The sequence below is a fragment of the Chengkuizengella marina genome (assembly GCF_009910845.1).
Lineage (GTDB): Bacteria > Bacillota > Bacilli > Paenibacillales > KCTC-33759 > Chengkuizengella > Chengkuizengella marina.
On sequence record NZ_SIJB01000012.1, the window covers coordinates 1 to 115343 of the forward strand.

115 protein-coding genes and 5 pseudogenes (1 of these 120 running past the window's edge) are annotated in these 115343 nt (G+C 32.5%); 81 read left to right on the top strand and 39 right to left on the bottom strand.

Translation table 11 applies throughout. The annotated features are described in order from the left end of the window. The 5 genes and pseudogenes from ERL59_RS04315 to ERL59_RS04335 all read left to right on the top strand — a co-directional run. Positions 1-252: pseudogene (locus tag ERL59_RS04315) on the top strand (carbohydrate ABC transporter substrate-binding protein); the annotation flags it as partial. 259 nt (positions 253-511) lie between these two features. Continuing rightward, a complete protein-coding gene (locus ERL59_RS04320; RefSeq protein ID WP_235929792.1) occupies positions 512-1450 on the top strand; it encodes a carbohydrate ABC transporter permease in 939 nt (312 codons plus the stop codon). A gap of 17 nt (positions 1451-1467) precedes the next feature. Next, positions 1468-2289: a carbohydrate ABC transporter permease gene (locus tag ERL59_RS04325; protein ID WP_160644905.1), complete on the top strand. Its 822-nt coding sequence runs from the start codon at positions 1468-1470 to the stop codon at positions 2287-2289. Between the two features lie 204 nt (positions 2290-2493). Then, positions 2494-4233, top strand: coding sequence for a methyl-accepting chemotaxis protein (locus ERL59_RS04330; protein WP_160644907.1), 1740 nt, complete (start codon positions 2494-2496; stop codon positions 4231-4233). Between the two features lie 201 nt (positions 4234-4434). Next, positions 4435-6186, top strand: a complete 1752-nt coding sequence (locus ERL59_RS04335; protein WP_160644909.1) for a methyl-accepting chemotaxis protein — start codon at positions 4435-4437, stop codon at positions 6184-6186. 129 nt (positions 6187-6315) lie between these two features. On the opposite strand, the gene ERL59_RS04340 is transcribed toward ERL59_RS04335, so the two are convergent. After that, positions 6316-7386, bottom strand: coding sequence for a M15 family metallopeptidase (locus tag ERL59_RS04340; RefSeq protein WP_235929793.1), 1071 nt, complete (start codon positions 7384-7386; stop codon positions 6316-6318). Between the two features lie 155 nt (positions 7387-7541). Between ERL59_RS04340 and ERL59_RS04345 the strand changes: the two genes are divergently transcribed. From ERL59_RS04345 to ERL59_RS04420, 16 genes are all read left to right on the top strand, one after another. Continuing rightward, a complete protein-coding gene (locus tag ERL59_RS04345; protein WP_160644911.1) occupies positions 7542-7931 on the top strand; it encodes a rhodanese-like domain-containing protein in 390 nt (129 codons plus the stop codon). 77 nt (positions 7932-8008) lie between these two features. Then, positions 8009-8587, top strand: a complete 579-nt coding sequence (locus ERL59_RS04350; RefSeq protein WP_160644913.1) for a TetR/AcrR family transcriptional regulator — start codon at positions 8009-8011, stop codon at positions 8585-8587. Between the two features lie 129 nt (positions 8588-8716). Further along, positions 8717-9703 carry an aldo/keto reductase gene (locus ERL59_RS04355; protein ID WP_235929794.1) on the top strand — a complete coding sequence of 329 codons (987 nt, stop codon included), beginning with the start codon at positions 8717-8719 and terminating at the stop codon, positions 9701-9703. Positions 9704-9729: 26 nt separating this feature from the next. After that, positions 9730-10614, top strand: coding sequence for a UTP--glucose-1-phosphate uridylyltransferase GalU (gene galU / locus ERL59_RS04360; protein WP_160644915.1), 885 nt, complete (start codon positions 9730-9732; stop codon positions 10612-10614). A 30-nt stretch (positions 10615-10644) separates the two neighbouring features. After that, on the top strand, positions 10645-11646 hold the full coding sequence (locus ERL59_RS04365) for an acyltransferase family protein (RefSeq protein ID WP_160644917.1): 1002 nt from the start codon (positions 10645-10647) through the stop codon (positions 11644-11646). A gap of 351 nt (positions 11647-11997) precedes the next feature. Further along, positions 11998-12948, top strand: coding sequence for a decaprenyl-phosphate phosphoribosyltransferase (locus ERL59_RS04370; protein ID WP_201763477.1), 951 nt, complete (start codon positions 11998-12000; stop codon positions 12946-12948). A gap of 251 nt (positions 12949-13199) precedes the next feature. After that, entirely contained in the window at positions 13200-14534 is a 1335-nt protein-coding gene (locus ERL59_RS04375; RefSeq protein WP_160644919.1) for an oligosaccharide flippase family protein, read from the top strand. Positions 14535-14597: 63 nt separating this feature from the next. After that, the gene (locus tag ERL59_RS04380; RefSeq protein ID WP_160644921.1) at positions 14598-15455 is read left to right on the top strand and encodes a glycosyltransferase family 2 protein; all 858 of its coding nucleotides are present in this window, start codon (positions 14598-14600) and stop codon (positions 15453-15455) included. A gap of 32 nt (positions 15456-15487) precedes the next feature. Beyond that, positions 15488-16348 (top strand): glycosyltransferase, encoded by an 861-nt coding sequence (locus tag ERL59_RS04385; protein WP_160644923.1) that lies wholly within the window; start codon positions 15488-15490, stop codon positions 16346-16348. Positions 16349-16386: 38 nt separating this feature from the next. After that, complete coding sequence (locus ERL59_RS04390) at positions 16387-17250, top strand: glycosyltransferase family 2 protein (RefSeq protein ID WP_160644925.1); 864 nt, start codon at positions 16387-16389, stop codon at positions 17248-17250. Positions 17251-17327: 77 nt separating this feature from the next. Continuing rightward, on the top strand, positions 17328-18326 hold the full coding sequence (locus tag ERL59_RS04395; RefSeq protein WP_160644927.1) for a glycosyltransferase family 2 protein: 999 nt from the start codon (positions 17328-17330) through the stop codon (positions 18324-18326). 4 nt (positions 18327-18330) lie between these two features. Then, positions 18331-19377, top strand: coding sequence for an NAD-dependent epimerase/dehydratase family protein (locus tag ERL59_RS04400; RefSeq protein ID WP_160644930.1), 1047 nt, complete (start codon positions 18331-18333; stop codon positions 19375-19377). Between the two features lie 24 nt (positions 19378-19401). Continuing rightward, positions 19402-20817 (top strand): aspartate aminotransferase family protein, encoded by a 1416-nt coding sequence (locus ERL59_RS04405; RefSeq protein WP_160644932.1) that lies wholly within the window; start codon positions 19402-19404, stop codon positions 20815-20817. Positions 20818-20926: 109 nt separating this feature from the next. Then, positions 20927-21940, top strand: coding sequence for an endonuclease/exonuclease/phosphatase family protein (locus ERL59_RS04410; RefSeq protein WP_160644934.1), 1014 nt, complete (start codon positions 20927-20929; stop codon positions 21938-21940). A gap of 71 nt (positions 21941-22011) precedes the next feature. Next, complete coding sequence (locus ERL59_RS04415) at positions 22012-22464, top strand: VOC family protein (RefSeq protein WP_160644936.1); 453 nt, start codon at positions 22012-22014, stop codon at positions 22462-22464. Positions 22465-22702: 238 nt separating this feature from the next. Continuing rightward, the gene (locus ERL59_RS04420; protein ID WP_160644937.1) at positions 22703-23059 is read left to right on the top strand and encodes a hypothetical protein; all 357 of its coding nucleotides are present in this window, start codon (positions 22703-22705) and stop codon (positions 23057-23059) included. Positions 23060-23178: 119 nt separating this feature from the next. Here the strand turns inward: ERL59_RS04420 and ERL59_RS04425 are convergent, their stop codons facing one another. After that, complete coding sequence (locus ERL59_RS04425; RefSeq protein WP_160644939.1) at positions 23179-24207, bottom strand: YeiH family protein; 1029 nt, start codon at positions 24205-24207, stop codon at positions 23179-23181. A 140-nt stretch (positions 24208-24347) separates the two neighbouring features. Between ERL59_RS04425 and ERL59_RS04430 the strand changes: the two genes are divergently transcribed. Continuing rightward, the gene (locus tag ERL59_RS04430) at positions 24348-25223 is read left to right on the top strand and encodes a LysR family transcriptional regulator (protein ID WP_160644940.1); all 876 of its coding nucleotides are present in this window, start codon (positions 24348-24350) and stop codon (positions 25221-25223) included. Between the two features lie 183 nt (positions 25224-25406). Here the strand turns inward: ERL59_RS04430 and ERL59_RS04435 are convergent, their stop codons facing one another. The 3 genes from ERL59_RS04435 to ERL59_RS04445 all read right to left on the bottom strand — a co-directional run bounded on the left by ERL59_RS04435 (position 25407) and on the right by ERL59_RS04445 (position 28464). Next, positions 25407-26720, bottom strand: coding sequence for a cytochrome P450 (locus ERL59_RS04435; protein ID WP_160644942.1), 1314 nt, complete (start codon positions 26718-26720; stop codon positions 25407-25409). Positions 26721-26968: 248 nt separating this feature from the next. After that, on the bottom strand, positions 26969-27811 hold the full coding sequence (locus ERL59_RS04440; protein WP_160644944.1) for a 1,4-dihydroxy-6-naphthoate synthase: 843 nt from the start codon (positions 27809-27811) through the stop codon (positions 26969-26971). After that, the gene (locus ERL59_RS04445; protein WP_160644946.1) at positions 27808-28464 is read right to left on the bottom strand and encodes a futalosine hydrolase; all 657 of its coding nucleotides are present in this window, start codon (positions 28462-28464) and stop codon (positions 27808-27810) included. The genes ERL59_RS04440 and ERL59_RS04445 overlap by 4 nt, the downstream gene beginning before the upstream one ends. Before the next feature lie 357 nt (positions 28465-28821). Here ERL59_RS04445 and ERL59_RS04450 point away from each other — a divergent pair, with 357 nt between their 5' ends. The 9 genes and pseudogenes from ERL59_RS04450 to ERL59_RS04490 all read left to right on the top strand — a co-directional run bounded on the left by ERL59_RS04450 (position 28822) and on the right by ERL59_RS04490 (position 37510). Next, positions 28822-30720 carry a Xaa-Pro dipeptidyl-peptidase gene (locus ERL59_RS04450; RefSeq protein WP_160644948.1) on the top strand — a complete coding sequence of 633 codons (1899 nt, stop codon included), beginning with the start codon at positions 28822-28824 and terminating at the stop codon, positions 30718-30720. A gap of 533 nt (positions 30721-31253) precedes the next feature. Next, the gene (locus ERL59_RS04455; RefSeq protein WP_160644950.1) at positions 31254-31703 is read left to right on the top strand and encodes an SRPBCC family protein; all 450 of its coding nucleotides are present in this window, start codon (positions 31254-31256) and stop codon (positions 31701-31703) included. A gap of 92 nt (positions 31704-31795) precedes the next feature. Further along, the gene (locus ERL59_RS04460) at positions 31796-33076 is read left to right on the top strand and encodes a stalk domain-containing protein (protein ID WP_160644952.1); all 1281 of its coding nucleotides are present in this window, start codon (positions 31796-31798) and stop codon (positions 33074-33076) included. Between the two features lie 366 nt (positions 33077-33442). Further along, positions 33443-33910, top strand: a complete 468-nt coding sequence (locus ERL59_RS04465) for a hypothetical protein (protein WP_160644954.1) — start codon at positions 33443-33445, stop codon at positions 33908-33910. 84 nt (positions 33911-33994) lie between these two features. Next, positions 33995-34851 (top strand): annotated as a pseudogene (locus ERL59_RS04470) (PBSX family phage terminase large subunit); the annotation flags it as partial. 225 nt (positions 34852-35076) lie between these two features. Further along, complete coding sequence (locus ERL59_RS04475; RefSeq protein ID WP_160644956.1) at positions 35077-35937, top strand: hypothetical protein; 861 nt, start codon at positions 35077-35079, stop codon at positions 35935-35937. 54 nt (positions 35938-35991) lie between these two features. Further along, positions 35992-36504 carry an outer membrane protein assembly factor BamD gene (locus ERL59_RS04480; RefSeq protein WP_160644958.1) on the top strand — a complete coding sequence of 171 codons (513 nt, stop codon included), beginning with the start codon at positions 35992-35994 and terminating at the stop codon, positions 36502-36504. A gap of 173 nt (positions 36505-36677) precedes the next feature. Then, complete coding sequence (locus ERL59_RS04485) at positions 36678-37136, top strand: phage portal protein (RefSeq protein WP_160644960.1); 459 nt, start codon at positions 36678-36680, stop codon at positions 37134-37136. Positions 37137-37234: 98 nt separating this feature from the next. Beyond that, the gene (locus ERL59_RS04490) at positions 37235-37510 is read left to right on the top strand and encodes a hypothetical protein (protein ID WP_160644962.1); all 276 of its coding nucleotides are present in this window, start codon (positions 37235-37237) and stop codon (positions 37508-37510) included. 168 nt (positions 37511-37678) lie between these two features. Here the strand turns inward: ERL59_RS04490 and ERL59_RS04495 are convergent, their stop codons facing one another. From ERL59_RS04495 to ERL59_RS04505, 3 genes are all read right to left on the bottom strand, one after another. Beyond that, a complete protein-coding gene (locus tag ERL59_RS04495; RefSeq protein ID WP_407925682.1) occupies positions 37679-39040 on the bottom strand; it encodes a SpoVR family protein in 1362 nt (453 codons plus the stop codon). A gap of 20 nt (positions 39041-39060) precedes the next feature. After that, positions 39061-40203 carry a sporulation protein YhbH gene (gene yhbH, locus ERL59_RS04500; RefSeq protein ID WP_160644965.1) on the bottom strand — a complete coding sequence of 381 codons (1143 nt, stop codon included), beginning with the start codon at positions 40201-40203 and terminating at the stop codon, positions 39061-39063. A gap of 295 nt (positions 40204-40498) precedes the next feature. After that, a complete protein-coding gene (locus tag ERL59_RS04505; RefSeq protein WP_160644966.1) occupies positions 40499-40924 on the bottom strand; it encodes a hypothetical protein in 426 nt (141 codons plus the stop codon). A gap of 286 nt (positions 40925-41210) precedes the next feature. On the opposite strand from ERL59_RS04505, the gene ERL59_RS04510 reads away from it, so the two are divergent. The 3 genes from ERL59_RS04510 to hcp all read left to right on the top strand — a co-directional run bounded on the left by ERL59_RS04510 (position 41211) and on the right by hcp (position 44743). After that, a complete protein-coding gene (locus tag ERL59_RS04510) occupies positions 41211-42737 on the top strand; it encodes a putative bifunctional diguanylate cyclase/phosphodiesterase (protein WP_160644967.1) in 1527 nt (508 codons plus the stop codon). Positions 42738-42876: 139 nt separating this feature from the next. Beyond that, positions 42877-43179 (top strand): YunC family protein, encoded by a 303-nt coding sequence (locus tag ERL59_RS04515; protein WP_160644968.1) that lies wholly within the window; start codon positions 42877-42879, stop codon positions 43177-43179. 274 nt (positions 43180-43453) lie between these two features. Then, on the top strand, positions 43454-44743 hold the full coding sequence (hcp, locus tag ERL59_RS04520) for a hydroxylamine reductase (RefSeq protein WP_160644969.1): 1290 nt from the start codon (positions 43454-43456) through the stop codon (positions 44741-44743). A 273-nt stretch (positions 44744-45016) separates the two neighbouring features. Here the strand turns inward: hcp and ERL59_RS04525 are convergent, their stop codons facing one another. After that, complete coding sequence (locus ERL59_RS04525; RefSeq protein ID WP_160644970.1) at positions 45017-45592, bottom strand: TetR/AcrR family transcriptional regulator; 576 nt, start codon at positions 45590-45592, stop codon at positions 45017-45019. A gap of 267 nt (positions 45593-45859) precedes the next feature. Here ERL59_RS04525 and sufC point away from each other — a divergent pair, with 267 nt between their 5' ends. From sufC to sufB, 5 genes are all read left to right on the top strand, one after another. Continuing rightward, positions 45860-46693 carry a Fe-S cluster assembly ATPase SufC gene (gene sufC / locus ERL59_RS04530; RefSeq protein WP_160644971.1) on the top strand — a complete coding sequence of 278 codons (834 nt, stop codon included), beginning with the start codon at positions 45860-45862 and terminating at the stop codon, positions 46691-46693. 16 nt (positions 46694-46709) lie between these two features. After that, complete coding sequence (gene sufD / locus ERL59_RS04535; RefSeq protein WP_160644973.1) at positions 46710-48011, top strand: Fe-S cluster assembly protein SufD; 1302 nt, start codon at positions 46710-46712, stop codon at positions 48009-48011. Continuing rightward, positions 48008-49234 (top strand): cysteine desulfurase, encoded by a 1227-nt coding sequence (locus tag ERL59_RS04540; protein ID WP_160644975.1) that lies wholly within the window; start codon positions 48008-48010, stop codon positions 49232-49234. Before sufD ends, ERL59_RS04540 begins: the two co-directional genes overlap by 4 nt. Beyond that, positions 49221-49643: a Fe-S cluster assembly sulfur transfer protein SufU gene (gene sufU / locus ERL59_RS04545; protein ID WP_160644977.1), complete on the top strand. Its 423-nt coding sequence runs from the start codon at positions 49221-49223 to the stop codon at positions 49641-49643. Before ERL59_RS04540 ends, sufU begins: the two co-directional genes overlap by 14 nt. A gap of 146 nt (positions 49644-49789) precedes the next feature. Then, positions 49790-51187, top strand: coding sequence for a Fe-S cluster assembly protein SufB (gene sufB / locus ERL59_RS04550; protein WP_160644979.1), 1398 nt, complete (start codon positions 49790-49792; stop codon positions 51185-51187). Here the strand turns inward: sufB and ERL59_RS04555 are convergent. Further along, positions 51184-51645 (bottom strand): tyrosine-type recombinase/integrase, encoded by a 462-nt coding sequence (locus ERL59_RS04555; protein ID WP_160644982.1) that lies wholly within the window; start codon positions 51643-51645, stop codon positions 51184-51186. The genes sufB and ERL59_RS04555 overlap by 4 nt on opposite strands. Positions 51646-51939: 294 nt before the next feature. Here ERL59_RS04555 and ERL59_RS04560 point away from each other — a divergent pair, with 294 nt between their 5' ends. From ERL59_RS04560 to ERL59_RS04570, 3 genes are all read left to right on the top strand, one after another. Then, a complete protein-coding gene (locus tag ERL59_RS04560; protein ID WP_160644984.1) occupies positions 51940-52416 on the top strand; it encodes a hypothetical protein in 477 nt (158 codons plus the stop codon). Positions 52417-52840: 424 nt separating this feature from the next. Continuing rightward, entirely contained in the window at positions 52841-53290 is a 450-nt protein-coding gene (locus ERL59_RS04565; RefSeq protein ID WP_160644986.1) for a hypothetical protein, read from the top strand. Positions 53291-53543: 253 nt separating this feature from the next. Continuing rightward, positions 53544-54011, top strand: a complete 468-nt coding sequence (locus ERL59_RS04570) for a hypothetical protein (RefSeq protein ID WP_160644988.1) — start codon at positions 53544-53546, stop codon at positions 54009-54011. A 202-nt stretch (positions 54012-54213) separates the two neighbouring features. Here the strand turns inward: ERL59_RS04570 and ERL59_RS04575 are convergent, their stop codons facing one another. After that, positions 54214-54660: a hypothetical protein gene (locus ERL59_RS04575; RefSeq protein WP_160644990.1), complete on the bottom strand. Its 447-nt coding sequence runs from the start codon at positions 54658-54660 to the stop codon at positions 54214-54216. 140 nt (positions 54661-54800) lie between these two features. Here ERL59_RS04575 and ERL59_RS21385 point away from each other — a divergent pair. Continuing rightward, positions 54801-54899, top strand: a pseudogene (locus ERL59_RS21385) (YolD-like family protein); the annotation flags it as partial. A gap of 236 nt (positions 54900-55135) precedes the next feature. Here the strand turns inward: ERL59_RS21385 and ERL59_RS04580 are convergent. Continuing rightward, positions 55136-55285: a YjcZ family sporulation protein gene (locus ERL59_RS04580; RefSeq protein WP_160644992.1), complete on the bottom strand. Its 150-nt coding sequence runs from the start codon at positions 55283-55285 to the stop codon at positions 55136-55138. Between the two features lie 229 nt (positions 55286-55514). Further along, positions 55515-56081, bottom strand: coding sequence for a hypothetical protein (locus tag ERL59_RS04585; RefSeq protein ID WP_160644994.1), 567 nt, complete (start codon positions 56079-56081; stop codon positions 55515-55517). 358 nt (positions 56082-56439) lie between these two features. Between ERL59_RS04585 and ERL59_RS04590 the strand changes: the two genes are divergently transcribed. Further along, complete coding sequence (locus ERL59_RS04590; protein WP_160644996.1) at positions 56440-56910, top strand: hypothetical protein; 471 nt, start codon at positions 56440-56442, stop codon at positions 56908-56910. A 300-nt stretch (positions 56911-57210) separates the two neighbouring features. Here the strand turns inward: ERL59_RS04590 and ERL59_RS04595 are convergent, their stop codons facing one another. From ERL59_RS04595 to ERL59_RS04610, 4 genes and pseudogenes are all read right to left on the bottom strand, one after another. After that, a complete protein-coding gene (locus ERL59_RS04595; protein WP_160644998.1) occupies positions 57211-59619 on the bottom strand; it encodes a M4 family metallopeptidase in 2409 nt (802 codons plus the stop codon). An 89-nt stretch (positions 59620-59708) separates the two neighbouring features. Then, entirely contained in the window at positions 59709-61499 is a 1791-nt protein-coding gene (locus tag ERL59_RS04600; protein ID WP_160645000.1) for a Kelch repeat-containing protein, read from the bottom strand. A 362-nt stretch (positions 61500-61861) separates the two neighbouring features. Then, a complete protein-coding gene (locus ERL59_RS04605) occupies positions 61862-63247 on the bottom strand; it encodes a hypothetical protein (RefSeq protein ID WP_160645002.1) in 1386 nt (461 codons plus the stop codon). Positions 63248-63420: 173 nt separating this feature from the next. Further along, positions 63421-63855: pseudogene (locus ERL59_RS04610) on the bottom strand (molybdenum cofactor biosynthesis protein MoaE); the annotation flags it as partial. A gap of 303 nt (positions 63856-64158) precedes the next feature. On the opposite strand from ERL59_RS04610, the gene ERL59_RS04615 reads away from it, so the two are divergent. From ERL59_RS04615 to ERL59_RS04660, 10 genes are all read left to right on the top strand, one after another. After that, entirely contained in the window at positions 64159-64614 is a 456-nt protein-coding gene (locus ERL59_RS04615; protein ID WP_160645006.1) for a molybdopterin-binding protein, read from the top strand. Positions 64615-64684: 70 nt separating this feature from the next. Beyond that, on the top strand, positions 64685-66106 hold the full coding sequence (locus ERL59_RS04620; protein ID WP_160645008.1) for a bifunctional metallophosphatase/5'-nucleotidase: 1422 nt from the start codon (positions 64685-64687) through the stop codon (positions 66104-66106). 329 nt (positions 66107-66435) lie between these two features. Continuing rightward, complete coding sequence (bacA, locus tag ERL59_RS04625; protein ID WP_160645010.1) at positions 66436-67254, top strand: undecaprenyl-diphosphate phosphatase; 819 nt, start codon at positions 66436-66438, stop codon at positions 67252-67254. A gap of 99 nt (positions 67255-67353) precedes the next feature. Continuing rightward, complete coding sequence (gene yfkAB, locus ERL59_RS04630; protein ID WP_160645012.1) at positions 67354-68493, top strand: radical SAM/CxCxxxxC motif protein YfkAB; 1140 nt, start codon at positions 67354-67356, stop codon at positions 68491-68493. Between the two features lie 15 nt (positions 68494-68508). Then, positions 68509-69555, top strand: coding sequence for a sporulation integral membrane protein YtvI (gene ytvI, locus ERL59_RS04635; protein WP_160645014.1), 1047 nt, complete (start codon positions 68509-68511; stop codon positions 69553-69555). 189 nt (positions 69556-69744) lie between these two features. Continuing rightward, entirely contained in the window at positions 69745-70005 is a 261-nt protein-coding gene (locus tag ERL59_RS04640; protein ID WP_160645016.1) for a spore coat associated protein CotJA, read from the top strand. Positions 70006-70020: 15 nt separating this feature from the next. Further along, positions 70021-70296, top strand: a complete 276-nt coding sequence (locus ERL59_RS04645) for a spore coat protein CotJB (RefSeq protein WP_407925677.1) — start codon at positions 70021-70023, stop codon at positions 70294-70296. A 52-nt stretch (positions 70297-70348) separates the two neighbouring features. After that, a complete protein-coding gene (locus ERL59_RS04650; protein ID WP_160645018.1) occupies positions 70349-70918 on the top strand; it encodes a manganese catalase family protein in 570 nt (189 codons plus the stop codon). 311 nt (positions 70919-71229) lie between these two features. Further along, the gene (locus tag ERL59_RS20985; RefSeq protein ID WP_235929795.1) at positions 71230-71397 is read left to right on the top strand and encodes a hypothetical protein; all 168 of its coding nucleotides are present in this window, start codon (positions 71230-71232) and stop codon (positions 71395-71397) included. Between the two features lie 358 nt (positions 71398-71755). Then, the gene (locus ERL59_RS04660; RefSeq protein WP_160645020.1) at positions 71756-71995 is read left to right on the top strand and encodes a hypothetical protein; all 240 of its coding nucleotides are present in this window, start codon (positions 71756-71758) and stop codon (positions 71993-71995) included. 196 nt (positions 71996-72191) lie between these two features. Here ERL59_RS04660 and ERL59_RS04665 read toward each other — a convergent pair whose 3' ends face one another. Both ERL59_RS04665 and ERL59_RS04670 read right to left on the bottom strand, forming a co-directional pair. After that, a complete protein-coding gene (locus ERL59_RS04665) occupies positions 72192-72458 on the bottom strand; it encodes a hypothetical protein (RefSeq protein ID WP_160645022.1) in 267 nt (88 codons plus the stop codon). Between the two features lie 207 nt (positions 72459-72665). After that, on the bottom strand, positions 72666-72893 hold the full coding sequence (locus ERL59_RS04670; RefSeq protein WP_160645024.1) for a hypothetical protein: 228 nt from the start codon (positions 72891-72893) through the stop codon (positions 72666-72668). A gap of 508 nt (positions 72894-73401) precedes the next feature. Here ERL59_RS04670 and ERL59_RS04675 point away from each other — a divergent pair. From ERL59_RS04675 to ERL59_RS04685, 3 genes are all read left to right on the top strand, one after another. Beyond that, positions 73402-73743, top strand: a complete 342-nt coding sequence (locus ERL59_RS04675) for a YolD-like family protein (protein WP_160645025.1) — start codon at positions 73402-73404, stop codon at positions 73741-73743. Then, positions 73743-73976, top strand: a complete 234-nt coding sequence (locus ERL59_RS04680) for a BlaI/MecI/CopY family transcriptional regulator (protein ID WP_160645027.1) — start codon at positions 73743-73745, stop codon at positions 73974-73976. Before ERL59_RS04675 ends, ERL59_RS04680 begins: the two co-directional genes overlap by 1 nt. Positions 73977-74162: 186 nt before the next feature. Then, on the top strand, positions 74163-75506 hold the full coding sequence (locus ERL59_RS04685; RefSeq protein WP_160645028.1) for a hypothetical protein: 1344 nt from the start codon (positions 74163-74165) through the stop codon (positions 75504-75506). A 113-nt stretch (positions 75507-75619) separates the two neighbouring features. Here the strand turns inward: ERL59_RS04685 and ERL59_RS04690 are convergent, their stop codons facing one another. Further along, positions 75620-76078 carry a hypothetical protein gene (locus ERL59_RS04690; protein WP_160645029.1) on the bottom strand — a complete coding sequence of 153 codons (459 nt, stop codon included), beginning with the start codon at positions 76076-76078 and terminating at the stop codon, positions 75620-75622. A gap of 233 nt (positions 76079-76311) precedes the next feature. Between ERL59_RS04690 and ERL59_RS04695 the strand changes: the two are divergent. Continuing rightward, positions 76312-76476, top strand: a pseudogene (locus ERL59_RS04695) (manganese catalase family protein); the annotation flags it as partial. 302 nt (positions 76477-76778) lie between these two features. On the opposite strand, the gene ERL59_RS04700 reads toward ERL59_RS04695, so the two are convergent. Together ERL59_RS04700 and ERL59_RS04705 are read right to left on the bottom strand one after the other, a co-directional pair. Beyond that, complete coding sequence (locus tag ERL59_RS04700) at positions 76779-77036, bottom strand: hypothetical protein (protein WP_160645031.1); 258 nt, start codon at positions 77034-77036, stop codon at positions 76779-76781. 37 nt (positions 77037-77073) lie between these two features. Beyond that, entirely contained in the window at positions 77074-77316 is a 243-nt protein-coding gene (locus ERL59_RS04705; protein WP_160645032.1) for a hypothetical protein, read from the bottom strand. Between the two features lie 556 nt (positions 77317-77872). On the opposite strand from ERL59_RS04705, the gene ERL59_RS21255 reads away from it, so the two are divergent. After that, positions 77873-80281: a S8 family serine peptidase gene (locus tag ERL59_RS21255; RefSeq protein ID WP_160645033.1), complete on the top strand. Its 2409-nt coding sequence runs from the start codon at positions 77873-77875 to the stop codon at positions 80279-80281. Between the two features lie 159 nt (positions 80282-80440). Here the strand turns inward: ERL59_RS21255 and ERL59_RS04715 are convergent, their stop codons facing one another. The 3 genes from ERL59_RS04715 to ERL59_RS04725 all read right to left on the bottom strand — a co-directional run bounded on the left by ERL59_RS04715 (position 80441) and on the right by ERL59_RS04725 (position 81307). Then, positions 80441-80587: a hypothetical protein gene (locus ERL59_RS04715; RefSeq protein ID WP_160645034.1), complete on the bottom strand. Its 147-nt coding sequence runs from the start codon at positions 80585-80587 to the stop codon at positions 80441-80443. 250 nt (positions 80588-80837) lie between these two features. Continuing rightward, positions 80838-81020 carry a hypothetical protein gene (locus ERL59_RS04720; RefSeq protein WP_160645035.1) on the bottom strand — a complete coding sequence of 61 codons (183 nt, stop codon included), beginning with the start codon at positions 81018-81020 and terminating at the stop codon, positions 80838-80840. 65 nt (positions 81021-81085) lie between these two features. Beyond that, positions 81086-81307 carry a hypothetical protein gene (locus tag ERL59_RS04725; protein ID WP_160645036.1) on the bottom strand — a complete coding sequence of 74 codons (222 nt, stop codon included), beginning with the start codon at positions 81305-81307 and terminating at the stop codon, positions 81086-81088. A gap of 657 nt (positions 81308-81964) precedes the next feature. Between ERL59_RS04725 and ERL59_RS04730 the strand changes: the two genes are divergently transcribed. Then, positions 81965-82450: a hypothetical protein gene (locus tag ERL59_RS04730; RefSeq protein WP_160645037.1), complete on the top strand. Its 486-nt coding sequence runs from the start codon at positions 81965-81967 to the stop codon at positions 82448-82450. A gap of 355 nt (positions 82451-82805) precedes the next feature. On the opposite strand, the gene ERL59_RS04735 is transcribed toward ERL59_RS04730, so the two are convergent. The 3 genes from ERL59_RS04735 to ERL59_RS21260 all read right to left on the bottom strand — a co-directional run bounded on the left by ERL59_RS04735 (position 82806) and on the right by ERL59_RS21260 (position 84557). Further along, a complete protein-coding gene (locus ERL59_RS04735; protein ID WP_160645038.1) occupies positions 82806-83264 on the bottom strand; it encodes a hypothetical protein in 459 nt (152 codons plus the stop codon). Beyond that, on the bottom strand, positions 83206-84117 hold the full coding sequence (locus tag ERL59_RS04740; RefSeq protein ID WP_160645039.1) for a GNAT family N-acetyltransferase: 912 nt from the start codon (positions 84115-84117) through the stop codon (positions 83206-83208). The genes ERL59_RS04735 and ERL59_RS04740 overlap by 59 nt, the downstream gene beginning before the upstream one ends. A 311-nt stretch (positions 84118-84428) precedes the next feature. Next, positions 84429-84557, bottom strand: coding sequence for a hypothetical protein (locus ERL59_RS21260; RefSeq protein ID WP_268894492.1), 129 nt, complete (start codon positions 84555-84557; stop codon positions 84429-84431). A gap of 185 nt (positions 84558-84742) precedes the next feature. Here ERL59_RS21260 and ERL59_RS21565 point away from each other — a divergent pair, with 185 nt between their 5' ends. Beyond that, a complete protein-coding gene (locus tag ERL59_RS21565; RefSeq protein ID WP_160645115.1) occupies positions 84743-84883 on the top strand; it encodes a transposase in 141 nt (46 codons plus the stop codon). Between the two features lie 715 nt (positions 84884-85598). Here the strand turns inward: ERL59_RS21565 and ERL59_RS04750 are convergent. After that, on the bottom strand, positions 85599-86108 hold the full coding sequence (locus ERL59_RS04750; RefSeq protein WP_160645040.1) for a hypothetical protein: 510 nt from the start codon (positions 86106-86108) through the stop codon (positions 85599-85601). A gap of 148 nt (positions 86109-86256) precedes the next feature. On the opposite strand from ERL59_RS04750, the gene ERL59_RS04755 reads away from it, so the two are divergent. After that, positions 86257-86598, top strand: coding sequence for a YolD-like family protein (locus ERL59_RS04755; RefSeq protein WP_160645041.1), 342 nt, complete (start codon positions 86257-86259; stop codon positions 86596-86598). After that, a complete protein-coding gene (locus tag ERL59_RS04760) occupies positions 86599-86898 on the top strand; it encodes a helix-turn-helix domain-containing protein (RefSeq protein ID WP_160645042.1) in 300 nt (99 codons plus the stop codon). It abuts the gene before it with no gap. A gap of 538 nt (positions 86899-87436) precedes the next feature. Here ERL59_RS04760 and ERL59_RS20680 read toward each other — a convergent pair. Continuing rightward, on the bottom strand, positions 87437-87583 hold the full coding sequence (locus ERL59_RS20680) for a hypothetical protein (RefSeq protein ID WP_201763478.1): 147 nt from the start codon (positions 87581-87583) through the stop codon (positions 87437-87439). A gap of 555 nt (positions 87584-88138) precedes the next feature. On the opposite strand from ERL59_RS20680, the gene ERL59_RS04770 reads away from it, so the two are divergent. After that, positions 88139-88513 (top strand): protease complex subunit PrcB family protein, encoded by a 375-nt coding sequence (locus tag ERL59_RS04770; RefSeq protein ID WP_160645043.1) that lies wholly within the window; start codon positions 88139-88141, stop codon positions 88511-88513. A gap of 729 nt (positions 88514-89242) precedes the next feature. Beyond that, positions 89243-90115 (top strand): DUF1028 domain-containing protein, encoded by an 873-nt coding sequence (locus ERL59_RS04775; protein WP_160645116.1) that lies wholly within the window; start codon positions 89243-89245, stop codon positions 90113-90115. Between the two features lie 114 nt (positions 90116-90229). Here the strand turns inward: ERL59_RS04775 and ERL59_RS04780 are convergent, their stop codons facing one another. Further along, positions 90230-90559, bottom strand: coding sequence for an ArsR/SmtB family transcription factor (locus tag ERL59_RS04780; RefSeq protein ID WP_160645044.1), 330 nt, complete (start codon positions 90557-90559; stop codon positions 90230-90232). Positions 90560-90724: 165 nt separating this feature from the next. On the opposite strand from ERL59_RS04780, the gene ERL59_RS04785 reads away from it, so the two are divergent. Then, complete coding sequence (locus ERL59_RS04785) at positions 90725-91288, top strand: superoxide dismutase family protein (RefSeq protein WP_235929796.1); 564 nt, start codon at positions 90725-90727, stop codon at positions 91286-91288. 96 nt (positions 91289-91384) lie between these two features. On the opposite strand, the gene ERL59_RS04790 is transcribed toward ERL59_RS04785, so the two are convergent. The 5 genes from ERL59_RS04790 to ERL59_RS04810 are packed head-to-tail and all read right to left on the bottom strand — an operon-like array spanning position 91385 to position 97539. Then, positions 91385-92506 (bottom strand): YheC/YheD family endospore coat-associated protein, encoded by a 1122-nt coding sequence (locus ERL59_RS04790; RefSeq protein WP_160645045.1) that lies wholly within the window; start codon positions 92504-92506, stop codon positions 91385-91387. Then, positions 92503-93681, bottom strand: coding sequence for a YheC/YheD family endospore coat-associated protein (locus tag ERL59_RS04795; RefSeq protein WP_160645046.1), 1179 nt, complete (start codon positions 93679-93681; stop codon positions 92503-92505). The genes ERL59_RS04790 and ERL59_RS04795 overlap by 4 nt, the downstream gene beginning before the upstream one ends. Before the next feature lie 2 nt (positions 93682-93683). Further along, on the bottom strand, positions 93684-95057 hold the full coding sequence (locus tag ERL59_RS04800) for a YheC/YheD family endospore coat-associated protein (RefSeq protein ID WP_160645047.1): 1374 nt from the start codon (positions 95055-95057) through the stop codon (positions 93684-93686). 3 nt (positions 95058-95060) lie between these two features. Then, positions 95061-96161 carry a YheC/YheD family endospore coat-associated protein gene (locus ERL59_RS04805; protein WP_160645048.1) on the bottom strand — a complete coding sequence of 367 codons (1101 nt, stop codon included), beginning with the start codon at positions 96159-96161 and terminating at the stop codon, positions 95061-95063. Positions 96162-96171: 10 nt separating this feature from the next. Further along, positions 96172-97539: a YheC/YheD family endospore coat-associated protein gene (locus ERL59_RS04810; protein ID WP_160645049.1), complete on the bottom strand. Its 1368-nt coding sequence runs from the start codon at positions 97537-97539 to the stop codon at positions 96172-96174. A 129-nt stretch (positions 97540-97668) separates the two neighbouring features. Between ERL59_RS04810 and ERL59_RS04815 the strand changes: the two genes are divergently transcribed. The 4 genes from ERL59_RS04815 to ERL59_RS04830 all read left to right on the top strand — a co-directional run bounded on the left by ERL59_RS04815 (position 97669) and on the right by ERL59_RS04830 (position 101140). Next, positions 97669-98838, top strand: a complete 1170-nt coding sequence (locus ERL59_RS04815; RefSeq protein WP_160645050.1) for a DUF445 family protein — start codon at positions 97669-97671, stop codon at positions 98836-98838. Between the two features lie 29 nt (positions 98839-98867). Further along, the gene (locus ERL59_RS04820) at positions 98868-99203 is read left to right on the top strand and encodes a YlbF family regulator (protein WP_160645051.1); all 336 of its coding nucleotides are present in this window, start codon (positions 98868-98870) and stop codon (positions 99201-99203) included. Positions 99204-99311: 108 nt separating this feature from the next. Beyond that, on the top strand, positions 99312-99584 hold the full coding sequence (locus tag ERL59_RS04825; protein WP_160645052.1) for a hypothetical protein: 273 nt from the start codon (positions 99312-99314) through the stop codon (positions 99582-99584). 218 nt (positions 99585-99802) lie between these two features. Next, positions 99803-101140, top strand: coding sequence for a DRTGG domain-containing protein (locus ERL59_RS04830; RefSeq protein ID WP_160645053.1), 1338 nt, complete (start codon positions 99803-99805; stop codon positions 101138-101140). On the opposite strand, the gene ERL59_RS04835 is transcribed toward ERL59_RS04830, so the two are convergent. The 3 genes from ERL59_RS04835 to ERL59_RS04845 form a co-directional block, all read right to left on the bottom strand. Continuing rightward, positions 101127-101423: a YtpI family protein gene (locus ERL59_RS04835; RefSeq protein ID WP_160645054.1), complete on the bottom strand. Its 297-nt coding sequence runs from the start codon at positions 101421-101423 to the stop codon at positions 101127-101129. The genes ERL59_RS04830 and ERL59_RS04835 overlap by 14 nt on opposite strands. A 102-nt stretch (positions 101424-101525) precedes the next feature. Then, positions 101526-102026, bottom strand: a complete 501-nt coding sequence (locus tag ERL59_RS04840) for a hypothetical protein (protein WP_160645055.1) — start codon at positions 102024-102026, stop codon at positions 101526-101528. Beyond that, a complete protein-coding gene (locus ERL59_RS04845) occupies positions 102023-102355 on the bottom strand; it encodes a YtrH family sporulation protein (protein ID WP_160645056.1) in 333 nt (110 codons plus the stop codon). The genes ERL59_RS04840 and ERL59_RS04845 overlap by 4 nt, the downstream gene beginning before the upstream one ends. A 270-nt stretch (positions 102356-102625) precedes the next feature. On the opposite strand from ERL59_RS04845, the gene ERL59_RS04850 reads away from it, so the two are divergent. From ERL59_RS04850 to ERL59_RS04900, 11 genes are all read left to right on the top strand, one after another. Next, positions 102626-106138 carry a DNA polymerase III subunit alpha gene (locus ERL59_RS04850; protein ID WP_160645057.1) on the top strand — a complete coding sequence of 1171 codons (3513 nt, stop codon included), beginning with the start codon at positions 102626-102628 and terminating at the stop codon, positions 106136-106138. 150 nt (positions 106139-106288) lie between these two features. Next, positions 106289-106477: a glutamate decarboxylase gene (locus ERL59_RS04855; RefSeq protein ID WP_160645058.1), complete on the top strand. Its 189-nt coding sequence runs from the start codon at positions 106289-106291 to the stop codon at positions 106475-106477. An 80-nt stretch (positions 106478-106557) separates the two neighbouring features. Further along, a complete protein-coding gene (gene accD, locus ERL59_RS04860) occupies positions 106558-107430 on the top strand; it encodes an acetyl-CoA carboxylase, carboxyltransferase subunit beta (RefSeq protein WP_160645059.1) in 873 nt (290 codons plus the stop codon). After that, positions 107420-108388: an acetyl-CoA carboxylase carboxyl transferase subunit alpha gene (gene accA, locus ERL59_RS04865; protein ID WP_160645060.1), complete on the top strand. Its 969-nt coding sequence runs from the start codon at positions 107420-107422 to the stop codon at positions 108386-108388. The genes accD and accA overlap by 11 nt, the downstream gene beginning before the upstream one ends. A gap of 23 nt (positions 108389-108411) precedes the next feature. Beyond that, positions 108412-110166 (top strand): pyruvate kinase, encoded by a 1755-nt coding sequence (pyk, locus tag ERL59_RS04870; RefSeq protein WP_160645061.1) that lies wholly within the window; start codon positions 108412-108414, stop codon positions 110164-110166. Positions 110167-110286: 120 nt separating this feature from the next. Next, entirely contained in the window at positions 110287-110721 is a 435-nt protein-coding gene (locus ERL59_RS04875) for an acyl-CoA thioesterase (RefSeq protein WP_160645062.1), read from the top strand. Between the two features lie 13 nt (positions 110722-110734). Further along, positions 110735-111121, top strand: coding sequence for an FxsA family protein (locus ERL59_RS04880; protein WP_160645063.1), 387 nt, complete (start codon positions 110735-110737; stop codon positions 111119-111121). Between the two features lie 218 nt (positions 111122-111339). Beyond that, positions 111340-112455, top strand: a complete 1116-nt coding sequence (citZ, locus tag ERL59_RS04885) for a citrate synthase (protein ID WP_160645064.1) — start codon at positions 111340-111342, stop codon at positions 112453-112455. Positions 112456-112504: 49 nt separating this feature from the next. Next, entirely contained in the window at positions 112505-113803 is a 1299-nt protein-coding gene (icd, locus tag ERL59_RS04890; protein ID WP_160645065.1) for an NADP-dependent isocitrate dehydrogenase, read from the top strand. Positions 113804-113900: 97 nt separating this feature from the next. Next, positions 113901-114845 (top strand): malate dehydrogenase, encoded by a 945-nt coding sequence (mdh, locus tag ERL59_RS04895; RefSeq protein WP_160645066.1) that lies wholly within the window; start codon positions 113901-113903, stop codon positions 114843-114845. Between the two features lie 104 nt (positions 114846-114949). Beyond that, positions 114950-115343: the 5' portion of a hypothetical protein gene (locus ERL59_RS04900; RefSeq protein WP_160645067.1), read on the top strand. The gene runs 2 nt beyond the window's last position; 394 of the gene's 396 nt are visible here — the first part of the coding sequence; the start codon lies at positions 114950-114952; the stop codon is cut by the window's right edge — 1 of its three bases falls inside, at position 115343.

Genomic DNA, 115343 nt, shown 5'->3' on the forward strand with positions numbered 1-115343 from the left:
TTCCCTTCTACACCTGGAATTTACGATAAGCCAGAAATTCAAGACTGGACAGATGAGTACTTCCAAGGCGCTCCAGTAGGACAAATTTATGCAGAAGCTGCAGAGAAAGTGGTTCCAGTATACTTTGGTCCTGATCATCAAACAGTGAACACTGCAGTTAAAGATGCAATTAACAATGTTGAAAACAATGATGCAGATCCACAAGCAGAGTGGGATGCGGCTATTGAACGTGTAGATCGAGAACTAAGATAATAATAATATGAATTTTAAAAAATAACATAATTAATCAATTGAATGCGCTGATCAATTTTAATGGTCAGCGCTTATAATGGAATGGGACAATTTTTAATTTTAAAACGATTCATCTTCAAAAGTAACTGAATTTTCAAATTATAATTTAGAACTAGGTTTTTATTTTAGAAATAATTCTCTTCAGCTTACTAATTATACATATACAAAAATTTTATATTCAGTAGATAATTTTACCCAATGAATGGAAGGAGGATTTCCCATGGAAGTGCATACAAAAATACGTACAAAATCCAATAATAAACCTCGTTTCAAATCTGGCTTACAAGCACGCAAGGATGCATTATCAGGTTATTTATATGTAGCTCCGTTTTTTATTTTATTTTTAACGTTTGGTATATTTCCGATTTTTTATAACTTGTATATCTCTTTATTTAGTTGGAAATTATTTGGGGCTGAGCCTGAGTTTATTGGCTTACAAAACTATGTATGGTTATTAACGGATGATCCAACATTTATTAAAGCAGTAGTGAATACTTTTTCTATATGGATTATTTCTACTATACCTCAATTATTTATCGCATTAGTGCTTGCTTATGTATTAAACCAAGCTTTTGTGAAAATGAAAGATTTGTTTCGAATGGCCATTTTTATGCCATTTATCACGTCCATTTTAGCAGTAACGATTATTTTTAACTCTTTATTCTCTAGAGATTTTGGTTTAATTAACTTTATTTTAGGTACGGAAGGATTAGATTGGAAAAATAATCGAATTTTAACTCATTTTGCTATAGCTACAATGGTGAATTGGAGATGGATTGGTTATAATACGATCATTTACATGGCAGGATTACAAACGATTGGCAAGGATTTATATGAAGCTGCAACAATAGATGGAGCAAATAAAATCCAGCAGTTTTTCTATATCACAATTCCACAGCTTCGTCCCATTATTCTCTTTACGATTATCATGTCCTCTATCGGAGGTATGTCATTATTTATAGAACCATTGGTTTTTTTAGATTTAAGAGGTGGTTCTGCGAATCAAGGTTTAACCATGTTCCTATACTTATATGAAACCGCATTTGGAACCAAATACAATATAGGATACTCTGCAGCAATTTCTTGGGTCATGTTTGTCATTGTGGTCATGTTTGCATTGTTGAATTGGTTCATTACTACGAAAGTTATTAAGGATTAGAAGGGATGTGAGGAATCATGAAAAACAGAGCAGGTCGTTTTATATCTTATCTGTTTCTTCTTATTTCATCATTAATTTCAATATTCCCATTTTATTGGATGTTTGTCATAAGCACAAATACAACGGCGGCAGCCAATAAGTTCCCACCAAAAATCATTCCAGGTGATCAATTTATTGCAAACATTCAAAATGCTTGGGAAAATGCAGATTTTATTGCGGCTCTATTTAACACTTTAATCGTTGCAGGAACAATTACGATATCCCAGTTATTTTTTTGTTCACTTGCGGCATTTGCACTTGCCAGATTACAATTTAAAGGGAGAAATTTTGTCTTTATCATCATCGTAAGTACTTTATTGTTACCACCAGCTAGTCCGATCCCACTCTATATCATCGTAAGTAAATTTGATTGGATCAATAGTTTGTATGCGGTTATCATCCCATTTTTAGTAGGAGCTTTTGGTGTGTTTTTAATGAAGCAGTTTATTGAAACAGCTATACATCCGGAACTAATTGAATCAGCTAAAATGGACGGAGCTAGAAATTTTCAAACGTATTATCGAATTGTATTACCGATTATCAAACCTGGATTAGCTACATTAGCTATTATCACATTTATGGCGATTTGGAATGATTTTGTATGGCCATCGATTGTATTGAAAGACCAATCTGTACAAACATTACAGCTAGCTGTTCGAGGATTACAGAATGCATATAACCGCGATACAGCATTAGTTGTAACAGGCGCATTTATTACAACGCTGCCACTTCTTGCTATTTTTATTCCTTTTAGCAGGCAGTTTATTTCAGGATTAACAGAGGGTTCTGTTAAAGGTTAGAGCTAGTATGGGTATATGTGAACATATTTAACTTATTGAAGTTAATATTTCTATGATCTTAACTGCGATTAGCAGTTAAGATCATTTATTATAGAAAAGCAAATTAGTACTTTTATACTATTCAAAGCAACCTGTGTCTTCATGGACATAATTTCCTTATAGATGATATAATGATGGTAGTTTTTACAAGGAAGGGGGAACGTTATGTTTATTAAGATCGCGAGCAAAGTCAACGCTTTATCAAATATAATTAATCTAAGATTGAAACTAATTATATTATTCCTATTTATGTTTATTACTTTGTTAACTCTGGCTTTTATATTAAATACTTCCCTTAATAGTATCAAGGGAACGGTCGAAGATTCATATGAAAATAAAATTGGGTCCATGAATGAATTGCAAAGCTTAACGACGAAAATATTAGAATTTAATCAATTGATCATGACGGCATCAAATAGTCCAAGTTTAGCAAACAGTTATGAAAAGAGAATTACTGATAAAATGAATGAAATCGAAATCATTGTATTTCAGCAAGAGGAACTTGCTAGTGGGGATAAGCAATTAGCTATTGCTGATTTATTAGTTAAGGATTGGAATAGCTTTTTAAATTATAAGAATAATATTCTTAATGCAATAATAGAAGGGGATCCTGCGAAGTTCAATAAAGCATATCAATCTTCTTTAAGAAGCTTGAATGGTATCGTTAACAATTCTTCAACGTTGTATGATTTGAAGTACAATGAAGTTTTAAATTCACAAAATACGATAGAAAATTCACAAAATCTTGCACTTAAAAATAATATGATTGTTATAGTTACAGCTATTATTATTTCCTTGTTATTAGGTTGGTGGATTTATAGTAGTGTTGTAAAACGTCTTCATCGCTTAGTTTCTTACAATTATCAATTATCTAAAGGTGATTTAACAGCATCGAAATTGAATATCTCAAAAGACGAACTTGGGTTACTAGCTAAAAGTACGAATCAAATTTTAGATAATTTAAAAATGATGATTTCAGATGTAGGTCACTCTATTCATTTAATGAATAATAATGTGAAAAATGTAAATCTTGCAATTTCTGAAAATTATAGTTCAACAGAAATCATTGCTAAAAATGTAGACGAGATTTCAAAAGGAATTTCAGAACAAGCTAGTTATTCAGAAGGTTCTTTAGTAAATATATCTGAGCTTGATCAGTCTGTAACAGATATTATCGATATTATAGAGAAGTTTAAAATTTCATTAGAACATACATATGGAAAGATTGAGAATGGTACAGTGGATTTAAATGAAACGATGGGACAAATAAAATTAGTTGAAGACTCTAATTTTGACCTAATCTCTTCCTTTGAAGATTTAAATCAAGAGCTTGTACAAATACGTAAGTTTTCAGAACAGATTGTTAAAATATCTCGAAATACTAATATATTATCTTTGAATGCATCTATTGAAGCTTCTAGAGCAGGAGAATTTGGAAAAGGATTTGCTGTTATTGCGGACGAAATCCGAGAGCTATCTTCAGAAACAACAAAAGTTGCAAATGGGGTAATGGAGGTAGTGGCTAAAAATGAAGAAAAAACAAAACAGTTTCAAGAGTCTCTGCTTATATCAAATAAAAAAACTTCTGAAGGCAGAACTACATTTAAAGCAACCTATGATAATTTTATGGAAATAAACGAAATGTTTACACAAATGAGTTATCAAATGAATGAAGTGCTGGAAAGGGTAAATGTTATTAAGAAGCAAAGCGAAGAAGTAAATAATAATATGTCAGATATAACGGCTATTTCAGAAGAAACTTCGGCTGGTATTCAGGAAATAGCTTCTTCTACGAATCAACAGGTGGCTCAATATAAAGATATCGTCGATTCTATAGATGAACAAAGTGAATTAGCTAATAAAATGAATCAAAATATTAAACGTTTTAAATTAGAAAATGAATAATAAAATAATACATAAAAACACCACAAATAACGACATTCTCTTCTAAAAATCACCAAAAGGTGATTTTTTTCTTTTAAATAGATTATATCATTTTTGTGAACTTCATATTATAATTGTTATCAGAGTGTCATTTTACATATTCAATTTACATATGGAAATTAAATAATGGAAAAGTGTGAAGTAGAGTAGAGAGGAGATTTTATGAAAAATTTAGTCAAAAAATTAAAAATATTTCATCACTTAACAAATCAAATTAGTTTTAAAATTAAACTAATTTTCACCTTTGTTTGTATGTTATTTTTGATTGTACTCAGTACAACAATGTCTATGTTTTCATTAAATAATATAGAAAATACGATGCAGAAAATATATGATGAGAAACTAAAAAATATGGAATTAACACAGATATTGAAAGATGATTTAGTTGAGCTAAATCAATTTATATTACTTTCTAGTTCAAAAATATCCCAAAAAATAAATCCAGAGTCTGAATTAAAAGGTAGATATGAAAAAATCGAAGGAATTATTTTAGAAATTAGTTTAAATTCTAAAGAAGAAGATGAAACTGAATTAATTAAAGAAATGAATCAAAGCTGGACAACTATAGTGGAGAATCAACCCACTTTAAACAGCAGCTTTATAGATGGAGATTATAGTGCATACCAAGCTGTCTATCAGATTATTTCACCTAAAATAAATCAAATCATAAAAAAATCAAATGAATTATATACGGTTGATTTTCAACATGTACTAGCTTCACAAGAAATTGTTAAGCAAGAAAAAAATAATTCTGTGATTAACAATTTAACTATTTTCGTAATATCGGTTATTGTATCTATAATACTAGGTTATATCATATATCAAAATATAATGGGCAGGTTGAAACAGATCTTGAAGTTAAATCAAGGTATTTCAGAAGGAAATTTAACCTTAGAAAAGATGTCTATTTCCAAGGATGAATTAGGTATTTTAACAAAAAGTACAAATCAGATCTTAGACAACTTTAAAAATATGATTAAAGATGTCAAACAGTCAATTGTTTCAATGAATTTAAACGTAAAAGTTGTTGATGATGCAATGACTGAAAACTATGGATCTACAAAAGTCATCGCAAAAAATGTAGATGAAATATCAAAAGGGATTGCTGAGCAAGCAAGTTATTCGGAGAATTCATTAGTGAATATAGGTGAGTTAGATCAGTCAGTGAGAGAGATTATAGATGTTATTAATAAATTTAAATTAGCTTTAGATGAGACATATACAAAGGTAAGTAACGCAACTGGAGAGTTAAATGAAACGGAGGGGCAGCTTGAGTTAGTAGAGGATTCAAATATACAATTGATCAGTTCATTTGAAGCACTAAATCAAGAGCTTAAACAAGTTAGGAAATATTCAGAGGAAATTGTTAAAATATCTAGAAATACTAACATATTATCTTTAAATGCTTCTATTGAAGCAGCGAGAGCAGGAGAGTTTGGTAAAGGATTTGCTGTTATTGCAGATGAAATTCGTGAATTATCTACTGAAACAACAAAAGTAGCAAATGGTGTAATGGAAGTAGTTATCAAAAATGAAGAAAAAACATTGGAATTTCAACAATCACTTCAATCCTCAAATGAAAGTACAGCAAAGGGCAGAGATACATTTAAATCAGCTTATCAAATCTTTATTCAGATTAACAATATGTTTCTAGATATGAATAAACAGATGGCCATTGTATTAGACAGTGCGAATCACATTAAAAATCAAAGTGAAAATGTAAGTAATCATATGACAGATATCAGTGCAATTTCTGAACAAACCACGGCAAGCATACAAGAAATTGCCTCTTCAACACATCAGCAGGTAGCACAGTTTAAAGATATGGTAAATACTATAAATAAACAAAGTGAACTAGCTAATACAATGGATCAAAATATTAGCCGTTTTAAACTAGATAAAGAAGACAAATAATAATGTAATAGACAAAAAATCACTACATTGACACATGTTAGTGATTTTTTTTATTTAAAAGTTATATCATTCGCAAATTAAGACTTCAATATTATGAATATGCTTTTGAATTTAGTTTATTCTAGGCAGTTACTCTGTAATTACTGGTGTACTTTCATCAAAATACTCTTCTAGTGTAATGTTGTGACCCATTATTTCACTAGCTATTTCTTTTCCTACGTATCTTAAATGCCATGGTTCATAAGCATATCCTGTAATGTGTTCTTTATCTTGGGGATAACGAATAATAAAACCGAATTCAGCAGCATGCTCTGCTAACCACTGTCCTTCCTTCGTAGATCCTAAGCTTTCTTCTAAAACGTTATTTACACTGGGGCTAGAAACATCAATGGCAAGTCCAGTTTGATGCTCACTTGTTCCAGGGTATGCACTATATCTTCGTGCCTGTTCTTCTCCTTGTTCCTGTACATTCCAATTAAATATTGATTTTTGGGTTTGATAAGAACGGTATCCAGAAACCCCATTTAACTGAATATTCTCTTGTTTTGCTTGATCAAATAATTGTTCCAGTGCTCTAGCAGCCTCTTCTCGCAACCATTTTTTTTCACTTTCTCCTGTAAAGGAGAAAGGAATATTAGGCTGAACAAGGTCAGTCGGTATATAGTTATCTTCTAAGCTTCTTTGTTTATTTACTAAAACAGCGGTACTTTCTTGATTTGTAATTTTAGGAATTTCACTATTTGATGCGACTATGGTATTCTCTAAACTGTACTTTACAGTTATGGTGATTTGTGTTGTAAATCCTTCATAATTTGCATAAACATCAATTTGATTTCCCGTTTTTGCTTCATTTGATAGGGAAAGTAAGCCTCTATCATCGATGGAAGCAAGGTTTGTTGGTTGAATATCATAAGTAATATCCATTGGGTTAATTTCTATTTCTGTATGCTCTGTTGTTATGGAATAAAGCTCGAGTGAAAATGTGGATTTAGGAGATAAAACCATCTCTTCATCACTAAAAAATATGCTCTCAATTTCATTGGTTTCTAATTCGTGAGGAAGTTTATCTACTTCTTTTTTAGTTTGTACATCTGGTGCGTTTGTACTAGAAGGTATTAAAGTATTTTCGCAGCCTGTAAGTATTATGGAACAGCTCACTATTGCGCTTATGCTATATGTAAAGAAACGAGTATTTAACATGATTGCTCCTCCGATGTTTAAATATGAATGAAATGCACTTTATTATACCATGAAAAAAGATTGACAGAAACTAATATAAATAGCACAATACTAATAATTGATTTTATTGGTTGAAGATGAGCCTTGTATAGGCAACTTCTTAGAAAGGATGTCAAATGGATACCTCAATTATATTTTCAGGAATCGTATTTGGATTGTTATTTTGGTTTATATATCAGCAGATGCCAGTGAAAGGTTTAAAAACATTAAGTACAACGGACTTTTCCGAAGCTTTGAAAAACAAATCAGACAAGGTTCTCATTGATGTTCGTGAACCATATGAATTAAAAACAGGGTACATTAAGGATGCAGTGAATATTCCTCTTTCACAAATTCGAAATAGACTGGATGAAATTCCTCAGGATAAAACAGTCATGTTATATTGCAGAAGTGGCTTTCGGAGTAAAAAAGCAGCACGTATATTAAAAAGGAAAAAAATTCAAAACATGATCCATTTGCGAGGTGGCTTTGTGTCTTGGCATGGTGAGGTTAAAGCTCCTAAGTAAAAAAGGGGTTGCAAAAAAATACAATTTTTGATAATATACTACCTAACGTTTGGTTGGTATAGAGAGTGAGAGGTTATATGACTAAAAATAAAATTTTAAAAGAATCTTTAGGTTTATTTGCAAATAAAGGGTATTACGAGACTAGTATGGAAGATATTGCAAGTGCAGTAGGTATAAAAAAAGCTTCCTTATATTCTCATTATGCTGGAAAGGAGGATATATTTTCTGCTGTTTATAATAAGATATTAGTTGATAATTCAGCATTCATAAAGGAATTAACAACGTTCAACAAAGATATACAATCCCAAGATAAGCTGAAATTTATTTTTAATCGTTATGTGAAAAACTGTAAAGATAATGTACAGATGGAGTTCTGGGATCGTTATTATTATTATCCACCTGAATATTTGAAGGACTACATACATGAAAAAACGGAAGAAACAGAAAAGGGTATGATGAAAGAAATTGAAAAGATCGTTGAAGAAGGTATTAAAAAGCAAGAGTTTATTCAGAAAGATGCCTCAGATGTTGCACTTTCTTTTTATTATATGATGATTGGTTTTGCAATGAGTGTTAAGTTTTACACTAACAAAGAAATTGAGAAGGACCTGACTAGTTGTTTAAACGTCTTTTTAGGTGGGATTGGGAAAAAGTAAGTTATTATTATCCATATGGAACAATAATAACTATCTTCTAGAGAGATGATGACCTTGAACTTTAACTACCAAACGATAGGTTGTTTTGTCTATTTTATTATTAAAATTTTAAAAATGGAGGATTTTAATATGCAAACACAGATGAAAAGAGAATTAGGAAAAACAGGTATTGAAATTAGTTTGTTAGGTTTAGGGTGTTGGGCAATAGGAGGACCATTTTTACTTGAAGGAAAGCAGGATGGTTGGGGTGAGGTAAACGATGAAGAATCTATATTGGCTATTCATGAAGCCATAGAGCGTAATATTAATTATTTCGACACCTCTGATGTTTATGGTATAGGGCACAGTGAACGAGTTCTTGGTAGAGCTTTAAAAGAATATAGAGATAAAGTCGTTATCGCCACTAAATTTGGATTTACTTATGATGAGGAAAAACGTGAAATTACTGGACAAAACATAACACCAGAATATATTCGAAAAGCTTGTGAAAAATCATTAAAACGTTTGCAAACAGATTTTATTGATGTATATCAAATTCACCTCTGGTCATTACCTCAAGAGAAGGTTGATATCGTAATTGAAACTTTGAATCAACTCCAGAAGGAAGGTACTATTCGTACATATGGATGGAGTACCGGCGACTTGAAGTGTGCTCAGTACTTCGCAGAAAATTCAAATGGATCTTCTATATTACATCCAGTGAATGTGTTTGGATACAACAAAGAAGTTATTAAATTATGTGAAGAGCAGAATTTAACAAGTATTAATAGTACTCCATTAGCAATGGGAATGTTAAGCGGAAAATTCAATGAAAATACAAAGTTTACCCCAGATGATGTAAGGGGCAGTGGCTTTGATTGGATTCCTTATTTTAAGGAAGGAAAACCAGCACCGGAATTTTTGGAAAAATTAGAGGCAATTAAAGAAATTTTGAAAAGTGATGGGAGAACTTTAGTGCAGGGTGCATTAGCCTGGAACTGGGCAATAAGTGGGCAAAATATTCCTATTCCAGGTTTTAAGACTGCAGCACAAGTCATTGAAATTGCAAAAGCAATGGAATTTGGACCATTAACTCAACAACAAGTTGAATCTATAAATCTATTAATAAATATTTAGTTTTATAGAGGGAGGTTTAACAGTAAATGAAAAAAGTTAAAAAAGCAATTATACCTGCCGCTGGTTTAGGAACTCGTTTTTTACCTGCAACCAAAGCCATGCCAAAAGAAATGTTGCCAATAGTAGATAAACCAACAATTCAGTATATCGTTGAAGAAGCCGTAGCTTCGGGCATTGAAGATATTATGATTGTTACAGGGAAAGGGAAGCGAGCTATTGAGGATCATTTTGATCATGCATTTGAATTAGAACAAAGATTAGAACAGAAAGGGAAAGTGGATTTACTTGAAAAAGTTCAACAATCTTCAAGATTAGCGAATATTCATTATATTAGACAAAAAGAGCCAAAAGGACTAGGTCATGCAATTTGGTGTGCTCGTACATTTATTGGAGATGAACCATTTGCCGTTTTATTAGGGGATGATATTGTAAAATCTAGTGTGCCTTGTCTTCGTCAACTAATTAATGAATATGAAAAAACGTTAGCTCCAATGATCGGTGTCCAACAAGTACCTGATGAAGAAACTTATCGATACGGTATTGTTAATCCAATAGATCAATTAGGCAGGCGTTATCAGGTTAGAGATTTTATAGAAAAACCAGATAAAGGAACGGCTCCATCTAACTTGGCAATCATGGGTCGTTATATTCTCACACCAGAAGTATTCATGTTTTTGGAACAACAAAATATTGGAGCAGGTGGAGAAATTCAACTTACAGATGCTATTTCTAATTTAAATAAAATACAACGAGTTTTTGCATATGAATTTGATGGAAAAAGATATGATGTTGGAGAAAAATTAGGTTTTATTAAAACAACAATTGAGTTTGCTATGCATAATGAGGAATTAAAATTTGAGATTGTGAATATGTGTGAACAATTGATAGAGACATTTAAAGTGAAAAAATAAGTCATTCGTATCCTAGGGGAAGTGGACCTTTTGTATCTTAATTATGTAAATAATTTCAGGGCTGTTGCTATTATCTTTGTCATAGCAAGTCATGTGATTGAGCCTTTTAGTCAATCTGGAATGATCGTATATTCTATTTTTTCCAATTTATTTAGAGAAGGTACCGTTCTTTTTGTTTTTATTGCTGGCCTTTTATTTCATCATTTATCTTTTAAATATAAATATTCCAAATATTTAAAGTCAAAGGTTAAATATGTGCTAACACCATACATTATAATATCTATACCTGCCATCCTTTTAGTAACATCTTTAGGTGGTGTTCCAAGACATGAGTTTATTTTGGATTACTCCAAGTTTTTTCAAGTATTCTATTTATATATTACGGGTTCTCATTTAGGTCCTTTATGGTTTATCCCTATGATATTTATTTTTTATGTTATTTCTCCTATTTTAATAAAGTTGATAGATTGGGAATATTTCAATTATGTATTCATTGTTTCATTTATCATTTCAATTTTAACGTTAAAGAATTTTGATAACGTTATCCAGAGTTTTTTACATTATTTTTTTTCGTATATTGCTGGAATGTATTTGAGTAAAAATAAGGAAAAAATATTATCATTTATTGATAAATATAAATTCATTATATTGTGTTTATTTACTGTTTTATTCACAGTAGGGACCATAACTCATTACAATGATTTAGGACCATTAACAGATATATTCATTTATTCAAACAAAATAGTGTTAGCATTTTTAATCATGTTTTATTTATATAAATATGATAGTAGGATAGAAAAGAAATTTGATAAATTAGCACAATATAGTTTTGGTCTCTTTTTTATACATGCCTACATATCAGGGATATATTTTAAAATTATTGAGATTTATGTTAACTTAAATGGATTGAATGATATATATAACTTCTTTTTAATCATTATATCCACAGTATTCATTACAGTGATTAGTTTAATGTGTTTAATTCCAGCTAAAAAAATATTAGGGAATAAAAGTAGATATCTCATTGGATAATCATGTGAGAATCTAAAGAGTTTATTTTCTCCCAGTAATTAGATTTGGATAGAAATCTAATTACTGGGTTTTTTTTATGGAAAAGAAAGTATTAATGTTCATCATATTTTTCAAGTCATAACCAATTATGAATAATTATAATTTACAAAATTTAGAAGTACTTGAAAAATTTAAGATGAAAATATACTGATTTAATGGTATTTTGTGAAAATTATTGCTATAAAAAGTAATTTGCTGTAAAATAACAATATATTTTGGAAGCTTCTGAATTATTATAATATTTTTTAAATTTATAATTATTCAGAAAGTTGAAAAAATATAAGGGGGAATATAAAAAATGGAGGTGTAGTTTTGCTTAGAAGGGATCGTGATGGTATTTTACAAATTGATCAAGAGATAGAAAAAAACTATGATATCGTTACATTGAGTGTAATCAAGCATTTTATTCAACTTCTAAGAATTCATCAATGGCCTAAAAATTTGTTTGTATTTTCAGGTTTGTTACTTGCAATGAAAGATGTAAATTTGAATATGGTTTTAGTTTCGTTTCTGGCCTTTTTTTTGTTTTGTTGTATTTCTAGTTCAGTGTATATTGTAAATGATATTGCTGACATAAAAAAAGATAGTCTGCATCCGGTGAAAAGATTAAGACCTCTTCCATCGGGAAAAATTAAAATTAGACACGCCTTTTTAGTATTTTTAGTATTAAGTTCATTTACTCTGTTATTTTCATTTCAACTAAATCTATATTTTGGCATCATAATTAGTTCATACTTTCTTCTAAATTTATTTTATTCATTTAAATTAAAAGATATTGTTATTGTAGATGTATTGATTATTTCCATTGGATTTGTGCTCAGGTCTATTTCAGGGTTTTTAGCCTTAGGTGTAGATATTTCCATTTGGCTAATACTTAGCATAGCATTTTTAACTATGTTTTTAGGTTTAAATAAAAGGAAAAAAGAGATTATAAGATTAGCAGAAAATTCAAAAAAACATAGAAAAAATTTAAATGATTATTCTATCGCTTTAATAAATGAGATATTGCCCATGTTAACAGCGTGTACTATTATCTCGTATTCGTTTTACATTATATACGATGTTAATTCTAGGTACATGTTGGTAACGATTCCAATCGTACTATACGGTATATTAAGATATCAATATTTAACAAATCAAACAGAGCATGGTGAAAGTCCAGATTTAGTATTGCTTAGGGACAAGCCTATTATTTTTATCATGATATTATGGTTGTTAGTACATATTTCAATTAGTTTAGGAAGTGCTATTTTGGAGCTATAAACATAATGAGTATTGTACAATACTCATTTTATAATTCTGTGTACATGTTGGTAACGATTTCAGTCACTACTAAGATATCAATATTTATTGAATCAAACAGGAGATGGCGAACGTCCTGAATTAGTGCCTTAGGGAGATCATTCTATTATTTTTCTAATGATATTATGATTGTTAATTCAATTCTTTTAGAAAGTGCTATTTTGGAGCTGTAAATATGAATATTGTATTTATTAGCGGATCGGAAGATAGACATGAATAAAATTTTTTTGAGTATTGTTTTGCCAAGAATTAAAAGTATAACTAGCAACGATGAAGTTAAACGTTTTATCAGCAATTTAGGCACCATATTCATTTTTAGATTTATTGCAGCTATTTTGAATGCTTTAAGCTTGATTATTGTAACAAGGTATTATGGTGTAGTTGCTATTGGAGAAATAACAATCATACAAAATGTTGCGTATTTTTTAATCATCCCCATTCTTCTAGGTGTAAATTTATCCATTATAAAATACATCCCCACATTGGATAAAAATGATGTCCAAAAGCTCTTAGGCTCTGTTTTTGTATGGAACATCTTTCTTACTGGATTTTTTGTATTGATATATTTGATATTTACTGATTTTTTTTCAGGTCTTACAAATATATCAACTACAAATTGGATATTCAGTGTAGCATTAGCAGTGTTTATCAACTTGTCTATGGTTATGGATGCAGTATTAAGAGCAGAAAAAAAGTTTTTTACACTAGGAATTACTAAATTAATTGGAACATCCGTATTTTTTGTAATTATCGTAATATCCAGCCTAAAATCAGGAAATATATATCTTTTTATAGGTGCTTTAATTATTAATCACTGTATATTTGCGATACTATCCTTTAAAGATATTGAAGAAAAAAGGTTTGGATTTTCTTTAAAAATATCAAAGCTTCTATATGGATATGGGGCTATAAATATGGTTAGTTGGACATTATCAACATTGTTATTTTCAGTTGATTTATTTATCGTAAACCATTTTGTTTCTAGCTATGATGTTGGGATATATTCTGCTTATCATGTAAATGTCAGAATATTCTTTAATATGATGTTTCATGAGATTTTTGCTGTTGTCTTTCTACCTACAATTGCGCAAATGGATAAAATAAAAATTTACAAACGGATAGTACGTTTAATCCCTATATTGCTTCCCCTTGCTATTATTGCAAACGCAGTTTTGTGTATGATTCTGCTGTTTATGTATGGGAGAGACTATCCATTTAATTGGTTATATGTTCTAATTGTTTCCCTCAGTACAGGTTTCCATTTTATTTATTGGATTTTTAATTCGGTATTTACTGTAGAAGGGAAAAAAGGAGCATGGATATGCTTACTAGTGCAAGGGATTCCTTTACCTGTATTATTAGGAACATGTTACTTTTTAACTAAAATATATGGAGTAACAGGAGCGATGGTATCTTCCTTGATTACACAAATCGTATTGATAGGGATGTTTATTTTGCTTATAAAGGTTCAATATTTTAATAGAAATAGAAGTATGTTTTCTCTTAAAAGAAAGAGTATAGAAAGAGTTAACAGCAGGAACTTGTAAACTCTTATTTTTAGAAATGAAAGAGGTTTTGAGTTTATATATTTGATTACAGGGAGGGAGTAAATGAAAGCAAGTATTGTTATACCTACTAAAGATAAATTATACAGATTGAGATTGGTATTACAGGCTTTAGAAAAACAAATAAATGATGATGTGGAAGTGATTATTGTTTTTGATGGATGTAACGAGGATACGTTGGATCAATTCAATAAAACATGTTTTTCATTTTCACCTATTCCAATTGTTTGTGAACATAATGTGGGCAGGGCAGCTGCTAGAAATTTAGGGATTCAAAGAGCATCTGGAGATATTATTATTTTTGTGGATGATGATAGAGTACCTGATCAAGATTTTGTTAATAAACATATTTATGGTCATCAAAATGAGAAATGCGTTTTACTCGGGGAAAGAAAAGATGTTTTTATGTTAGAAAGTGAAATCAAAGACCTATTTGACCAAGGTCTTCTACGGGATGATATTCAAATTTTAAAATCAAAAGTGACAAAAAAACAATTGCAGAAAGGAGTTTCAATTCATCATATTAACATGTTGAATTGGTTAAGTTTCTACACGGGTAACGTTTCTATAAAAAAGAAATATTTAGAACAAATAGGATTTTTTGATGAAAAGTTTAAAGGATGGGGACATGAGGATCTGGATTTAGGCATACGTTTATCCAACATAGGTTTGAAATTTAAAAAAGATAACTCTCTCGTAAATTATCATCTTCTACATGATAGTAATTTTAATGTAAAGGAAAAAGTAGAGCAGTCTAATAAAAATTTGAAATATATGATTAGAAAGTATAAGAGAAGTTATATACAATGGATTCTTTTTCTTTTTTATTTAAAACATAGGCTAGTAGGTTTAAATATAAACAAAAATGTAATGAGAGAGAAGAAAACAACGATAAGTAAGTGATTCCAATATCTTATAGAATAGGGGAAAATACAATGAAAGCAAGTATCGTAATTTCCACAAAGGATAAGTTGTCAAGATTAAAATTGGTCTTACACGCCTTAGAATCACAAGTTAATGATGAAATAGAAGTGATCATCGTATTTGATGGATGCAATGAAAAGATGATAGATCAATATCATCAAATAAACTTTTCATTCTCACCTGTTAACATCATATGTGAAACAAACGTTGGGAGAGCAGCTGCTAGAAATCTTGGGATTAATAAGACAAAAGGAGAAATCATCATATTCTTGGATGATGATAGAGTGCCTTGTTCAGATTTTGTACAAATGCATATTGATGGACATTCACAAAAGTGTATTTTATACGGGGATAGACAAGATGTATTTTTCACTGAGAACGAAATAGAACAATTACCTTATGTTGACAATATTGACCAAATGATGAACTCAATCCAATCAAGAATAGTTGAGAATAATGCAGAGCCTACTACATCTCCAATTGATCCAGCAAATTTATTTAAGTGGTTAAATTTTTTAACAGGTAATATTTCCGTTGAAAAAAAGTATTTAGTAAAAGCTGGTTTATTTGATGAGCATTTTAAAGAGTGGGGACAAGAAGATATTGATTTAGGAATTAGATTATATAAAGAAAAGCTTCCATATAAGAGAGATGGTAGAATCGTGAACTATCATCTTCTACATGATAGTAATTTTAATATTAAAGAAATGAGAAAAAAATCTTTAAAAAACTTAAGGTATATGATTAAAAAATATAAAAATAATTTTGCTTTATTAGCACCCTTGGTTTGGTTATACATGCGATATAAGGTGTTAGGTTTAAGTATTACTCACGATGCTCAGACGTATGAAAAAAGGTTTGTTAAAAATTAGTTATTATCAATGAGTGTAGAGGAGGGGTTTTTAATACAATGAGAGCAAGCATTGTAATCTCCACAAAAGATAAGTTATCAAGATTGAAATTAGTTTTACAGGCACTAGAACCGCAAGTAAATCATCAAGTAGAAGTCATTATCGTCTTTGATGGATGTAATCAAAGTACAATGAATAGATTTAACCAAATTCACTTTTCATTTTCACCTATCAAAATTGTTTGTGAAACAAATGTGGGCAGAGCAGTTGCTAGAAACCTTGGGATTAAACAAGCAAAAGGAGAAATTATTATATTCTTGGATGATGATAGAGTACCTTGTCCAGGTTTTGTACAAATGCATATTGATGGTCATTCGGAAAAATGCATTTTGTATGGAGAAAGACCAGATGTTTTTTTCTCTGAAAATGAAATTAATGAGTTAGGAAATGAAAATGATTTAAGTCATGTGATGGAAACTTTAAAATCAAGAATTGTAAATAAAGAAGATTCTAACACAGCTTTTATTGATCCTGGGAAAATATTTAAGTGGTTAAACTTTTTAACTGGAAATATTTCAGTTGAAAAAAAAGATATCGAAAAAGTAGGTATGTTTGATGAATCATTTAAAGAATGGGGGCAAGAGGATATTGATTTAGGTATTAGATTATTCAGAGAGAAACTCCCTTTTAAGAAAGATGATCACATTGTGAACTTTCATCTTTTACATCCGAGTAACTTTGACATTAAGGAAATGAAAATGAAATCTTTAGTCAATTTAAAATATATGATTAAAAAGTATAAAAAGGACACTGTTTTATTTCTCTCACTAATTATTTTATTTATCAAATACAAACTGATCGGATTAAGTATTGATCATAATGCTTATGAATACGAACAACGTTTTTCAAAAGTTAAACTTTAAGAAAATTTATCTATATCAACTTTTCGTAAGATACTTTTAATAATTTTCAGGAAAACAAAGATGTGAAGGAGGAGAAAATGAGTAATCATGTATTGGTTTCAGTAGTGATTCCTAATTATAACTATGAAAAGACATTACATAACTGTTTAGAAGCCCTACAGAAACAAACTTATAAAAATATAGAAATTATTTTTGTCGATGATGGCAGTACGGATCACTCTGTAGAGATAGCAGAAAAGTATCCGTGTAAAATTATTGAAACGAAGAATAAAGGTGTTTCTTCAGCAAGAAATACAGGCGTTGAAAACTCAGCAGGAGAAATCGTATTTTTTTTAGATAGTGATGTTGCCTTGTTTGAGGATGCGATTGAAAATACGGTTAATCAATTTAGTAAAGATCCTTCACTAGGCAGTGTGTGTGGTATTTATGCTAAAGAAGCTATGTTTAATGATAGCTTAATTGAAGAATACCGTACGCTGCAAAACTATTTTTGGAGAAAAAGTTCAGAAGGATATGTGACAGCAGGATTCTTTTCCCTTGGAGCTGTAAAAAAATCTGTATTCAATGAACTTGGAGGATTTAATAAGGAATTAAATAATTCAGAAGATATCGAATTTGGGCATCGACTTAATCAGAATTATCGATTGCTACTTACAAGTAAAGTTATGGGATACCACGATGAAGAAGATCAGTTGGGTAATTTGATGAGAAAAATGCATGAACGTGCTTTACAAAGAGTCCCGTTTTATTTCTCAAGAAAGAAATTCACAAAAGGATTTGAAACTCCACTTAGGGGATTAGGGATGTTATTTGTTGGATTAAGTACTGTATTATTACCCCTATCGATTCTAGAACTATATTCACTCTTATTCTTCTGGGGTTGTTTATTTATTTTTATTTTAACTGATATTGGTCAATATTGTTTTGTTATGAAGGAAAAGGGAGTTATATTCACTTTGTTTTTTATTGGTGTACATTGGACGGTAACAGCTGTGGTTTTTTGGGGATTTGTTAGAGGACTTGTACAGTTCCTACTAAGCAAAAAATTTCGATTAAAATACAGGTACGGGAGTTGATGGAATGAAGAAAAAGGTATTAATAACTGGGAGTAATGGGGTATTAGGTAAAAACTTAATACAATATCTTGAAGATCACTATAGGAATGATTATGAATTACACCTATTGGATGTTGCACAACCTGAAGATCAAACATCTAAACATAAGACTAATAAAGGTGATATTAGAAGTAAAAAAGACGTTGAAAAAGTAATCAAAGATATTGACATCGTAGTGCATTGTGCGTCGGCATCCCCTTCTTATAAAGAGTCTGAAATATTTGACATTATTATCAACGGAACTTCAAATCTATTAAATTGTTCGTTTGAAATTGGAAATGTAGAGAGGTTTATTTATATTTCATCTACTTCGGTTTATGGTGTACCTGAAAAAGCACCCATTTTTGAAAATGATGAGGTCAAACCATATGATCCTTATAATAAAGGGAAGATTGAAGCAGAAAAACGATGTTTGCAGTGGCGTGCGAAAGGAAAGTGTATCACCATATTGCGACCTAGATCATTTTTAGGACCCCATCGATTAGGGACATTTGGAATTTTATATGAGTGGGCGAGTGAAAAACGTAACTTTCCAATGTTGGGTGCAGGTAAAAATAAATATCAACTATTAGATGTAGAAGATCTTTGTCAAGCGATATGTTTATCCATGTCAGTAGACAAACAAAATGCAAATGATCTATTTAATATCGGGGCTAAAGAATTTACAAATATTAAAGAGGACTATCAAGCTGTTCTTCATGAGGCAGGGTATAACAAAAAAATTATTTCAATTCCGGTGTTTCCTATGATTATTATTTTATCTATTTTAGAAAAATTAAAATTGTCTCCTTTTTATAAAAGACTATATAAAAAATTAAATAGAAATTATTATGTGTCCATCGAAAAAGCAGAAAAACAATTAGGTTATAATCCCAAATATTCAAATAAGGACGCATTAATTCGAAACTATCATTGGTATTTAAGAAATCAGAAAAAATATAATACAGCGGGACTTAGTAATAACGCAGTTTGGAATCAAGGTGTATTAAAATATGCAAAGTATTTTTTCTAATGATTAACTATCTGGAGGTTGTATATGCAAACGATCCAAGGTTTGAAATTAATGACAATGGAAGATGCTGATCAACTTAATGAAAAAGAGAATCTTAAACTTTTTAAAAAACATATAGGTCATAATTTGGGGAAAATGCTCTCCATGTTAGGATTTGCAGATGTGATACCAGTAAGGGCAAATGGAATGTATATTACGTTGAATGATGGAAGAGAAGTTTTAGATATGACAGGTCATGTGGGTGTATTAGTTGTGGGACATAATCATCCTAGAATCATTAATGCAAGAAGAAAGTGGGCTGAAAGAGAAGGTTTAGAGACGTGGAAATTTTTCCCTTCCCCATATCAAGCAGCACTTTGTCACAATCTATCCCTTGTTTTTCCAGAAGATTTAGAGGTGGTATTTTTCTGTAATAGCGGTGCAGAGGCAAATGAAGGAGCTATGAAACTAGCAGAAAAATATGCAGGACCAGGGAGAGAACTTATCGTATATACAGATATTTCATTTCATGGAAAAACTCATGCTACATTAACAGTATCAGGCTCTGAAAAACATCAAAATCATCATTTTAATCAACTTGAGAATTGTACGATGGTGAAATATGGTGATATTAACGATTTAAGAAGAGTAATAGAAGAGAATATGAATAGCAAGGGAGCTACTAGAGTTGGAACTTTTATTGTAGAAGCGATTAGAACAGAAGGAGTAGTTATACCTGATAAAAACTATTTTAAAGAGGTGCGTGAACTCTGTGATCAATATGATATTGTATTAATTTTTGATGAAATTTATACAGGGTTTGGAAGAACTGGGAAGATGTTTGCGTTTGAGCACTTTGAAGTATCTCCAGATATTTGTTCCTTCTCAAAAGCTTTTGGTGGAGGAAAAGCTACATTTGCTGCTTTTATTACTAAACCATGGATTTTTAACAAGGCTTACTCAAAAATGAATGAAGCAACTCTTCATTCTACTACGTATAATGGCTATGGTGAAGAAATTGTATCTGCCATGGAAACCATGCATATCATCAATGACGAAAATTTAGTCTCTAATTCTGAGGAGATGGGAGAATATTTATTGAAACGTCTTGAGGAAGTGAAAAATGAATTTCCAGACATTGTTGAATATGTAAGTGGTATTGGATTGTTAACATGTATTAAGTTTAAGTCTAAGACCAAAAAAATGGTAAAGTTATTCTCAAATCGTGGTGGGGAGACGATTGATAAATTTATAACTGGAGCTATCATTACTTTATTGTTCAAAAAACATAATATATTAACTTTTACACCTCCACACGATTCATCTCAGTTATTGATTACACCTAGCTTAATTATAAACAAAAAACAGATAGATTTTTTTATAGAGTCTCTTAAAGAAGTTTTAAGTGAAAATCTTTGGAAGGTTGGTTTTGATTATATAAAAAAATTGACTCCCCTTTGAGTTATTTACCTTTATATACTAACTGTATGAATGATATCTGGTATAGTGAACGATAAATTCGTTTAAGTGAAGTTTAAATAATATGATTAGTTTAGGAGAATGAATAAATATGAAATTAAATTGGAAGCATTATATTTCTATACTTTTAATAATTACAGCGTTAATATTTGAATGGTTTATTATTGGAAAAATATACTGGTGGAATGTTGCGGCAAGTGTTCCATCAATATTCTTATTTGTATTGCCAATCATCATATTGATTTTATCTATTAAAGAAAAGAAGAAATTATTTTTTATTTTTAGTTCAATTATTTTATTGTTTATCATTATACCTAAAACGGATATTAATCCTTATGCATTACAGGTACAGAAAGATGTTGATGATACGGCTATAAAAGTAATGGGATGGAATACAGATCTTTGGGATATGCGAGATGAATATGATGGGCTGTATGAATTTCTAGTAAGTATGGATCAAGATATATATATACTACAAGAATACGAATACTCAGATAATTGGGTGCCTTATTTTATAGATAGATTTGACGAGATAAAGTCCCATTTTCCTGATTATGAAATATTAACAAGTAATCAATATGTGATTATTAGTAAATATCCGATCATAGATCATGAATTATCTGAAACGACACAAGTATTAATGGCTAAACTTGATATAGAGGGACAAGAAACAACGGTTATTGATGTTCATATTAGACCGCATGTTGACCTCGGTAATAGTATTTTTACATCTATTTTTTGGGATTATGCTAAAGTAAGGCATATATTGAGAACTAAAGGCTTTAGAGAAATTGAAGATTATATGGCACAGGCTGAGGGTAATCCAATCATAGTTACAGGTGATTTTAATACGACTAAATTCATGGGAGGATTAGAAAATATAAGCGGCCAATTGGAAGATACTATTAAATACTATGATAAATTTTTAACTAATACTTGGGAAAGAGATGGTCGATTTTTATGGCGAATAGATTATTTCTTTGTGAATGATGAGATAGAGGTTTTATCTTATGATACTGTAACAAATACTAAGCTTTCAGATCACAGAGCAATGTTTGTAATTTTGAGGTTAAAGGATAATAAAAAAGTAGCTTCTGAACTGTAAAATATATTTTATAATAAAATATACAATCAGAGTAAGGATTGTTTAATTATATGATGAGAAGGAAGGTAAGTATGAGCAAAAACATGTTAAATACAAATGTGATTACACAAATTGGAATCATCGTTAAAGATGTTGAGAAGACGTCACAAATGTTTGCAGATTTTTTCGGTGTAGATAAACCTGAGGCATTTTGGACAGATGCAGCAGATAAAGCACAAACAGAATATAAAGGCAGCTCAACTAAAGCAAGGGCAAGATTAGCTTTTTTCGATATGGGATCTCTTCAATTGGAATTAATTCAACCTGATGAAAATCCTAGTACATGGCGGGAGTTTTTAGATGAAAAAGGTGAGGGTGTACATCATATCGCTTTTGAAGTTAAAGGATTATTTGAGAAAATAAAAGTCTTAGAAAATCAAAATATGCCCCTTGTTCAAAAAGGTGAATTTGATGGTGGTCGATATGCTTATATGGATACTAGCCATAATTTAAAGGTAATTCTTGAATTATTGGAAATTGATTAATACATAGTAGTGATTATGAACATACTCCTTTCACTCCATTCTCTAAATTGAGAATGGATTTTTTTATCAAAATAAAGCTAAATACTGACTTTCGATCAAAGTGTCAAGTTATCTTATAAATTTGTACGACTGTCTACGGATATACATACAATCAAATTCAATAAATTGTTCATACGATATGATGAACGATAAATAAAAGATAAAATTCGTTCAATGATATGTAGGAGGTGTATTAAAATTGGCTTTTTGCGTTCGTCTTAAGGAACCCGTAAATGCACAAGTTAATATACAAGAATTTATTCAAGTTTGTGCTTTTACAACTACCCCAACAGATAAGGACACTTATGTTTTAGTAACTTTGGGTGATCGTAACCAAGTTGATGATATAGATTTTGTATTTAGTGATGGAACTCCAATTTTATTTAATGAAGTAGGAGCCAGTAGATTTGATGATGTTATTCTGAACACATGTGCTAATATTATTGGCACTTTTAAGAGACCAGGGGAATATATATTTAATGTAGCTTTATTAGAGCAAGATACTAACGATCGACTGGATGTTGAAGTTGCAGTTGTTAAAGTTGCTAGGTCTTAATCATAACCTAATAGGACTAAGGTTGTAATTATTATCATTCAAAAATATGTTAAGAGGGACTGAAAAGAGATGAATTTCTCAATATCAGTCCCTTTGTTCATGGTTTACATTCGTTATATTTAAACGATGAAGAATGTAAAAACAGATAACAGAACGGATGTGATGACCATCGCTATAAATGGGCGCATAGCTTTTGAACGGAGTGCATTTAGGTTTACATGTAAGCCTAAACCTGCCATAGCCATCGTTAACAAAAAGGTTGTAAAGATTGATATATTACTTATGATTTCATTAGGAATTACAATGATGTTACCAATCACATAGCTTCCAACTAAACTCATTGCTATAAAGCCAACTAGGAACCATGGGAAATGAATTTTCGTATCTTCTGTCCCCCCTGATTGTTTTCTCTTTTTCCAGAAAATTAGAATAAAACATAAAGGAACAAGTAAGAATACACGTCCAAGTTTAGCCAGTAATGCAATGGCTAACACCTCCTCACCAGCAGGTGCAGCAGCAGTAGCAACATTTGCTAATTCATGTAAACTTACTCCTGCCCAAATCCCAAATTGATCAGGTGTAAGAGGTAAAACGGGAATTAACAATACATAAATGATGGAAAATATAGTACCAATTAAAGCAATGATGCCTATACTGATTGCAGTATCTTCTTCTCTAGATTTTAGAATAGGAGAGACGGCAGCAATGGCTGCTGCACCACAAACCCCGGTTCCAACACCAACTAACAACGATAAGTTTAAATCTGCCTTTAGCCATTTAGCAATGACAAGCGTCAATACGATTGATACAACAATAGAAAAGATTGCGAAACCAACTAAACCTAGTCCTTGTTTGAATATAATGTCTATATTTAACTTTAAGCCATATAGAATTATGGCAAGTCGTAATAAAATTTTTGCTGAAAAAATAATCCCTGATTTAATTTTTTCAGGATAACCAATAATTTGTCGATAAAAGATGGAAATGATAATGGCAGTTGCTAAAGGTCCTATGTATTGAAATCCGGGAAATTTAGCTACTTGAAAACTTAAAAGAGCAATGATGAAAGTAAACATGACTCCACCAGTCCAGTAAAAAAGCGGTTTAACATTAATGGAATGTGACTTTTTTAAAACGTTTTCATTCATGAGAGAACCTCTCTAATCATATTTCTTAAATTTAGCATAAATCATCCTATTGAATAAGAAAAATAAATCATAATAATATTTATAATAATGATTTACTTATGATACAATAGAAACAACAAAAAGAGAGGTCGTGGTTATCCATGGATCATCAATTACTTGTTTTTACTACAGTTGTAGAGAAGGAGAATTTTTCCCGTGCAGCGGAAGAACTACATATGACTCAGCCTGCTGTTAGCCAATACATTCAAGCCCTTGAACAGCAGATAGGGACAAGATTATTAGAACGGAGCAATAAATTTGTTCGATTAAATATGGCAGGAGAAATCGTATATCATCATGCAAAGGAAATATTGGGACATTATACTAGGATGCAATATTTAGTAGATGATTTAATGAATAAAGCAAGCGGAAATTTATTTATAGGTGCAAGTTATTCTTTTGGTGAATATGTATTACCCCAAATGATTTCAAATATGCTTGAGGATTATCCACTTATTAAACCTTCTATTACGATTAGAAATTCAAAAAGAATTGTAAACCTTATCATTAAAAATGAACTAGAAATTGGTATCGTAGAAGGTGAGTTCAATCACCAAAGTTTAAATATAGAACCATTTGCAGAAGACTTAATGTATGTTGCGGTTGCTGCAAATCATCCATTTTCACGTCAAAAAAACATAACGAAACAAGAACTGGAATCGGAAACATGGATCATAAGAGAGGAAGGATCTGGTACAAGAGAAGCGGCAGATAAAATGTTTAAAACATTAACATTAAATCCTACTAATAAAATGGAGTTTGGGAGTACACAAATTATAAAGGAATCAGTAGAATCAGGAATTGGCATTTCATTGCTTTCAAAATGGGCAATTCAAAGGGAATTATCTTCTGGTACATTACATGTGATAGAGTATGAAGGTTTACCCGTTCGAAGAAAGTTCTCTATTGTAACTAGGACCGTTCCTTTTCAAACAAAAGCAATGGAAATATTTTTGAAATTATTAAGAGAACAGTGAAAGTAAAATTGTTTTTTATGAGATAATCCAATATTGTTTGGGTAATTTATTTTTTAAAACATATGGTTAAGTATTCTTTATTAAGAAAGGGAACTTTTATTTAAAGGAAAGTTCCCATGTATGAATGAATAACGATGATATTTTTTAAGAGATTTATTGTATTTTAAAAGGTTGATTCTAATTCTATTCACGTCTTTTTAAAGTCATCTCTAATCCATTTTTTGGACTTAATGTGATTAATGGTTCTACTTCAACCTTGGTAGGGTTATGGAGTAGTAATTTATATTGTTGAGCAATGGTCACTAATATAAGTGCTGCTTCCTGCAAAGCAAAGTGATTTCCAATACATACTCTTGCCCCACCTCCAAAGGGGAAATATGAAAATTTTGGGTTGTTTTTAATGTTATCATCTAAAAATCTTTCTGGAATAAATTCATCTGCCCTATCATAATAAAGTGGGCTTCTGTGTAATGCATATTGGCTTAATAAGATTTCGTCTCCCTTTTTAAACAGGTGATTTCCAATTTTTACTTCTTCTACGACTTTTCTTCGTAATTGGTATACTACTGGATAAAATCTGAGTGATTCTTGTATGATGAGATCTGTATATTGTAGGTTTTTAAGATCATGAATCTTCGGGGGTTTGCCTGCAAGAACCGTATCAATCTCTTCATAAAGTTTTTGTTCAACTTCTGGATGTTGAGAAACTAAAAACCATATCCAAGATAACATATTTGCGGTTGTACCGTGTCCTGCAACAAAAATGGTCATCACTTGATCTTTAATTTCTTCATTTGTCAATTGATTATTACTTTCATCCCTAGTTTTTAATAAAAGAGATAATAAATCGTGGTAATTATCTATATTTTCACTCTTCCTTTTTTCTATTATAGATAATACAACCTGATTTAATAGTTGTATGTTTTGACGGAAGTCCATAATTTCTTTTTCATCAACTTGTGTATTCCCTGTATTTTTCATAATGAACCTTGCAAAATTTTTTAAAGAGGCGCGTAAATCACCTAAAAGATTTTTATCAGCTTTGGTTCCAAACATAGTGTCAGTAATGATGTTTAAGGTGACCTCGTTCATTTCTCTTGATACATCTCTCTGCTGTCCGTCCTCCCAATTTTCTAATAGAGAAACGGTATGTTTTATCATATGAGGGGCAAAATGTTCAATGGATTGAAACATGGGTTGCATTAATTTACGATCTTTTCGATGCTTATGACCTTTACTAGTCACAAGCCCTTCCCCTAATAAGCTTTTTAATAGATTTGCAGTTGTTCCTTTTTCAAAATATTTTTGTTTTGTCACAAGTACTTCTTGAATATCCTCTGCATTAAATAAAATATAGATTCCTTTGTTTGGTTCTGGAATATACACCACACGATCTTTCATATATTTTTTTTGAAGTGTTATTATGCCATTTAAATCACTTTGAAACATCTTTGTTTCTTCATAGCTACCAACCGGAATTTTTGATCTTACTTCCATTTATTTAGATTCCTCCTCAACATAAAGAAGATTGTGGTTTTACTTTTCACAAAGTAAAACCTAGAATAATGATCATCCTGATTTTACCATATTATTATATATAAGAGTGAAAATAACTTTTTTATATAAAAAAGTTATTTTTATTCTTTAAAGGGAGAGGTAATGTTGTTCCATATAAAAAAACGTTGGTAATCATTCCAACGTTTTTCAATTTTGTTTTTAAATGTTCCTTTTATTTTCAAAGGAGTTTATTTTAACTGGTTTAAATTTAACTTTGGAACTAATTCATGTTCTGCTGCTCTATTAAGTAAAGAATGGATGGCTTCATATCCTTTATCCCCAAGATTAGCACTGAATTCATTTACATATAAATTTATATGTGCTTTAGCAATTTCTGGGGACATTTCTTGTGCGTGTGTCATGACATAATCTTTTGAAGCATCTGGATGTTTCCATGCATATTGAACAGAGGCACGAATCCAAGAAGTTATAGCTTCAAGGTTCAAGGATTTATGTGCAATGATAGCTCCAAGTGGAATAGGTAGATCTGTGTCTGATTCCCACCAATCTCCTAAATCGACTATCATTGATAATCCATAGGATGGATAAGTAAAACGTGCTTCATGTATAACTAAACCAGCATCCACTTTTCCATCACGAACAGCTGGCATAATTTTATGAAAAGGCATGACAATAATTTCACCTACTCCACCTTGTACGTGTTCAGCAGCCCATAGTCTAAATAATAAATATGCTGTTGACTTTTCACTAGGAACAGCTACACATTTACCTGATAAAGAAGTTGGATCTTCCACACTTTCTTTTTTATTAGTAAGTAAAAGCGGTCCACAACCTCTTCCTAGCGCACCTCCACATGGCAAAAGTGCATATTCTGGGAGAGCCCATGGTAGAGCCGCATAAGATATTTTTAAAATATTAGGCTTATTATCATCATTGGAGAGAACAATTTTGTTGGTAATGTCGATATCGGCATAGGTAACATTAAGTTTGGGTGCATCAGGAATGAGACCGTGTACCCATGCATGGAATATAAATGTATCATTAGGACAAGGTGAAAAATATATGTTCAATTGAACACCTCCTGTAGAATTGTACTTGTTTTAGTAAGACCTTCAAATGCCTCTTTCATACGCCATGCTTCTCTATCTCTTGGTCCAACAGGGTTTGAAATTGAGCGTATCTCTAAAAAGGGAATGTTTAATTCATGTGCAGCAGTTGCAACTCCAAAACCTTCCATTGCTTCAACAGCTGCTCCCTTTATCCGATTAGTAAGTTTTAATGCCGTTTCAGAAGTACCTGTAACGGTTGATAGTGTTAATATAGGGCCTATATGGACAATAAGTTCTGTAGTTTTAAGTGCTTGATATACTTTGTTCATGAGGTTAATATCCACTTTCAAGAGAGTAGAGCCAAAACCAAGTTCATCTAACCTACAAAAACCTTCAGCAGTTTCAACACCTAAATCAGCAGCAATGATTTCATTTGCAATCACGATCGAACCAACCTCAACAACATCAGCAAATCCTCCACCAATTCCCATGCTGATGACTACATCATATTTTGATGAACATATGGCTCTAGTTGTGTTAGCAGCTGCTGATGAAGGACCAACACCAGCTGCAATTACATGAATATTGTTTGTATTATGAAGACCTTTTAATATTGCTTCTTTTTCTGCTTCAACAGCAGTCACAATAAGTATTTGTTTATCCTTTGCAATCATTGAATATCACCCTTATGTTTTATTACTAAACTGAAATGTTTAAAAAATGCATTTTCGAATACCTTCTAATAATAAGCATACTTATTATTGGATAGAAAATCTATCTGTAAGGATTTAGTAAGAAAAGGAGAAATGCTATAATATTATTTTCGTATAAAGTTACCTTGATATTATAAATAAGTGTTTTATTTTTTCAATTCATTTATGATATTTTGAATGGTTTGAATGAATTGAGTATGATATGATTAACATAATTTGGTTATTATGTTTAAATATTTCAAGATTTAATTATGAATCTTTTTCTTATGTTAGCTTCCAAAAAATTTTAATATATTTTTAGAAAGAGGAGTCATTTATATGAGAAAAAAAAGTCTTGTAATGATTTTTAGTGCCATAGTACTGATATTATTCGTAATGTTACTATCTTATCAAAGCTTATATACGAATGGAAATGATCAACCACAAAAAGATCAAGAACAGGCAGTAGCAGATTTAAATATTCAAAAAGACAAAGAGAGCAAAAAAACTATAAATAATAGGGATAATGATAATGTAGAAATTCAAGTTAAAGATCGCAAGACTCAGCCTGCTTACTCTTATAGTGACGCTATTGTTGAATCTGTATTTATTGAGACGACAATTGATAGTGACAATGATGGTCATGTTGATCGGATTCACGCGAGTATTATCAGACCTAAGGAGACAGATGATGGACTTAAGGTTCCTGTTATTTATGAAATTACACCGTATATGTATGGGTTAAACCCACTAACTTTTCATGATGTGAACGTTGAATTAAATGCTGTTGATGAGAATGGGAAAGCTAAAGGTAAACCTTTTAGTAGTTCGGATTTCCCAGGTCTTTATGATGATTACTTCGTACCACACGGATATGCTGTAGTTATTGCTGAAAGTATTGGAACAGTCCGATCAGATGGTTGTCCTTCAATAGGTGATAAAAATGAAGTTCTGGCTGCCAGTTCCGTAATCGATTGGTTGAATGGTCGTGCTAATGCTTTTTCTGAAAATGGAGAGCCTGTACTTGCTAATTGGACAACAGGTGATGTTGGAATGATCGGAATGTCTTATAATGGCACATTAGATAATGGTGTTGCTGTAACAGGCATAGAAGGTTTAAAAACAATTGTGCCTATTGCAGCAATAAGCAGCTGGTATGATTATTATCGTGCCAACGGTGCTGTTGTGGCACCAGGGGGTTATCAAGGAGAAGATACAGATATTTTAGCTAATGCGATACTTACAAGGGAAAATTCTGAATTATGTAATGAAGTTGTGGATGGATTGAAGAATTCTCAAGATAGAATAACAGGAGACTATAATGAATTTTGGGATCATCGAAATTATTTAAATGAAGTAAAAAATATAAAGGCTAGCGTTTTTGTTGTTCATGGTTTAAATGATTGGAATGTTAAAACAAAACAATTTTCTCAATGGTGGGATGCTTTAGGTAAAAATGATGTTCCACGTAAACTTTGGTTGCATCAAGAAGGGCATAAGAATCCAAAAAGTATACGGGAAAATGAATGGTATGAAACATTACATAAGTGGTTTGATTACTGGCTTTATGATATAGATAATGGAATAATGGATGAACCCATGGTGGATATCCAGCGCGAAGATTCCTCATGGGAGATTGAAGACAATTGGCCAGCTGAAGGGGCTAAATCTACAACGCTTTATTTAAATCACAATTCTAGCATTCAAGTAGGAACGGTAAGTCTTCAATCTACTTCAAACAATCAAAAGAATGCAATGACTTTAATTGATGATCCGATGATACAAGCTGAAGTATTGGTTTCTAATCCTGAGGAAAGTAATCCTAATCGAATTGTGTTCATGACAAATGAACTGATTGATCGTGTTAGAATTAGTGGTACACCAGAAGTGAGTATACTTGCAAGTTTAGATCAGCCTGTATCAAATCTTACCGCCCTACTAGTTGACTATAGTAAAACTACGTCAAAGATCGTTACACGTGGGTGGATGGATCCGCAAAATATAAATGATGTAAATAAGTCAAAACCTTTAGATCCAAATAAGAATTATACTTTTACTTGGGATATGCAGCCAGACGATTATGTATTTGAAGAAGGTCATCGTATTGGTATTGTTTTTATTGCAAGTGATTATGAATATACATTACGTCCACCAGCAGGTAATAAATTAACGTTATTTCCACAAAAGAGCAAAGTTATTTTACCTGTAGTAGGGGGCAGCGATGCATTTAAATGGTAAGTGAGCAGATTATTTTGACTTGCTCATTTGAAAGGTTGAGCCTTCCTGTATTCTATTAAACAAATTTATTTACAAATCATACTTTCGTCTTCGTTTTTTATCCTGGCCTTGACCAGTTATGATGTCTTGTTTTTTTACGCTTAATAATACCAAAAAGGTGGATAGGTTCTACAACCAGAAGTTCTATCATCTAAAGTTGTAATATGACTAGCAGAAAAATTGAAAACTGTAAGACATAATAAAAGAGACATTAAAACCTTTTTTAAGGTAATATGTGTTAGTGCCTACAAAAGCTAATGGGTCTACACCATATGTCATCAAAGGTATTAAACTCTTCATCAGTAAATCTAGGGAATGTAAGATTATCAAAAGAAACAACACCAGAGCCAATCGCTTTACCAATATAAAACTCACGGTTGATCAGCAACCAATCGTGAGTTTTCTAATGGGAATCTACTATTATATAATATAGTACATCTCCACTTTATTTTATAATTTTTTCAAAGCAATTCACTGGTTAGGAGTGGATGAATATGCCTATCATTAAGATTTCAATGTTTATTAATGCACCTCCGAAAGTTTGCTTTGATCTTGCTCGAAGTATTGAGGTGCATGTTAAAACTACAACCCAGACTAAAGAAAGGGTCGTTGCAGGTAGGTCAAGTGGTATGATTGAATTACATGAGTCAGTCACTTGGGAAGCCGTGCATTTCGGTATACGTCAAAGATTAACAGCAAAAATTACTGAGTTTGATTCTCCAAATTTATTTGTGGATGAGCAAGTAAGTGGTGCCTTTAAGCGATTTAAACATACTCATAAGTTTATATCTTATCAGGGTGGAACACATATGATTGATATTTTTGATTATACTGCTCCTTTTGGTTTAGTTGGAAAACTAGCTGATATTATCTTTTTAAAAAGGTATATGCGTAAATTCTTAACAACACGAAATGAGGCTTTAAAAATGATGGCGGAGGAATGACTTTTAAACTATCAAAAAATGTGCGATACTTTTTATTAAAGTATTAGTCTATGAATCAAATTCAAATGAAAAAGAATAAGGAGGAGTTAATTTTGAAAAAAAGAACTATATTTTCAATCTTGTTTATTCTATCTTTTATATTTTCTGCGACGGCATTAGCAGAAGAATCAAAGATAGAAGTATGGATTGACGGAGAGCAAATACAATTTGAGCAAGGACCATTTATAAAAGATGGGATTACATTTGTTCCTTTTAGGGCTTTGTTTAGTGAGTTGGGATTAAATGTAAAATGGAATCAAGATACAAAAATGGTCATTGGGAAAAATGACGGTTTAACCGTTGAATTGTCACTCAATAATAATCAATTTACTGTAAATGGAGAAATGATCGAATTGTTAAGCCCCCCGGAATTAGTAAATAATTTTACTTATGTACCCTTAAGAGTTGTAGGAGAATCTACAGGAACAAGTGTACAATGGAATGGTGAAAAGAAAGCAATATCTATTATGAGCTCTGAATCTCAGGTAAATGAACAATCAGAATCAGCAGACTCTGATTATATTGTTAAAGTGAATGGTGAAAAAGTTGATAAAGACAAGCTATTTGATTTGATGGTTCAACAACTAGGAAAAGAAAAAACTGATGCATTGGTTCAACAACTTATTGATCAAACTTTAGTAGCCCAACAATTAGCAATAGAAGGGTTGAATGTGACAGACGAAGAAATAGCAGATAGTGTATCCAAAGAAATTGAACGTTTTAAAGCTTCATTTGGTTCTGATGAAGAAGTGGAAGCTTATTTACTTCGTTACGGAATGTCTCTGGAAGACTATCAAAAAATAGTAGAAGATATGATTCCATTCCAACTTCAAATTGAGAAATTATTTGAGTCAAAAATTGAAATAACAGATGAAGAAATTGCAACTTATTATGAAGCAAATTTATCTACATATACAGAAGAGGAGCAAGTGAAAGCCTCACATATATTAGTAGAAACGAAAGAAGAAGCAGAGTCTATCTTGCAACAAATTAACGATGGTACAGATTTCTCAGAGTTAGCTATAGAGCATTCAATAGACCCAGGAAGTGGTTCGAATGGAGGAGATTTAGGTTTCTTCGGACGAGGTGTGATGGTACCTGAATTTGAGGAAGCCGCTTTTAATTTATCCACTGGTGAAATTAGTGAAATCGTACAAAGTAATTTTGGATTCCATATTATTAAAGTAACAGATAAAAAAGAGGAAAAAACACCTACTCTTGAGGAAAAACAAGAAGAAATCAAAGAAGAGTTATCAAAAGTAAAAACCAGAGAACAATACCAATTGTGGATAGAAGAAGTTAAAACAGAATCAGAAATTGAAATTTTATTTTAACTAAACAGAGATATAAAAAGATTATGGGCACCATCCACCTTTGAAGAAAAAGGCGGATGGTGTTATTATTGTTTACTCGCTATGAATGGATTTATAGTAATCTCTCATGTAATGTAAAAAGGATAGCGGAATCTATGAGATTCTCTCCCGATGTTCTAATAGGATCGCAGATTTTGTCATATTTCTCACTTCGAATGAACTGCTTCATTTTTCTACGATATATTCTATTGAGATATCTTCTGATATCTGCGTTCTTCTTATTGTATAGAAAACTTTTGATCCCTTTGCGAAAATCTCTTAATCTTCTCTAAATTAGCTGAAACAAACCTTTCCTTTCAAGCGTCTAATAGGTTGAGGTGAATAATGGTGAGAAAAGAAATAAAGTTTTTGGCTGTATTATTGTTTTTAATATTTTTATTACTTGGGTGTTCTCAAAAGGATATACAATTAAAGGGTGATAAACCACCTCAACCGACAGTTTATTTTGAAGAAACAGATATTCCTGTCTATCAAAGTTCATATTGTTGGGTGAATGGATGTACCGATTACGCTTCACCAGAAGATACACTAATGGACAAAGCTAAGACCATCGTCTCCCCAAATAAAGTTCTAAAAATAAAATTTGAATACTTTCCTCAACCAAGTAATTTGGTTTTACAGCTTATTGAGGGTCATAAAGCTACGGACATAGAGATGGTGAATCATTCGTTTTTGGTTCCAGAAAAAGAAGGGATTTACTTCTACAAGTTATCTGCAAATTGGATATCTTCAATAGATGAAAGAGTTGTACTAGGTGATTCTAATTATGTCTTTGCTATTGAGGTTGCTTATTAAAACCGATTTATTATTAAAAGGATTGGTGAATTATGAAATACATATTGAAACCTATATTTGTATATTTATTGATGATATTTTTAACTTATGTGGATTGAGGAGTTAGCAGAATTTAAAACCGAAGAAGAAGTTACTACCATTGAAAACTCTGTATTACGTGCAGAACTTCCAAATGGTCTTTTTTATGCGTTTTACTATTCCTATAATCCACCTAAAAGAAAACAGTCATGGGTGAACAAAAAATATGAAACTAAAGTGAATATTTCATCTAATACGTATGTTTACCACTCTACCTATTTGGATAACCCTCACATTTCAAAAGTGTTTATTGAAGAGGCTGAAGAGGTTAAACGAAAAAAGAATGGGAATACCTTGGAAAAGCTATAGGTTCTGGAATAGTACCTTTTGATAATCTTACATTCCGTAGAATTACGGATGAAGAGTTAAAAGTTTTTGATAATATTCGTCAAGGAAATGACTGGGGTTATGGTGTAGACCCATTTGCTTTTGTACGCTGGCACTATGATAAAACCAGAAGAAAAATATATGCAATGGATGAGATTTACGGTTTAAAGATTTCAAAAATCGTGAAGAAAGCTATAAAAATAAAAGATAGACAGTATCATACCTTCTTAACAATTGCTGATTCTGCAGAACCAAAATCCATTGATGATTTGAAGGAACACGGTGTAAGAATCAAAGGAGCAAAAAAAGGACCTGGTTCGGTTGAACATGGTGAAAAGTGGTTAGATGAGTTAGAGGAAATTGTGATTGATCCTAAACGGACTCCAAATATTGCTAGGGAGTTTGAGAATATTGATTATATGACTGAATCAGATGGAAACCCAAAAGCAAAACTTGAAGACACTGACAATCACACAATCGATGCAACAAGGTATGCCCTCGAAAAAGATATGAGAAAATCAGGTGTTTCGTTTTAATTTAGTGAAGGATGTAAACAAAACTAGATAAGAGAATTCAATTTATCTTAATTTATTGAATTATCCAAAAATTAAGAATATTACTATTTTTTTATTCGACAAAATATGACAAAATAAAACAAGATTAGTTATATATAATATTATTTGTTTATAGTATCCTTAAGTTGTGAATGGTTAGGCGCCCAAAACATTCCAGAAAACACAACTAAAGAAGGAGTCAAAACTATGTTTAAAAAGGTAGCAGCATTTACTCTAGCAACTGCATTAATTTTAGGAGTGTCTACACCTCAAATAAATTTTGCAGAAGAAGGAATAGTTAAGAAAGACAAATTCGATAAAGAAGCTTATAATTCAAAAGAGGAAGTAAAGTTAGCTAAAAAATTGCAAAAAATGTCTGAAAAAGAAATTAAAAAAGAGCAAAAGTCTCTTAGTAAGCAAATTAAGGGATTAACGGATTCAGAATTAGATAGATTCATGTTTAATTTTGTTAAGGATAATTATCAATCAGATGAACAAATGACTGAGAATTTAAAGTTATTAGATATTGAATTTGCCAAAAAGAAAAAGGGTAAGGATAAACAAGTTTCCATTACCGGCATGAATCCAGCAGATATAGACTTATCAATTTTCTCATATAAGCGTGGAACGGAAGGATGGTATTCTATACAATCTAATTGGGAAACATTTGGAGGCGAACTTAGTATAGGTACACTTGATCTTGTTTCTATAGAGTGGGATCCTAACGTAGGAAATTACTACACAGTAGCTGTACCAGATGATAGAATCACTACTAAAAAAGATGGAACAAATAGACTGAATGGTATCTATTTATTTAATGTTAGAGACGCTTTTTTCAATTTTGATTCGTATGCAGTTGTTAGGGTAACTCCAAAAAAATTTAATACGAAGTTTCATTACGCAACAAAATATACACATACTTTTTCAGTGACTGATACTTCAAGTACGGGTTCAAGTAGTTTTCAATTTACTAACAGTGGTTTTACTGCTGGGTATTCATATTCAGTCACTAAACAAACAGGCATTGATGATTGGGATATATTTGATGATAATGACGTAACGTTTTAGTATAAGTAAAAAAGAGGAGTTTTCACTCCTCTTTCAAAAACAAAGGTGGTTTATATGAAAAAGACCTTAATTTTAATTTTTATGATTTTTCTTATTAGTGGTTGTTCAAATGAGCTAAGTGAGCCTGTATCCGATGAAGTAATATTTAAACAATATACCAATGAATTACAATCACATTATTATTCAACAAAAATATACCAATATGAAAAGATAATTGAAAGTATAATATCCAATAAAGGAGTAAGTGAAGATTTTACAAAAGGGATGGCTGAAACTTATAGAATGGAAAATAATCTTTATTATCCTGTCCGATTTAGAGATAAGGTGAAAATTCTTTCGGATAATGACTTCAATAATATATATAATTTATATAAAAATATGACTGAACATACTAATAAAATAGCTATTGAAGGCACAAATAATTCTAGTGATAATATTGAAAAATTAAAAGAGATAGTTAAACTTACTGATCAAATACGTGGTTTAAATCCTTATAAAGAAACAAACCAAACCACAGAAAAAGTGAAAGAGTTAAATGAAATCTTAGAAAATATTGTTAATGAATAATTATTCTAAGAACTAAAATTTTAGTTAGATTCTGAAGTCTTAAAACAATTGTGATTTAAATTAAATAGTTTGAAAATAAAATTTTATTATTAAACGGTTAATACAGAGAGCGCAATAATGCGTTCTTTTTTTATGTAAAAAAGTAAAATAATGAATGTCGGTGATAACTATTGATGGAAACAATAAAGAATATTTTACAAGATGGTGCTGCATCAGCAATGACATTAGAACAAATCATTAATCAGGAAATAGATGAGTGGTTTGGCTCTAGTGAACGTTGTTTAATGCTTGATGGAGAGCGATATTATAATGGTGAATCAGATGTTTTGGATAAAGAAAGACTGGTAATCGGTGAGGATGGTGAACAGGTTGAAGCAGAAAACGTTGCAAACAATAAATTAGTTCATAATTTCTCACGTAAACTAACTGATCAAAAAGTAGGATATCTGTTATCAAAGCCATTAAGTATTCAGACGGATGATGGGGCGTATGGTGAAGAATGGAACAATATCTTTAATAAAAGTATTAGACGTCTTATTCAAAATGTTGGTAAAGAGTGTATAAATAAGGGTAGGGCATGGATGCATGTTTATTATAATCAGAATGGTGAAAAAGGATACCGTCTGAAATAGGATGTGATCATCAAGCACCAAAAAAATTTGATTTAAGTCAACTCTCTAGAGTTGATATACAAACAGTACAGTCAGATGGGAGTTATGGTGATGAGGAAATGATCACAGATCCAGCTACTCTAGATGTGTTAAAAGAGGTATTAGGAGATATAAAGTGGAACCCAAATATAGAGGTTAATATTGGACAAGAAGAAGTAAAAGCTAATTTCTTTTATAGATATGATAAAAATATGCCTGAAAGAATTGTTAAATATAGAATGTGGTTTAATGAATATGGTGAAGTAAATATTTTAAGTAATCTTAAATATGAAAATTATGGGAAATTATCTGGGAAACATGCTCAGGAATTAAAACGATTGGTAATCAATCATTGAGCCCTAATCGAATGCACAATCCTTGTGTGGCTCAATATATGGTGATGTTTTTTTAAAAAAATTTAATTATTGGAGTTACCCTGTACTTTGTTTATATAACTTTTTCAAATAAATAGCTCCTCCTTTTATCTTATAAACTATAAAAGATGCCCCATAAGGAGCATCTCATTATAAAAATCTTCTTTGCATCTTTCCCTCCTTATATGAAAATACAACGGATTTATCTTCTATCTTAGTTTCCAAATGAACGTTTTTTCCCCATAATTGCTCTAAATAAGGGAGGGTTCGTTCAGTATATTTTAAATCTAGTTCCAGTCCTTCATATTCATGTTTAATATATAACTCTCCGTTATTTTGGAAATTGCCATTTTCTATTACAAGATATGGGAAACCACCATTGGTTCTAGATGAAACAAGTTGATCTCTTATATTTTCCCATGTTTTATCAGTAATTTTCCATTCCCGACCTTGTTTTTCAAAAATATAAAGGTCTAAATCTTCAACAAGCTCTTTAGTTAAATAGTTTCTTATAAATGAAGTATCTGAATCAATTTCGCGAACCTCGAATATTTTATTTCTATCCCAACGCTTTTCAATGTCCTCGAAAATCTTTATTCCTAAATAATAAGGATTTAACGTTTGTTGTGATGGCTGAACAACAGAGGAATTTAATTTTGCGAACTCAACTGTTTCTTCCGAGGTTAGATCCATTTCTCTTAAAATGCGAACGTGCCAGTATGATGCCCAACCCTCATTCATGATTTTCGTCTGAATCTGTGGCCAAAAGTATAACATCTCTTCTCGTAACATGGATAGAATGTCACGTTGCCAATCTTCCAAAATAGGAGAATGCTCTTCAATAAACCACATAATATCTTTTTCAGGTTTGTTGGGGAATTTTAAAACTGGTTTTTCAGATTCATCCTTCTTTTTAGTTTGTTTTGATTGATTTTCTAAATCCCACAGGTCTTCAAACCCAGTTTTTATTTCAGTATTTTTTTCGTTTTTCATTTCTTTCTTACTTTGATCTGTATTATATTTTCTAAAAAGACTAGGATCAACATGTTCCTGTATGGCAAGAACGGCATCAATAAACTTTTCTACATTTTCAGTACCATGTTCATATTCATATTGATGTATTCTTTCTGCTGTGGAAGACATGCTATTGATCATATCTCGATTCGTATTTGAAAAATGTGCATTATTTTTGAAAAAATCACAATGAGCCAGTACATGTGCAACAATTAATTTGTTTTGGATCAAGGAATTTCCATCTAGTAAAAAAGCGTAACAAGGGTTTGAATTAATGACAAGCTCATAGATTTTGCTTAGCCCTAAATCATATTGCATCTTCATTTTATGAAAGGTTTTTCCAAAACTCCAGTGCGAGAATCGAGTTGGCATTCCATAAGCCCCAAAAGTGTAAATAATATCAGAAGGGCAAATTTCATAACGCATCGGGTAAAAATCAAGCTGAAACTCTTTGGCGATTTCAACTATTTTTTCAATTGCTTTTTCAAGTTGTTTCATTTCTTCAACATTCAATATTTTCACCCCACTTCAGGTTTAGAAAAGAAGCTTTTTAATGCTTTGAAAACTTCTCCTTTTTCACGAATGATACAATGGCGGAAAGTAGGATGCTGTATATTCCGATATGCTGACATCAATGTAGAGCTACGATTGTATTGATTTACTTCACCATAACCAAACATATTGCTTTTTTCTAACAATTTACTTATTAATTTCGTACACCTTTCATTATCTGAAGTTAAATTATCTCCATCAGAAAAATGAATAGGGTATATATTGTAATTTTGTGGTGAATACCTGGTCTCAATGATTTCTAGTGCTTTTTTATAGGCAGAAGAACATATGGTACCTCCACTTTCACCTTTTGTAAAAAATTCCTCTTCTGTAACTTCCTTTGCTTCTGTATGATGTGCGATAAAGATGATTTCAACATGTTCATATTTTTTTCTTAAGAAACGTGTCATCCAAAAGAAAAAGCTGCGTGCAATATATTTTTCAAAACTTCCCATTGATCCAGATGTATCCATAATCGCCATGATTAAAGCATTAGACTGTGGTTTTGTGATTTCATCCCATGTTTTAAAACGAAGATCATCGGGGGAAATGCCGTGAATGCCCGGTTGACCTGTAGAAGCGTTTCGTTTTAAATTTTGTAAAATGGTTCTCTTTTTATCTATATTGGACATAATGCCTTTTTTACGTATATCATTAAACTCAATATCTGTGACTTTTAATAAGTCTTTTTCTTTTTGTTTTAAATAAGGTAATTCAAGTTGACTAAAGAGCATCGTTTCAAGTTCTTCCATATCAATCTCAACCTCGAAATAATCCTCTCCTGGCTGATTGCCAGCACCTTCTCCTTTACCTGCACTGGATGGAGCTGGCTCTTGACCTAAGACATCTCCTACTTTACTTTCTCCATCTCCTTGACCAACATGTTTATTTTTATTGTAATTAAAACGAAATTTATACTCATCTAAGCTTTTGATAGGCACTTTAATGATTTTTTTTCCATTAGATAAAATGATGCTTTCATCTGTTATGAGATCAGGCAGGTTTTGTTTTATTGCTTCTCTTACTTTTTCCTGGTGTCTAGTTTGATCTTGGTACCCTTTTCGATGTAATGACCAATCTTCTCTGGAAACGATAAACGATGAACTCAACGTCTCTACCCCTCCTTCCTGTTTATATCAATATATTCAACATACAGGGTGTTATGTGAACAAGAATATAAAAAAACATGGAAAGATGGACTTTTAACTCATAACTTATAATTCTGTTTATGTTCTAGAACTTGACAAATATTAAGTTTTTTAAGCATCAATATGTCTAAACGTTATATTTATGATGTCATTGGAAAATCCTAAAAAACTCTCTCCACAATGGGAAAGAGTTTGAATGAAGTACAATTTTACTTAGGAAGTATTAATTTGAGCAAAGATAAGCTAGTGTCATTTCTTATGAGGAATAAGTACTGGTAGAATAAGTTCCTATGACAATAGAAAGTAAGAGTAGAACAACAGTAGCTAAAATAGGAAGTAAATTCAATATGGTGCCAAGGATAGGGAATAGTTTTTTTCTATTTTTAATAAATAGAGAGACAATTCCGATTATGGCTCCAATGATTTGAATGAACAAGAGTATCAGTATAACTAATATAGATGTAATGAATAAAGGTTGACTAGAGACTAACTCTAGTATTTCCTCTTCTGTGGGCTCATCAGAAATGTATATATCATTGACAGATACGGATAGTAAAATAATCATGACAACTGCCAATATAATACAAAGGATACCAATAATAAAAGATGCGATTCCTAGACCCGAATGTTTTATTTTTACTTCAGTACTGTCATTCGTAAGTTGGTTATTTTCAGAATTCATAATTTACCTCTCTAAAATGTTTTATTTAACATATTAATAAATAACATTTATGGTTTAAAAAATCAACTTATCCCTGTCCATTAACTAGAAAATTTGTTGTTATTTTATTTATCCTTCAAATTATGACGTCATTTTGAAGGCAAATTATGTAAGGAAAATAGCAGGAATTTGTAGATTTATGGAGAATAGTATTTGTTAACATGGACGTGGCAGTATTTAGGGACCTTATTGTCAATTTTCTCATTATAATATTATTTCCTAATAATAGAGGAGTGTCAGTGTAATCATGAAAAAAGAACTAGAAAGAAGCATAAATACACAGAGATTTCTAATTATTCTATTATATATTTTTCTAGTTAATGTATGGACAATCATGAGCGGTGGATTTTGGTTATTATTTTCATTTTCAATTGTTACAATACTCATTTTAGTATCTTTTTATATAAGGGATACCAAAAATATTAAAAAAATGTTAGATCTAATTATGAAGTCGGAGCGAAAAAAAACAGAAGACAATATAAAACAGCTCATTTATTATGATGATTTAACTGGACTTCCAAATCGAAGACTCTTTCAAAAACAATTAGATGAAGTCATTTATCATATTAAAAAGAATAAAACCAATTTAGCTGTAATGACAATAGATATCGATAGATTTAAATTAATAAATGATTCATTAGGTCATGATTTCGGTAATATTTTATTAATGCAAATTGCTGAAAGACTAAACCGATGTATTACGGAAAATGATTTTGTAGCACGAATAGAAGGGGATAAATTTTCTATTTATTTAATCGGGTTAAATAAATCAGAGGAACTTGAATCAAAAGCATTTCATTTAATTCAAGTTATGGAAGAAGTATATACGATCCAAAATCATAACATTCACATTTCTGCATGTGCTGGTATTTCAATATATAACCACAATGCAAATGCTGATTTATTGATAAAACAAGCTGATATTGCATTATATAATGTGAAGGAAAAAGGTAAGAGCAATGTTCAAATATATACTTCTTCGATGAATAATACATCCTTGGAAAGATTTAATTTGGAAAATGATATTAGACGTGCGATTGAAAATGGAGAATTTGTATTGTATTATCAACCACAAATAAATACTGATAACAATGAAATCGTCGGAGTTGAAGCACTAATACGCTGGAATGATCCTATAAAAGGCCTTGTATCTCCAAGTCATTTTATTCCGATTGCAGAAGAAAGTGGAATGATCATAGATATCGAAAATTGGGTGATTAAATCAGCTTGTGAACAAAATAAAGCATGGCAAAATGAAGGACTTCCTAAAATTCCAATCTCTGTTAATCTCTCAACCAGGCATTTTCTCCAGCCAAATATTGTAGAAATGGTCACACAAGTATTAGAAGAAACGGGGTTGGCCCCTCAATTTTTAAATATTGAAATTACAGAGAGTATGAGTGTAGATATTGATAGAGCAATTACTACTTTGCAAAAGTTAAAGAAATTAGGGGTGCAAATCAGTATAGATGATTTTGGGACAGGATATAGCTCTCTTAACTATTTAAAGAACTTTCCAATACATAAGTTGAAAATTGATCGATCATTTGTTAGAGATATTAAAAAAAATCCAAATGATGCAGCTATAGTTTCCACAATTATTTCTATGGCACATCATTTAAATCTTGAAGTGATAGCTGAGGGTGTTGAATCTGCTGAACAGTTATCTTATTTAAATAATAATCGTTGTAAAATTGTACAGGGTTACTTTTTTAGTCCACCTGTTACAGCGCAACAATTACAATTAAAGTTGTTGAAAAATAACTTTGGTTAAAAACAACCTGCAAAGAATCAACCTCATTTTTTGGGGTGTGAGATTTGTTTTTGGGGTACATAATAGGTATTTATCCTCGCACTGTCTTATGAATCTAAACATATATTAGCATCAAGAAAGTGTAAGGAGTTGCATGCCAATGTTTCGAGTTGAACCCATTATAATTGATGATCTGGTTGCAACAGGTATAGAAGTCAAGCTGCCAAAAACTACATTGTTAGTTGTTACTACAAATAAAGGATATATTATGTGCGGTGCATTGGATGTCGCTTTATTAAATGAAAAGCTAAAGGATAGAAATATTATAGCAGGTAGAGCGACAGGAGTTCGCACTTTAGAAGAACTATTAGATGCTCCTATGGAATCTGTCACTTATGGAGCAGAGAAGCTTGGAATTTATGCAGGTACATCAGGTCGTGAGGCTATTCGTAAAATGATGTAGGTGAAGAAAATAAAACGCCAATTTCCAAAGAACCTAATAAACCACACACCAGTGGTTATGAAGGTTCTTTGCTTTATTTATTATTGTTTCATATGTGTTTATTTATGAGAAAAAAGTATCGTTTGTAAATTTTTACATAATTGTGGTGTGAATTTTATTATAAAATTTTCGTAAAGTTTCCTTTTATATCCTTTTTATTGTGACATTTGTCACATACATGAATGTCATTTTAAAGTAAATTGATACCATACTAAAGGATAGGGAGAGATGTGGAATGTTCTGTCATCAATGTGAACAAACGCCATCAGGTGGATGTAATGTAATTGGTGTATGTGGTAAAAATGAAACAATTGCAAGTTTACAAGATACCATTATTTTTGCTTTAAAAGGTATTGCAGCATATAGAACTCATGCTCATCAACTAGGATATACAGATTCTTTTGTAGATCAAACAACACATGAAGCGTTATATATGACATTAACAAATTCCAATTTTAATACACAAGAACATATTGATATGGCTATGAAGGTAGGTAAAGCAGCTATTAAAGTAATGGAACTGTTAGATAAAGCACATACAGATCGACTAGGGATTCCTGAGCCTGCGATGGTTACTCAAAATAAAATTGAAGGTAAATGTATTGTAGTTACAGGACATAATTTGTTAGCATTAGAAGAATTGTTAAAACAAACAGAGGGTAAAGGAATAAATATTTATACTCATTCAGAAATGTTACCTGCTCATGGATATCCTCATTTAAAAAAATATGCTCATTTAAAAGGAAATATTGGAAAGGCTTGGTTTGATCAAAGACGTTTGTTTGAGAAATTCCCAGGTGCTATTTTAGCTACTACCAATTGTGTTATGCCAATTAAAGGAAGTTACGATGATCGATTTTTTTCTTATGATATAGCAGGCTTAGAAGGTGTTCATAAAATAGAAAGAAATGATTTTCAACCTTTGATAGAAAAAGCGATTGAATTGCCTGAAGCAAATGTCCATTCAGATGAAACATTAACCACTGGTTATCATCATGAAACGGTAATTGGACTGGCTCCAGAAGTAATTCAAGCTGTAAAGGATGGTAAAATAAAACGTTTCTTTGTGATTGCAGGTTGCGATGCGCCAGGAACGGGTGGAGAATACTATCGTGAGTTAGCACTGTCTTTACCTAATGATACAGTTATTTTAACAACATCTTGCGGGAAATTTAGATTTAATGATGTGGATTATGGAACAGTACCTGGTACAGACATTCCTAGATATTTAGATTTAGGGCAATGTAATAATTCAGTTTCTACTGTGAAAATAGCACTTGCATTAGCAAATGCATTTGAATGTGATGTCAATGAACTCCCAGTAAGCATAGTCCTATCGTGGTTTGAGCAAAAAGCAGTAGCAATCTTATTGGGATTATTTAGTTTAGGAATTCAAGATGTTCGAATAGGACCTAAACCACCTGAGTTTATTTCAGAAGGGGTATTAAATGTACTACAAAATGCATTTAATTTAAAACTCACAGGTAATGTTCAAGAAGACATGAAAGAAATGTTAGTGAATTAGACTTTCCAGAGTATCACTAATCAAAAATATAATATATAATAATCAATTGATGTTTGCCTCATGATATAGTATTATTTAGTTTAAAAATAAAGCTACAAGTTAGAAGTTCATTTAACTTGTAGTTTTTTAGTAAGAATATATAAATTGTTAAAATGTAAGTTTGAAAAAACTAAGGGTATAGTCTTTCTCTTAGACAGAATGCTATTGTTGTCAGCTCATAAATGTGCTGAATTAGGCCATAAGGATGTGGGAGCTTTTGTTCCAGTTAAATTTTTATTGTTTAATTAAAAGAGCTTCTGTAAAAAGTCTCACTATCGTTTTTTTGTATGTATCACTTGAAATTAACGATGCAATTTGTTCATCTTTAAATCGTTCTTTTAAAATAAAAGATGTTAGGATACTTGAAAAAAATAATAAACTTATTGAATCAGATTCAAAAGATTTAATCTTTCCTTTTTCTTTCATAGTATCAAAATATTTGACTAAAATTTTCCCATTCATATATTTATCTGGAAGGCTAATTTTTTCTCTAAGGATGAATTTGATGATCTGCTTATTTTTATTAAGCTCTCTTTCAATTATAGTTAAAATTTTAGATAAATCTTCTTCTAAGTTATATACAGCTTCATTCTCAAGGTAATTAACAATTAGTGGAAGAGGAGTTGTGACCATGTTGTTAATCTGCTCAAGAATTTTTATTTTCTTACCAAAATGTCGATAAACGGTTAGTTCTTTTAATTCTGCTTTTTCTGCAATTTCTTTTATTGCTGTTGCTTTATATCCTTTCTCAGAAAATAACTCAAGAGAAGCATTGATTATTTTTTCTTTAGTAGATAACTTTTTATCCAAAAATTCCTAACTCCTTCCTATATGGGCTTATTTTTTATTATATAGGTTAACTATTTAAGTTTCAATTTTATTAATTTCTACATAAAAATGAAAAGTACAAGTACTTTCTAAACAAAAATGTATAAAAAATATAAAAAAAGACTTTATTGCAATGAGTGGTTAAGTTATAATAAAATTAATCATTGAGAATCATTGAGAATCATTTGAGAACTATTATTATATAGTTTTCATTTTAAAAATAAAAGGATGTTGGAGGGAACATTAGAAATGAGCAATTCACCAAAGTTTGTCATCGATGGATTAAAAGCGACTATCGAAAACAAAGAGATTTTAAAAGGGATCAATCTTGAAATTAAAGGTGGCGAAGTCCATGCTATTATGGGACCAAATGGTACTGGTAAAAGTACCTTGGCTTCAGCAATCATGGGACACCCAAAATATGAAGTAACGGAAGGAACAGCAACACTAAATGGTGTAGATTTGCTTGAGATGGAAGTTGACGAAAGAGCACGAGCGGGTGTGTTTTTAGCAATGCAATATCCAAGTGAAATCACAGGAGTAACGAATGCCGATTTCTTGCGTAGTGCTATTAATGCCAAACGTGAAGAAGGCGATGAAATTTCATTGATCAAGTTCATTCGTAAAATGGAAGGTAAAATGGGAGAACTTGAAATGAATCCTGAATTCATGCACCGTTATTTAAATGAAGGTTTCTCTGGTGGAGAAAAAAAGAGAAACGAAATTTTACAAATGGCTATGTTAGATCCTAGTGTTGTTATTTTAGATGAAGTTGATTCTGGTCTTGATATTGATGCTTTGAAAATTGTTGCAGATGGTGTAAACAATATGCGCAGTGAGGAAAGAGGATTTTTAATTATTACTCACTATCAACGTTTACTTGACTATATTACACCAGATTTTGTACATGTAATGATGCAAGGTCGAATCGTTAAATCAGGTGGTCCAGAATTAGCAGAGCGTTTAGAAAGCGAAGGTTATGATTGGATTAAAGAAGAATTAGGCATTGAAGATGAAACTGTAGGTCAAGAAGAAGAAGAGTTTAAAATGCCAATGAATACAGTGGCACCTGAGTTCAAATAAGTAGGAGGAATTTTGTATGACAACTCAAATCATTCTTCCAATTGACCAAAGTGAAGTTCAAGCTTTATCAAAAAGCAAAAATGAACCAGAGTGGTTATCCAGTCTTCGTTTAGAAGCTTTGACATTAGCTGGCCAATTGGACTACCCAAAATTAGAAAAAACAAATTTAAACCGTTGGAGCATTGATTCTTACGGAAAATATAAATCATCAGATTCTATAAAATCTTTAGCTGATTTACCTCAAAAATTCCAAACATCTTTGCAAGATCAAAAAGATAATTTGTTAGTACAGCGAAATTCAAATGTTGTTTTTCAAACTTTATCTGATGAACTTACTAAACAAGGAGTTATTTTTACAGACTTAGAAACAGCTGCTAAAGAACATTCAGAGTTAGTACAGAAATACTTTATGCAAGCTGTGAAGAAGGATGAAAATCAGTTAACAGCAATCCATACTTCACTATGGTCTGGGGGGGTATTTTTATACGTTCCTAAAAATGTACAGGTTGAGATTCCTTTACAAGTTTTATTTTTGAATGAAGATGATACTTCTATTTTTTCACCACATGTATTAATTGTTGCTGAAAGTAATAGTTCAGTCTCGTATGTAGATCATGTAACTTCTGAGGGAGTTGCGAACGATTTAGTTCATAATAGCATCGTTGAGGTATTTGTAAAACCTGGAGCAAAAGTGCAGTTTTCAACACTTCATAATTTAAATGGCAAGATCACAGATCTTAGCTACCGGAGAGCGGTTGTCGAAAATGACGGAAGTATTGAATGGATTATTGGAGAAATGAATGATGGAAATTGTATGTCTGATACAAGTTCTATTTTAAAAGGGAACGGCTCTACATCCGATGCAAAAATTGTATGTATTGGTACTAATGATCAAAAACTAAACATCACGACAAACGCGACTCATTTTGGTAAGAGCTCAGATAGTGACATGATTACAAGAGCGGTTATGAATGATAATTCAACTGCGATTATTAATGGAGTAACTAAAATTGAACATGGTGCTAAAAATGCAAACGGAGAGCAGACTGAAAAAGTATTAATGTTAAGTCCTACCGCTCGTGGTGATGCAAACCCAATGTTATTAATTGATGAAGATGAAGTAACAGCAGGTCATGCAGCAAGTGTTGGTCAAGTAGATAAAAATCAAATTTATTATTTGATGTCTCGTGGAATCTCAAAAGAAACAGCAGAAAGATTAATTATTTATGGATTTTTAGCACCTGTTGTATCTCAAATTCCAATTAAGCAAGTTGCCGATCAGCTACAAGCTCTAATTGAAGGAAAACTTGAACGATGAACGCTCTAGAGATAAAAAAATTATTTCCGATATTGAATCAGGAAGTCAATGGCCATCCACTAGTATACTTGGATAGCGCGGCAACTTCTCAAAAACCCATTCCTGTAATAGAAGCTTTACAGAAATATTATGAATACGATAATTCTAATGTACATCGTGGTGTTCATACGCTAGGAACTAGAGCAACGGATGCATATGAAGGGGCTAGGGAAAAACTTGCCCGATTCATTCATGCCAAGTCTACACAAGAAATTATTTTTACAAGAGGAACAACTACAGCCATTAATCTTGTGGCTGGAAGTTATGCTAGACAGGTATGTAACCCTGGTGATGAAATTGTAATAACGCCAATGGAACATCACAGTAATTTAATTCCATGGCAGCAAGCAGCCAAAGCGACGGGGGCTACTTTAAAATATATACCCCTGCAATCTGATGGTTCCATTCGTTTAGAAGATGCTGAGGAAGTCATTACAGATAATACCAAAGTTGTAGCTATGACTTATGTATCTAACGTTCTAGGGGTTGTAAATCCGATTAAAGAAATTGCAGAAATTGCTCATCGTAAAGGTGCAGTCATTTCCATTGATGGAGCACAAAGCACACCACATAAAAAAGTGGATGTCCAAGACTTGGATTGTGACTTTTATGCTTTATCTGCTCACAAGATGTGTGGACCAACCGGAATTGGGGCACTCTATGGGAAAAAAGAATTGTTGGAAAAAATGGACCCCATTGAATTTGGTGGAGAAATGATTGATTTTGTTGATTTGTATGAATCAACTTGGAAGGAACTACCTTGGAAATTTGAAGGGGGTACTCCAATCATAGCTGGTGCAGTAGGATTAGGTGCTGCGATTGACTTCTTACAAGACATTGGTTTAGACGAAATTGAAGCACATGAAAAGAAACTGGCAGCATATGCTTTGGAAAAAATGAAGGAAATCGAAGATATTCAAATCTATGGACCGCTAAATAATCGAGCAGGTTTAATTACTTTTAACTTAGGAGATGTTCATCCACATGATGTTGCAACTGTGTTAGACTCTGAAGGGGTAGCAGTAAGAGCTGGACATCATTGCTGCCAACCACTTATGAGGTGGTTGGATGTTTCTGCAACAGCTAGAGCAAGTTTCTATTTATATAATACAGAAGAAGATGCGGATCGATTGATCGATGCTTTAGTAAAAACAAAGGAGTATTTTGGTCATGAAATTGGATGATTTATATAGAAGAGTGATCATGGACCATTATAAAACCCCGAGAAATCGTGGTGAATTAGATGAAGGTGCAGTAACCGTTCATTTAAACAATCCAACATGTGGGGATCGTATATCATTACAAATGCAAATTGCGGATGGAATTGTAAATGACGCTAAATTTTCAGGAGAAGGTTGCTCCATTAGTCTTGCTTCTGCTTCCATGATGACAGCTGCGATTAAAGGTAAAAAACTAGATGAAGCTTTAAAAATGGCAGATGATTTTTCTGATTTAATGAAAGGTGAAACACCTGAGTTTGAATATGAAGATATTGAAGCTTTATCAGGGGTGAATAAATTCCCTGCACGTATTAAATGTGCTACTCTTGCTTGGAATGCAATGAGAAAAGGCATTGAAGAGAATAATAAATAAGATGATACCCAAAAAAGTAAAGTAGAGATTAGAAACTTATTTCAACTTTTTGTAGCTCAGATTATAAAAAAATACTAGTTGTGGCACGTTATATTAAAAGTTAGGTTTAGCATTTAAGCTTAAAAAATTTTAAGGAGGTAAATGTAATGGCTAAAAAAATGCCGGAAATGGAAGAATATCAATATGGTTTTAGAGATGAACATAAAGCAATATTCCAAACAGGTAAAGGATTAACAGCAGAAATTGTTACAGAAATTTCTCGCCAAAAAAATGAACCCCAGTGGATGTTAGATTTCCGTTTAAAATCATTAGCACAATTTGAAAAAATGCCAATGCCTAAATGGGGCGGTGATATGGATGAATTGAATTTTGATGACATCCAATATTATGTAAAGCCTTCTGAAAAACAAGGGAAAACTTGGGAAGAAGTTCCTTCAGAAATAAAAGAAACATTTGATAAATTAGGTATTCCTGAAGCAGAGCAAAAATTTTTAGCAGGGGTTTCAGCCCAATATGAATCTGAAGTTGTATACCACAGCATGCAAAAAGAATTAGAAGATCAAGGTGTTATTTTTATGGATACGGATACTGCGTTAAAGGAACATCCAGAGATTTTCAAAGAACATTTTGCAACAGTTATTCCACCAGCAGATAATAAATTTGCAGCATTAAATAGTGCAGTATGGTCTGGAGGTAGTTTCATTTATGTACCAAAAGGAGTAAAATGTGAAGTTCCTCTACAAGCATACTTCCGCATCAACTCTGAAAACATGGGACAATTTGAACGTACATTAATTATTGCCGATGAAGGAAGTTTCGTTCATTATGTTGAAGGATGTACGGCACCTGTTTATAGTACTAACTCACTTCATAGTGCCGTTGTAGAAATTATTTGTAAAAAGGATTCTCGTGTCCGTTATACAACGATTCAAAACTGGGCACCTAACATTTATAACCTAGTTACAAAACGTGCAGTAGCAGAAGAAAATGCTACGATGGAGTGGGTAGATGGTAACATCGGTTCAAAATTAACAATGAAATACCCAGCAGTTGTATTAAAAGGTGAAGGTGCAAAAGGAAATGTATTATCCATTGCTGTTGCAGGAAAAGGACAACATCAGGATGCAGGTGCAAAAATGACTCACCTTGCACCAAACACCACTTCAACAATTGTCTCTAAATCCATCAGTAAACATGGTGGTAAAGTAACTTATCGTGGATTAACTTCATTTGGAAGGAATTCTGAAGGTTCTAAGGCTAATATCCAATGTGATACTTTGATTTTAGATAATGAGTCTACATCAGATACAATTCCTTATAACGAAGTCAAAAATGATAATATTACATTAGAACATGAAGCAACTGTATCTAAGGTTTCTGAGGATCAATTATTCTACTTAATGAGTAGAGGATTAACTGAATCTGAAGCTACACAAATGATTGTAATGGGATTCATTGAACCATTTACTAAGGAACTTCCGATGGAATACGCAGTTGAAATGAATCGATTGATCAAGTTCGAAATGGAAGGAAGTATTGGTTAACCTTTATGTATCAAGGGTTTTCTGATCTGAAAGTGGGGTATGCCCGTTTTTTGCCCCCTTTGTATTTGAACATTTTGCTCATAGAGGGTTAAAGCATCATCTTCAATTTTCTTAGTTACATGTAAATACGTGTCTGCTGTGATTTTTACACTTGCGTGTCCTAGTCGCTCAGATACGTATTTTATATTTGCGCCAGCTTCTAATAAATGCACAGCATGGGTATGACGTAACGCATGGGGAGAGAGTATAGGAACTTCTGCTCTTTTACATACTTCCTTAAAATATTCACGAACTACATTAGTGCGAAGCCATCTACCATCATGCTGGTGGAAAATGATGTTATCAGTTGTATGTTTATAATTTTCATACTTTAAGTACATTTCTTTTTGATTGATTTTATGTCGTTTTATTAGCTTGATTATGTAGTTATCAAGTTTAATTTCACGATCTTGGAGCATCTTTTTAAGATCGGTTGTGTTATAGTCAGCTTTAGATTCCTTTATTAAGTGATTTTTATTTATCTGTATGTGATAAAGTACTAAATTTTTTTTTATTTAAAATTCTCTTAAAAAAAGTGACCGTTTTTGACCAAAATTTGACCATAAAATATATCAAATCTTTAGAATTATTATATTATGAGATAAAAGGAAGGGCGCATGCAGCGCTCTTTTTTTACATTTCACCCATAACTACATTAGATTATTCATAAAGATAAGATGAACGGATAATTTAAGAAGTTGGGAGGGTATTTTATGGCTTTAAAAAAAGATACAGAGAAAATCTGTTATTTTAGAGATGATACCGTTAAATTAAAGGTTGATGAAGAAAAAGTCATTCTAGAGATAAAAGTGTGTGTACTGGATAAAAATAAACCGGTGAAATTGGATTGGTCGGTTGATGAAGTGCTCGAGTCACGTGATTCTATTTCACCTAATAATGCACAACCTAACGCTACTGTTGAATTTAAGCTTTATAGAAATGATGAGCAGATAGGGTCAACAATAACATCAAGAAATGAGATGATTATTAGCTTTGAAGCCCCTCCTGTTGGTGGGGTTGATTTAGCTTTTACCCAACAAACTCAACCGAATTTTACGTTTTGTGATGAAACTCCAGATCCAGGAGTTAATTGTTATCAAGTGAAAGCTAAATTGTTAGATCCAGATCCACCTGTTATGATATCATCAACAGCGACTTTATATGATAGAACATTGGTTGCTATTTATTAAGAAGTTTACTACCTCCTTATGTTGTTCTATTATTACTCGAGGTCTGTCAAGGGTATAGCGAACAGAATGAAGTAATGTTGGAATAAGGGGTATTTTAAGGAGTTTCACGATAGTTTGAAAATAAAACTTTATGATTAAACGGTTAACAGGACGGGCGCTGAATTAGCGCTTTTTTTGATGGAAAATATCATCCACTTGTTGCTAGGGGAGGGAAGCAGGATGATAAAAAGAAAGTCCCTACTAAGATTACTCTTAATAAGGACTAATACAGACAACTTGCTTTAATAATATTATCCCAAATATCAATTAAAATATAACAGTTGGCTTTTTACATTTCAGCCCATAGATAAAAGTCCAAGCAACTTCATTAGATTAATCATAAGATAAGATGAACGGGTAATTTAAGAAGTTGGGAGGTACGTTTATGGGATTAAAGAAAGTACCTTTTGTAGTAGATAATACAGTTTCAGTAGATGATCCATACAATTTTGGTGATCCAAAAGTAATTCTTCTTCTAGATGATCCAACAGTTGTGCTTTCCGTTGATGTATGTGTCAAACAACCACAGAAAACAAAGGTATTACTAGATTCAATGGCTCAAATAGCTGTAAGAGATGGGGGTATCCCTATATCTTTCGAAGTGAGCTTTGAGCTCCTACGTAATGGCACTCGTATTGCATTGATCAATGATGAAATGGACTATGTACCAGCTGGATCTACAGGAAGACATACAAACTTTCCAAACCTTCCTTTAGTAGATAACGATCCAAGTCCTGGAATAAATAAGTATGATGTAGTATGTACATTGGTATCAAATATAAGTGGTGCAAGTATCTTTGTCGGATCCAGAAGCCTAAAAGCTACCATAGTATAGATCACAGTTTGAAAATAAAATTTTATGATTAAACGGTTAACAAGTATGGCGCTGATATAGCGCTTTTTTTGTTGGGAAAATATCATCTAGTGTGCTAGGGGAGGGAAGCAGGGTGATAAATAAGTAAACTCATTATTGATAACAATCTGCACAATAAAAAAATAATTTTTTATAAAAATAGTTCTTTCATCCAATCAAAGAATACGTTTATTGCATAACCTATCTTAAAAATATTTTAAGAGGAGGTAATGTCATGGGTAGATTCGATGAAACCATCTGTGATTGTTGTGTTGGTCCAATGCAATGTGTTTTAGAGCAATTAACGGGGAAAGAAATTATTTTTAATACCTTTGGTGGTTCTCTTTGTTTTCCAATTATGGAGGTGAAAAATTTTATTGTTTCTGGTGAGGTATTTGGTGGTCAAAAGGCAACTATTCCTATTTGTAATATAACTACTATCAGATCTTTAAAAGATGAACAATTTACAGTAAATTTAAAACCAATACAAAAAAATAACAAAGGAGAATGTGTTTGTTGCGAAAACCCCATAACCAATTTCACGAACTCATTACCAAGAGGTAAGGAAGTATCTATTAGACTTTTTGATCAAACAGTGGAAGGAACAATAGGGGATGTAGGGCAAGGACTTGTGATTGTGGAAGAAGAAAATCAAAACGTAGCTATATCTAGTTGTTTTATATCTTTCATACTCACTAATTAATAGAAAGAAAATTAGAATAAAGTAAAGTAAAAACATTAGCTGAAAAGTATGGACTTAAACTCGGAACACTAAAGAGTAGAAAAAGCAGAGAAAAGTACAAAATCTACACAAAACTCTTATATTAGTAAAAACTAAAAAAAGCAATCGAATCCCGTTTGTAATAGCGTGAAAAATCCCCACTGGTAAAGCTGGTGGGGAAGTTTTATTGAGGAGTTACTTTTGTTATTGCACATGTGGATGTATAGAACAAATTATTTAAATTTACAATTCCTTCACCTACATCAATAACAGTTCCAGATAGAATAAACCCTTCTGGTGTAAGTGGTATTACTGTTACATTTTTCCCTTTAAAGCTACTTAACAAATTAGTTATCGGATCTTCGCAACAAGCACATTCTCCTTTACTTTTACGAATTGGTTTCAATTTAAGTTGCTTAATTGGTACTAGTCGTATAAATGTAATTTGACATATTGGAATCCTTCCTTCTGATGTAAATGCTATAAAATCTGTAACCTCATCTATTGTAACGTCACTTAAGATATTGATAAAAGTACCTATAGAAGATAATGTCTCACCTACCAATTGTTCTAAAACACACTGCATTGGACACACACAACAATCACAGATTGTTCTATTAAAAACACCCATGAAATCACGCCCTTTTAGTTTTTTATTAGAGTATTCATCATTGTGTGGCTTTGACTGGACGTGTGTACCTGTTATCAAGAGCTGTGCTCTTGCGTATCTCCTGTACCTCTATATAATAGGATCTAATAGCGGTGAAGCAATTGAAAGAAAACAAACTAACCGAAGGATCAAACACGATGTGGGAATCAAGCAGGATGATGCTACCCGAACATAAAGAATTAATAACTATTATCAAAAGATAGAAATAGAAAAACGAAACAAAAACTTACCGAAAAAGAGGTAAATATTATTTCTCAACAGTTATCAGAATCAATGCTAGTGGGTTTATGGAGTGGGGCAAAGAATATAGTGCGGAAGTAAATCCCATGGCACATAATAAACCCTACGTCGGGGTGGGGTTAGCAACTGCTTGATATCTCGAACGTTGCAGCAACAAGAATGATAACTAAAAGGATGAATAGTACTAGAACTAATACTATAGCAATACACAACCAGTTGGCTGCCTGGTATCCCCAGCAAATCCTGTAGTATATCTCGAACGTCCACTTGCAGCAACTAAAATAATAACCAAAAGAATGAAAAGGACTAGAACTAACGCAGCTCCAGAACCACTGTGTCCACTCATGTTAACCCCTCCTTTCTGTTTGACATACTATATACTATGATAAATAATCTACTCTGATTGACAGGTGTCCAAGGGCAAGTACACATTTTTTCATAGATTAAAACCCACAATAAAATAGTGAGGTTTTCTACAGTAGATTTACTACAGATGCTGCAATAGTTCTAGTGTTATTTATTCTCTTGATCCATCATATTTTTATATTAGTATTTTGATTCTTGTTTTGTAAATATTAAATTGTGCTCTTGTCAGGGTAAGGAATAGCAGAAATTAGTGTATTTCCCACTGTCTTAGGTTGTTGGTGGGTTCTTTTGAACGGACGACCAAAAATTGAGCCACTAGATGCTTCAACAGCCTGTTGCTGACTATTTGTTATGATTCTAGTGGTAAAACAAGAAGAAATAACAAAAACTTGAAAGTCAATAATACCCTCACCAACATTAACAATGGTGCCTTGACCCATTTGAGGTAAGAATTCAATGTCTACTTCCTGTCCAATCAAAGATTTTGCTAAATTTGTAATAGGGTCTTCACAGCACGAACATCTTCCCGAGCTTTTTTGTATTGGTTTTAATTTGATGTCAATGTTAACACCAGAGAAATCAACACCAGAAATATTACATATTGGAAAATTACCATCTGAGGTAACAGCAATAAAATCATTAACGTCTATAAGCATTACATCATTTATTACATCAGTCGTTGTTGCAATAGTTATTATATTACTTTTCAATTGTTCCAAAACACACTGCATCGGACATACGCAGCAGTCACACTTGGATTCATTAAAAAATCCCATAACTAACACGTCCTTTTTACTTTTTTTATTAAGGTATTCACAATTGTATAGCTTTGATTGGACGTGTGTACTATATAAAGGAATATCCACTAATGCCAGTGTAATATGTAGTTGGAATTAATATAAACTACATTGACTTTTCCATTAGTTTTTTTATGTCTCGCCTGTTGATCCAAAACAAGCTATTTTATTAGTTAGATAATAATCCAAATGCTGGAATCAATACGTAAGTTGAAAATAAAATTTTAGTTTAAACGGCTTTTTTCATTTCAGCCAATAGATAAGAGTCCAAGCAAATCCATTAGATTGTTCATAAGATAAGATGAACAGATTATTTAATGAGTTGGGAGGTAAGTTTATGGGGCTAGAAAAAGGTCCTTTTGTTGTTGATAATACGGTTTCAGTATTAGATCCATATGGAGGAGAAGGATCAATTATATTAGTTCAAAGTGGTATGTCTGTAACTACACCTATTCCTGTAGTATCTATTGATGTGTGTGTCAAACACCCACAGAAAACAAAGGTATCGCTTGATTTTTTATCTCAAGTTGCTATTGAGGATATGGACGTGGCTACAAGTTTTGGATTATTATTTGAGCTCCAGCGTAATAGTATTGTCATTGCAACAATTAATGATGAGATGGATTATGTACCCGCTGGATCTAAAGGAAGATATACAAATTTTCCAAACTTTCCTTTAGTTGATGACGAACCAGATACTGGTATGAATAAGTATGTACTCATACTTAATGGTCTTTCTTTTTTAGGAACAGAAAATATTGCTATGTATATTGGCTCTCGAAGCCTAAAAGCAACAGTATTTGAATGATATATACCAGTTTAAAAATAAAATTTTATGATTAAACGGATAACAGAAAGGGCTTAGAGGTACGTTCTTTTTTTGTTGGTAAATTATCATCCACTTATGCTAGGAGTATGTAATTAAGGAGTATTATGAATATTTATCTAAGGAGGAATTGATATTGACACTAAAAAAAGGTAGATAGATATGGCTCACCAATCTATTGAGTTGTAACTGAAAATCAGTCTAATTAAATTAGAAAATAAAAGAGCCGAGAGGTGAAAGGATACCACTTATCGACTCTTTAAGAGATACAAATGATCGTTATTATTCAAATCTAGCTGTAAAATGAAATGAATCTCCAATTAAATAGAATGTCTTATCAATTTTAGCTAAACCAAATTTTTTCATAGGGATAGGCATATCATATTCTAAATTCATAGTGACTAATTCATATTCTTCCGCGGTTAAAATGTCTCCTTCATCATTCACACCACCAAATGAATACAACTTATTATCTAATGATAAAGCACTATGATGATACTTTGGTATAAAATTGGGATTAAATATCTGCCATGTGTCCGTTTTAGGGTTATACTCGTTATAAATATAATCAAATGAGTTGGTAATTGGTGTGCCACCAATGATATAAATTTTTCCGTTCATATCAACTGCTTGCAGGTGTTTTCTAGCTGCAGGCATATTAGCTTTTTTAGTCCATGTATCTGTCTTGGGGTCATAAACTTCAACTTTATTTGATGGATTTCCATTTGTACCCCCAATTACATAAATTTTTTCATCCACAATGGCAATCCCAAATCCACTTCTAGCTGTTGGCATGCTCGTTTTGGTATTCCAAGTATTGGTCCTAGGGTTATATTGTTCAACTGTATTTAAAAATAGATTGCCTGCTTTTCCACCAATAGCATATATTTTTCCATCTACTGCTACTACTCCAAGATCGCTTCGAGCTGTGGGCATATTTGCTTTGGATACCCAAGTATTGGTTTCAGAATAGTAAATTTCATGTGTATTTAAATCTTTATCATTGTGTGATCCACCTACAGCATATATTTTTCCATCCAAGGCGGTAATACCTAATTGATTTCTTTCAGTAGGCATCGGTGCCTTAGATACCCAAGTAAATGAAGGTACACCTACAGCATCAAAGGCTGCTGTCACTGTAGATACTTCTTTACTATCTTCACCATACAAATCTTTTGCTGATTGAATCACTGAAGTTCTTAAATGTTGGAATGTAGATCCCATGTTTAAATATTGAGTTAACGTTCTGTAGAAAATATCACCTAATTTTTCTTTTCCAATGCCGTCAATAATAATGTCAGAATAATAACCGCCTTCACTAATCAAATAGGCTGCCTTATTACTAATTCCAGCGTTGTAATGTATTCCTGTAGCTTCATTATATTTAGAATAATGATCTATAATTGGGTCACTCATGTTTCGTATACCATATGGTGGAAAAACGTCTTCACCAATGAACCAATCTGGATTTTGGTTTTCATGAAATTCAATTAATGTTGCAAATATATCGGATATAGACTCATTTATAGCACCTGAGTGATTAGTAGGAAATAAACCAGCAGTCATTCCTATTAATCCATGAGTATATTCATGAGCAACGATATCTAATGCAGAAGACAAAGGTATACCATTTTGACTGTAATCACCAAAAAATATCGCATCCCCTCCTGTTGATCGAGCACCATTATATCCATCATGAACAATAACTCTCATGATAGCGCCTTTGTTATCTATACTGTCACGATCAAAAACTTCTTTATAATAGTCGTATACTACTCCTGTAAAAAAGTGGGCATCCACAGCTGCAGCATCATAGTTAGAATCATATATATTATCATGATCTTGCCATAAAACAAAGAAAGGGTCTCTAGTCGTTAATCCATCATAAGTGATAATCCCTTTTCCTCTTGAGTTGTCTTGTAAATAGTATTTAGAGTCTGAAGACAACACCGTATTTAATGTTCTTGTATGTCCAAGTCCTCCAATCCCTATCCCTACGGTATTCTCCCCTTGAACGGAATGGATGTGATTAAATTGTGAAAGAATATCCCCAGTGAGAGTATCAACAAAGTAAATCCAATTTCCTAATTCTGGATAATAAAAGTCGAAATGGATCATATAGACGTAATTAGCTTCATTTCCCTTTGAGTAAACGACTAATTCTACTTTAGGTTCATCTTCATAAATAGGTTTATGATTTAAAGTACTCCACAGATGATTTTCTGCAATGTTCATGGCTTTTTGCTGTGTATTTATATCATTTTGTTTTAATTTTAATTTTTTTTCTAAATCTGGAATTATGGTTCCTGAAATATTATTCAAAACTCCGTTTTTTCCTACATGTGCAGTAATCCTTGCACCAAAAACTGGAATATTGTTATACACTTGTTGTAAACGAAAGAACGAATATCCTAATGGATCTACGAATTGTTCAACTACGAAAAATGATTCTTTTGATGAATTCTCAAATTTTAGCAGCTCTTTTTTTGAATCTAAATATTGAAATAGAATGTCTTTATGATTTTTAGATGAAGGGGCGGTTAATTCACCTGTGATAAATAAAGGTTCTTCTGCTTTTTCACTTATGAAAATCGTTTCTGAAGCATTTGGTTCTAAATTTGTATACTTAAATGGTTGATGAACTACGAACAATAAAAAAAAACATAAAAAAAGTAGCGATAATCCTTTCATAGATGATTTCTCCTCTCATTTTGTTGTCCGATGATTATTCGCTTTTCTTCTTCGAAAGTATTGGTGACTTTTCCACTTTATTTTGGAGATTAAGGATGATAAACAAGATGGATTGAACCTCTACTCATATGGATGGTTCCATTCAAAACAGCAGAACCAAATTGTATAATATCAATAGGAATACTTGGTTTTAGTAACCACGTATCGGTCATGGGATCATATTCTTCTATTATTTTTGTGTTGTTACCTTTATTGTCGAATCCCCCTATGGCAAGGATTTTATTATTTAATGATTCCGCTCTAAGATGATGTCTTCCTATAGACATGTTGGTTTTCATAGTCCAAGAATCGGTGAAGGGATTGTATTCCTCAACTGTATTCAAAACGTTCCCATTATAACCTCCCAACACAATCATTTTTCCATCTACTACAGCCATTCCAAAAAGGGTTCTAGACGTTGACATATTTGCTTTTGTGGTCCAAGTATCGGTAAGTGGATCATATTCTTCAATTTTATTTGAATAACCTTCCTTGATCGTTCCTCCGACTGCATAAATTTTTCCATTCATAACGGATATGCTTAACCCACTTCTAGCCGTAGGCATATTGGTTTTTGTATTCCAAGTATCGGTAAGTGGATCATATTCTTCAACTGTATTTAAAAAGCTTTCATTATATCCTCCAATCGCATAAATTTTCCCACCCACTACAGCAACTCCATGACCGTTTCTAGCCGTAGGCATACTGGCTTTAGTACTCCACGTATTGGTGAGAGGATCATATGCTTCCACAGTTTTTAAAGAGCTGCCGTTATATCCTCCAATTGCATAAATTTTCTTATTTGCAGCAATAACACCTGAATAAACCCTTTCTGTAGGCATAGGTGTTTTTGCCTCCCAGGTAATTTCAGGGTTAGAATTAGGATGATAAGCAACATGGATTGAACCTTTAATCATATAGATGGTATTTTTTAATTCGACAGAAGCAAATTCTGAAACATTGACTGGAGCCTCACTCATTACGCTCCAAGAATCAGTGAATGGATCATATCTTTCTTGGATATTTTCATTGCCACATTTATTTCCAGTCACATAGATATTTCCATTTATGGTAGAAGCACTAAGAGAGTGTTTTGCTATATACATACTGGTTTTTGTACTCCATGTATTGGTGAGAGGATTAAATTCCTCAACTATATCTGAAGAAGGTGAAGTATTTGTAGCTCCTCCAAATGTATAAATCTTTCCATCAAATGCAGCAATTCCAAGGGTTCTTCTGGCTATAGGCATATTCCTTTTTATCTCCCAAGAATCAGTGATCGGGTCATATTCTTCGACATGATTTAAAGAGGAGCCATTATATCCGCCAATCGCATATATCTTTCCATTGACTGCAACCACTCCAAAACTATCCCTAGATGTTGGCATACTGGCTTTTGTACTCCAAGAATCAGAAACTGGATCATACACTTCAACTGTATTTAAGAATGTGCCGTTTTTTCCTCCAATGGCATAAATTTTCCCATCGACTACTGCAACTCCAAAATTCCCTCTAGCGGTAGGCATATTAGCTTTTTTACTCCATGTATCCGTTTCTGGATTATATTCCTCTACTTCGGAGGTGCTTTTATATCTATCACTTGTAAATCCTCCAATTACATAGGTTCTTCCATTTACTGTGGCAAATCCAACTTGATCCTTAGGGGTTAACATAGGTGTTTTTAATTCCCAATGATCCTTTGGATTCACTTTTTCATTTATACCTATGGATATTTGTGATGAATCACTGTTGCATGGTGGTATGATTAATTTTTCTGGAATGAATAGAGGGTTTTCATCAATTGTTGAATTACTCAATAACAATAAAAATGAACAAATCAACACTGAGACCACCCGAATATATCGTGCCAAGACTCATCTTCCTTTCATTAATTTGATGATTAGATCATTTAAACCTTGAATGCTGAATTGTTAATATCGAGCTGTTCTATAACATAAATTAATAAATTTGGTTTTGTTTTACATTATGGTGATAGGAATAGAAAAGTCCGCCCACTTTTACATTTGGAGAAAAATTGGTTCAAATCACGGGGGGAAAATATCATGACACCTTTACCTATTTCAGAAGATATTAACTAATGTGAAAAGTAGGCAGTTAGAAGGGAGAATTAATTCAATAAAAAAGGATATTCATAATTGAATATCCTTGATTATATCATTCATATTTTTATCTATTAAATTAACTATCTTGTTTCAATAGTAACATCCAAATATGCTCCACCGTTGCTTGTTTTAACATTTTTCAATTCAATGGTTTCACCAGGTTGTGGTGAGATTTGAATTTCACCTAGACTATCATCTGCACTGGTTCCATCTGAGTCAGCAACTTTAAATCTGATAACAGAATCAGGTCTTCTAGCAATGTATATTGTATTTGATTCGCTGCTAAAATCTATGGAACTTATGGAATTATCATCAGTACCCCAAGCAGGATAATATTTTGTTCCGTTAGACTTGGCATTATTTTTCTTCCATGCTCTTTCACCGATATATTTTTGGCCATCTACCCACATATCGATATATAAATCATTTTCATTGTTATAATCTTCTGCTTTGATTGGCTGAACCCAATTAAAGGTGATTTTATGTGTCCAGTAAGGATTATTAATATACTCATGTGAAAAATTCCCTAATTGATTAAAATGAACATCAAATAAATAAGCAGGATCACTTACAAAAACACCTATTCCAACAGTGCCATTATCCTTATGATCTGTATCAGCCCAGTTCCAAGGAGCATTGGCGCCTCCATCTCCTACACTAGAGCCAAAACTGCCGAAAGATCGAAAAGGAGTATTATTATAACTCGTTTTTAGCTCCCAAAATTCATCTAGAGATAACATATCATATCCATATACATGTTCGTATTTAGGGGCAACTAAGGATGGTATTTCGGCTTGTCCAGTATATTCATAAATGATAGCATCATTACCTACGTTTACTTCACCTGTATAGGCTTGAATATCATGACCATGAGGATTTGTATTCAAAACATATTGACCGTTTGATGAGATGAATATTTCTGGATGACTGCCATTATAGAGGGAGACAGAACCATCTATCGTTTCGTAACCTTCACTTAGCGATCCATTGGCATATTGATAAAAATCACTATGTCGTATTGTGTTCATGGCTACAAACTCACCAGTTCCACCATTCTTTTTAACACTTAACATGATTCCTTCTAAATCATTTTCATGCGCTTCGTCTCCAAAAACACCCCAATCTGGACCATCATCTCTTGGGTGATAAAAATAATACCCTAGGAAATAATGTGTTTGTGTTTCAGAAACAGAGGTGTATACATAAGCTTCTAGTGCTTCATTATCTACCGTTTCCCATTGATTGATAGAATTCCAATCTCCATCTAAGTCAAATCTAGTAATAAAATCTGCTCTTACATCATAATCGGGATTAACATCATGATATACTCTTGGTGACCAATGTTCTAACAGCTGTTGGTATGATATTCCTTCGGCACTAATAGTATCATTAGAGAAAGCGCTTACTTTTTGAGGGATAAAAAGTAAGCAAACAAGCATTAAACATAAAGCCATTTTCTTATTCAATCGTCATCTCACCTTTCTGATTTCGTTTTATTACATTCACAGTATACCATTATTTTGAAACTAAATGGTACCTTTTATTTGTATATAATAGATTCGATGAGCAAATAGACGTGATTATTAAAAATAAAACACGTCTTTTGTATGATTATATTGAATGATGATATTGCTCTAGATTATAGTGGTTTTGTGGGATTCCAGGGACCTAGTTGATGCCCTTTCCATTCAGATCCATCTTCCCAAATTTCTTTTTTCCAAATTGGAACGATTTGTTTTAAACGTTCTATTGCATAACGACTAGCTTCATAACAATGATCTCTATGGGGAGATGATACAGCAATGACTACACTGATTTCACCTACTTCTACTTTGCCTAATCGATGGGTAATGGCAGTTAGAACGCCGTTCCATTTTTCATTAATTTCTTTGCCTATTTGTTCAAGTGTTTTAAGCGCCATTGGTATGTATGCTTCATATTCCAATAATACTGTTTTCTGTCCATGTGTGAATTCTCTTGTCGTTCCAATAAATGAGATTGAAGCACCATGATTTGGGTGATTAACTTTGTTTGTAACCTCCTCTACACTAATGCTTTCGTATGTAATATGATATTGATTCATGAAATATCTCCTTTTTGACAGACCAAAAATAAGTAAATGACTTTCTAACCAGATAAAGGACTGGGATCACAACTTTTTGTAGTTATATTATATATTATTTACAATAGTACAAATTTATTTAAATTGTAAAGAAAAATTCATTTAACATTTAAAATAAAATCACATTTTAAGTAATTTTTTAAAAAAATTTACATCTTAAATATATAAATATCCATTAGATGTCAAAAAGACTATGGTATAATAATTCAATAAAGTAATGAAGGCTAATGATTTTATTTGATAGGAGTTTTATAAATGAATATACATATTTATGAAGATGAAACAGAAGTGCTTACTTTGTCTGTTGAACAGATGCAAAAAATGGCAGCAAAACATTTTTCAATAAATGAAAGAGTCCCAGGCATAGATGGAAAAGCATTTGACTTAGTAACTTGGTATGAATCATGGACGGAAGAAACAACTAAACCAACACATCTAAAAGTTGAAGCTATGGATGAGTTTCAAGCCATTATTCCATGGATTGAATTGGATTCAGCAGCTATATTATATGAGCAAAATGGAAAACCCTTAAAAAAAGGAAATCCAATACGATTATATGTGCCTGACGGCAGCAGTGATTGCCTTAATGTGAAAAGTATAGTGAAAATGTTTTTTATACGAGATAAACAATTAGGAGATGAATCATCATTTGGTTTTAAAAATAAACTCGATGAAAATGAATTGAAAAATCAATATTTAAAAAAGAAATAGTAATCCTAGTCACGTTTATGGTATAAACATGAATTTATATCAAGAAATTATCGATTTAAGGGGGGATCATATGAATACTGAAGTTCACAAGTTAACTATTTTACACACGAATGATATTCATAGTTTATTTGAAAACATGCCCAAAATTGCAACAGTATTTCGTGAATTCGAAAATAAACTCCCTAAAGAACAATTACTAAAGATAGACTGCGGAGATCACATGGATCGTATGCGCATTGAAACAGAAGGAAGTTACGGTTTAGCTAATATAGAAGTTTTAAACCATACAGGGTATGACATTGTCACATTAGGCAACAATGAGGGATTAACTTTTGAACCTGGTATTTTATCTGACTTATATGAAAGACACGCTGACTTTCAAGTTTTAGGCAGTAACATATATGATAAAAAGACTGGAAATATTCCAAATTGGTTAAAACCCTATTCAATCATAATAAAAGATAAATTAAAAGTTGGACTTATTGGTGTTACGATTGATTTTTCTCTTTTTTATGAGTTGTTAGGATTAGATGTAAGAGAACCTTTAGCAGTGATTCAAACTTTAGTAGGAAAACTTCGGTCACAAGTAGATATTATCGTAGTCGTATCACATCTAGGTTTACCTACGGATAAAAAAATGGCAAATGAGATTCAAGGAATCGATTGCGTACTAGGAGCACATACACATCACTTGCTTGAAGAACCAATTTATATAGGTAATACTATGATTTGTGCAGCGGGTAAATTAGGTCAATATGTTGGTGTTGTAGAGTTAGAATATGATTTAGATAATAGTCACATAGTGAAAGGAACTGCAAGAGTTATTAATGTTTCTAATTATCCAAATGACAAAAAAATCCAAGAAACGATTGACAAATATAAACAAATCGGTGTTAAAAAATTAAGTGAGCCAATCACACAAATAGAGAGAGATTTGGAGATTAAGTGGGATGAAGAATCCTCATTAGGAAACTTATTAGCTCAAGGTCTTAGATCATGGACAGGAGCTCAAATAGGGATTGTTAACTCAGGTCAAATATTGAAGAGTTTAACAATGGGAGAGATTACCCGGGAAATATTGCTCGAAATTTGTCCATCTCCAATTAACCCTTGTCGAATGTGGTTAAAAGGGAAGAAAATAAGAGAAGCTTGTGAACAAGCTCTATTACTTGAATTTCAACAAAAACCGATTCGTGGTTTTGGTTTTAGAGGAGAAGTGTTAGGTATACTAAACTTTGATGGGATGAAGGTTGAATTTACTGATCAGAAAGTTGTCAATATATGGATAGGTGAAAAGCGATTAGTAGATGAAGAAGAATATTTAGTAGGAACGATAGATATGTTTACATTTGGCATTGGATATTATTCTTTAAAAGAAGGAAGGGAAATAAAGTTCTATTTACCGGAATTTTTAAGAGATATCTTAATGCACCAAGTTCAAAATCCAGATGAGATTACAAGAAGTAGAGAATTGAGATGGATTGAAAAATAAATTAAAATGAAAATCAACTTCACTGTAAGTAATAGACCGCTTTTTGATCAATGATTGATTTCAAAAAGTGGTTTTTTGTTTTTTTATAACTTTAAAAAATTTTAAATATTCAACAAAAGAGGTATCATTGGAGCTTTTGTTTTGTTTTGCGTACGTTTTTTTTTCAAAACTTGCAATGAAGTGAAAGGAAGTTTCAATCGCATATCGCTGCCTTTTTTAGAATACATTAGTGGTACAAGATATCATAAATTTTGATTGTGATTTAGTGAAAATTGGTTTTTACTAAATGAATACATGATATCTTATTGCATTGTATGGAGGAGTTTAATATGACAGATATTTGGATTGCAGTTATACAAGGAATAGTAGAGGGTTTAACAGAGTTTTTACCCGTTTCATCTACAGGGCATCTTATTTTATCAGGCCATTTACTTGGATTTGTAGGGGATAAAGCAGAAACATTTGAAATTGTGATTCAATTAGGTGCAATATTAGCTGTAGCACTTCTTTATTGGAGACGTTTACTACGGTTAGTTGGATGGGAAGATCCAAATCATGAAAAACAATCCCAGAAAACTTTAACTTTGGTTCATATTTTTTTAGCGATTATACCTGCTATGTTATTAGGTTTTTTATTACATAGTTTTATTAAGGACTATCTATTCACTCCTAGAACGGTATTGGTAGGTTTAGTTGTTGGTGGTTTGTTCATGATATTTGCAGAACGAAAACATACTTTAGTGAAAGCAAACACGATGGATGATTTAACGTATCGTCAAGCGTTTCAAATTGGACTAGCACAATGTTTAGCATTATGGCCTGGTTTTTCTAGATCAGGTGCTACGATTGCAGGAGGGTTATTATCAGGAGCTAATTTACGAACATCAGCAGACTTTTCTTTTTTAATAGCCGTGCCTATGATGGTTGCTGCTAGTACATATGATTTGATGAAAAATTTTGATAAATTAAGCACAGAAGATCTCTCATTTTTTATAGTGGGATTTTTCGTTTCTTTTATTGTTGCTTTGTTAGCTGTTGTTTCCTTTTTAAAGTTGTTAGAGAAAGTAAAGTTATCTTCCTTTGCTTATTATAGGTTCATTTTAGCAGGAGTTTTCTGGTTGTATATGGTTGGAGTTGGATTAGATTGATATGGGGTATATCAAAGTTATGTGATATAATAAAATTTAGTCTTATCAATGGTAATGGTATTAATACATTAATTTTAAAGTAAATTAGGTGCTCAGAGAATGATAACAACATCAAAAATAGATCAAACTGAAAAAAGATTAAACACAAAGGAAGAAGATCCTTGGGACCCAATTCATTCATTAAAAAAACATGGGAAACATGTTCTTACGAGTATAGAATTAACCATTTCCAATCTTTGTAATATGCGTTGTGAGCATTGTGCAGTAGGAGATTCATTAACATTTAAAGAAGAGGGGAAAATACCATTAAGCTTGATTTTGGAAAAATTAAATGAAGTAGAACATCTAAAGACAATTAGTATTACAGGAGGAGAACCCTTTTATCAACTTCAAACCGTAAAAGAATACATTTTACCAATACTAAAATATGCAAGAGAACGAGGGGTAAAAACTCAAATTAATTCTAACCTTACGTTAGATTATGCACGATATGAGTTGATCGCTCCATTCTTAGATGTGATGCACATTTCTTTTAACTATGAAAATGTGAAAGATTTTTATGAAATAGGATTTGCTAGAACTGATCGTCCAACTAGCATAGCTGTAGCTGAAAAGTTATATGAGCAAATGATCAATAACTCACTTAAGTTAAGTAAAGGTGGATTATTTATTTCAGCAGAATCAATGCTCAATACTCGAACACATGAAAAAATAGTTCCCATACATAAGCTTATAGATGAAATGGGTTGTCAAAGGCATGAGGTTCATCCAATGTATCCAAGTTCTTTTGCGCAAAATTTAACCTTATTATCCTTGAATCAAATCAGAGATGCCATTCAAAGATTACTTGAAGGAAGAAATAAAAATATCTGGATGTTGCTTGGAACTTTACCTTTTTATTTTTGCAGTGATGATATTTATGATCGCAAACTTTTAACAAAGTTACAAAATGAACATAATGTTACTGTACGCAATGATCCAGATGGTCGTAATCGTTTAAACATAGACTTATTCAGCGGTAATATGTATGTTACAGATTTTTCGAATTTATCAACAGTTGGGAATATACAAGAACAGAAACTTGAGGAAGTGTTTAATAAATGGATGATGCATCCGATGAATCAAACCGTAAATTGTTTTTGCTCCGAGGCGAACTGTTGCGGTCCAAACTTATTAATTAAAGATGCCTATTATAAAAATATTGATTTTAAAAAAAGAAAAGCAAGAATAAACGGATAAAAAGAAGGTGCAGTTATGTCATTTAGAACAATACTTGTATTACTAATCGGTCTTGCATTTTTATATGCACTTTTTACGATTGGCTTCCCGTTTTTATTAGCGGCTTTGATTGCGATTTTTCTAGAACCATTGAATCAACTGCTAATCAAATATGCCAGGTTTAATCGTTTAACATCAGCTATTACTACATCCACTTTATTTACACTATCACTAATAGGTGTAAGCTATTTGCTTGTAATGAAGGTATATTCTGAATTTATGCAGTTTATTAATAAAGTATCTACATTGTTTACAGATGAAAAGTTTTATGATAATCTCAGGGATTATTTTGAGATGGAAATTATAACATTAATCCCTCCAGGTTTTGAAGATCAATATACGACGTGGATTAATAAAGGTATTGATGTTTTGACAACCACAATACCAAAAGTTATTACTCAAATCTCAACTATCGCAAGTAAATTTCCAAATATATTTTTTGATTTATTTATAGATTATATCGTGTTTTCAGTAGCAGTATATTTATTTAGTTTTAGTTTACCTATGATGAAAAAATCCTTCTTATCCATTTTTGATGAAAAATGGAGAGACAATGTAGATAATGTATTAATGAATTTACGTAGCTCCATCTTTGGATTTATACGAGCACAGGTTATTTTAAGTAGTTTAACTTACATTGTTGCGTTAACTGGTTTATTAATATTGGGTGTGGATTATGCATTAGTGATTGCGTTATTAATTATTTTTGTCGATTTATTACCGATTTTAGGTACAGGTTCATTTATTATGCCTTGGGCAGTATATAATTTTATTATTGGCAATATTTTTGTCGGAATAGGATTGGTTATTTTATTCCTAGCGATAACAGTATTTAGACGTATAGTAGAACCTAAAATTTTAGGTAAGTCCATTGGTATAGGTGCATTATCTGCTTTAATCAGTTTATATATTGGTTTCAAATTAATGGGGCTTGCAGGTTTGTTCCTAGGTCCATTAGTAGTGATTTTATATCAAGCGATGCGTGATGAAGGATTAATAAGAATAAAAATTAAGTTTGATTAAAAGTCATATAAAATGAAGAGTGAATTATCAAGTTAACGTCTCTGATGAAAATCAGGGGCGTTTTTTTACCAATCGGCGAGTTTTCTTTCGTTTTTTGTGATATTTTTTATTTTTTATGGGGGAATGCCCATACCTTTTATAGGCGAATATCATAAGATAAAAGGTAAACAAATGAGAAGGAGGAGTAAAATGTATACACAAACAAAAAGATATTACCCATATATTAGTCCATTTGATCCTTGTCCGCCTATAAGAGTAAAAACTTATTCAACGCCCCCTGAACTATATGTAGGATTTCAACGGATGAATATGCCACAATACAATTCCAACGAAGCTTTAAATCGTGGTACTTTGTGGCCTATTTTTTATAGTCCATATCCAGATATACCAAGTGGTTATACAAATAAGTATGGAGAGAATCAGAAGATAAATAATCAATCTTTTGAATGAAGGGAGAGAGAATAGTTGAAAGAAAATGAAAATTTAAAAATGGATGATAATTATTATAAATGCTTAAGGCGTTTACAAGAGATTGATTTTGTTCTATTAGATCTCTCAATATATTTAGATACACATCCGTTTGATCAACAGGCTGTTGCACAGCTAAATCAATATTCTCAAGAAAGGCAAATTCTTTATAAAGAATACGAAAAATGCTACGGTCCACTATATGAATTTGGACGTAGTTTTTCAAAATATCCTTGGGAATGGCCAAAAACTCCTTGGCCTTGGCAAGTTTAGAGAATTTTTTTGTTTAAATTTGAATTATTAGGTATATTTAGGAGGATATATTATGTGGATTTATGAAAAAAAATTACAGTATCCAGTACGTGTAAGTAAGTGTGATCCAAGAATGGCAAAATACTTATTGGAAGCTTATGGTGGGGCTGATGGTGAATTGGCTGCAGCTTTACGTTATTTGAACCAGAGATACTCCATTCCTGATAAAGTGATTGGATTATTAACAGATATAGGAACGGAAGAGTTTGCACACCTAGAGATGATTGCCACCATGTTTTATAAGTTAACAAAAGATTGTACGCCACAGCAGTTAGAGGCTGCGGGATTAGGTTCTCATTATGTAGCACATGACAGAGCCATATTTTATAAAGATGCTTCAGGTAATCCTTTTACAGCAACATACATTCAAGCCAAAGGAGATCCCATTGCAGATTTATATGAGGACATTGCAGCTGAGGAAAAAGCACGAGCTACTTATCAATGGTTAATAGATTTAACTGATGACGTGGATTTACAAGACAGCTTAAAATTTTTAAGAGAAAGAGAAGTTATTCATTCTCAGCGTTTTCGTGAAGCTGTAGAAATTTTGAAATTTGAAAGTGATAGAAAACAGGTGTTTTAGATAAATACAAATAATCATATTGGGTTATTGAAATGCTCCCTTAAAGATAGGTAGGTTAATAAAATCTGCTTCTAGAAGAGGAGTATTTTTCTGTGGTTAGGGAATAGATAGGTGGATTAATAGAAGAAAATCAGCAAACTATGCTGATGGTTTAGGTAGATCCGTTTGGGGAACTTATGTTGATTCTAGTGGAAACGTTGGACAAGTTTCAAAATGAAATATCCCATCACGAAGAAATACCTTACTAAAGGCACGAAAAGACGTCTGCTCATATTTTCGTTGATGATACTGGAATTTACGAGTGTATTCCTTTGCTTACAGATACACCTGAAAAGGCTTGGCATGTGCAATATCAAAAACCTTTGGATAATCAATTATTTGGTGATGATGCAAATGACATAGCTGCAGGAGTTGAACTCTGTTATTCGTATAAACGAGGATGTATTAATAATGAAGAATCTTATAAACGTGATGTATAGGTAATCACTTATATCTGTTTTAAGTTTGGACTAGACCCTACTAAAGCTATAATTGGTCATCCTATTTTAGACCCTCAAAGGAAAACAGACCTAGTGAACAATTATTACAAGATGTAGTTATAGAATACTATGATTGTTTATCGAGGGAGGAAGTGTTAATGAAGCTAAAAAAAATGGCAGATAGATATGGTACATCAATCTATTGAAAACTTAAATGAGAATTGCTACATGATGTTGATGAGTGGAAAAAGAAAGTAGAGGAAAAACCACATGATGTAATTTTGATTTCCCATGGTTGTTCTTTGTTATGTTAGATAGATTAAGTGAAAATAATAAAACGGAAGGTGGAAAATAAAATATGGATTTTCAAGTATATGATATTGCAATCGTTCCTATCATCGTTGCACTAGTTCAACTCACAAAACAATTAGGATTAGGGGCTAAATTATTACCAGTTTTTTCTCTAGCATTAGGGATAGCAACTGGTATTTTTTATGTGGCTCCAGGTGATCCAAAACAAGCAATACTCGTTGGAATTGTGATGGGGTTAGCTGCCAGTGGATTATGGAGTGGTGCTAAGAATATAGTACAGAAATGAATAGATCCTCACTGGCTCATAGTGTAGCTGGTGGGGGTTATTAATCTAATTATGTCTCTATAACTTCACTTAAATTATCCTGCCCTTTATAATTTCAAGAGCAGAATAACTAGCAACAAGAATGATAACTAAAAGAACAAAGAGTACTAATACAATATCAATACTACTACCGTGAATGTACTATATACTATGTTAATCATCCAAACTGCTGCAATGGGCTTTGTATAGTACCCTGCCGAAATGCTTCAAGTCTTGCAGCAAATGCCTCCATCTCACTAAATGTATCTAGGTCTCTAGTGAATTCTATTAAATCTTCTGGATTTGTAAAATCAATTGAACCCCCCGAGCCATATCTCGAACGTCCTATTGCAGCGACTAATATGATAACGAGAAGAATAAAGAGTACTAGGGTAATGGCAGCTATTCTACTAAATCCTTTTTTGGATGCTTTTTTAGATGCCATAGAATCATCCCTCCTTTCTATTTGATGTACTATATACTATGATGGGAGAATCTACCTTGTTTGGACTGGTGTCCTTGAGCTAGTACACATTTTTTCATAGTTTAATAGTGAGGTTCCCTTAGAGAGATTTTATGAGAAATTAGTAGGTGCCAATATATTCTATGTTCAAACCTAAAACGCTTGCATCTATTGCTGGGCTAAAGCCCGTTATGCTTGTTCAGTCCTTGCAGCTAAAGCCAATAGTTCATTAATTAAATTTAACCGTTCGATCAATGGTAATAGATCTTCAGGATTTGTGATATCAATTGTTCCAAATGACCCCCCTGAGCCATATCTCGAACGTCCACTTGCAGCAATTAAAATAATAACTAAGAGTATAAATAGTACCAGTACTATAGCTGCACCAGTAGCAGAACTTTTTCCATAAGAACTCATCATACCCCCTCCTTTCTATATTTGATGTACTATATTCTATGAAAATAAAATCTATTGTGATTGGACTGGTATCTTAAGGCAAGTACACATTTTTCATAGTTTAAAACCCCACTACAATAAATAGTGAGGTTTGCGTAGAGTAAATTTACTACAGATGCATTAGTTCTAGTTTTATTTATTCTCTTAATCCATCATATGCCTTTATTAGTGTTTTGATTGGGTGTTTGTTTTGGAAATATTAAATTGTGCTGTTATCACTGGTGTGAAGAATACAGTAGAGAAATAAATATGTAAAATCCCCACTGGCTTTCTTTAGGTAGCTGGTGGGGGTTATCAAATATTTATATTTTATGAAATTAATACATAAGGCAAGTACTTCAAAACGGTTCAACTATTGCCATACAAACTTCTGGTGCAAATAGTTTTGGATATGTTAAATTGTACTCTTGCGTATCCTCCTGTACCTCTTATATAATAAGAACAAATGTTCTAATAAGAGGTGAGTGAAATGAAAGAAAATAAACTAACACCTGGTTCAAATATGATGTGGGAAGCCAGTCGCATGATGCTACCTGAACATAAAGAACTCATGAACTATTATCAAAAAGAAAGAAATAGAAAGACGAAGCCTGAACTAGCAGAGGAAGAAGTTAATGTTATATCAGAGCAGTTATCAGATTCCATGTTGAGTAAATCTGAAATCACAATTGAGTTGTTCAGAGCTTTTGGTAAGAATGCATTTAAGACTGGAACAGTAGCTAAATTCGATACCCAATTAACACAAATTAAATTAGATTATGACGATGAATATGAGTGGATAAAGTTTGATGAGATTGTGGGGGTGTCCTAATGTTAACAGACCTTGAAAGAAAAGTATTACGTATCCTATATAACTTCCCTCATTCAATAAAAAAAAGAATGCCAACCATTAGAGAACTTGAAATCAAAACAGGTAAAGACGAGAAAACAGTCCGTTCAGTATTAAACGGACTTGTTAAAGGTGGATATATAGAATGTAAGGACGGTAATACTCAAAATATTAAAATCATATCTACTAGAGATTATCATTCACCGTTTATATAAAAGATGTCTGACATTTGTCCATCTTCCTAATATATAAAAATACTTTTTTCGCTATTATTAGTCAATATTTGATTATATTCTTCATATTTCTATTATAAACTCATTGTATGAATTTAAATATTCTAGTAATATTATACATGGAATATTTTTTAATATATTCTAAAATAATAGAAAAGAGGTAATATTATGACAACATTAGCAAGAAAAATGTTTGTATTAATGCTTGCATTTACCTTTATCTTTGGTATTGTCAGCACGAGTATTTCTAGTGAAATTAATGCTAGTCAAGATGATGAAATTAAAATGACTAGCAAAAAAATTGAAATTAGTGATGAAGAAAATGATTTGATTATTCTAGAGTTAGAAAAAGGTGAGAAAAATCTCAAATTTAAAGTGAAAAAGGATAAAAGTAAAGAAGAGAAAAGTAAAAAAGAAGAATCAGCTTCTAAAAATGATAATTTAATAAACATTTCTGAAGTTGAGAATAAATTAATTAATGATAATAGTCTCATTCAATTACAGATATTTAACACTCAAACAGATGAACAAGTCCTTGTTAAAACAGTAGAAAGTTTAGAAGATTTAAATGGAATTAAACTTAAACCTTCAAAAGAAATAAAAGAGAAAAACAAAAAAGAACCTTTTTACAGTATTGATTATACTATGATCCTAAGTACTAGTGACTACACTGGATTTTATGAATTTACTCAATTTTACATAAACAAGAAAAATGAGATTCATCCTGATCAATTAACCCATATGCTTGAATATAATAAAGAAGAAAGTTTACTTGGAGAATTAGATTTTAACTTATTTAAAAATAAGAATGAAACTACTCAACTTAAAAAGTCTAAAAAAGGAGATGTGGTTTCTGCTTTATGTCTTATTTGTGGTGTAGGTGATATTTACAGAGTCAAAAGCACTGTATATTACAATGATTGGGTAAGATTAGCTGAATTAAATGCTATAAAAGGGGTTACTTCTAAATTTACATTATCTACTAGTTCTGGGGTGAAATTTGAAACAAAATTTGCTGCTAGTGGTTTAGGAGTCGAGAGTTCAGGAAGTGTATCAAATAGTTTAGATATTAAAACTACTTGGGGACCATTAACTGGTTCGTCTAAATCTTCTCCAGGTCGAGCACTTGAAACAGAGTATAAATTTTCTAAAAAAGTTTATGAAAAAATATCTGGAAATAATGGTGGACCCGATGAATACACTCGTGTGGGGGTTTATGACCATATAGGAGGAGCAAAATACGGTAGTTACTTATATTCAAATGGAAAAGACATTAATAGTGTATCAGGTCCGACATTTTATCCACCATCCAGTATGGAGCAACATCAAACAAAAAGTAATACATTTACTGCTCAAGCAGGAACAAGTGTATATGGATATTCAATTTCTCTTTCGGCTACATCCAGTTCATCAACTTCTAATATTTGGAGCATGTCATTCGCATCTGGAAATTATGATTATTATAAAGTTTACAACTTGGGATCTAGAAATAATGTAACAGCGAAATTCTAAATTGATTAAACTAAACCCCTAATGAACACATTAAAATTGTGATCTCATTAGGGGTTTATATTTGAAAATTTATGTTTAAAACTGTGATGCTTTAGTTTATCTTAATAATGGCTTTATTCGAATGAATTTGTTATATAAGTTAACTCTTCAATTCCTTTAAATTTGTTATTTAATGTTAGCATGTATTGATCAATATTGATGTCTTTATTTTTGTCAGTAATAAAAACAAAGACATAGTTATCCTCTACATTTATTTTTGAAGGAAGTCCAATATCTTCAGAGTTTAAGAAAAAAGGAGGTGTTCTATCATATTCGGAAGATACAGTTTTAAATTCAAATTCTTCTTCATTAAGTGGATTTATGTCATATGGAATGACAGAATCAATTCCAGGTGTTTCAGTAATTCCTAAACTTTCATTTGGAAGGATACCTAACCAAAAAATTCTTTTAGTATCAGTTTCGGTCCACCCTGTTTGAGTGAAAAACAAATCTTCTGGGTTGATATTATTACTACAACTTGTTGATGAGATCATTATTATTACAAATAAAAAGGTTAAAATTATTTTTTTCACAGTATACACACTCCTCTGTTAAGTGACTTCCTTAATTATACTTTAAAATAAATATTTGGTAAATATTTATTGGAACAAAAAAATCCACCAACTATTATATAGTCAGTGGTTCGGTCTCGTCCCTAATGAGACCATTTGCCCATAAAAATTTAGTTTTGGAAATGTATAATTAAAGGGGTTTGGAATGGTACCTCTATTATATCAAACACCTAATATTTTACAAAAATATTTACCAAAAAGCACGAGCTACTTATCAATGGTTAATAGATTTAACTGATGACGTGGATTTACAAGACAGCTTAAAATTTTTAAGAGAAAGAGAAGTTAATCATTCTCAGCGTTTTCGAGAAGCTATAGAAATTTTGAAATTTGAAAGTGATAGAAAACAGGTGTTTTAGATAAATACAAATAATCTATATTAGGTTATTGAAATGCTCCCTTAAAGATAGGTAGGTTAATAAAATCTGCTTCTAGAAGAGGAGTATTTTTCTGTGGTTAGGGAATGATTAGGGGCTAAATTATTACCAGTTTTTTCTCTCGTATTGGGGATAACAACTGGTATTTTTTATGTGGCTCCAGGTGATCCAAAGCAAGCTATACTCGTTGGTATTGTAATGGGGTTAGCAGTTAGTGGGTTATGGAGTGGTGCTAAGAATATAGTACAAAAATGAGTAAAATCCCACTAGCTTGTTTTAGGTAGCTAGTGGGGTGTGTTTCTATTAAATTGACGTGAATTAGATGTCCGAGAAGAATCATTAATTTGTTGTTGGTTAAATGGAGTAATTCTTGTTATTGTACAAGTAGAATAAATCTCAGTGAAAGACATATCATCTGGAAATCTACCTATGACAATCCCTTCACCTACATTGATTATTTCATCTAGAAAAACGCCACCACCAGGGGTCAAAAAACCAATATTAACAATGTCTCCTTTCATTGAATTTCCTAAATTTGTCATTGGATCTTCACAGCAAGCACATTCACCTTTACTTTTCTTAATTGGTTTTAATTTTATGGTAATAGGTTGATTGATGGAATCTGTTAACTGAACTAAAGTGAATTGGAAAGTCGCCAACTGTTGTAGATACGATAAAGTCTTTAACACTAGTAATAGTAGCCACACCATTAATATTCACAGTAGTATATAAAAGAATATCGTCTCGTCCTATTAACTGCTCCAACACACACTGCATCGGGCACACACAACAATCACACTTAGATTCATCAAAAACACCCATGAAATCACGTCCTTATAAGTTTTTAATATTGTATGAGGAGTAAGAATATTTTGACTGGACGTGTAACTATTTTAATAATTGTAACCTTGCGTATTTTCCTGTACCTCTTATATAATAAGAACAAATGTTCTAAGAGGTGAGTAATAATGAAAATAGTTCAACATAGTTAATAAATTTAGTGATATTATACATTTGGGTGAAAATGGAATAATTGACTCAAATGTTTTTTAGCTATTTATCTCACCGTTTATTAGTTCTTTTTGAAAAGAGTTAGATTATCTCATTTCAATTATCATATTACAAAAATAATGTCATACAAATGTGTTACATAAATAATACATTTGTATGACAAATAAAAAAGTTGAAACAAGTTTACTTTTTTCTTCCTAAATTATAACCACTTAGTACTATTTTACTAGAGGGAAAATGAGAGCGTTTGTAGAAATAATAGATTGTTAGAAATGTTTTGGAAAACGCCCTTATACATGTTTTTGATACGAGGCTATGGGAGAGCATATTCTAACTATTCTAAATAATTAGGGAGATGATTTGAGGAATGAAAAAACGAGTATCGAAAGTATTTATGAGTTTTATTGCCATGGTGTTATTGTTATCTACTTTTGGTATGGGAGCAACTGCTCAAACAGACAATACCTCACAAATCACGGTTAAGGAATTGCCTGTAGCTGAATTGTTTGGAGATATCGAACTATCTCCAAGCGGGCCGACGACAGTCATTGTAGAACTGGAAGCTGAGTCGATTGTAGAGGCAAAGCAAAAAGGAAAAAATCAATCGAAAGACAATTTAAAGGCTGAAAGACAAAAAGTGATAAATGCACTTGAACAAGCAGTGGAGCAGGCGGAAGTAAACCGCGAATATGACTATGTCTTCTCTGGTTTTTCAGTAGAATTAGCTGGAACAGATATTATGAAACTTGCAACCATTCCTGGTGTTAAAGCAGTTTATCCAAATGTGAACTACACAGCAGGAGAGATTTCAGTGGAAGAGCTTTCTGCTGAATTGTTTAGTCCAGAAATGGTCAAAAGTGCACCTTTCATAGGAGCTAATGATGCTTGGGAAGCTGGATTTACCGGTGAAGGAGTAACGGTCGCTGTCATCGATACAGGGGTTGATTACACTCATCCTGATTTAGTACATGCGTTTGGAGACTACAAAGGATGGGACTTTGTAGATGATGACAATGACCCTCAAGAAGGTCCTACTCAATCTCACGGGACACATGTATCCGGTACGGTAGCTGCTAACGGAGTGATTAAAGGAGTGGCTCCGGATGCATCACTTCTAGGCTATCGTGTATTAGGACCAGATGGGGGAACAACAGAGGATGTGGTTGCTGGGATTGAGAGAGCGGTTCAAGATGGAGCAGACGTGATGAACTTATCTCTAGGTAACTCGTTGAATAACCCGGACTGGGCTACATCGATTGCTTTAGATTGGGCAATGGCGGAAGGAGTCGTAGCCGTTACATCTAATGGAAACTCAGGACCAGACAACTGGACTGTTGGATCTCCAGGAACTTCTCGTGAAGCCATCTCCGTTGGAGCAACGCAATTGCCGTTTGATAATTATGATATTGATGTTACAACAACTGGTGGCGTAGAGTATGAAAGTGATAAGGTATTAGGCTATGAAAAAGTTGAAGATATAGAGGTATTAGACGGTAATGAATATGAGTTTGTGTTTGCTGGTTTAGGAAGCGCAGAAGAGTTTGCGGAAGTTGATGCAGAAGGAAAAATCGCTTTAATTAGCCGCGGAGCCTATGCCTTTGTAGACAAAGCCGCTAACGCTAAAGCTGCAGGTGCGGTTGGAGCCATTATTTTTAACCATTCGCCAGGTGAAATTCCTTTTGTTATTCCAGGTATGGATGTACCAACAGTGAAAATCACTAATGCAGAAGGTCTAATAATGCTTGCAGAATTAGAGGCTGGAAACAACACGGTTACTTTAGATTTTGAATATGTATCGACATCACCTGAAGTGGTTGCGGATTTCTCTTCTCGTGGCCCGGTAGCGCTTTCATGGATGATCAAGCCGGATGTTTCGGCTCCTGGTGTTGATATTGTAAGTACGTACCCTGGAAATAGTTATGCTTCCTCACAAGGAACAAGTATGGCTTCGCCACATGTAGCGGGTGCTGCAGCGTTATTATTACAGAAAAACCCTCATTGGGATACAGAAGATGTTAAAGCGGCGTTAATGAATACGGCTGAAAACCTTGTGGATCCAGCAAGTGGAGAAGATTTTGCTCACAATACCCAAGGCGCCGGTAGTATACGCGTGGTCGATGCATTAGATGCCATGACACTGGTTGCTCCTGGTAGTCATTCCTTTGGGAAATTTATAAAAGATAATGGGAAACTAGTAGAAAAACAATTCTTTGAAATTCAAAATCTTTCAGATGAAAGAAAAACATACAGCTTTGATGTAACAATGCATGGAAATCCAGACGGTATAAAAGTGATGCTAAGTAATAACCTGAAAGTACAACCAGGTTCAACACAAGAAGTGAATTTTCATGTACAGGTAGATACCTCAAAATTAGCACCAGGGTACTATGAAGGAACCATTGAAGTCAGTGATGGAGAACAAATTTTTGACCTTCCAACGATATTGTTTGTTGGGGAGCCAGATTACCCTCGTGTAACAGGTGCGTTCATGGAAAATGCATCAGATGATATGTACAGCGCGGGCTCTTACTTGCCAGGTGGCGCTGAGGTGCTGCAGTATGACTTGTATGCATTCGATGCAAGTACTGGTACTATTGGTGGATTCATCGATACGTTAGGAGCTTTTGAAAATGTACCAGCTCCACTTCATGAATTTTCATGGGACGGTACAGTACAAGGTGGCATCCCACTTCCTAACGGAGATTGGGTATTAGCGGTTTATGTAGAATCAAATGGTGTTACAGAATATAGTGCGTTCTTGGTAACAAAAGAATAATCTAAGTTATTTTCACACACTAGTGGGAGACAGGACAGAGAATTTGTCCCCGTCTCCCTTTTTTATTTGTTTTGTAAATGGGAAATCATTGAAATCGATTATTTAACTTAAATATTCAGAAAATAAACCAATGAAATAATACGATCCTTCAATAGGTTATCAATCAAATAATCCAAAAAAATACTGTGCTATTTTTATAAACAAAGCAGTGATACCTGCCGCAGTAGAATTTTTATAATCACTTATTGCTTTGCATATTGAAGTATCTTGAAAAGACCCAGGTAAAGCAATGGGAAACATAGACACTCTTATTGCTCCAGGGATTGAAGAACAGAGAGAGCTTCTTCTAAAAATTTCAGAGGAAGCTTTTTCTTATGCTGAAAAAGTATTTTACCAAAGTTAGATGCTGCTTATGCTTATGTGAGTTCAATACTAGGTGATTTAGGAATTGAATTTACAAAGATGAAATCAAAGCAACGATTGAAAAAGCAGTATTAGAGTATAATTTTAAAGCTAAGTAAGTATATATCATCACTGACTAGGTAGTTGGTGGGGATTATTGAGGAATAATTCTTGTTATTGCACAGGTTGAAAACACGTCTATAAAATCGGCAACTTGAGATTCACCTATAACAATGCCTTCCCCAACATCTAATATTCTAACTACAGGTAGACTTTCAAGAGTAATAGACTCAATTGTCACAATCTCACCTTTCATAGAATTTAGCAAGTTCGTCATTGGATCCTCACAACACGCACATTCACCAACACTTTTACGGATTTGTGGTAATTTATTTACTGGATTTACTGTACCACTAATGCAAATCCTGGAAATATTACAAATTGGAATATTCCCCATATCAGTAAAAGCAATAAAATTTTCAACTCGATCAACTGTAACGAAAAATCTACAGATGAAAGATTACGAGTTCTGATGGCTAGGTTTGGTATTCCAATTAACTGCTCCAAAACACATTGCATCGGGCAAACACAACAATCACATATTGATTCATCAAAAACACCCATGAAATCACGTCCTTCATTTTTTATTAATGTATGAGTTGAAAAGTTGATTTGACTGGACGTGTAACTATTCTCTAAAATTGTACTCTTGCGTATCCTCTGTACCCCTTAAATAATAAGAACAAATATTCTAATAAGAGGTGAGTGAAATGAAAGAAAATAAACTAACACCTGGTTCAAATATGATGTGGGAAGCAAGCAGAATAATACTACCTGAACATAAAGAACGCATAAATGATTATCAATATGAGCGAGACAGAAAAACTAAACCCAACTTGCAGAGGAAGAAGTTAATGTTATATCAGAGCAGTTATCAGATTCTATGTTAAGCAAATCACAAATCACAGTCGAGTTGTTAGAGCTTTTGGTCAGAATGCGTTTAAGACTGGAACAGTGACTAAATTCAATACTCAATTAAAACAAATTAAATTAGAGATTGAGAATGAATATGAGTGATATTGTGGGGGTGTCCTGATGATTACTCACATGGAAAGAGAGGAATTACATATCTTGTATAATAGATTTTTTTATACTAAATGTAAGGTATAAGTATAGGTAGTAGGATAGAACACAATTTTGCTATGTTGGTAATTAAGTCCAATCGAATGGTTTTCTAGTCACATAGAATAACATAAATATATTTCGATTGGAGGTGAAAGAATGACCTATTATTTTAATAGAACGTTCTGCGATTGTTGCGTCTGTCCGATGAAGAGTGTCTGTGAACAACTTATAGATTGTGAAGTAAACATATGTACCATCTCAGCTTTTCTTGGAGGAGTAAAAATATCGGATGTGGAGGACTTTAACGTAATTGGAACACTGGGGGGTACACCAATCTGTATTCCCATAAGTCGAATTACTGGTATTTTTGTTAGTCCCTCAAAAACAATTAATCTAAAACCTATTAAAAAAGATGTTAAAGGAGAATGTGCTTGTATAGAAGAATCTGCCACTAATAAATTTGAAAAAGAAAAATCTGTTGAGGTAATATTTCCTTGTGAAGGTCAACGACGTTGTGAAGGCACTGTAAATCAGGTTGGGGAAGGTATCGTAATAGTATCTAGCCCTTCAGAACAATGTATTTTATCTACTTGTCAAGTTGATGCGGCATTTCTTTTTCAACAAGTATCAAATTCTAAGTGATTAGGATTCTCTATTAAAATGAGAAGAAACCGCTGACCTTAAAAAGTTGGAGGTTTTATAAAAATATAATATTTTACTAATCCCAAAAAAAGTCTATCATTTTGGGATTAGGCAAATAAAACTACAATTTTTATTAATTTAGAACCAAAATTATTACGTATACTGTATAACTTTTCTCATTCAAAACGTAGAATGACTACAAGAAAACAGTCCGTTCAGTATTAAACGGACTTGTTGTAGGTGGATATATAGAATGTAAGACGGAAATACACAAAATATAAAGATTATATCTACTAGAGATTATGATTCGCCTTTTAGGTAAAAGGTTTCTGACATTAATCTAGCTTTATTGGAGTTAGTTATCGTCAAGCAGCTCAATTTTTTCTAAATGGGCGAAATATTTTTTATCATTCCATTTCCACTTATATTCATAAGACACAAAATATTCAGTTTCTTGCATATCTTTTATATATACGTCTACTTTAACCCCATCATCTATTAAAATCTCATTTTGTAAATTTTCTGAAAGATTATTAATTTCTTCAGTAAAACGCATTTTCTTAAGAATCTTTTTACGTACTTTTTTAGTTAGTTTTTCAGGATTTTTAACAGCTTTAACTCTACCATCATCATAAACTACTACCTCAGTTTTACCTACTTTAACTTTTTCCCTATTTTTTTCTTCATTTGCAAAAACATTAAATTGAGCTGTACTAATTAAAAAGACGAGTGATAGAACAACTAAGATACTTTGTTTACAGATATTTAGAAAAATAAGAGTAGCTATTTTGAAATATTTTCTCCATATATACATTTTCTATTTTCTTTTCAAATCCAGTTTCGTTTAGTAAAGAAATTACACTTTGATTTGTATGAGATATATTCATGGCCATTCGCTTTAATTTTCGATCAAATGGAGAGAAACATTGAGATAATAAATATGCAACAATGACTTGCTCATCATTTCGATTCTGTAATATTTCACATTGATAGAGTGTTGTTGAAACATGGGAACCGTTATCATTATAATTATGTTTATACAAGGCGTACCCTATCTGTTTTCCTGATTTATCTAAAACAATCAACCCATCTCCTGACTTTACACTTTGCCACTGTGTTTGCCATGATAATCTATTTTTGTGAAATGCAATATGCTGAATTTCGCTAGGGTTTATTTTTAAAATTTTATATTTTGAAAAATCCCTTTTGAATGGATTGGGTTGAAAAGATTCACTACTTTCATACATCAACAGTTGATCGTTTATCTCATAACCCATCTTCTTATACAACTTGATTGCCTTTTCATTTTGCTTAATGGCTTCTAACGTAGCAACTTCCACTTTATTTTCTTTATAAATGGTAAATGTTTCTTCTATCATTCTTTTACCTATTCCTTTACCCCTAAATTCAGGTGCTACACCAGTCACTCCATTCCAAGCAATTTTCCTCCCATTGATTATTCGAATCCCACTACATACAAGTCCTATGGGTTCATCTTCTTTATATGCCAAAATCGATAAATCAGTGGATAATCCTTCTGATACAAATACGTTTAAAAAAGATTCGATTGTCACTTGATTATCAAAATAGTCACTAGTATATCCTTTATTCCATGCAGTTACTGCATCTTGAAAAGAACAGTTTGATAAACGCTTAATCGTAATCATCTTCATTTCCCCCTACTATTTACTCTAAGTTACTAATCATATATTTCAAGTAACTTTTAAATTTCCATTATTACTGATGAGAATAGTTTTTTAAAAATCACCTTCAAGCTCTTTTTCGGCTACTCATACTTTAGAGTAGGTCAAACCGTAAACCACTTACAAAAAGATACAAGATTGAAAAGGTCCAGTGAAATCCTTGAGGATTTCAATCTCGTATCCATATTTTCAATCGCTTTATCACTCTTTCATAAATAAAGTCGATAATCTATTGAATTTCTAATCTCTTATGCCATACATATTCATTTATCAATCTATTTAAATAATAAAATGACTAATAGAATAAAAAGTACTAATATTACCCCCATTGACATACCCCACGAAAATTCTGGTGCGATTGGGTTAATTGTTCCTCCTGGAATATCTCCTATTGTCAATCCCATGATTTATCACCTCCTATCTCTTATATATTATGCTCAGGAATATATTTTGTGTGGACTAGTTACCTAGTGCAAGTACACATTTTTAAACTAGCTTTTGGATGATTTTTTCATAATAAGAACATATGTGTGGTATAAAGAAGATATCAAACATAAGTTCAAAGAAATGAAACCATGGGTAAAGTAGAATCTATGTCCTAAATTGGTTTCAAAAAGAGTTTGGTACCGAAGAGGCTTGTGCGGAATACTTAATGTACAAGCGTTGGAATGATGGATACAGATGCACAAAGTGTAATCATAATCAATACTTATTACATAAAAACTCGTAAAAGAACAAATGTCCTATATGGGGTAAGTGAAATGAAAGAAAATAAACTAACACCTGGATTAATATGATGTGGGAAGCTAGTCGCATGATACAATCGTCCTTATTATCGTTGTATTAGTAGATTAGGATTAGGAGTTAAGTTTTTACCAGTTTTATCTCTAGCGGGTAGCAACAGGCAAGTACTTCAAAACGGTTCAACTATTGCCATACATTCTCCTTGTGCAAATGCCTCAGGGGACATTAACCTACCATAAGTCCTCAAGCCGTCTTAACAAATTCAAATCGGGTTCAGTTTCTGGTGCTCTAAAAGGGTTTCACTATATCTCGAAACATCCACTTGCAGCAATTAAAATAATAACTAAAAGAATGAATAGTACTAGAATAATTCCTGCTCCAGTAGCAGAACCATTTTGTCCGCTCATGTTAATCCCTCCTATGATGTAATATTTACTATGTTCAGAAATCTACTTTGACTGGACGGGTGTCTTAGCGTAAGTACACATTTTTCATAGTTTAAAACCCCACTGTATAATAGTGAGGGTTTACATCATATTGAAAGTGAGTTAGCCAAGTCTTCTGTTTTTTCTGAAGTTAATTGGGGTTTGTTTTGGATATATTAAATTGCTGTTATCAGAAGTGTGAAGAATACAGTAGAGAAGTGAGTACAATCCCTCACTGCTCTATATATAAATGGACGATGGGTGATATTTATGTTCTCAAGAAGTTATTACTCTAGTTATTTTACATGTAGATACAGCAGATCGTACAGGGACTAACTCTCCAGTCATTGGATTTACAAGTGTTGTATCAAATAGGACAATACCTTCCCCTACTGCAAATATTACACCTGGTAACGGTGCTATAAATACAGATGGATCAACCAAGGCTTCAATACTCACCGTTTGCCCTATCAACGTCTTGAGTAAGTTTGTAGTAGGATCTTCACAACAGCTACATTCCCCTTTTTTGTCCTTGTGTAGTGGTTTTAAATTAATAGGTGGGAAATTTTCAGAAGCAACTGCTACAGCATTAACCTCACAAATGGCGTACATTCCTTCTGTTGTAAATGCAATGAAATCTTCTACCTTTTCTAATAATGGAGCTGATCCAACAGTAGATGAACTAACTAGTGTAGCAAAGCCAACATCTAACCCCTCCAACTGTTTCAAGACACATTGCATAGGGCAAACACAACAGTCACAGACTGTTCTATCAAAAACTCCCATGAAATCACTTCCTTTTCATTTTTTATTAATTTATTCAATTCAAATGTGTTTTGATTGGACGTGTAACTATTTTTAAAATTTGTGCTCTTGCGTATTCTCTTGTACCTCTTATATAATAAGAACAAATGTTCTATAAGGGGTGAATAATATGAAAGTAAATAAACTAACACCTGGTTCAAATATGATATGGGAAGCCAGTCGCATGATGCTACCTGAACATAAAGAACTCATGAACTATTATCAAAAAGAAAGAAATAGAAAAACGAAACCAGTACTTGAAGAGGAAGAAGTCAATATTATATCTCAACAGTTATCTGAGTCTATGTTAAGTAAATCACAAATCACAATTGAGTTGTTCAGAGCTTTTGGTCAGAATGCGTTTAAAACTGGGACAGTAACCAAATTTGATACTAAATTAAGACAAATAAAATTAGATTATGACGATGAATATAAGTGGATTAAGTTTCAAGAGATTGTGGGGGTGTCCTGAATGCTAACAGACCTTGAAAGAAAAATATTACGTATCCTATATAACTTCCCTCATTCAATAAAAAAAAGAATGCCAACCATTCGAGAACTTGAAATCAAAACAGGCAAAGACGAAAAAACAGTCCGTTCAGTATTAAACGGACTTGTAAGAGGTGGGTATATAGAAAGTCCTGACGGTAATACTCAAAACATAAAAATTATAAATACACGTGATTATGATTCGCCTTTTAAAAGAAAAAATACACATAATAAAAAAGAGGTGCTTACTAACTTAGTAAGTACCAAAGTATCCAAAAAATAAACTAAAGAAAAAAATAAAAAAGGTAAAAAAATTAAAAAAACAAAGTCTAATGTAGATAATAGTTTAGCTATGGAAATTGGTCAAATCTTATAATTTCATAATTGTTTATGATATTTGAAAGTGATAAAAAACAGGTGTTTTAGATAATATATTGGGTTATTGAAATGCTCCTTTAAAGATAGATAGATTAATAAAATTTGCTTCTAAAAGAGGAGTATTTTTCTGTGGTTAGGGAATAGATAGGTGGATTAATAGAGAAACGATTGAGGATTTAGGGCTGAAATAAAAGACATTGATGGATGGAAGTATGATTAAACTTTATTTCAAACAGTGTATTTATCATGATAACAGGTATAGAAACGATTGATTAGAGAAAATGAAAATGATATAAAGTATTTGGAAGGAGTTACACCTATTTATACGTTGCTAACTTTATGCCAATGATGATCCTGAGAAGTCTTTGCACTTAAACTTACATTCTACAATCAGTCATCAGTAAATACTTTTGATTGTAATACTGATGGAGTTTGGTATATTTTTACCATTGCGCATATTCTAAAACTGCTAGATACATTAAACGCGTTGCATTCCAACTACTGCTTCCCCATGAAGCAACAAGAATGATAACTAAAAGTATAAATAATACTAATACAATTGCAGCTCCAGAACCACTGTGTCCACTCATGTTACCCCCTCCTTTCAATATGATGTACTATACTCTATGTTTATAAAATCTATTTTGACTGGACTGGTGTTCTAGTGCATGTACACATTTTTCATAGATTAAAACCCCACTAGTTAAATAGTGAGGTTTACACCGTAGAGAGATATATATGAGCGCACACCCTCCTATTACTAGGAGGTAATATATTCTATGTTCCAACAAATCATTTGGTATAGACAAGTGACTTGCTTGTTTGAAAATGTGCTCTATCCTATTTATAAATTATATAAGTTCGTAAAGGGTGAATAATATTATTCCAACATATCCACCCTCCTTAACAATAAAGAACCATGTTATTAAATAAGCAAGGTTTTGAATTTACGGTATAAAATATTCATCTAATCTCTCATTCTTCATAGGTTGATAAAATACTTGGATGTAATTATTAATGAAAGATAAAAGAAGACATTTCATTATTTTATAATTTTTTACATTTATTTCATACTTTCTTTACATTTATTTGTTAAGCTTCTTATTGTGCTTGAAAATAAACGATAAGAAAAGAGGAGAAAAGTTATGAAATTCAAAAAAATTGGCATTGCTGCCATAGCTTTAGCAATGATATTATCTTTGCCATCTTTTAATTCTAATGCTTCTGCTAATGGCGTAAACGTAGAAGTAAATTCAACTACCCCTGATGAAAAAGTTACCTTTAAAGTAGAGACAGTTAATGAAGAAGTAGATAAAGTTACTTTATCTTGGGGAGAAAAACCAAATACAGGCTATTCTATAGAAATTACATCTGTGGACTTTGTTAATAATGAAGCTGTCATTCATTATCAACTTCATTACCCAAGCGAGGGTATGTTCTACGCTCCGGTAATTACTGAACCTAAAGCAGAAACTTATATTTCAACTTCATTAACATTCAGTATTCAACTGGAAAAATAAAAAACATAGTTATCTCCTTACATTTTTCCAAAAATGATAAAGAGTTTTTTTCTTCCAAATCGAGTGAGATACACAATAACGTCTTTAAAGTTTTTGCTTCATTAACTTTTCAAACTCAGGACGTTCCAATATGCAATTCTTTGGATTATTTGTTCACATCCATAACTTTTTAGCTTTTGAAAAATTGCCATACACCAAGTTGGATTAGGAGCTAAATTCTTACCAGTTTTATCTCTAGCATTAGAGGTAGCAACTGGTATTTTTTATGTTGCTCCTGGTGATCTAAAACAAATGTAATGGAATTAGCTGCAAGTGGATTGGAGTGGTGTGAAAAAACAGTACAGAAATGAGTAAAATACCCACTGGCTTAAGATAGCGAATTATTATAGCAAGGTATAAGTATAGGGTGTAGGATAGAACACAATTTTGCTATATTGGTATTTAAGTCCAATCGAATAGATTTCTTACCACATAAATTAACATAAATAGATTTCGATTGGAGGTGAAATAATGACTTATTATTTTGATAGAACGTTTCAAAATTTAAATATTCATATAGTACAATCTCCACTGACTTTCACAAGCTGGTAGGGAATTTTTTTTTTTATTATTTTTTCACATTTTTTATAAAAAATCGTTATGATATAAGTATAAAAAACAATCAAGTTCAATACACAATTTACTATAGTGTTAGATTATATTCTACCAAGAAAAGGAGTAATCAAATTGATAAACAAAAATCAGACCGTAGCAACGTTTTCAATTGTTGGTTTTGATCCAAAAACAAAGGAATTGGGCATTGCGGTACAATCAAAATTTCTGGGCGTAGGAGCGGTGGTTCCATGGGCAAAAGCGGGTGTAGGGGCAGTTGCAACGCAATCCTATGCAAATACATCTTATGGTCCTGAAGGTTTGGAGTTAATGGCTGGCGGAAAAAGTGCTCAAGAAACGATGGATGTATTAGTTGAAAAGGACATTGAAAAACAATCCAGGCAAGTAGGAATTGTTGATGCGAATGGGAATTCAGCTACTTTTACTGGAAGTGATTGTTATCATTGGGCGGGAGGGATCGCTGGTCCAAATTTTGCAGCTCAAGGAAATATCCTTGTAAGTGCCAAAACGGTTGAAATGATGGTGGAAACATTTAAAAACAGTGATGGTCAACTTTCTGAGAGATTGTTATCTGCGTTAGATGCAGGACAAAATGCTGGAGGAGATAGTCGAGGCAAACAGTCAGCAGCATTATTAATTGTAAAGGAACAAGGTGGTTATGGAGGTTTTAATGATAGATATATTGATTTACGTGTAGATGATCACCCAGAGCCCATTAAAGAATTAATCCGTCTGCATAAGTTACAACAATTATATTTTTCAAAAACAAAATCTAATCATGTTCTAAAAATAAAAGGAGAGGTAAAAGAACAATTAATATCTATATTATCTCAACTAGATTATCTTTCTACAAAAGAAGTGAGCGATGAACACTTAAATCGTGCTTTTAAAACATTTATACATACAGAAAATTTTGAGGAACGGGACTTAGGTATTGGACGAATAGATAAGGAAGTTTTGGAGTTTATGAAAGGGATAGTAAAGAAATAGATTATATTCAATATAACCTTAAAGAAGCCAGTTGCTTGTTTTTAATAAAAACAACCATGGGCTTCTTTAAGGTTTGGTTCATTTGTTGTTTTTTTTAATTCTTAATATTAGGAATTATTTAGAGTTTCCAGGTTTTAATATACAGCATAATTCTTCTGATAAAATATGATTAACTTCTTCCATGTTGATTTCATAGTAACTCCAAGTTCCTTTTGTTTCTTTTATAATTATGTTAGCATCTAAAAGAATTTTTAAATGATAGGATAGTTTTGACTGCGGCATTCCAACGATAGGGATCAAATCACATACACAAGTTGAGCCTTGTTTAGTAAGAATGTTCATGATTTGTAATCTTTTTTTATCTGCTAAGGCTTTAAATTTTTTCTCATATTTTTCAAAAGACTTTTCTAATCCATGGTCTATTAAAGGAATTTCTTTTAACATGTTTATTCACCTCTTAAATCAATTATAATTGATGAACTAAAAAATAAAAAGGGGCCGCACCAAAATATGAATCCATCATTTTCTGTGGGTCTACATTTTTCTGATGGATAGGGTATGGCCATGCATTCATTTGGAAATGCTGTGAATTAATGAGGTGATCTATACATGAGTTTCTTTATCAAGAGGAGTATTATTGTATTAAGCGGGATATTTATGATTTTCCTATTAGTCTATATTTATGAAAATAAAAACTTAACAGTAAATAGTTTAAATGAAACAGAAGCTATCACTATTGAAATTTTGAATAAGGAAGGAGAGAACGTTGGTAAAGGGTTTTTAAAAGAGGATAGGTCTGGAGTCAAATTACAATTAAACGTACATAGTCTAACAGCAGGGGAGCACGGATTTCATGTACATGAAGTTGGTGAATGCAAAAACCCTGATTTTATAACTGCTGGTGGACATTTTAATCCAATGGATAAGCAGCATGGTTTTCAAAACCCATCAGGCCATCATTCTGGAGATTTGGAGAATATAATTGTTAACCTAGATGGTAATGTGAATACGGAAGTTGTATTGAGTAATGTCACCCTTAAAGAAGGGGAAGAACATTCTTTACTTGATCATGATGGTTCTTCCATTGTTATTCATCAGCTCAAGGATGATTACTTAACTGACCCTTCGGGAAATTCTGGACCTAGAATTGCATGTGGAGAAATAAACAAATAATAATCACAATCCTTCTTTCTAAGGTTTAAAAAAGAAGCAGTTCATTCTGCTTCGTATTCAGTGGTATAGGAAGTATTTCCACAGCATCTTTATAAGTCATCTATTTCTTCTTCGAGACCTTATTGATGAGTTTTTATTATATAACCAGAGTGCGTACTCCAGTGGTCTAACTATAGCATTCGTATACGTTTTTTCTTCACCAATTTTTAAAAAAACCTTTCTCGCAGGTTTAGGATTCACTTCCAAAAGCCATATTTTCCCTGAACGATCAACGGCAATATCCAGAGCAAGCTCACATAGTTCATAATTTTGAGACTCTAATTCATTTACAACTGCATAACTCATTAGCTCCATATTTTGTTTAATAGTTTTAACCTGTTGCTCTTTAAACCAAGATTTTAATAATCGATCGGCAGTAACAGCAGAACCTCCGCCATGAAGATTTGAAGTAACACTTCCTTTAGCCCCTATTCTTCCAGCACAACCAGTAACAACCCATTCACCTATATAGTTTTTTTGAATTAATAATCGATAATCATGCACACGTCCACTATCTAATTTGATATCAATACCTTGTTGTGCCATGTATTGTTTTTTTGTACTTAAGTTTTTACATAATCCAAGAAGTTGAGATTTATTAAGAAGTTGTTTAGGAATGATTTTACGATTATGCTTTCTTCCTTGAATTAAATATTTATGGTCTTTTGTTTTTTGTATTTTGAGAATCCCCGTTCCTCCTGTACCATTAATCGGTTTAAAAAATGTTTCCTTAGAACCATTTACAAATTGTAATAAATCATCTAGTTTAGTTATTAATCTGCTGTCAGGTAAAAACTCCTTTACGACATTGTTATCAGATAATTTATTGTGTACAATCCATTTATTGGATAGTGGTCGATTCAAATAAATAATATAGGGATTATTTTCTCTAAATCTTTTAAGCTGTTTAAATCGAGATGTGGCTTGATATCTACATCTATCAAAAATAATATTAGGGAAATCAGTCCATTTTCTAATCCATTTTGACTTTGTTTTATTATAAAAGTAGGCATAAATCTTTTTGTTTTTCTCATCTACATTCTCTGGTGAAAAGAGAAATATTTTCATTCCCATTTTTTCACCTTGTACCATGAGTTTTTTTAAATAACTTCTTTCATCAAATTGTTTTTTTGAATTTATATATAAAGCCATAACACCTAGGACGGGTTTTGTTGTCAATTTCTCTCCCTCCTCTTTGGTTTATGTGTACTTTTTTGATTGTTCATTAAAAATTGACTATATTTTATGATATTCGTAAGAGACTGGTTTCTAATGTGGGGTTCATCAAACTTCATAGGTCTAGAGTTTGCCTCAAAAAACCATATCCTTCCTTTTTCATCTATTCCTAGATCCATGGACATTTCTCCTAATGGATATGAGGATGCGCTTTCTATTTGATTACAAATTTTTAAAGTTACTTTTCTTACCTTTTCCAATAATTCATCTGCTTTTTCTTTTCCAAAATATTGAGTTAACAAAATATTAGGCTCATCAATTTTTCCGCCTCTCGGTACATGTGTTGTGATGCTCTTTGCACCTGCTACTCTAGCACCAATACCTGCTATATTCCAAAATCCACTTCCATCTTTTTGAATAAGTACACGTAAGTCAAAAGGGTTATCATAATTTTTTGCTAGCTGAATACCTTGTTGAACAATGTATTTTCCAGGTCCTGTATTTTTTTTGATCATTTTATGCAAAGCCTGAATGGTTTTGAATTGATAGGTACCTATTGATTTCTTTCTTTGGATTTTCAATTCATACGGAAGTTCTCCCTCATCTATCATTGTTCTAATTCTCATTATGCCACTTCCAGCTTTACCCTTTACAGGTTTAATATATAGCGTGTCAAATTGCTTTAACAAAGTATTTACTTCTTGCCAACCTTTTAATCTTTGTGTTATAGGAACATAATTTTTTGTTTTATTTGATTTTTTTAACCATTGAAATAAACTCCACTTGTTAAAAAAAAACGGATTAAATAAATGAACGTTTTGATTTTTTAAACATCTTAAAATTAAACGTCTTGTTTTTGGAAGTGCTTCGTATTTGCGGTAAGAAATCCGATTATATAAAACTTTAGGTAAAGGGATTTTTATTCTTCTCCATCTGTTATAGATACCATCATATTGATATCCAAATATTTGTTGTTGATTTAATTTTAAATCTGCAGTTGTAACGACATATACATTTTGATTATTTTGCTGACCTTTTGTAATAATATCAATAAAATTTTGTTTATTTCCGAGGAAATCGTTGTTTTTATTAGGTAATGTTAATATACCAATGATAGGTGCTGCTTCTACTACTTTGCTTTTCACTTTTTTGGTTGTTTTCCTTTTTGCTTCTTTCATTGTTATAAATTCCTTCCTGTAGTTCGCTGTTTGCTTAAATAGACACAGTAATCAAAAATATATTTAAGTTGACTTGAACTACGTGCTTTTAACGAAGGATGTTTAAAAATAGAACGACCAGGGATAGAATTGGCTTCAAACATCCAAACTCTACCATCTTTATCAATTCCAATATCAAATCCTAGTTCACCTATTAAATGTGGATGTTTACGTTCAATCGTGTTTGCTAAACGAGTAGTTACACGTTTTGCCTCTTCGTAAATTTCACTGCTGCGAGAGCCTTTAAATACTTGTTTAAGTGTATCTAATGTTTCCATGACTTGCCCACCCGATTTAACATGAGTCGTAACACTTCCTCGTCCTGCTTTTTTTGCAGCAATTCCGGCAACAGCCCAATCATTATTTCCATCTTTATTTAGATGGAAGCGAAAATCTATAGGGCGATTATCAATTTCAATTAATCGAATTCCTTGTTGCAATATATAATCTTTAAAACTTTTTCTTTTAAAAAATTTCATTAGACTTGAAAAACTTGAAAAGCGTAACAATTGATTTTTTTTGTTTTTTCTAAACCTTACAAAATATCCATTGCTGGGATGGTAAGTGATTCTGAATATACCAATACCCAAACTTCCTTTTGTTGGCTTTAGGTATATAAATCGATGTTTATCCAGCATGTTTTTGATATCTTGAGAAGAAGGGTTGATCGTTGTTTCTGGAACATGCTGTTGGCCCTCTATTGTACCTTGCAATAGGTGATATATATCCCACTTATCAAAAAAATCCCAGTTGAATATAGGTATATCATGCTTTTTGAAACGATCTCTTAAAGTTTGCATTGATTGTGATTTTTGCACCACTCTGCTAGTTAATCGATTATAGACTACGTCAGGTAAAGGAACAGTTTTCTTTTTCCATCGATTATGGGAGTCGATAAAAAACGCTGTGACTGTTTCATCCTTCCAATTCACGTCAGATAGGGTAAATGCAAAATAAAATGCTTGTTTAGAACCTATTTTTAAATATTGTTTTGCTGCATAGGATCTATCACCAAATGGCATTTGCATTGTTCGATTAGGAGCATGGCATAAAATTCCGATTAATGGTCCAAGCTTTATTTCATCTTGTTTATTTTGGATAACATAGCTCTGCCCTTTTCTAGGTAGTTGAATTGCATTCCGAATAGAGTTAGGAATATATAAATGCTTTCCTCTTCTTTTTATTCTTTTAATATGAATGTTTACTTTTTTTTCACCCAGTCTTAATTTCATTGGCCTGTGTCTGTCTAACCTTAAACTGTGCATCAAAGCATTAGACACATAAATGGTATTATCTTTTTTATCTGTAAAATGAATCATACTTGTTGTCACACTCATTAATTACCCTCCTAGTTGTCGGTAAAGCAAATAGTTTGCATAATATATTGGAAGCTGAATCGATCTATTTTTTAAATTTTTATCTTTTAAATGATTAAATATGGATCTGCCAGGTTTTGAATTGGCTTCAAGTAACCAGACTTTCGCTAATGAATCAACACCTAAATCAATCCCAAGTTCACTTAAACGTCCAAAGTGAGTTTCCAATACGGCTGGCAGTTGTTCTACAATTTTATGGATACTGTTCATGATTTGCACCGTTTTTGTTTCTCCAAATTCATTTATAAGAAAGGGACGGACTTCCCTAACAAAACCACCACCATGAAGATTGGATGTTAGACTGCCTGGTTGACCACATCTTACAGCCATTCCAGTAAACTGCCAATGACCACTTCCGTTTTTCTGCACTAATGCTCTAATATCAAATGAAGTATCTGATTTTGTTTTTAATTGTAAATATTGTTGAATAACATATTTTCGTTTTTGAATGAATTGTTGTATGCTATTTGCCAGAGAAGTATATTTTTCGTAAGTAACATCAAGCGGTACATTGTTTTTATCACGGCCTCTAATGACGTAATCATTATGATTATTTTTTTTAATATGAAGTATCGCTTTTCCATGACTTCCATTGATAGGTTTTAGAATAAATTCATTTTGGCTATCTAACCATTGTTTTATAGTTCCTGTGTTTTTATATAATTCTGTTTTTGGTAAAACATTTTTTATATAAGGTTTGGATTTTAGTACATCATATACACTCCATTTATCCATTAATCTATTTCCTAAAAATTGAACCTTTTTGTTATTTTTAATCATCAATAATTGTTTACGATATAGTAAAAATTGCTCTTGGCTATCTATGAAACAACGATCATAAATGAGGGTAGGTATAGGGAAAGTTTTTGTGATCCACTTTTTATTTTTATATACAACTCCCGTTAGTTGATTTTTTTCCCATTGAATTTGATGAAGTGCAAAAATTAACACTGTGATTTTAAGTTTTAAACCAAATACACATAATCGTTTATAGAAATTTTGACTACCGTCGGAAAGAGCTGTATTCAAATCACTGACCATGATACCCAAACTATTGAAGTTCATTTTTTTCACCTCATTCAAAAGTTAAATAACGTGCATATTGAATGATTTTTTTTACAGAAGGTCGGATCTTATTTTCATTCAGTGAAGTATGATCACTTTTTGAGGGTTTTGAATTGACTTCAATCATCCATACCTTCCCATGCACATCAATGGATAAATCAACACCCAGTTCAGCAAAATGATTTGGAATCTGTTCTTCTAATCCTTCAACAATTTTTAAAGCTGAATGGTTGAGTCTATGGATCGTGTTTCTCACTTCATGTTTTGGTAAGTTAGATTTCAATAAAGCTTCTTTAACTGAACTTAGAGTCCCACCTCGAGCTAAGTTGGAGACAAAATGGTTATTGCTTGCGATACGTCCTACGATGGAAGTAATCTCCCATTCTCCATTTATATTTTTTTGTACTAATGCACGAAAATCTATGGGACGATGGTTCACTTTTATTAAAGAAATTCCTTGTTGAATTTGGTATTTCTTCGATTTTAATTTTCCAGATATTTTTGCATATACTTTTTTCAAATTACTAAACTTCTCTGAATGTGATCCATTTACACTTGCAAAATGGCACAGATAAGCGCCGTTAGACTGCCTTGTGATTCGGATGATACCTCTTCCTAAACTACCTTGTGATGGTTTCAAAAAAACTGTAGTATACTTGCTGCACATCATTTTCAACATGGAATAGTTTTTTAACAAATAAGACTCTGGTAAATATTTTTGTAGGTTTTTACTTTTAGATAAAGCATCATAAACTTCTGTCTTATCTAAAAATTTTTCATTAAATATTTGAGTATGATATTTGGATTTTACTTCTTTCATAAAATGTTGTACGCTTGATTTGTTCTCTTGTTTACGTGTGCTTAAGCGATTATAAATGGTATTTGGAATGGGTAAAATTCTCTTACTCCAACCGCCGTAATATGTCCATCCATCGATTTTGTTAGAATCAACGTGAATATCTTTGGGAGTAAAAAAACAAACAAACGCGCCTTGAAGTTTACTAGCATCAGAAAGTTCCTGACAAAAAATTGTATTTGATCCAAATGGTTTTGAATGAGACTGTTTTGTGCGATGGCTAAGTAAAACACCTATAAAAGGACCTATGGTAAGTGTAGAAGAACTGTACTGGATTCTTAATTTAGATTTATGATGCAGACCTAACTGTCTAGCTAGGTGTTCATTGATAATTAACGCATTGGTACGTTTTGACGGTAGGACTTTTACATATAAATTTTTTGACCCAAATTTAAGATTAATTGGTTGGTTTGCTGGTATCTTTCCTTTTTTCATCAAAGATTCACTAAGCAAAATTAAATATTGGTCATGAAACAATGAAGTTTTATTTTGTATATAAATTGTGATAATTTTATCAATCATGATCAATCCCCTTCTAAAACACTAATGATTCGTTACAGGAATATAAGTTATCATATGAGGACATAAAACCCTTGGTGATTGAATGTAGTTAGGTTTATGCTGAAATGTAGAAAATTGGGGGGAATATCTATGAATACACTAGTGTTGTTACTTGTAAGTATTATTGTTGGAGCCTGTATCGGTGGATTAACAAATTTCTTAGCGATAAAAATGTTGTTTTATCCACGAAAAGCAGTATATCTGTTCAAGAGAAAAATTCCCTTCACTCCTGGGTTGATCCCCAAAAGAAAAGATGAAATAGCAGCATCACTTGGTAGAGTAGTTGGTGATTACCTTGTGACCCCAGAAGGTTTGAGTGGATTAGTAAGTAGTGAGGAGTTTAAAAGAAAAGCAGAAAAAAAGTGTAATCAATGGTTTGATGATTTGTTGGAGCAAGAGATACACTTGGAGGATATTGCGCTGCGTTTCTGGACTAAAGAGCAGGTGGAAGAGTGGAAGGGAAAAAGTATAGAATGGACATATTCTTTAACGAATAAAGGAATAGAATGGTTATGGATAGAGAAAAATTGGTCTTCAAAGTCACTTGTTGATATTATTCCGAATTGGAATGATGAGCAAAAGGAGAATTGGGCACAAACTGCTGCAGATTATATATTGTATGAAATTGGAAAGGAGCTTCAAACGGAGCGAGGAGAAAGGATTCTGAAAAATTTAACAGGTCAGTTAATGGAACAAGCAGGTGGATTGATGGGGACTTTAGCAGGATTGTTTATGGACGAACAAAAAATAACATCAAAGATAAGAACAGTAGTATTGGAACAGCTTGATTCCCCAACAATAAACAATTCATTATATCAGTTTCTTTATCATAAAATTAGCGACTTGGAGAAGAAAAATCTATCAGAGTGGATTGATCAATTTTCACAACATGAAGATCAATTAAGCTGGTTAACTGAAAAAACGAATGCGCTTTTAAAATGGGAGAAATGGTTGAACAGGTTAATGGAAAAACCGTTAAAACCTTTATTACAAAGTAATAAACAATGGATCTTAAAGCAAATTCCGGTTATGTTGAATTTTTTGTTGAATCAACTTAGTAAAAATGTAGAACAGATTGTTGAAGCAATTGAGCTGCCTTATTTAGTACAATCAGAGGTTGAGAAATTTCCAATAGAACGAGTAGAAGAAATTGTTTTAAGTGTTTCTGGAAAAGAATTTAGGGCAATTACATGGTTAGGTGCTGTATTAGGAGGAATAATTGGATTAGTACAATTTGTATTGATCATATCTTATTATTAGTCTGATATTTTAGAGGAGAGATGAATGAGATGAATATTTATGATAAAGCTCATGAATTAGCAAAAGCGTTAAAAGAAAGTGATGAAGTAAAACAATTAAATGAAGCTAGAGTAGAAATTGATAAAAACGAGGAAGCAAGTAAGATGCTGCAAGATTTTACAAATATTCAGAATGAATTACAACAAAAAATGATGTCTGGTGAACAGCCTTCTGAAGAAGAAATGGAAAAAATTCAAAAAATGTATGAAGTACTGCAACTAAATCCACTTTTATCTAAATTATTTGAAACAGAACAACGTATAAGTGTAATTGTTCAAGATGTTCACAAAATTATTAATGAACCGTTACAAGGATCAACTTCATAATCTAGTTGTTCCAAGTTATAGAAATAACATTTTAATATCGGGTCTATTTAACCCATTCTTTCATAAAATTTAATATAGGGTTGTACGAATTTGAAGGAGCTGGTTAGATTGAAAGGGATCAAACCGATATTTAGTTTGAGTTTAGCCGTAGGATTATTAATTTTTGCGATTCCTAGGCTAGAGGTAGGTCAAGGTTGGACTTTACCAACGATTTTTGCAGTAGTTTGGATTGGAATGGTACTGCTAATTATAGCTGCGCATTTGCATGAAGTGTTAGGGGTAGACGAGGAAACAAAAAAAGAGATGAGAAGAGTAAAACAATATCAACGTTGGAAAAGAGAACAGTTGGTTTACGGAAATAAAAGAAAAATGATGAGATGATATATAAAAAAGTTTTTTGATGCTTGGATACAAAGCAATGTGAAATGGAAATCTCTTATTCTGTTGAATGGAATAAGAGATTTTTTATGGATTTACTCTTTAGTTAGGATCACTTAAGAAAAGATGACCAATGGGAGATTTTTATATATACTATATGTAAAGCATCTTTTTAGTTAAATATATCCTAAAAATGAATTGATTTTGAGGTGTGATGATTATTGAAAAATGTAGAAAATTCAAATAAAACAAAACATGAACAAATTTTAGAACATATAGAGAGTTTAGAAATTGGTGCAAAAATTTCCGTTAGACAAATCGCAAAAAGTTTAGAAGTCAGTGAAGGAACGGCATACCGAGCTATAAAAGATGCTGAGATTCAAGGCTTAGTAAGTACAAGAGAAAGAATAGGCACCATAAGAATTGAAAAGAAGAACCGAATGAACATTGATCAACTTACCTTTGCTGATGTTGTAAGTATTGTTGATGGAAGTGTATTGGGGGGTGCCCAAGGATTGGATAAGCCCCTGAATAAATTTGTAATTGGTGCCATGAAATTGGAAGCCATGATGAGATATGTTGATCCAGACAGCTTATTAATTGTGGGAAATAGAGATCAAGTACATAAGATTGCTTTGGAACACGGTGCAGGCGTGTTGATTACTGGGGGATTTGATGCCAAAAGTGATGTAAAGAAGCTAGCAGATCAAAAGGAACTACCTTTAATTTCTTCTAGTTATGATTCATTTACGGTAGCTTCTATGATTAATCGAGCGATTTATGATCGATTAATCAAAAAGAAAATCATGTTAGTTGAAGATATGATCTATGTAAAAAAATCAGATGTTTATGTTTTGAAAAGTAATCATACAGTGAAGGACATGCAAGAAATTGCTGAAAAATCTGGACATAGCAGATTCCCAATTGTGGATGAGTGGAATCGTGTAACAGGAATGATCACTTCTAAAGATATGATTGGTGCTCAAAGAAATCAAACCTTAGATAAATATATGACTAGGAATCCTATTACTGTAAATCTTCAAACCTCTATCACTTCTGCTGCCCATATGATGGTTTGGGAAGGAATAGAACTATTACCAGTAGTGGATCACCATCGAAAATTACTTGGAGTAATAAGTAGGAAAGATGTTTTACATGCGTTGCAGCATCTTCAAAAACAACCTCAAATGGGAGAAACCTTTGAAAATCTCATATGGTCGGGATTTGAACAAGTACGCAACAATAAAGGGGAATTAGAGCTTCATGGTGAAATTACCCCTCAGATGACAAGTCAACTAGGTACCGTATCTGAAGGAGTACTTACCACTTTGATGACAAAATCAGCCTATCAGGTCATCAGTGATGTTAAAAAAGGAGATTATGTATTAGATAATATCTCTACTTATTTTGTAAGACCTTTGCAAATTGATAGTCATATAAAAATATGTCCTGGAATTATAGAAGTCAGTCGAAAATTTGCAAAAGTGGAAGTACAGATTTTTCACGAAGTGGACTTAATCTGTAAAGCGATGTTAACGGCACAAATTATTGATTCGTAAACTTCATAATGTGTACATGATTTCGGATGCCACCATATATATTAGCTAAACCTAACAACAAGAATACAATACCTACAATGATACGAGGCCAAGTGAACTCAAATAGAAATAGCTGTATACATGAAATAGTTAATAACGTAACTCCTATACTCATGTTCATACGTGATCTCATTAGTCCTTGTTGTTTGGCATCCTTTGTACGCCTTGCCTTCATACTGAAATAAAAGGAAAGCCATGCTGATACTAATACAATAATGTAGGGTAAGTAATTGAGAAAATTCATTTGTTCATCTCCATCTTCTATTACTAACTTTTTTTACTATATGACAACTATTGTATCAAAAAAAGCAGGTACAACTCAATTTATAACTATCCTTGACTTATCTTATGAATCTGGATTAAATTCTTCAACCGTGATCCAAAAGGTAACTTCGCCGTAAACAACGAACATATATTGTATTTCAACAACATAATCCCTTTCATGAACATTAATGTAAGTTTTTCTACCATACAATTGTTTAACATAATCAGGGTCTTTATAAATGATCGAAACTTGCTTCCCTTTTAATACTTTTAGATCGTCACTTACTTCATTTTTTATATCATTTTTTATAAGATCATCTAGTGGTTCTTTATCTTTATCCTCTTGAATTTTAATGATAATGGAATGAATAACTGTATTTGAATCTTTATACTTTTCTAAACCTTCAATTTTTGACAGTAAATCTTTATTTTCTTGACGGATCGTCTCGTTGATTTTAAACATCTCTTGCATATTGTGTTGGTATATAATCATGTAAACAGCAGCTCCAATGATCATACCGGATACGATGAGAGCAATGGCTTGCATATACTTTAAAAATCTTGTGATCGATGGAACTCTCAAGAGGAATTTCCTCCATTGCTTAACCAAAGCATCAGAGTTGTACCTGATTGAGCACCTATAAAGGCACTAATAATTTGCAATATTTGTTTAATTGCAGGTGAAAGATGACCGTCCACGACGTTACTTTCTATCAGACGAAGTGGATCAATGGTTCCTCCTATAGCCACAACAACTGCCCATATTTTCACGTTTTTTGCAACTTCTTGCATTGTAAAAGATGGTGGCTGCAACGTAAGTGTAGCAGCTATTCCAGCTAATAAACTAGCACCAAGTACAACCCCAAAAGCAATCATATAATCTGTAATCATTTTAGTTAATAAATTCCCCATTGTGATACTTCCTTTCTATTAAACAGGAAAGAAAAACTTTCCATTTAATTTAAGTTGAAACAATACAAGCCCTCTATATTAATGTATGGGGTGAGTTTAATGAATTATGCTAAAATAGAGTAAAGAAGATTTACAAAATGTTAGACATTTTTTTATGACAAATCACATACCGATCTTTTTTCGAACATATGTTTTATCTGAAGGGCTTTTTTATGGTAAAATGAAGTTAAATAACTAGCTTTGAGATGATTATAAGGAGCGGTAGGAGAAATGGAAAGCTTTACTCATCTTCACGTACATAGTGAATATAGTTTATTGGATGGAGCAGCTCGAATCGATCAATTAACGAAAAAAGCTTCTGATTTATCCATGAGTGCACTTGCATTAACTGATCATGGCGTGATGTATGGAGCTCTCCCTTTTTATAAATCGTGTCTAAAAAACAATATAAAACCCATCATTGGTTGTGAGGTATATTTCACGGCTGAATCTTTGCATGAAAAAAAATCTAGAAAAGAGAGTCCGATATATCATCTAATATTGTTATGCAAAAATGAAAAAGGTTATAAAAACTTAATGAAAATTTGTTCGATCGCACATCTCAAAGGACATCACTATAAACCTAGAATTGATGAGCGATATTTAAAACAACATGCAGAGGGACTCATATGTTTAAGCGCTTGTTTAGGAGGAGAAGTTTCTCAACATTTACTTCATGAAGAGTGGGATATAGCTAAAAAGGCAGCCAAACGTTATCAAAGTATATTTGGAGACGATTTTTATTTAGAGCTGCAGGACCATGGTATTTATGAACAGAAAAAAGTGATGAATAACATGATCAAACTAAGTCGTGAAACCGGAATACAATTAGTAGCAACAAATGATGTCCATTATATTCAACAAGAGGACTATTCTGTACAGGATGTTTTAATTTGTATCGGCACTGGTAAAACGATAGAGGATTCACATAGAATGAAGTTTCAAACAGATCAACTGTATTTAAAAAGTCAATCTGAGATGAATGATTTATTTTCATTTGTACCTGAAGCAATTCGTAATACAAAAATTATTGAAGACAAATGTAATCTGCAGCTATCATTAGGAACGTCTATTTTACCCCAATATGCACCAATACCAGAGGAATTTAACTCACATACTTATTTGAAAGAGCTTTGTGAAAAAGGTTTACTAAAAAGATATAGAGCCTTACAAGAGTGGCAGGATTTATCGTTTCAGACAGAAGTGAGGGAAAGACTAGATTACGAACTTCGTGTCATTCAAAATATGGGGTATTCGGATTATTTTTTAATCGTTTGGGACTTTATTCGTTTTGCACATGAAAAAAACATTATGACTGGACCAGGAAGAGGATCTTCAGCTGGTAGTTTAGTCGCCTATGTATTAAATATAACGGACGTCGATCCGATACGTTACCAACTCCTATTTGAAAGGTTTTTAAATCCTGAAAGAATTTCTATGCCAGATATTGATATTGATTTTAGTGATGAGAGACGAGAAGAAGTGATTGATTATGTTGTACAAAAATATGGGTCAGAACATGTAGCCCAAATTATCACTTTTGGTACAATGGCAGCAAAAGCCGCTGTAAGAGATGTTGGAAGAGTGCTAAACTTTCCATATCAGGAAGTGGATAAAACAGCAAAAATGATTCCGAATCAGCTTGGCATTACCATTGATAAAGCCATTTCTTATAATCCTGATCTAAAAAGTACTTATGAAAAAAACGAGAAAATTTATGAACTTTTAAATATGGCATCTAAAGTAGAAGGTTTTCCTAGACATGCTTCTACTCATGCAGCGGGTGTTGTTATATCTAAAGAACCTTTAACAAATTACGTTCCTCTGCAAGAAGGAACAGATCAAATTCCATTAACTCAATATCCTATGGAGCAGTTAGAATCTATTGGACTTCTAAAGATGGATTTTTTAGGTCTTCGCACACTATCTATTATTGAAAGAACACTGGATTGGATCAAACAACAGGCTGATGTAGAAATAGATTTACAAAAAATAAATGTAAATGATGCAACAACATATGAGATGTTAAGCAAAGGGGAAACTACAGGAATCTTTCAATTAGAATCCTCTGGTGTACGTCGTGTCCTAAAAGAGTTAAAGCCTTCAGAATTTGAGGATATTATTTCCGTGTTAGCCTTATATCGACCTGGGCCAATGGAGTTTATTCCCAAATATATTCAGGGTAAACATAAGCAAATTGAAGTGGAATACCCTCACTCCTCTCTCAAATCCATATTATCTGACACATATGGCATTATCGTGTATCAAGAGCAAATTATGCAAATTGCATCAAAGATGGCAGGATTTAGTTTGGGTGAGGCAGATCTTCTTAGACGAGCTGTATCTAAAAAGAAAAGAGAAGAGTTAAATAAACAACGTGAGGCTTTCGTAACAGGAAGTATAAATGAAGGGTATCCAGAAACAGATGCAAATAAAGTCTATGATATGATCGTTCGTTTTGCGGATTATGGATTCCCAAGAGCTCATGCAACTGCTTATGGTGTATTAGCATTTCAAACGGCTTATTTAAAGGCACATTATCCAGTACAGTTTATGTCTGCTATGTTAACTTCCGTGATTGGAAATCAAGGGAAATTAGCCGAATATATTGATGAATGCAGAAGAATGAATATCAAAGTATTACCGCCAGATGTAAATGAAAGTGATATTTTGTTTACACCAGTTACTAACCTAAACTTCAATGATCAATGGAAAGGTGCTATTCGATTCGGTTTGGCTGCCATTAAAAATGTTGGAACAACAGCAATGAAATCTATCATCAAGGAAAGACAAATTTCGCCATTTGAAAACTTGTTGGATTTTTGTCAAAAAGTGGACTCTAAAGCATGTAATACAAGAGTTGTTGAATCGCTTATATTAAGTGGAGCTTTTGACTTGCTTCCTGGTCATCGTGCCCAATTGCTAGCTATGTTGGATGAAACGATGGATGCAGCTGTGAAATGGAAAAAGGAAAGAGAGGATTTACAAATCCATCTATTTGGACTAACGGAGGAAATGAACTGGACAATAGATTATCCAGATGTTTTAGCCTTTACAGAAATACAAAGGTTAGAACAAGAAAAAGAAATGTTGGGTTTATTCGTTTCTGGCCATCCCCTTGATGCATACCAAGATGAAATTGCCAAATTAACTATAAATGAAATCCATCTATTGGGGGAGATGAAGGAAAATACCGTTGTTCGAGTAGTAGGTATGATTTCATCATTTAGAATGATTTTAACAAAGAAAGGTCAGCAAATGGCTTTTATGGAAATAGAAGATCGTGTTGCTAAAATTGAAGCCGTTATTTTTCCCGAAACATGGAAAATATATGGGAAAAACATCGAAAAAGGGAAAATTGTATATCTTGATGGAAAACTACAACATCAAGATGAATCAGTAAAGCTATTGGCACAGCGTGTTGTTCCCATTGATGAAATCAACAAAGAAATTGTTGTTAAAGAAAGTTCTATACAAAAGCATGCTGAGAAAAAGGAAAAAAGTAAACTGAATAATAAACAGCAAGTATACATTAAGATCATGGAAATGAATCAAAGTGTTGAAAAACTAGTGAGATTAAAAAAATTGCTGAAAAAACATTCAGGGTCTCTTGAGGTCATATTATTTTATGAACAACCCCATAAGATTGTAGCATTAAATGAATCATACAATATAAAACCTTCACAAGATCTTTTTACATCTATAGAAGCAATATTAGGGAAAGGAACAGTAAAAGTAAGATAATTGGGTATCATAAAACAAATCACTTATTGATCACTTTTCATCACTTTACAATTCGTAAAATCTAGGATAAGCTTTGTTATGGGGAAGGATAAGGTTTATCAAGAAACTTTAATCTATAACTTACAAACAAATTCAGGAGGTTCTTCATTCATGTGGACAGTAATTTATATTGCACCCACTGAAAAAATGGCTGAGCGATTAAAGGATAACCTGACAACCGAAGGTTTTTTTGTAAAAATAAAATCAAGCGGATTATCCAAAAATCAATTTGAAATATTGGTCCCTGAGGGAGAAGTGGAAGAAGTACAAGAGGTACTAAGTACCCTGCTTCATACATAACCAAGCTGCAATACATACATGTTAGTTTAACCTTATAAAAATGAAGCGTGTAAAAATAAAACGCCTTGTGAGGTGTAATAGTGTTTAAAGATCTATTTAATAAAAAAAGAAAATATGCAACAATCCCTTCTGAAAACTCTAAGCGAGACAATATTCCAGAAGGATTGATGAACAAGTGTCCAAAATGTGGAACTATTCAATTTAATAAAGAGTTAGAAAAAAATTTAAAAGTTTGTTCAGGTTGTGGTTATCATTTTAGATTAAATGCCCAAGAAAGATTTCAAATCACATTAGATGATGGAAGAATATTTGAATTTGACAGTGATATGATTTCTGAAGATCCATTAGATTTTCCAGGATATAAAGAAAAGATAGCAAAACATCAGGATAAAACTGGTTTTAAAGATTCCATCATCACAGGAGAAGGAACCATTGGAGGTTTTCCTGTGGTAGTGGCAGGGATGAGCTTTGAATTTTTTGGCGGAAGCATGGGATCTGTTGTTGGTGAAAAAGTAACTAGAGCGATTGAAACTGCAATGAATAAAAACTATCCACTGCTTATTTTTTCTACATCTGGTGGTGCTAGGATGGAAGAAAGTATTTTAAGTCTAATGCAAATGGCCAAAACAAGCGCAGCAATCCAAAAATTTAGTGATCAAGGTGGATTGTATATTTCCATTATTACAGATCCAACTTTTGGAGGCGTTCCTGCGAGCTTTGCGATGTTAGGAGATTACATTATCGCAGAACCAGGTGCTGCTTTTGGATTTACTGGTAGAAGAGTGATCGAGCAGACGATTAGGCAAAAATTACCAGAAACCTTTCAAACAGCTGAATTTAATTTAAAACATGGACAGCTGGACAAAGTTGTGCCACGTGATCAAATGAGAAACACGTTAATTAAATTATTGGATTTACATTTAACAAAGGAGGAAAACGAATATGGCGAATGAACTGCCATTTGAAAAACCTCTTATAGAATTACGTGAAAAAATTAATGAGATACGTAAATTTGGTATTGAAAAAGAAATTGATATATCAGAAGAAATCAATCGCCTTGAACAAAGATATACGGACTTGGAGGAAGAGATTTTTTCTAATTTAACAGTCTCTCAAAAGATACTAATAGCAAGGCATCCTTTGCGTCCTACCACTTTAGATTATGTTCAACACATATTTGATGATTTTATAGAATTGCATGGTGATCGTACGTATGGGGATGATTTAGCGATTGTTGGTGGAATTGCTAAGTTGAATGGACAACCAGTTACTATTGTTGGTCATCAGAAAGGAAAAGACACTAAGGATAATATAGCACGTAATTTTGGAATGCCTCACCCTGAAGGATTCCGTAAAGGATTGCGTTTAATGAAACAAGCAAATAAATTTAAAAGACCCATTATTACATTTATTGATACCCCTGGTGCTTATCCAGGTGGTGCTGCAGAAGAAAGAGGTCAGGCAGAAGCTATAGCTAAGAATTTATTGGAAATGGCTGGTTTTGAAGTACCTATAATTTGTATTGTTATTGGTGAAGGTGGTAGTGGTGGAGCTCTGGCATTAGGTGTGGGAAATAGAGTGCTTATGTTAGAAAACGCCATTTATTCAGTGAGCAGCCCTGAAGCTGCTGCTTCTATCCTTTACAAAGATGCTTCCAAGTCTCTTCTTGCAGCAGAGTCCATGAGAATAACAGCAAATCATATTCATAACTTTGGAGTAGCTGATGATATCATTCCTGAACCAAAAGGGGGAGCTCATAAGGACGTTAAATACCAAGCTGAGATGATAAAAGAAACCATATTGAAACATCTACTACAACTTAATGGGTTGGATGAATTTGAGATAAAAGAAGATAGATACAACAAATTTAGGAAAATAGGGAGTTTTACTGTGCCTGAGGAAGTATATTAGTTTGGACTAGGAGGAGTAGAAACATGCGTAAAACAAAAATTGTATGTACTTTAGGACCAGCAAGTGAAACATTGGAAAAAACTAAAAAGCTAATCCAAGCAGGGTTGAATGTGGGAAGATTAAATTTCTCTCATGGTGATTTTGAAGAACATGGAAATCGCATCACAAATATCAGAAAAGCTAGTGAAGAGTTAGGTAAGACTGTTGCCATCTTATTAGATACAAAAGGACCTGAAATTAGAACAGGGAAATTAAAGGAAGATAAGGTTCAACTTGTTGCCAACGAATTTATTACCTTAACTACAGAAGAAATTCAAGGTGATCAAAATCGTGTAGCTATTACTTATGACAAACTTCCCGAAGAAGTTCAAATCGGATCTACGATATTAATTGATGATGGATTAATTGGTTTGAAAGTTGTGGAAGTCCAAAATACTGAAATTAAATGTCAAATTGTGAATGGTGGCTTGCTTGGCAGTAGAAAAGGTGTAAATGTACCTGGGGTAAAGATTTCTTTACCTGGTATAACTGAAAAGGATACCAATGATATTATTTTTGGAATTGAGCAAGGGGTAGACTTTATTGCAGCTTCATTTGTGCGAAAAGCAAGTGATGTATTAGAAATTCGGGATTTATTACAACGTTATAATGCACAGCATATTCATATCATTTCAAAAATTGAGAATCAAGAAGGTGTAGACAATCTTGATGAAATTTTAGAAGTATCCGATGGTTTAATGGTGGCACGTGGAGATCTTGGAGTTGAAATTCCAGCTGAAGAAGTACCATTAGTTCAAAAACGAATGATTGATAAATGTAACCAATCAGGGAAACCAGTGATTACGGCCACACAAATGCTTGATTCTATGCAGCGTAACCCTCGCCCAACTAGAGCAGAAGCGAGTGATGTTGCCAATGCGATTTTTGATGGAACGGATGCTATCATGTTATCTGGAGAAACAGCTCAAGGGAAATATCCTTTGGAATCAGTACAGACAATGGCTCGAATTGCAGAAAAAGCAGAATCTGCACTTGAATACCGTGAAATCTTCTTAAAACAATCGAGTATTCAACAAATAACGGTTACTGAATCCATCAGTCAATCCGTTGCGAACTCAGCTTTAGATTTAAATGCAAAAGCTATTTTCACTTCCACACAAAGTGGTTATACAGCTCGAATGGTTTCCAAATATCGTCCGAAGTCTCCAATTATTGCAGTAACTCCTGATGAAGTGGTTATGCGTCGCTTATCGTTAGTTTGGGGAGTGAATCCAGTTAAAGGAGAGCAGGCAGAGTCTACAGATAAAATGTTTGAATTAGCAGTAAATAGTGGTTTGAGAGCAGGGTATGTTCAATTCGGAGATTTAGTAGTGATCACAGCAGGAGTTCCAATTGGGCGTTCAGGCACAACAAACTTAATTAAAATCCACCACATTGGCGAAATGATTGCTAAAGGTCAAGGAATAGGTAGTTATAGTGTAACAGGTAAAGTTGTTGCAGCCCGTACACCAGAAGAAGCCAAAGAAAAGGTTTCAGAAGGATGTATATTAGTGACAATTGGAACCGATAAGGATTATATTCCAGCGATGCAAAAAGCATCAGCAATTATAACTGAGACAGGTGGTCTTACTTCACATGCAGCAGTAGTAGGAGTTGAACTAGGTATTCCTGTTATTGTAAATGTACAGAATGCTCTAGACATATTAAAAGATGGCATGGATGTTTCTGTATATAGTGAACAAGGCTTCATTTATTCTGGGAAATCAGAAACATTATAACCTCTTTAATCACAATCATATAGATTAAACTTTACTTTCTAAGAGCTTTGTCAGCCAAATCTGACTAGCTCTTTTTATTATGTTAAAATAAAAATATGGATAAAGTAGGAGGGGTACATAGTGGAGACAACAGAATGGCTAAAGCACTCAGTAAGGGTAAGATATCAAGAAACAGATCAAATGGGTGTAGTACACCATGGGAATTATTTGAATTGGTTTGAAATAGGAAGGACAGAATATGTAAGAGAGATGGGTTATAGTTATAGCGAAATAGAAAAATTAGGTCTATACCTTCCCGTTGTTGATGTACAAATGAGCTTTAGAAAACCTGCTAAATATGATGATGTTATTGATATTTATACGAAAGTGGTTGAATTTACGAATAAAAAAATCATTTTTGAAGTTGAAGTTAAAAAAGGTGATGACCTTTTAGTTACTGGAAAAACAGTACACGTATGGTTAAACGCAGAATGGAGAACGGTTCGTTTGGATGAAGTAGCACCAGAGTTATATGAACGTTTGACAAAAGGAGCTGTAATTGACAAAGTAAAATGAAAGGAGTGTTATTATGTTTCGTTTACTCGTTGTCATTATGATCGTTGTACCTGCAATAGAAATTTGGGGATTAATCACAGTGGGAGGATTAATCGGTGGATTTGAAACGTTTATTTTAATTTTACTTACTGGATTTATAGGTGCTTTTTTAGCAAGAAGCGAAGGGTCCAAGGTCATGAATCAGGCTAGAATTGAAATGTCATCTGGCCGTGTACCAGCAGGTTCTATTTTAGACGGTATATGTATATTTTCAGGTGGATTACTTTTACTTACTCCAGGATTTTTAACGGATACTATAGGCTTTTTGCTTGTTTTACCAATGACAAGAGGTTTTTTTAAGGCATGGATTTTGTATTTTATAAAAAAGCTAATGTCCAAAGGAACCATCATCCGTTTTTAGAATATGTTTTTAAGTACATATAAAAACAGGATGAATGTGAATTCAGTATGGAATAAAATAATCTTTATAATAATGATAATGAAGTTTTATGTCCAGATGAGTTCACAATTTGTATGAAATCCTTTATCATTAATGTGAATGACTATTAAACTAAAAGAGTTAAATATTTGGATAATCAATTCAAGTAATTTATATCTTTAAATAAAGGAGAGTATATAATGACAGCACCTACAAAAGGTTTAGAAGGTATCGTGGCTACTACTTCTTCAGTAAGCTCCATTATTGATGGTGTATTAACATATCGTGGTATTAACATTGATGATTTAGCTGAAAAAGGTACTTTTGAAGAAGTTGTTTATTTATTATGGTATGGTAAATTGCCAAATCAAACAGAATTAACAGAATTCAAAAAACAAATAGTTGAAAATATGGTAATTCCGAATGAAGTTTTAGATCAAATCAGACTATTTCCTAAAGATGCTAACGCGATGGCTGCACTTCGTACAGCTGTTTCAAGTTTAGCATTGTATGATGAAGAAGCAGAGGATATGAGTAAGGAAGCAAACATAAGAAAAGCAATTCGTCTTCAAGCCAAAATTCCGACAATCATTTCTGCTTTTGCAAGAATTAGAGAAGGAAAAGAACCAATTCAACCTAAAAAAGATGCATCCCTTTGTTATAACTTCTTATACACACTTACAGGTGATGAACCAGATCCTATTGCGATAGAAGCTTTAGACAAAGCCTTAATTTTACATGCTGATCATGAATTAAATGCTTCAACTTTTGCTTCTCGTGTGACGGTTGCAACATTATCAGATGTTTATTCTGGAGTTACATCAGCCATCGGTACATTGAAAGGACCTCTTCATGGTGGAGCAAATGAAGCAGTAATGGTGATGTTAGAAGAAATAGGTACCATTGAAAATGCTGAACCGTACATTGAAAAGAAATTAGAAAATAAAGAAAAAATCATGGGATTTGGACATCGTGTTTATAAAACAGGTGACCCTAGAGCTAAACATTTACAAAAAATGTCCTATGAATTAGGTAAAATCACTGGCGAGATGAAGTGGTATGATATGTCAACTATCATTGAAAAAATGATTACCGAGAAAAAAGGATTAAAACCAAATACTGATTTTTATTCAGCTTCTGTGTATACATCCTTACAGATTCCCCGTGATTTATTTACACCTATTTTTGCATTTAGTCGTGTATCTGGTTGGACTGCTCACATTTTAGAGCAATTAGACAACAATCGTTTAATTCGCCCTCGCGCTGAATATATTGGACCATCTAGCCAACCATATGTCGATATAGAAAACAGATAATATAAGTTCTTAAAAAAACTTTAGCAGAATGAAGGAGGTACCTATATACATGGTACAATTCAACAATTACGATTTACCAACAAACGGTGAGAAAATTACAATTCAGAATGGACAATTGCAAGTTCCTAATAAACCAATTATTCCTTTTATTGAAGGAGATGGGACAGGTCCTGATATATGGGCAGCTTCAAAACGAGTATTAGATGCTGCAGTAGAAAAAGCCTATAACGGTGAAAAAGAAATTGCTTGGTATGAAGTTTTTGCAGGTGAGAAAGCTTTTAATAAATTTAATGAGTGGTTGCCAGAAGATACTTTAACTGCAATAAGGGAATATATTGTTGCAATTAAAGGACCTTTAACGACACCTATCGGAGGAGGAATTCGTTCTTTAAACGTTGCACTTCGACAAGAATTAGATTTATATACTTGTCTTCGTCCAGTACGTTATTTTGATGGTGTTCCTTCACCAGTTAAGCAACCTGAATTGGTTGATATGGTTATTTTCCGAGAGAATACAGAAGATATTTATGCAGGAATTGAATATCAACAAGGATCTGAAGAAGTAAAAAAAGTCATTCAATTTTTACAGAATGAAATGGGAGTAAACAAAATTCGTTTTCCTGAAACTTCAGGTATTGGAATTAAACCCGTTTCTTCTGAAGGGACAAAACGTCTTGTCAAGGGTGCAATCGAATATGCGATTAAACATGGACGTAAAAGTGTAACCTTAGTACATAAAGGAAACATTATGAAATTTACTGAAGGTGCATTTAAAAACTGGGGTTATGAATTAGCTGAAGAAGAATTCGGTGATAAAGTATTTACTTGGGGGCAATATGATCGAATCCAAGAAGCTGAAGGCAAAGAGGCTGCTGATAAAGCTCAAGATGAAGCCCTTGCTGCTGGTAAGATACTAGTAAAGGATGCAATTGCAGATATTGCACTACAACAAGTACTTACTCGTCCGAAAGATTTTGAAGTTATAGCTACTTTGAACTTAAATGGTGACTATTTATCTGATGCTTTAGCTGCTCAGGTAGGTGGAATTGGTATTGCTCCTGGTGCAAATATCAATTATGTTACTGGACATGCAATCTTTGAAGCAACTCACGGAACAGCTCCAAAATACGCTGGTTTAGATGTAGTTAACCCAGGTTCTGTCATTCTATCAGGTGTACTAATGCTTGAACATTTAGGTTGGAATGAAGCTGCTAATTTAATTTACAAAGGGATGGAAACAGCAATTTCTAACAAAACAGTAACATATGATTTTGAAAGATTAATGGAAAATGCTACAAAAGTGAAATGTTCTGAATTTGCAGATGAAATTATCAAACACATGGCTTAAAAATAAAATAGTTTTAATGAAAATCCCCTCACTGATTGAAGTGAGGGGACTTTAAAGAGTAAAAAAATAAAAATTACTTAAAAGAGGAGAATCTTAAATGGCAATTCAAAGAAAAAAAATTGCAGTTGTAGGAGCTGGATTTACTGGAGCAACTACTGCACTTATGTTAGCTCAAAAAGAATTGGGTGACGTAGTATTAATTGATATTCCTGGCCTAGAGAATCCGACAAAAGGTAAAGCGCTAGATATGTTAGAGGCAAGTCCAGTACAAGGCTTTGATAGCAACATTATTGGTACTTCAAGTTATGAAGATGCTGAAGGTGCTGATGTGGTCATTATTACAGCAGGAATTGCACGTAAACCTGGTATGAGTAGAGATGATTTAGTAAATACGAATGCAGGTATCATGAAATCTGTATGTGAGAATGTAAAAAAATATTGCCCAGATTCATATGTAATCATTTTAAGTAATCCAGTAGATGCTATGACATATGTAGCATTTAATACGCTTGAGTTCCCTAAAAATCGTGTAATTGGCCAATCAGGTGTTTTAGATACTGCACGTTACTTTACTTTTATTTCTCAAGAATTAAATGTTTCCATTGAAGATGTTCACGGTTTTGTATTAGGCGGTCATGGGGATGATATGGTACCACTAGTACGTTACACGAATGTAGCAGGGATACCCATTGATAAATTAATGCCAGCTGATCGCATTGAAGCCATTGTAAAACGTACGCGTACAGGTGGAGGAGAGATCGTAGGTTTACTAGGAAATGGAAGTGCATATTATGCACCTGCTGCTTCTCTAGTTCAAATGACAGAAGCCATATTAAAAGATAAAAAACGTGTATTGCCTTCTATTGCATTTCTTGAAGGTGAATATGGATATGATAATTTATTTATTGGGGTTCCAACGATCCTTGGTGGAGATGGAATTGAAAAAATTATCGAATTAGAATTGACAGAAGAAGAAAAAACAGCTTTAGATAAGTCAGCAGAGTCTGTTCGTAAAGTGATCAGTGTTGTAGACAACGGTTAAACATGATAGGATAAAAAGAGTATGGATTTATTCCATACTCTTTTTATGCTAAAATCACCTATGGGTGAAGGTTTATTTAATTAAATAGATGGAGGGTTATTCATATGTGGGCACAACTTCATACAATAGTAGGTTTATTATTAATTGCTTATATCATACTTCCGTTTCTTATCCTATCTTTAAAAAATGGAAATGAAGGGTTAGCAAAAGTATCTGTCTTTATTAATCGTATAGGAATGTACATATTAATTATTTCATTTTTGACAGGTGGTTATTTAATAAGTCAATATGAAGGATATTCCATCGTTTGGATGATTGTTGTAGTGTTGTTGATACTAATTATGTTTGCTATGACGGGAATGATCTCAAAACCATTAAAACGTGTAAGGGATCGGAGTGCGATTGATAAGGATGTTAAAAAAGCAAAAATATTTAGTTTCATTAATGCAATTGCTGTACTCATCATTATTGTTTTAATGTACAATCCTGGTCTGTTGT

Excerpts from the sequence above, each read along its gene's own strand:
- ERL59_RS04675 (WP_160645025.1), top strand. The coding sequence starts at position 73,402 with ATGAAAGAAAATAAACTAACACCTGGTTCAAATATGATGTGGGAAGCC.
- ERL59_RS04410 (WP_160644934.1), top strand. The coding sequence starts at position 20,927 with ATGAAATTAAATTGGAAGCATTATATTTCTATACTTTTAATAATTACA.
- ERL59_RS04570 (WP_160644988.1), top strand. The coding sequence starts at position 53,544 with ATGGGTAGATTCGATGAAACCATCTGTGATTGTTGTGTTGGTCCAATG.
- ERL59_RS04340 (WP_235929793.1), bottom strand. The coding sequence starts at position 7,386 with ATGTTAAATACTCGTTTCTTTACATATAGCATAAGCGCAATAGTGAGC.
- ERL59_RS04780 (WP_160645044.1), bottom strand. The coding sequence starts at position 90,559 with ATGTTAAAAGAAATTCCTTTAATAGACCATGGATTAGAAAAGTCTTTT.
- ERL59_RS04770 (WP_160645043.1), top strand. The coding sequence starts at position 88,139 with ATGAAATTCAAAAAAATTGGCATTGCTGCCATAGCTTTAGCAATGATA.
- citZ (WP_160645064.1), top strand. The coding sequence starts at position 111,340 with ATGACAGCACCTACAAAAGGTTTAGAAGGTATCGTGGCTACTACTTCT.
- ERL59_RS04595 (WP_160644998.1), bottom strand. The coding sequence starts at position 59,619 with ATGAAAGGATTATCGCTACTTTTTTTATGTTTTTTTTTATTGTTCGTA.
- ERL59_RS04805 (WP_160645048.1), bottom strand. The coding sequence starts at position 96,161 with ATGAACTTCAATAGTTTGGGTATCATGGTCAGTGATTTGAATACAGCT.
- ERL59_RS04665 (WP_160645022.1), bottom strand. The coding sequence starts at position 72,458 with ATGGCATCTAAAAAAGCATCCAAAAAAGGATTTAGTAGAATAGCTGCC.
- ERL59_RS04395 (WP_160644927.1), top strand. The coding sequence starts at position 17,328 with ATGAGTAATCATGTATTGGTTTCAGTAGTGATTCCTAATTATAACTAT.
- ERL59_RS04640 (WP_160645016.1), top strand. The coding sequence starts at position 69,745 with ATGTATACACAAACAAAAAGATATTACCCATATATTAGTCCATTTGAT.
- ERL59_RS04680 (WP_160645027.1), top strand. The coding sequence starts at position 73,743 with ATGTTAACAGACCTTGAAAGAAAAGTATTACGTATCCTATATAACTTC.
- ERL59_RS04795 (WP_160645046.1), bottom strand. The coding sequence starts at position 93,681 with ATGAAAGAAGCAAAAAGGAAAACAACCAAAAAAGTGAAAAGCAAAGTA.
- ERL59_RS04385 (WP_160644923.1), top strand. The coding sequence starts at position 15,488 with ATGAAAGCAAGTATCGTAATTTCCACAAAGGATAAGTTGTCAAGATTA.
- ERL59_RS04705 (WP_160645032.1), bottom strand. The coding sequence starts at position 77,316 with ATGGGTGTTTTTGATGAATCTAAGTGTGATTGTTGTGTGTGCCCGATG.
- ERL59_RS04515 (WP_160644968.1), top strand. The coding sequence starts at position 42,877 with ATGTTTCGAGTTGAACCCATTATAATTGATGATCTGGTTGCAACAGGT.
- ERL59_RS04700 (WP_160645031.1), bottom strand. The coding sequence starts at position 77,036 with ATGACAAATTTAGGAAATTCAATGAAAGGAGACATTGTTAATATTGGT.
- yfkAB (WP_160645012.1), top strand. The coding sequence starts at position 67,354 with ATGATAACAACATCAAAAATAGATCAAACTGAAAAAAGATTAAACACA.
- bacA (WP_160645010.1), top strand. The coding sequence starts at position 66,436 with ATGACAGATATTTGGATTGCAGTTATACAAGGAATAGTAGAGGGTTTA.
- ERL59_RS04455 (WP_160644950.1), top strand. The coding sequence starts at position 31,254 with ATGCCTATCATTAAGATTTCAATGTTTATTAATGCACCTCCGAAAGTT.
- ERL59_RS04565 (WP_160644986.1), top strand. The coding sequence starts at position 52,841 with ATGGGATTAAAGAAAGTACCTTTTGTAGTAGATAATACAGTTTCAGTA.
- ERL59_RS04475 (WP_160644956.1), top strand. The coding sequence starts at position 35,077 with ATGTTTAAAAAGGTAGCAGCATTTACTCTAGCAACTGCATTAATTTTA.
- ERL59_RS21260 (WP_268894492.1), bottom strand. The coding sequence starts at position 84,557 with ATGGGATTGACAATAGGAGATATTCCAGGAGGAACAATTAACCCAATC.
- ERL59_RS04555 (WP_160644982.1), bottom strand. The coding sequence starts at position 51,645 with ATGCTCCAAGATCGTGAAATTAAACTTGATAACTACATAATCAAGCTA.
- ERL59_RS04560 (WP_160644984.1), top strand. The coding sequence starts at position 51,940 with ATGGCTTTAAAAAAAGATACAGAGAAAATCTGTTATTTTAGAGATGAT.
- ERL59_RS04735 (WP_160645038.1), bottom strand. The coding sequence starts at position 83,264 with ATGTATATATGGAGAAAATATTTCAAAATAGCTACTCTTATTTTTCTA.
- ERL59_RS04785 (WP_235929796.1), top strand. The coding sequence starts at position 90,725 with ATGAGTTTCTTTATCAAGAGGAGTATTATTGTATTAAGCGGGATATTT.
- ERL59_RS04355 (WP_235929794.1), top strand. The coding sequence starts at position 8,717 with ATGCAAACACAGATGAAAAGAGAATTAGGAAAAACAGGTATTGAAATT.
- ERL59_RS04845 (WP_160645056.1), bottom strand. The coding sequence starts at position 102,355 with ATGGGGAATTTATTAACTAAAATGATTACAGATTATATGATTGCTTTT.
- ERL59_RS04430 (WP_160644940.1), top strand. The coding sequence starts at position 24,348 with ATGGATCATCAATTACTTGTTTTTACTACAGTTGTAGAGAAGGAGAAT.
- ERL59_RS04375 (WP_160644919.1), top strand. The coding sequence starts at position 13,200 with ATGAATAAAATTTTTTTGAGTATTGTTTTGCCAAGAATTAAAAGTATA.
- ERL59_RS04330 (WP_160644907.1), top strand. The coding sequence starts at position 2,494 with ATGTTTATTAAGATCGCGAGCAAAGTCAACGCTTTATCAAATATAATT.
- accA (WP_160645060.1), top strand. The coding sequence starts at position 107,420 with ATGGCGAATGAACTGCCATTTGAAAAACCTCTTATAGAATTACGTGAA.
- ERL59_RS04480 (WP_160644958.1), top strand. The coding sequence starts at position 35,992 with ATGAAAAAGACCTTAATTTTAATTTTTATGATTTTTCTTATTAGTGGT.
- sufC (WP_160644971.1), top strand. The coding sequence starts at position 45,860 with ATGAGCAATTCACCAAAGTTTGTCATCGATGGATTAAAAGCGACTATC.
- ERL59_RS04850 (WP_160645057.1), top strand. The coding sequence starts at position 102,626 with ATGGAAAGCTTTACTCATCTTCACGTACATAGTGAATATAGTTTATTG.
- ERL59_RS04800 (WP_160645047.1), bottom strand. The coding sequence starts at position 95,057 with ATGAGTGTGACAACAAGTATGATTCATTTTACAGATAAAAAAGATAAT.
- ERL59_RS04400 (WP_160644930.1), top strand. The coding sequence starts at position 18,331 with ATGAAGAAAAAGGTATTAATAACTGGGAGTAATGGGGTATTAGGTAAA.
- ERL59_RS04490 (WP_160644962.1), top strand. The coding sequence starts at position 37,235 with ATGATCACAGATCCAGCTACTCTAGATGTGTTAAAAGAGGTATTAGGA.
- mdh (WP_160645066.1), top strand. The coding sequence starts at position 113,901 with ATGGCAATTCAAAGAAAAAAAATTGCAGTTGTAGGAGCTGGATTTACT.
- ERL59_RS04580 (WP_160644992.1), bottom strand. The coding sequence starts at position 55,285 with ATGAGTGGACACAGTGGTTCTGGAGCTGCGTTAGTTCTAGTCCTTTTC.
- ERL59_RS04820 (WP_160645051.1), top strand. The coding sequence starts at position 98,868 with ATGAATATTTATGATAAAGCTCATGAATTAGCAAAAGCGTTAAAAGAA.
- ERL59_RS04495 (WP_407925682.1), bottom strand. The coding sequence starts at position 39,040 with ATGAAACAACTTGAAAAAGCAATTGAAAAAATAGTTGAAATCGCCAAA.
- ERL59_RS20680 (WP_201763478.1), bottom strand. The coding sequence starts at position 87,583 with ATGAGTGGACACAGTGGTTCTGGAGCTGCAATTGTATTAGTATTATTT.
- ERL59_RS04750 (WP_160645040.1), bottom strand. The coding sequence starts at position 86,108 with ATGGGAGTTTTTGATAGAACAGTCTGTGACTGTTGTGTTTGCCCTATG.
- ERL59_RS04620 (WP_160645008.1), top strand. The coding sequence starts at position 64,685 with ATGAATACTGAAGTTCACAAGTTAACTATTTTACACACGAATGATATT.
- ERL59_RS04505 (WP_160644966.1), bottom strand. The coding sequence starts at position 40,924 with ATGAATTCTGAAAATAACCAACTTACGAATGACAGTACTGAAGTAAAA.
- ERL59_RS04325 (WP_160644905.1), top strand. The coding sequence starts at position 1,468 with ATGAAAAACAGAGCAGGTCGTTTTATATCTTATCTGTTTCTTCTTATT.
- ERL59_RS04615 (WP_160645006.1), top strand. The coding sequence starts at position 64,159 with ATGAATATACATATTTATGAAGATGAAACAGAAGTGCTTACTTTGTCT.
- sufD (WP_160644973.1), top strand. The coding sequence starts at position 46,710 with ATGACAACTCAAATCATTCTTCCAATTGACCAAAGTGAAGTTCAAGCT.
- ERL59_RS04720 (WP_160645035.1), bottom strand. The coding sequence starts at position 81,020 with ATGACGAACTTGCTAAATTCTATGAAAGGTGAGATTGTGACAATTGAG.
- ERL59_RS04755 (WP_160645041.1), top strand. The coding sequence starts at position 86,257 with ATGAAAGTAAATAAACTAACACCTGGTTCAAATATGATATGGGAAGCC.
- ERL59_RS21255 (WP_160645033.1), top strand. The coding sequence starts at position 77,873 with ATGAAAAAACGAGTATCGAAAGTATTTATGAGTTTTATTGCCATGGTG.
- ERL59_RS04740 (WP_160645039.1), bottom strand. The coding sequence starts at position 84,117 with ATGATTACGATTAAGCGTTTATCAAACTGTTCTTTTCAAGATGCAGTA.
- ERL59_RS04445 (WP_160644946.1), bottom strand. The coding sequence starts at position 28,464 with ATGATTGCAAAGGATAAACAAATACTTATTGTGACTGCTGTTGAAGCA.
- ytvI (WP_160645014.1), top strand. The coding sequence starts at position 68,509 with ATGTCATTTAGAACAATACTTGTATTACTAATCGGTCTTGCATTTTTA.
- ERL59_RS04670 (WP_160645024.1), bottom strand. The coding sequence starts at position 72,893 with ATGAGTTCTTATGGAAAAAGTTCTGCTACTGGTGCAGCTATAGTACTG.
- ERL59_RS04835 (WP_160645054.1), bottom strand. The coding sequence starts at position 101,423 with ATGAATTTTCTCAATTACTTACCCTACATTATTGTATTAGTATCAGCA.
- hcp (WP_160644969.1), top strand. The coding sequence starts at position 43,454 with ATGTTCTGTCATCAATGTGAACAAACGCCATCAGGTGGATGTAATGTA.
- ERL59_RS04810 (WP_160645049.1), bottom strand. The coding sequence starts at position 97,539 with ATGATTGATAAAATTATCACAATTTATATACAAAATAAAACTTCATTG.
- ERL59_RS04425 (WP_160644939.1), bottom strand. The coding sequence starts at position 24,207 with ATGAATGAAAACGTTTTAAAAAAGTCACATTCCATTAATGTTAAACCG.
- ERL59_RS04345 (WP_160644911.1), top strand. The coding sequence starts at position 7,542 with ATGGATACCTCAATTATATTTTCAGGAATCGTATTTGGATTGTTATTT.
- ERL59_RS04575 (WP_160644990.1), bottom strand. The coding sequence starts at position 54,660 with ATGGGTGTTTTTAATAGAACAATCTGTGATTGTTGTGTGTGTCCAATG.
- ERL59_RS04350 (WP_160644913.1), top strand. The coding sequence starts at position 8,009 with ATGACTAAAAATAAAATTTTAAAAGAATCTTTAGGTTTATTTGCAAAT.
- ERL59_RS04510 (WP_160644967.1), top strand. The coding sequence starts at position 41,211 with ATGAAAAAAGAACTAGAAAGAAGCATAAATACACAGAGATTTCTAATT.
- ERL59_RS04320 (WP_235929792.1), top strand. The coding sequence starts at position 512 with ATGGAAGTGCATACAAAAATACGTACAAAATCCAATAATAAACCTCGT.
- ERL59_RS04685 (WP_160645028.1), top strand. The coding sequence starts at position 74,163 with ATGACAACATTAGCAAGAAAAATGTTTGTATTAATGCTTGCATTTACC.
- ERL59_RS04540 (WP_160644975.1), top strand. The coding sequence starts at position 48,008 with ATGAACGCTCTAGAGATAAAAAAATTATTTCCGATATTGAATCAGGAA.
- pyk (WP_160645061.1), top strand. The coding sequence starts at position 108,412 with ATGCGTAAAACAAAAATTGTATGTACTTTAGGACCAGCAAGTGAAACA.
- ERL59_RS04485 (WP_160644960.1), top strand. The coding sequence starts at position 36,678 with ATGGAAACAATAAAGAATATTTTACAAGATGGTGCTGCATCAGCAATG.
- ERL59_RS04335 (WP_160644909.1), top strand. The coding sequence starts at position 4,435 with ATGAAAAATTTAGTCAAAAAATTAAAAATATTTCATCACTTAACAAAT.
- ERL59_RS04760 (WP_160645042.1), top strand. The coding sequence starts at position 86,599 with ATGCTAACAGACCTTGAAAGAAAAATATTACGTATCCTATATAACTTC.
- ERL59_RS04590 (WP_160644996.1), top strand. The coding sequence starts at position 56,440 with ATGGGGCTAGAAAAAGGTCCTTTTGTTGTTGATAATACGGTTTCAGTA.
- icd (WP_160645065.1), top strand. The coding sequence starts at position 112,505 with ATGGTACAATTCAACAATTACGATTTACCAACAAACGGTGAGAAAATT.
- ERL59_RS04725 (WP_160645036.1), bottom strand. The coding sequence starts at position 81,307 with ATGGGTGTTTTTGATGAATCAATATGTGATTGTTGTGTTTGCCCGATG.
- ERL59_RS04855 (WP_160645058.1), top strand. The coding sequence starts at position 106,289 with ATGTGGACAGTAATTTATATTGCACCCACTGAAAAAATGGCTGAGCGA.
- ERL59_RS04435 (WP_160644942.1), bottom strand. The coding sequence starts at position 26,720 with ATGGAAGTAAGATCAAAAATTCCGGTTGGTAGCTATGAAGAAACAAAG.
- ERL59_RS04390 (WP_160644925.1), top strand. The coding sequence starts at position 16,387 with ATGAGAGCAAGCATTGTAATCTCCACAAAAGATAAGTTATCAAGATTG.
- ERL59_RS04730 (WP_160645037.1), top strand. The coding sequence starts at position 81,965 with ATGACCTATTATTTTAATAGAACGTTCTGCGATTGTTGCGTCTGTCCG.
- ERL59_RS04415 (WP_160644936.1), top strand. The coding sequence starts at position 22,012 with ATGAGCAAAAACATGTTAAATACAAATGTGATTACACAAATTGGAATC.
- ERL59_RS04585 (WP_160644994.1), bottom strand. The coding sequence starts at position 56,081 with ATGGGATTTTTTAATGAATCCAAGTGTGACTGCTGCGTATGTCCGATG.
- ERL59_RS04650 (WP_160645018.1), top strand. The coding sequence starts at position 70,349 with ATGTGGATTTATGAAAAAAAATTACAGTATCCAGTACGTGTAAGTAAG.
- ERL59_RS04880 (WP_160645063.1), top strand. The coding sequence starts at position 110,735 with ATGTTTCGTTTACTCGTTGTCATTATGATCGTTGTACCTGCAATAGAA.
- sufU (WP_160644977.1), top strand. The coding sequence starts at position 49,221 with ATGAAATTGGATGATTTATATAGAAGAGTGATCATGGACCATTATAAA.
- ERL59_RS04405 (WP_160644932.1), top strand. The coding sequence starts at position 19,402 with ATGCAAACGATCCAAGGTTTGAAATTAATGACAATGGAAGATGCTGAT.
- ERL59_RS04660 (WP_160645020.1), top strand. The coding sequence starts at position 71,756 with ATGGATTTTCAAGTATATGATATTGCAATCGTTCCTATCATCGTTGCA.
- ERL59_RS04450 (WP_160644948.1), top strand. The coding sequence starts at position 28,822 with ATGAGAAAAAAAAGTCTTGTAATGATTTTTAGTGCCATAGTACTGATA.
- sufB (WP_160644979.1), top strand. The coding sequence starts at position 49,790 with ATGGCTAAAAAAATGCCGGAAATGGAAGAATATCAATATGGTTTTAGA.
- galU (WP_160644915.1), top strand. The coding sequence starts at position 9,730 with ATGAAAAAAGTTAAAAAAGCAATTATACCTGCCGCTGGTTTAGGAACT.
- ERL59_RS04815 (WP_160645050.1), top strand. The coding sequence starts at position 97,669 with ATGAATACACTAGTGTTGTTACTTGTAAGTATTATTGTTGGAGCCTGT.
- ERL59_RS04380 (WP_160644921.1), top strand. The coding sequence starts at position 14,598 with ATGAAAGCAAGTATTGTTATACCTACTAAAGATAAATTATACAGATTG.